Genomic DNA, 83,992 nt, shown 5'->3' with positions numbered 1-83,992 from the left:
ATTGCAAAGAAACAGCGCCGTTTATCCCGCACGAAACTATTCACTGATTAGACAGATTTCACGTTCACAAAACAACGCGGCTGTTTGTCAACAGCCTATTGTCATAAAAATAATGAATTAAAACACCAGTGAGGCATCGATCTTCACGACCGCCTTGCGTACGTGAGCCGGTTCGCCGACGGCGCACAGCGGTTTGTGCACTTCGCCGGGGAAGAACACCACAAAGTCGCCGGTGTTCAGCACAAACTGTTTTTCCTGCTCGCCAGCCGGCAGGAACGCAATGTCCTTGTCCGCCAGCCAGTCAACGTCCGGTTTGCCCGCCGGCAGGTTGCTGAAGGTCATGCCTTCTGTGCCGTTCAGCACAATCTGGATATCCAGGTATTTGGCGTGATACTCGGCGCGGCGTTTCTCGAACCGGTCCGTGCTGTCGTTCGACACCAGCACAAATACCTTATTGCCGTCGATATCGTGCTTACCCAGCGGGGTATCGGCGTTGATATGCTGTTTTACATACTCAATCGCCTCACGCAGTTTGGCGGGCAGATAGGGAACCAGCTCCAGATGGTCGACATTACCGGTAATCATGATCGCTCCTTTAAACAAATAAACTGAAACAATGTTTTGATTCCTTATACTCCTGTCGGCATCGGGCCGCCAGCCAGCGATGGTAAAAAAGTGATCCGAACGATGCGTTTCTTCTTCCGATGAAACAAGTAGCCGCAACCGATTGCCCGCCGCGAAAAGACGGCGTTTTTCTGCTTGAATTCACCTCTTCGGCGCGTATAATTCCGGACAATTTGCCGGGAGGGAACATGTCTGACGCTGCTGTTTTTGTGGGTGCCGAACCGCAACTGCCTGTTGGCGGCATGACAGCGTTTTTCCTCCCGTTGCCTGATCGATTCGTAAAAAAAGCCCCTCGTTGAGGGGCTTTTTTTTGCCTGTCGCCGCCAGCCATACCGTTTGTTTACCGGGCCTAACCGAGGGGAGCATAGCCACATGATCAATCCGCTATATAAAAGACACATCATCTCAATCAACGATCTCAGCCGGGACGATCTGGAACTGACGCTCAAGGTGGCGGCCAGCCTGAAAGCCCGTCCGCAGCCGGAACTGCTGAAGCACAAAGTGATTGCCAGCTGTTTCTTTGAAGCTTCCACGCGTACCCGCCTGTCGTTTGAAACCGCCATTCACCGGCTGGGCGCGTCGGTGGTCGGGTTTGCCGACAGCAACAACACCTCGCTCGGCAAAAAAGGCGAAACTCTGGCGGACACCATTTCGGTCATCAGCAACTATGTGGACGCCATCGTAATGCGCCATCCGCAGGAAGGCGCAGCGCGGCTGGCGACCGAGTTCTCCGGCGGCGTGCCGGTGTTCAACGCCGGCGACGGCGCCAACCAGCACCCGTCCCAGACGCTGCTGGACCTGTTCACCATTCAGGAAACCCAGGGCCGTCTGAACAACATCAATATCGCCATGGTCGGCGACCTGAAATACGGCCGCACCGTACACTCGCTGACCCAGGCGCTGGCCAAGTTCGACGGCAACCGCTTCTACTTTATCTCTCCGGACGCGCTGGCCATGCCGGATTACATCCTCAACATGCTGAAAGAGAAAGATATCCCTTATAGCCTGCACACCAGCATCGAGGAAGTGGCGCCACAACTGGACATCCTGTACATGACCCGCGTACAGAAAGAGCGGCTGGACCCGTCGGAGTACATCAACATCAAATCGCAGTTTATCCTGCGCGCGGCCGACCTCGGCAGCGCCCGCGACAACCTGAAAGTGCTGCACCCGCTGCCACGCATCGATGAAATCACCACCGACGTGGACAGCACCCCTTACGCCTACTACTTCCAGCAGGCGGGCAACGGTATTTACGCGCGCCAGGCTCTGCTGGCGCTGGTTCTGAACAGCGAACTGGTTCTGTGAGAGAGGAGCATACAGCATGACTCACGACAATAAATTACAGGTTGAAGCCATCAAACGCGGCACCGTGATCGACCACATTCCGGCGCAGGTTGGCTTCAAATTGCTGACGCTGTTCAAACTGACCGCCACCGACCAGCGCATCACCATCGGCCTGAACTTGCCCTCCAGGCATCTGGGCCGCAAAGATCTGATCAAGATTGAAAATATTTTCCTGACCGAAGAACAGGCCAACCAGCTGGCGATGTACGCGCCGCAGGCCACCGTCAACCAGATCGACAATTACGAAGTGGTGCGCAAGCTGCACCCGCAATTGCCATCGCACATCGAAGGCGTGTTGACCTGCCCCAACAGCAACTGCATCAGCCGCAGCGAGCCGGTCAGTTCCTCCTTCGGCGTGAAGCAACGCGGCGACGATGTGCAGTTGAAATGCAAATACTGCGAGAAAGAGTTTGAACGTCAGGCGGTGCTGAACAGCCACTGATGCGCGGTTGCCGTCAGGAAAACGCCGCCCATCGGATTGCGGCATTGGCCTGACGGCGGGCTTTTTGGAATAATGCGGAAGTCGCATCATTTCAGACATAATCAGGAGAAAACATGTCACGCATTATCAGTACGGAACAGGCTCCGGCCGCCATCGGCCCTTATGTTCAGGGTGTTGACCTGGGCAGCATGATCTTCACCTCCGGCCAGATCCCGGTGGACCCGAAAACCGGTCTGGTGCCGGACGACATCACCGCACAGGCCCGTCAGTCGCTGGCAAACGTGAAAGCCATCGTGGAAGCGGCCGGTCTGAAAGTCGGCAACATCGTCAAAACCACGGTGTTCGTGAAAGATCTGAACGATTTCGCCACGGTTAACGCCGCGTACGAAGCCTTCTTCACCGAGCACAACGCGCCGTTCCCGGCTCGCTCCTGCGTGGAAGTGGCTCGCCTGCCGAAAGACGTGAAAATCGAGATCGAAGCTATCGCGGTTCGCGGCTAAGGTCCGTTACCCGGCTGCGTTGCAATAACGACGGATTGCGAATGTCGTTATGGTTAAATGACGACCCCCGGTTAATACCGGGGTTTCGTTTATCTGATGAGTTTTAAATCTGACTTTCTCATCTTTTTCTGTTGCTGATAAAAGTTTTCATGAGAACCTAAACTCAGCAGATGGATGATAAGCTGGTCTTGGTTCCAGCTGTACCCCAGCAACATTAACTGGTTGTTCAGCTTGAACTTATGAACTCTTAAATAACTCAAGTCGCCTTTCTTTAGCTCACCCAGCTCCGGGTTTTCAACAATCGCATCAATTTCATCTTCAACTACAGCTCTGAACTGTTGCGGTAATTTGTCCAGTGCTTTTTCAAACCGGTTGGTCTGATAAACCTCAATCTCTGCTTGGTTTTGTTCTTCGGACATAACGAGAAACCTTACCATTCTCTACTTCGCTTCGGGCGAGCAAAGTTTCCATAATAAATTCGTATGTCAGATCGGGATTATCCTCAGCAATCCTGCCGATTTTGGCCCAGTGCTCTATCTGCTTGGGCACACTACGGCTGGATGCTTCTGCATACACCTTTACTTCGGTGACAAAGTCTTCATCCAATCGAATACTGATAGCCATATTATTGATACCTATATGTAATCGTCTCTGTGGTCTCTGTGGTCTCTGTGGTCTCTGTGGTCTCTGTGGTCTCTGTGGTCTCTGTGGTCTCTGTGGTCTCTGTGGTCTCAGACATCATGCTATGACTTACAAGCATGCTAAGACATTAAATCGCGATACGCAACATTTTGTCGCGTTATTTTATTCCACTATTACTTGATAGTGTTGACTCAAACCCGTGCACACTCCTCCGCTATCGCACCATCCCCTATCGTTATTTTCGCCGCATCACCCCGCCGTAGCGCACCGTTTGTCGTTATTTGCACCAGCGAAGTGCAGTTTTTCTCCGCCGTCAGCAATAAGCACCTCATTTGCCACGCTGGCATGCTTTCTGCATTTTTCGTTGTATCTTCCATCAAGCGGAATGCAGGGGACGACAATGATAAAAATGACGCTTCCGACCGCGCCTTACTACGATGAGATGCTCAGCGCAGAAGGCGGGCAACGCCAGCACTACGACGCCTACTGGCAATGGTTGCAACAAACCGACCAGCACGCTATCCGCCAGAAGAAAGAACAGGCGGAACTGCTGTTCCACCGGGTGGGGATTACCTTTAACGTGTATGGCGAAGAAGGCGGCACCGAGCGCCTGATTCCTTTTGACAGCGTGCCGCGCATCATTCCGGCCCATGAATGGCGGATGCTCGACCTCGGCATCCGCCAGCGGGTCAAAGCCCTCAACGCCTTTCTCTACGACATCTACCATCAGCAACACATTCTCAACGCCGGCATCGTGCCGCGCGAACAGGTGCTCGCCAACGAGCAGTATCAGCCATGCATGCAGGGCGTCGACCTGCACAACAATATCTACGCCCACATCACCGGCATCGATATGGTGCGCAACAGCGACGGCCACTATTACGTGCTGGAAGACAACTTGCGCACGCCGTCCGGCGTGTCCTACATGCTGGAAAACCGCAAGATGATGATGCGGCTCTATCCGGACCTGTTCGCCAGCCAGCACATCGCGCCGGTGGAGCGTTACCCCAGCTACCTGCTACAGACGCTGCGGGAAAGCACCCACGTCGACGATCCGACGGTGGTGGTAATGACGCCGGGTCGCTTTAACAGCGCCTATTTCGAACACAGTTTCCTCGCCCAGCAAATGGGGGTGGAACTGGTGGAAAGCGCCGACTTGTTTGTAAAAGAGGGCGCGGTGTATATGCGCACCACCGAAGGTCCGTGCCGGGTGGACGTGATCTACCGCCGTCTTGACGACGCCTTCCTCGACCCGCTGGCATTCCGCGCCGATTCGATGCTCGGCGTGCCGGGGCTGCTGTCGGTGTACCGCGCCGGTGGCGTGGTGCTGGCGAACGCCATCGGCACCGGCGTGGCGGACGACAAATCCATCTACCCCTACGTGCCGGAGATGATCCGCTTTTACCTGTCCGAAGAGCCGATTCTCGGCAACATCCCCACCTGGCAGTGCCGCAAACCCGACGATCTCGGCTACGTGCTGGCCCATCTGGACAGCATGGTGGTGAAAGAGGTGCACGGCGCGGGCGGCTACGGCATGTTGGTCGGCCCCAAATCCACCCGCCAGCAAATCGATGAGTTCCGCCAGCGGCTGCTGGCCAACCCCGGCAACTACATCGCTCAGGACACGCTGGCGCTCTCCACCTGCCCGACATTCGTCGAGGAAGGGCTGGCGCCGCGCCACATCGACCTGCGCCCGTTCGTGCTGTACGGCGAGGAGATCCGGCTGGTGCCCGGCGGGCTGACCCGCGTAGCGCTGACCGAAGGCTCGCTGGTGGTGAATTCCTCACAAGGAGGCGGCACCAAAGATACCTGGGTGATGGAGGAGGACCAATCATGCTAAGCCGTACCGCCAGCGAACTGTACTGGATGGCCCGTTATCTGGAACGGGCGGAAAGTTTTGCCCGCGTGCTGGACGTCACCTACAAGCTGTCGATGATGCCACGCCACAGCCAGCAGCAGCACGATCTGTCGCTGCCGCTCAATCTGACGTTCACCCATGAGCTGTTCCAGGAGCGCTACGCCCGCTTCACCATGAACAACCTGCTGAACTTCTTTGCGCTGGACAGCCACAACCCCAGCAGCATCTACAGTTGTATCGAAATGGCCTGGAACAACGCCCACGCGGTACGCGGCAGCCTGTCGTCCGAAGTGTGGGAATGCATCAACACCACCCGTATCGATATCCGTAACCTGCGTCAGTCCGGGGTGGACAAGATCGGTATCGATGCGTTCTTCGACTGGGTAAAAGAGCGCGCGCACCTGTTTCGCGGCGCCATGTTCGGCACGTTGCTGCGCAACGACGCCCAGTGTTTTATCCGCATCGGCACCCTGATCGAACGGGCGTTTGCTACCGCGCAACTGCTGACGATCAAGGATCAACAGCTCAACAACGACCCAGACCCGGTGCGTGAATACTACCGGCTCGATACCCTGCTGCGTGCGGTGAGCGCCCGCGAGGCCTACCACAGCATTTATCGCCAGCCCATCAGCCGGGAAACCGTCACCGAACTGCTGGTACTGCGCAACGACGTGCCGCGCTCGCTGCACGCCTGCGTGGGCGATCTGGTGCAACAACTGGAGATGATCGGCAGTGAACGGGCGCGCATTCCGCAGCGGCTGGCCCATCTGCTGCACGTGGAACTGCGCTTCGGCTCGCTCGACGATGTCCTGGCCGACGACCTGCAAAATTATCTCAACCGTTTCCTTACTAAAATCAACGAACTGGCTGACAGCATCCGCCACACCTACCTGGAGGCGCTATGAAACTCACCATCAATCACCTGACCCACTACCGTTACGATGAAGAAGTGAAGTTCAGCACCCAGTACCTACGGCTTACGCCGCAGAATTCCGCCCGCCAGCGCATCAGTGACTGGAAGCTGACGCTGCCGGCCTCGGCGGTCGCCACCACCGACGCCTACGGCAACCTGATGCACGTGCTGACGCTGGACCACCCTCATCACGACATTCTGATCCACGCTCAGGGTGTGGTGGAAATCGCCGATAATGTAGAAGAGCTGCCCGAGGAGAGCGACGAGTCGCTGTCGCCGCTGGTGTTCCTGCGCGGCACCGAGCTGACCGAGGCGGACGAGCCAATCCGCGAGTTCGCCCGGCGCTATTACCGTGAAACTGACCCGGTGGGCAGCCTGGAAACGCTGATGGCGGAACTGCGGCTGAAAATGCCGTATACTCCCGGCGCCACCCGGGTGCACGACACCGCATCGGCGGCTTTTGCCAAAGGCAAGGGGGTGTGTCAGGATCACACCCACGTGTTCCTGGCCTGCTGTCGCAGCCTGCGCATTCCGGCGCGCTACGTCAGCGGCTACGTTTACAGCCGGGATACCGAGCACGTGGCGATGCACGCCTGGGCCGAGGCCTGGCTGAATGAGCGCTGGTACAGCTTTGACATCACCAACAACACCCGTCTGCTCAATCAGCACTTACGGCTGGCGGTAGGGATGGATTATCTGGACGCCTGCCCGGTGCGCGGCAGCCGTCTTGGCGGTGGTTGTGAAGAGATGTTTTCCGAGGCTGAAGTGAGCCTGTTTGAGCGACAGCAGCAGGTGCAACAACAGCAATAGTGGGCACTGTTTAACTCAAAAGGTGTTGTATGACCTACTGTGTGGCCATGCGTCTGTCTGACGGGCTGGTTTTCGCTTCCGACTCCCGCACCAACGCGGGGGTCGACCACATCGCAACCTTCAGAAAGCTCCATGTGTTCCGTCAGGAAGGCGAACGGGTGCTGGTGCTCCAGTCCGCCGGCAATCTCGCCACCACCCAGAGCATCATCAGCCTGCTGAACGCCCGCATACAAGCTCAGCACACGCCGAACCTGATGCAGGTCGACACGTTGTACGACGCCGCCACGCTGGTGGGCGAAACGGTGCGCGAGGTCATCCACCGCGACAGTCAGGCCCAGCAAAACGGCAGCAGCACCAATTTCGGCTGTAACCTGCTGTTGGGCGGGCAAATTGGCGACGAAACGCCGCGGCTGTTCCACATCTACCCGGAAGGCAACTTTATCGAAGCCACCGTCGATACCCCCTACTTTCAGATCGGCGAAAGCAAGTACGGCAAACCGATTATCGACCGGGTACTGACGGCGGACACCTCGCTGGAACAGGCAATGTGCTGCGCGCTGATTTCCATCGACTCCACGCTGCGCAGCAACCTGTCGGTCGGCCTGCCGCTGGACGTAATGATTTATCGCACCGGTAGCTTTGATGCCGGCGAACAGCACCGCATCACCGAAAACGACCCTTACTTCGTCGCCATTCGCAAAGCCTGGTCGGAAGGGCTATTGAACACCTTTCGACAACTGCCGCCGTTTCCGGCACAGGGGTAAGGCATCGCTGCGCCGCCGCATCAAAAACCTGCGCGCATTGGCAGACTATCAATACAGCCAGGGTTGGGATTTTTAATGCCAGGCACCGGGCTACGCCAGCGGCAAGCCCGGTGAAATCAAAGCGGAGTAGAGTCAATCAGACACGGTGGGTCAGTTTGCCGACAAACGGTCGCCTTTTACCCAACCATCAAACAGTTCGCCCGCAGGATTGTAGTAGGTTATCGCGTAGAACCCGTTCCATTCCCGATAGACAGTGACCTTATCGCCCACAACAATAAACAGTTGTTTATTTAAGCAAGTATCATCAGGTGCAGAATAAAAATAGAGGCGGCCTTTACCGCCAACCTGATAAGCAGATTGAGCGACGTCGATAACCTTACCCTCATCAAACGCCTTATTATCAAGTTTCTCGCAATTAACTTCCGCAAATGCCGAACCGGACATCAACCCCGCCAGCAATAAAACCCATCCCTTCACTTTTTTTCTCCAATAGCCTGATGGCTCGCTTCCGCCACGAATATCACACAAGATTAGCAACATACGCCAGTCAGCACACCTTCTCCATCACGTCCCGCAGCCAACCGCAGCGCATTTCCGGCACCGCCAGCAGCAGTTGCTGCGTGTAGTCGTCCAGCGGCGGCGACAGCGTTTCGGTCACCGGTCCCTGCCGGACAATGCGACCGTGGCGCAGCACCGCCACGGTGTCGGCCACTTCCCGTACCACGTGTAAATCGTGGGTGATGAACAGGTAGGCGACGCCGGTTTCCTGCTGGATCTGACGCAGCAGCGCGAGCACCTCGCGCGCCACCAGCGGGTCCAGCGCCGATGTCGGTTCGTCGCAGACTATCAGCGACGGCTGCGCCGCCAGCGCGCGGGCGATGCATACCCGCTGTTTTTGACCGCCGGACAGCGCGGTGGGATAACGCTGCGCCATTTCCGGCAGCAGTCCGACCTGATGCAGCAAGTCGCTCACGCGTACGCGGCGCGCGGCGGCGTCCAGTTGGGTCAGGCACACCATCGCCCGTTCAATCTGCACGCCGATCGGCAGGCGCGGGTTGAGCGCGGTGTCCGGATGCTGGTGAATCATCTGGATCGATTGCAACTGGGCGCGGTTACGTTGCGCCAGTCGCGGCGGCAACGCATCGCCATTTAACCGAATCTCGCCGCCCGCCGGCGCCAGCAGCCCGCACAGGGTACGTCCGAGCGTCGATTTGCCGGAGCCGGATTCGCCGATCACCGCCAGCGTGCGTCCGCGCGCCAGTTGCAGCGACACGTCCTGCAATACCGGTTGTTGCTGATAACGCGCGCCGAGATGGCGGATATCCAGAAGGATGTCGTCGGTCGTCGGTTGCGACGCTTTGGGTTCGCCGCGCGCCTGCAGCAACGCGCGGGTGTACGCTTCGCCAGGGTTTGCCAGCAGCGACGCCGTGTCGCCGATTTCCACCTGACGGCCGTGACGCAGCACCATGATGCGGTGACTGATTTGCGCCACCACCGCCAGATCGTGACTGATATACAGCGCCGCCACGCCGGTCAGGCGGATAATCTCATCGATGGCATTGAGCACCCCGAGCTGGGTAGTCACGTCCAGCGCGGTGGTCGGTTCGTCGAAAATGATCAGATCGGGGCCGGCGCACATCGCCATCGCGATCATCGCCCGCTGCAACTGTCCGCCGGATACCTGATGCGGATAGCGCTGGAAAAAGACCTGCGGTTCCGGCAGCGACAGCTGCGCAAACAGTTCGATCGCCCGCGCGATGGCCTGCTGGCGCGACAGCACGCCGTGGCGCACCGCGGTTTCAATCACCTGTTCGCCGATGCGCTGCGCCGGGTTGAACGACGCGCTGGCGGACTGCGCCACATACGCGATGCGCGCGCCGCGCACCCGCCGTAACTGCCGCTCCGATAACGTGGCCAGATCGCTGTGTTTATCGCCGTTCTGAAACCAGATGTGCCCGCTTTCGATACGCATGCCGTGACGACAGTGGCCGAGAATCGCCTGGCCGATGGTGGACTTGCCCGCGCCGGACTCGCCAATCAACCCCAGCACTTCGCCTTTATTGAGGGTAAAGCTGATGTCTTGTACCAGCGGGTGCTCGCCCGCCACTACGCGCAACTGTTCGACCCGCAGCAACTCACTCATGACGGCCTCCGCGCCAGTTACGTCCGTCGCGACTCAGCAGCCAGTCGGCCACCACATTGAGCGACACCGCCAGCAGGGCGATCGCCGCCCCCGGCACCAGCGCCGCCCACACGCCAAACAGAATGCCGTCTTTGTTGTCGCGCGCCAGACCGCCCCAGTCGGCAGTCGGCGGCTGTATACCCAGCCCCAGAAACGACAATGCCGACAGGAACAGCAGGATGAAAATGAAACGCAGCGCGAACTCCGCCACCAGCGTGTTGCGCGCATTCGGCAGGATCTCGCGCCACAGGATCCAGCCCATCGACTCGCCGCGCATGCGCGCCACCTCGATGAACTCCTGCGTGGCGATATCCACCGCCAGCGCGCGCGAAACACGCAGCACGCGGGTGGCTTCCAGCACACCCAGCACCAGAATGATGATCAAGGTGCTTTTCGGCAGCATCGCCAGCACCACCAGCGCCAGAATCAGCGTCGGGATCGCCATCAGCACGTCGTTAACGCGGGAAATCAGTTGGTCGACCCAGCCGCCGCATACCCCGGACAGAAACCCCAGCCCGGTGCCCATAACAAACGCCAGCGCCGCCGCCAGCGCGGTCACCGCCAGCGAGGTGCGGGTGCCCCAGATCAAACGGGAAAACAGGTCGCGCCCGATATTGTCGGTGCCGAGCCAGACCTGCGGCATCGGCCCCAACCAGGCGCCGCCGACCACCTTATCGGCCGGGTAAGGCGCAATCCAGGGCGCAAACAGCGCCACCCCAATAAACAGGCTAAGCCCCAACAGGCCAAACACCACGGAAGGTTTCACAGCAGGCATGTACAGATATCCATTCGGTTGACGGCATTACCGCCGGGCATGACGCAGACGCGGATTCGCCATCAGCGACACCACATCCGCCAGCAGATTAAGCAGGATGTAAATCGTCGCCAGCACCAGCGCGCAGCCCTGAATCACCGGCATATCGCGTTTGCTGATGCTGTCGACCATGTACTGCCCCAGCCCCGGGTAGACAAACACGCTTTCGACGATCACCACCCCCACCATCAGGTACGCCAGGTTGAGCACGATAACGTTGATGATCGGCCCCCAGGCGTTGGGCAGCACGTGACGCAGCAGGATAGCGGAAGGCGAAATCCCTTTTAGCAACGCCGTGTCGACATAGGCCGCGTTTTGAGCGCCGATCAGCGCCGCGCGGGTCATGTTGCTCATGTGCCCCAGCACCGCCAGCACCAGCGTCAGGCACGGCAACGCGATGGCGGTCAGGTGCGCGCCAAGCGGCATACCGTCGCTGACGCTGCTGTTGCTCGGCAGCCAGAACAGGGTGATGGAAAAAATCAGAATCAACAGGTAACCGGAGAAAAACTCCGGCAACGCCACCGCGGCGCGGGCAAACAGGTTAAGCAGCCGGTCCAGCCAGCTGCCCTGATAACGCACCGACAGAAAGCCGGTCAGCAGCGCCAGCGGCACCGCGATCACCGCCGTGCAGCCGGCCAGAAACAGCGTGTTTTCCAGCCGGTACGCCAGCACCGGCGCGATGCTCTGACGGCTGGTGAAGCTCTGGCCGAAATCGCCGCCCAGCACGCCCCATAGCCAACTGAGATAGCGGGAAACCGCCGGCTGGTCCAGCCCCAGTTGGGCGTTCAACGCCCGCACCGCTTCCGGCGTCGCCGTCTGCCCCAGAATGGCGGTGGCGGCGTTGCCCGGCAGCAACTGGATACCGGCGAAAATCAGCACCGATACCACCGCGATCATCGCCACACCCGCCAGCAAACGCCGCAGAATCAGCATCAGCAGCGGGTAGCGGCCAGTCCATCGGTAAAGACTTGCCCATCGGTAAAGACTTGCCCATCGGTGAAGCGCAGCCCATCGGTGAAAAATCGTCACGTTACCCGCCTCAGGCCAGCCACACTTTTTCCGCCGCGCGGTTGCCGCTCAGCGGGAAGCCCGGAATGGCGCTCAACCCTTTCACCTTGTTGCTGCAAGCATCGAGCGCGTCAGCGTACAGCGGGATGATCTCGCTGCCCTTGTCCACCAGCATCACCTGAATGTCGTGGTAGATCTGACGGCGCTTGTCTTCGTTCACTTCACCACGCGCCGCCTGCACCAGTTGGTCGAACCCGGCGTCTTTCCAGGCGGACTCGTTCCACGGCGCCTGACTGGTGAACACCAGCGACAGCAGCGCATCGGCGGTCGGGCGCACCGACCAGTTGGAGGAGACGAACGGTTTTTTCATCCACACATTGTCCCAGAACGCGTCGTCCGGCACGCGCTCTACGTTCAGCGGAATTCCGGCCTTCTGCGCAGACGCCTGATACAACTGGCCGGCGTCCACCGCGCCGGGGAAACCGGCATCGGCGACCGACAGCGTCAGCGGGCCGCTGAAACCGGCTTTCTGCCAGTGCCATTTGGCTTTTTCCGGGTCGTACGGACGCTGGGGAATGTCTTTGGCGAAGTAGCGGTTGGAGGGGAAAATCGGGTTGTCGTTAGCCACGCTGGCATAGCCGCCCAGCACGGTGTCGATAATCTGCTGGCGATCGATGGCGTATTTCAGCGCCAGCCGGCCGTCCTCGCTGTTGAACGGCGCCACGTTGCCAAGACCGGGGAAAGTGAAAATCTGGCTGTCGCGCGAGCGCAGCAGTTGCAGGGTCGGCATGTTCTGAATGCGGCCGACGATGCGCGGGTTAACACGGTTGATGATGTGCGCCGAGCCGCTCACCAGCGCCGCCACGCGGGCAGTTGAGTCGTTCATCGCCAGCGTTTCGACCGAGTCGACATGGCCGCGCTCGCTGTTCCAGTGATTCGGGTTGCGTTTCACCAATGTGCGCACGCCCGGCTGGAAGCTCTCCAGAATAAAGGCACCGGTGCCGATACCTTTGTCGAAGCTCTCGTTTTCCGGGGTAATGGCAAAGTGCACGTCGCTCAGCAGTGCGACGAACTCCACGTTCGGTTCGCTCAGGCGGATGGTCACTTCATGGCTGCCGGTGGCGTCCATCGCGATCACCGGGTCCAGATAGCCTTTCACCGACGAGCTGGATTTCTCGCCGCGGTGATGGTTGAGCGAGTAGATCACGTCTTTGGCGCCGAGCGTACGGCCATCATGGAACTGTACGCCTTTGCGGATATGCAGCACCCAGGTGCGGCCGCCGTCCTTGCTGTCCCAGGATTCGGCCAGCGACGGCGCCAGTTCGCCTTTTTCGTCCAGCTCCAGCAGGTTATTGAACAGTTGGGAACCCACGAAGTACATATAGGTTTCGAACCAGAACGCCGGGTCGAGACGGTCGGTGCTGGAGGCGTTATCCACCCCGACAATCAGGTGACCGCCCTTTTTCGGTTGTTCAGCGGCGTCTGCTCCCCAGGCGGCGCTCAACGGCCAGCCGGTAGCGGCCGCCGCGACGGACAGGGCGCAGGCGCTCTTGATAAAATGACGACGATTCATGTTGTGTTCCCTTCGTGAGTGTTCATCCATCATGACGGATGATTATTATCGTTATGGAGATGACCGCCGGTGCTTATCCCTGGCGGTTGAATGCCTGCGCCAGACGGGCGATGTGCTCCGGGCCGATGCCGCAGCAGCCGCCGACCAACGACGCTCCCTGCGCCACCCATTCCTGCGACCATTGCAGGTAACCCTCCGGGTGCGTATCGGTGCGTAAACGGCTCAGCCCTTCGTTAGCGCCGCGCTGGTTATCTTCCGGCTCGAAGGCGTTGGCATACACGCCCACGCCAATGGCGGCGGACTGCGCTTTCAGCGTCGCGCTGGCCTGCGCCACCGCCGGCGCCATCACTTCCGGCCGGCTACAGTTAAACAGCAAATTAGCGGCGCGCAGTTGGATAGCCGCTTGCGCCGCGGCCACCACGGTTTCGCCGGAACGCAGGCGGGCGTGGCCGTCGGCGTCCAGTTCATCCTGCAACGTAAACGACAGCCACAGCTCGCGCGCATCGTTCGCCAGCAGTTCGCGCACCAGCGCCACTTCCGCCAGCGAACTTTGGGTTTCCGCCAGCCACACATCGACGTACGGATTCAGGGCATCGATCAGCGTTTTCAGGATCGGCGTCGCGGCGGCGGCATTGAACAGATCCGGACGATACGAACCCAGCACCGGCGGCAGCGAACCGGCGACGCGCACCGGGTGGGCGGCCGCATCCGCCGCCTGACGCGCCAGTTGCCCGGCCAGCGTCGCCAGCGCCTGACCGCGCGCGTTAAACACCGCGTCGCTGATATGGAAAGGCACCACGGCGTAGCTGTTGGTGGTAATCACCTGCGCGCCGGCGGCGATATAGCTGTCATGTACCTGACGCACATGCTGCGGCGATTCCATCAGCGCCAGCGCCGACCACTCCGGCTGACGAAAGGGAGCGCCAATGCGTGCCAGTTCCCGCCCCATTCCTCCGTCCAGAATCAGAACGTTGTCTGCCATCGTCTTTCCTTAATCGCGTCATCGCGTTATCGCGTAAAAAAATTTCCCGCCACCATACAAAAACCCTATATGGATGTCTAGATGCCTTGATAGCCAAAAAGCACAGACTGTCGTCAGGCCAGTGGTGACGGGGCTGCATCACGCCCGCTCTTTTTTGTTCGTTATTTGTACAAGACTGATTTCTCTACGATGCCGGAATTTCCTTGAGCCAGGTCAATTCTAACGCAATAAAACCGGGTCCCCCTCCAGGCGAATTCAATATATAGTGTCTATCCTTTTACAAGAACCTACATATTGTGTTTATCCACAAGAACATCCACAGCCTCCGCACCCGTTGTCAGCCGCGGCTTCCGTCTGTGGATAACATCAACAAAGGAAGAACACCGAGGAACAACATGAAACCAGTAGTGATTAAACGGGACGGATGTCAGGTACCTTTTGACGAAAACCGAATCAATGACGCGGTCATCAAGGCGGCCAAAGCCGCCGGCGTGGATGATGCGGACTACTGTGCCACCGTCGCCGGCGCCGTCGCTCAGCAGATGCAGGGAAAAACGCGCGTTGATATCCGCGAGATTCAGAACGTGGTGGAAAACCTGCTGATGTCCGGCAAGTACAAGCAGCTGGCGCGCACCTATATCGAATACCGCCACGATCGCGATGTGGCTCGCGAGCGTCAGGGGCGATTGAATCAGGAAATCCGCGGGCTGGTGGAGCAGAGTAACGTCGCGCTGCTTAACGAGAACGCCAACAAAGACAGCAAAGTCATTCCCACCCAGCGCGACCTGCTGGCGGGGATTGTCGCCAAGCATTACGCCAAACAGCACATTCTGCCGCGCGACGTGGTGCTGGCGCACGAACGCGGCGAGATCCATTACCACGACCTCGACTACTCGCCGTTTTTCCCGATGTTCAACTGCATGCTGATCGACCTCAACGGCATGCTGACGCAGGGCTTCAAGATGGGCAACGCGGAAATCGAGCCGCCTAAATCCATCTCCACCGCCACCGCGGTCACCGCGCAGATCATCGCGCAGGTCGCCAGCCATATTTACGGCGGCACCACCATCAACCGTATCGATGAAATTCTGGCGCCGTTCGTCACCGCCAGCCACGAGAAGCACTGCGCCGTGGCGCGCGAATGGCACATTCCGGACGCCGAAGGCTACGCGCTCAGCCGCACCGAGAAAGAGTGCTACGACGCCTTCCAGTCGCTGGAATACGAAGTCAACACCCTGCATACCGCCAACGGTCAAACACCGTTCGTCACCTTCGGCTTCGGGCTTGGCACCAGTTGGCAGTCGCGGCTGATTCAGCAGTCTATTCTGCGCAACCGTATCGCCGGGCTGGGCAAAAACCACAAGACGGCGGTGTTCCCGAAACTGGTGTTCGCCATCCGCGACGGCGTCAACCACAAACCGGGCGATGCGAATTACGACATCAAACAACTGGCGCTGGAGTGCGCCAGCAAGCGCATGTACCCGGATATCCTCAATTACGATCAGGTGGTGGAAGTCACCGGCTCGTTCAAAACACCGATGGGTTGCCGCAGTTTCCTGGGGATATACGAAGAAAACGGCGAGCAAATCCACGACGGCCGCAACAACCTGGGCGTCATCAGTCTTAACCTGCCGCGCATCGCGCTGGAAGCCCACGGCGATGAAGCGCGCTTCTGGCAATTGCTGGATCAGCGGCTGCTGCTGGCGAAAAAGGCGCTGATGACGCGTATCGCGCGGCTGGAAAATGTAAAAGCCCGCGTAGCGCCTATACTTTATATGGAAGGGGCATGCGGAGTGCGCCTGAAAGCGGACGACAATATCGCCGAGATTTTCAAGAACGGCCGCGCCTCCATTTCGCTGGGCTATATCGGGGTTCACGAGACCATCAACGCCTTGTTCAGCAATCAGGTTCATGTGTTCGATGATGAAACCCTGCGGCAGAAAGCAGTGGCGATTGTCGCTCGTTTGAAAGCCGCGACCGAAAGCTGGAAGGAAGAGACCGGTTACGGTTTCAGCCTGTATAGTACGCCAAGCGAAAACCTGTGCGACCGCTTCTGCCGTCTGGATACCGCTGAATTCGGCGTAGTGCCCGGCGTCACCGAAAAAGGCTACTACACCAACAGCTTCCATCTCGACGTGGAGAAAAAGGTCAATCCGTACCAGAAGATCGATTTTGAGGCCCCTTACCCGCCGCTGGCGAATGGCGGTTTTATCTGTTACGGCGAGTATCCCAACCTACAGCACAACCTCAGGGCGCTTGAGGACGTGTGGGACTACAGCTACACCCGAGTCCCCTATTACGGCACCAACACGCCGATCGACGAGTGCTACGAGTGCGGCTTTAACGGCGAGTTCGACTGCACCAGCAAAGGCTTTACCTGCCCGCAGTGCGGTAACCACGACTCCTCGCGCGTCTCGGTGACGCGGCGGGTGTGCGGCTACCTGGGCAGCCCCGATGCGCGTCCGTTCAACGCCGGCAAGCAGGAAGAGGTCAAACGCCGGGTAAAACACCTTGCCAGCGGACAACTGGGCTGACAGTCTGCGCCGCGCTCCCATTGGGCGCGCGGCCTCATGCACGACTGCGGCGTTAGGCTGATGCCGCCCGACGGGCGGCCTTTTGGACGGTAACGCTATGAACTACCATCAATACTACCCGGTGGATGTGGTCAACGGTCCGGGAACGCGCTGTACGCTGTTTGTGGCAGGCTGTGAGCACCAGTGCCCCGGCTGCTATAACCAGAGCACCTGGCGAGTGAACTCCGGGCACCCTTTCACGCAGGAAATGGAAGATCGCATCATCGCCGATCTGCAAAACACCGACGTACCGCTGCAAGGCCTGTCGCTGTCGGGCGGTGACCCGCTGCATCCACAAAACGTGCCCGAGGTCCTGCGGCTGGTGAAACGGGTGCACGACGAATGCCCCGGTAAGAATATCTGGATGTGGACCGGCTACCGGCTGGATGAGCTGACGCCGGAACAGAGTGAGGTGGTGGATCTGATCAACGTGCTGGTGGATGGCCGGTTCGTGCAGGAACAGCGAGATTTGACGCTGATGTGGCGCGGCAGCCGCAATCAGGTGATTCATCATCTGCGCTGATCCGGCGACGGACGCCGACAAACCGCGTGGCGCAGGTATCGCACCACGCGGATACCGCTATAAGGAAAACCGGCACACGGGAAACCTCCCCCCGAAAAACCGGCATCGGTTACATCGGTTCCGCCACCGTATCACGACGCCACAGGTGCTTTTTCCCGAACCCCAGCGCGTTATCGGTCATCTTCATTTCATTGAGCGACAGCTTCCAGATCGGCGCGCCGCTGCTGCGGGCAATCGGAAAGCGAACGTTATAGCGGCTGCGCGCCTGCGTTTCTTCATCGCCGGTCAACCGGCTAATCTCACCCAGAAACTGCACGCCTTTAATCAGCAACACGCTCTTCGGCTGACCATTAACCGTGCCCGCCACCTGCGGACACCGCCGCATAATCTCGCCATGCCTCGTATCCGACTCCGTCATCAGATAAAAGGCGATCTGTTCATCATCAAACACATAAAAGCAGTTAGCGCACCATAAATCGTCATCGTCGCTGACACACAGCGTCAGCACATGCAATTTCTTCAGATAGCGGGAAATGACTCCCAGAGTATTCTCTGCTTCCACGGCCTCTCCCCCGGTAGAACGTCGTTAATCCTTGCCTGACCGGATAGCATCAGTCCCTGTTATCACGAACTGCACATAATGCCACTTCCCGGGCAAAATACAGACCTGCTGCGCCGGTATTTTGCCCGAGATTGATAGAAAAAACGGATAATGCCTTCACAGAAAGGGAAATTTTGATGTTGTGACCAGTGTGGAAGGGGACGAGCATTGACGTAAAGCCATCTGCTCACGTTGAAATCAAGCGACTCGCAGGCAACGCGATGAGGCTTAAATATGACCAATCTCTCGACGCGTGCCCATAAAGCCAAGCGACCTGAGTATTCAGGTCGCGTTTCAATAATCCCAGCCTGGACGGCTATCACCCCGGCCGGGGGACGGCTACCGGTTAACTGTTCACCGCCGCCAACGTTTCCTGCGGCTGCATTTTTTCAATCTGTACAGCGGTTTTCTGGCTGCAGAATCGATTGACCATATTACTGCGCGCCTCGACCGCCAGGTTCAAATCACAGCGTAGATCGGGATTGCCGAAGGTGAGTCGGTCAAACGTGCCAATCAGATAGAGATACAGCTGATTTTGCCATGCTTTCAGGGCCTCAGCGACAGACATGCCGCCGGCAATGGCGTCATACAACCGCTTGAAAAACTGCTCCGTCTCCTGCCAGAAAGTCACATCAATCGTACAGCAGTGTTTGTCCGCTCCCACGCCGGCGGCCTGAACCGATTGACACAGCAGAGAGTGGGCATCGTCCGCCATCTGCACCGCCAGCGGCAGATAATCGCGTATAGCCGGCGTCACTTCACCCCATGTTGGAATATGGTGCTCGTACCAACCGCCTTTTCCCTCTGCCAGATCGTAACCGAAACACCATAACCCCACTTTGCACCGCAGCGGGTCACGTTGATGATTGAGCTGAACGGCCCGCGCGGGCAGGGTGTGATACTCACCGCCCTGTTCACCCAGAACCAGCCCCGGCCACTCCCGATAAGCAAGCCCTTGCAACTGCCCGGCAACAGGCAACAGCGAACCATCCTGAACAGATTGCCGGTAAGGCGTCAACGGATGCTCACGGTGTTCATGACGAGCAGCGCGAACATCACCGCGGAAATGGGTCAACAGATGCTCCGATGCCTCACCACACAGCTCGCAATGCCCGGTTTGGGTGTGGACAAAATCGAGTTCAATGCGTAGCGGCATTTCCCAGAACGATTGCAGTGGCGCGATGCTCTCCGGTGTTACGGCTTCATCATGAATACCCGACGATGCCAGCCACGGAAACACCTCGGAAACACAATGTCCGTGTACACCGGGGATAACATTTGCCCACAATTTGCGCCATAACGGCTGACGATGGTCCTGCAATGTCAGCAGCGTCTTCATCGCCGGGGCGGCGGCATGAACAGAGCGGCGGCCTGACGGCGCATGGGACTGCCGGGCGTAGAGCGCCAGCACAGCACAGTGCGGGCAAATCGCCTCCACCGGGCCATGCGTCAACACATGCTGCCGATTGAAGGTCAATGGCTGTTCGCCGGCGGCGTTCACCAGTAAATCAGCAATCGGTCTGACCTTCCCTGCCGGCCCCACGCCATACTGCATAAACGCGGGTTTCTTCGCCTTCGCGCCAAACCACAGCGCGGGCGCCAGCGGCGTCAATGCCTTCGCCCAGCCTTTGCCCAGCCCGCCATGCCAGATGTCCTCCCAGGCGTCGTCATCTGGCGGAGAGTACGCGGTTTGCAGCAGGCCAATCAGCAACTGCCAGGCAGCGCCCTGAAGATCAGGCCGGGGACACGCCAGATCAATAATGTCATCGTTAACCAGTTGGCGGGGAGAAATTCGGGTGCGGTGCCCATCCGCACCTACGACGGGTAACCAGGGTGTGTCAATCAGTGAAAACATGAACCTACCTCTTCAAGTCGGGCCTCATCCCTGAGGTCGTCATGGTTCCTGTTATTGTTTTCCGCCCCGGCGCGCCAGAGTTCACGCCAGAGGCTCCGATATTTCCCGGTGAACAAACCCCGCCAATGCGGGAATATTTTTCATTTCGACCCGACGCGTAGCCGAATAAACCTCATTATTGTTGCGTTATTACTGTGGAATCCGACACAAGGCTGTCCGTCAACGCACGTTCGTTTTTCTCACTGTCCCGATGAAGCGACCAGAAACAGCGGGCATCACTAACCTAATAAAAATAAAGGGAATCATTTTCAGAATACGAGCGCGCCTTGCCCCAATAGCGAAAATAAGCAACAGACAGCAGATCCGAATGGACTGCATCAGGCATTGCGTTACCTCACCGACTGATGAGTGATTCACTATAAAGTATGGAAAAATAATATTTTGTGACAAGATAATTTTTATAAATAAAAAAGCGAGTTATCTCATCGGCGATATTTGTTAGCCGGTAAATAATATTCGGGAATAAATATAATATGATTAGTATAATAATGATTTGGAAATATGTCGCATTCCCACGAGATAATTATTTTTTATGACATCCTCGCCTGATTTTTTATTGCCATAAATTCAACGATCTGTCATTAGCGACCTCACCGGGTTACACCGCCACACAGCGGCCATGAACCGCACTGCTGATAAGCTTTTCATGCCCCTCTTGCCATCAACAAGTTGATTAGCTAAACCGTTTCTTCTATTTTAGCGAACAGTTTAACTATCCCGATAAAGAGTGTAATTATGTCTCACAAAGTATGGGTAATGGGCGATGCGGTAGTCGACCTCATTCCGGAAGGCGAGGAGCGCTATCTGAAATGTCCGGGGGGCGCGCCCGCCAACGTCGCCGTGGGCGTCGCCCGATTGGGCGGACACAGCGGCTTTATCGGCCGCGTCGGCGAGGACGCGTTCGGCCATTTCCTGCGCGACGTGCTGGCCCGCGAGCAGGTAGATATCCGCCACATGCAACCGGATGCGGAACACCGTACTTCCACCGTGGTGGTGAGTCTTGATGCCCAGGGTGAACGCACCTTCACGTTCATGGTGCGCCCCAGCGCCGACCTGTTCCTGCAACCGTCCGACCTGCCGGCGTTTCAGCGCAGCGAATGGCTGCACCTGTGCTCTATCGCGCTGTCTCGCGAACCGTCGCGCAGCACGGCGCTGGAAGCGATACAACGGATTCGCGCCGCACAAGGATGGGTCAGTTTTGACCCGAATATCCGCGCCGACCTGTGGCGCAGCGAGCAGGAATTGAGAACCAGTCTGGATCAGGTGCTGGCGCTGGCGGACGTGGTGAAGCTGTCGGAAGAGGAATTCCTGTTTCTCAGCGGCAGCGAGGACATTCGTCAGGGCAGTGCTAACCTGATGGCCCGCTACCCCATCAAACGGTTGCTGATTACTCAGGGCGGCGACGGCGTCTGGCTGCATGACGGCCACCAGTTGCGGCACTTCCTGGCGCACCGCGTCACCCCGGTCGACACCACCGGCGCCGGCGATGCCTTTGTCGCCGGCATGCTCGCCGCGCTGGCCGGCTACGATAGCCTGTACCAGATTGACGACTGGCATAGCGTGCTCACGCAGGCGCAACGCTGCGGCGCACTGGCGACCACCGCCAAAGGCGCGATGACGGCGCTACCGTTCGCCCATCAACTCACCACCGCGTCATAGCCTTTCAGAACCGGTTCCCGACAGCCGCATGCACCGTCGGGAGCGGGTTTTGTTGTCATGATCACAGTTAGCACAGCAAGAAAACAAAATTCCTTGCCAACCCTCTTCGCCCCATTTAGCTTTCGCTGCATAACCGGTTTAGCAATTTAGCAAAACAAAAAAAGCCATCTGACCATCCAAGGGAAAACCCAACATGATAAAGCCAGGTTATCTTGCCGCCGCCGTGGGACTCGCACTCTGTACCTCACTGGCGCTGGCAGCCCCTTCTGATAGCATTGAGGCGCGTCTGAACGCGCTGGAGCAGCGCCTGCTGCAGGCGGAACAGCGCGCGAAGCAAGCGGAAGCCCGCGCCGACGCCGCCGAAAAACAGGCTAAACAACTGGCGGCCCGCACTGCACAAGTCGAGCAGAAAACCCAGCAGGTGGAGCAAACCACCCAGCAAGTGGCGCAGCAGACCCAACAGGTTGCGGCGCGCGCCACGCAAAACGAACAACAGACCCAGCAGGTAGCGCTGAAAACCGACGCGCTGACCAACAAGCGTAGCGTTGCCGATGGCTTCGAATTCCACGGCTATGCCCGTTCCGGCCTGGCGATCCACGACTCCGTCACCAGTTCGAAGGCGAACATCGGCCCCAGCATGACGCCGGCCGGCGAAACCGGCGGCCATGTCGGCCGACTGGGCAACGAGGACGATACCTACCTGGAGCTGAAGCTGGAACACCGCACCAAACTGGATAACGGCGCCACCACCCGCTTCAAGGTCATGATGGCCGACGGACAGCGCAGCTATAACGACTGGACCGCCAGCACCAGCGACCTGAACGTACGTGAAGCGTTTGTGGAACTGGGCTCACTGCCGACGTTCACCGGCGCGTTCAAAGACACCACGCTGTGGGCGGGCAAGCGTTTTGACCGCGACAACTTCGACATCCACTGGATCGACTCCGACGTGGTGTTCCTGGCGGGGACCGGCGGCGGTATCTACGACGTGAAGCCGGTCGATGGCTGGAAAAGCAACTTATCCATCTACGGCCGTAGCCTTGGCGAGATCACCTCGCTGGACAAGGAGATCCAGAACTACATCGTCACCAGCAATAACTTCGTCGGCCCGTTCCAGTTCATGCTGAGCGGCCTGCGTGCTCGTAACAATGACATAAAAGAAAATACCGGGAGCAACAACGCCAACAACGTCACCAATACCAACGCCGGCGACAGCGGTTATCACGCGCTCGCTGCCTGGCATGGCGACAGCTTCTACGGCCTGCGCGACGGGACATCCAAAGTGGCGCTGCTGTACGGCCACGGCCTCGGCGGCGAAGTGAAATCCATCGGTTCCGACGGCAACCTGACCCAGAACGCCAGCACCTGGCGTCTGGCCACCTACGGGACGACCGCGCTGAATAAAACCTGGAGTTTCGCTCCGGCGATTCTGGCGCAAAGCAGCAAAGATCGTTACGTTCAGGGGGATGACTACCGCTGGGTGACATTTAATGCGCGCTTTATTCAGGAAATTACCGAAAACTTCGCGCTGGCCTATGAAGGCAGCTATCAATATATGAATCTGGATCCTCAGGGATACTTATCGCGTAATCAGGTAAGCGGCGGGTTCTACAAGCTGACTTTCGCCCCGACGTTCAAAGTGGGCGATATCTCCAATTTATTAAGCCGACCGGAACTGCGCATCTTCGCCAGTTACATGGATTGGGACAAGCGACTGGATAACTACGCCAGCGACGACGCCTTCGGTTCCACCGGCTTCAAAGCAGGTGGCGAATGGACCTTCGGCGTCCAGATGGAAACCTGGTTTTAACGGTTAACGCGGCCGTCACCGGCAAGGCTTATGCTACCGGTGACGGGTGGCCGCACACCTGATTGATAAAAGAGGAAGACTATGGATATTCATGCCACTGCGGCCTCCCTGATCCCTTTACTGGGAGGCAGGGAAAATATCGCCAGCGCCGCGCACTGCGCCACCCGCCTGCGGCTGGTGCTCAACGATGACAGCCTGGCCGATAAAACCGCCATCGAAAATGTCGAAGGCGTCAAAGGGTGTTTCCAGAATGCCGGCCAGATGCAGATTATTTTTGGCTCCGGGCTGGTGAACAAGGTCTACGCCGAATTCATCAAGGCCGCCGGCATCAGCGAAGCCAGCACCAGCGAAGCGGCCACGCTGGCGGCGCAGAAACTCAACCCGCTGCAACGCCTGGCCCGGTTGCTGTCGAACATTTTCGTGCCGATTATCCCGGCGATTGTCGCCTCCGGCCTGCTGATGGGCCTGCTCGGCATGATCAAGACCTACGGCTGGGTCGATGCCGGCAGCGCCATTTTCGTGATGCTGGATATGTTCAGCTCCGCCGCGTTCATCATTCTGCCGATTTTGATCGGCTTTACCGCCGCGCGTGAATTTGGCGGCAACCCCTATCTGGGCGCGACGCTGGGCGGCATCCTCACCCACCCGGCGCTGACCAACGCCTGGGGCGTGGCCGGCGGTTTCAAAACCATGCACCTGTTCGGTCTGGAATTCGCCATGATCGGTTACCAGGGCACCGTGTTCCCGGTATTGCTGGCGGTATGGTTCATGAGTCTGGTGGAAAAGCGCCTGCGTAAGGTGGTGCCGAACGCGCTGGATATCATCGTGACGCCGTTCCTGACCGTGATCATTTCCGGCTTCGTCGCCATGCTGGTGATTGGCCCGGCGGGCCGCATGCTGGGCGACGGCATTTCCTTAGTGCTGAGCACCCTGATTACCCACGCGGGCTGGCTGGCCGGGCTGCTGTTCGGCGGACTGTATTCGGCTATCGTCATCACCGGCGTCCACCACAGCTTCCACGCCATCGAAGCCGGATTGCTGGGTAACCCGTCCATCGGCGTCAACTTCCTGCTGCCGATCTGGGCGATGGCTAACGTGGCGCAGGGCGGCGCCTGTCTGGCGGTATACTTCAAAACCCGCGACGCTAAAATCAGAGCCATCGCCGTGCCGTCGTCGCTTTCCTGTCTGCTCGGCATTACCGAAGCGGCGATCTTCGGGATTAACCTGCGCTTCATCAAACCGTTCCTGGCCGGGCTGGCGGGCGGTGCGTTGGGTGGCGCCTGGGTCGTCGCCAACCACGTCAACATGACGGCGGTCGGGCTGACCGGCATTCCGGGCCTTGCCATCGTACAGGCTGGCTCAATGCTGAATTATCTGCTCGGTATGTTGATCGCCTTTGGCGCTGCCTTCCTGATCTCTCTGTTGCTGAAATACAAAACGGACAACGCATAATGAAGGAAATCCATCTGTTAAAACGCATGGCCTACGCCCTGATGTCCGGACCGTCACGGCAAACCTATGACCCGCATCGTCCGCAGTGGCACCTGTCGCCGCTGGTCGGGCTGCTGAACGACCCCAATGGATTCGTGCAGCATAAGGGGCGTTACCATCTGTTTTATCAGTGGAATCCACAGGCCTGCGCCCACGGCGCCAAGTTCTGGGGGCACTGGAGCTCCGCCGATCTGGTGCACTGGCGTCACGAACCGGTGGCGCTGGTGCCGGCGGAAAGCTATGAAAGCCACGGCTGTTATTCTGGCTCCGCCGTGGTGGACAACGATGCCCTGGTGCTGATTTATACCGGCAATGTGAAATACGACGACGGCTCACGCACCGCGTATCAGTGTCTGGCGCGCGCCAACGACGACGGCGAATTCGACAAGACCGGCCCGGTGTTGTCATTGCCGGAAGGGTACACCGGCCACGTTCGCGACCCGAAGGTCTGGCGTCATCAGGATAACTGGTACATGGTGCTGGGCGCGCAAGATATGGATTTGCAGGGCAAGGTGCTGCTGTATCGGTCCTCCGATCTGCTGCAGTGGCATGCTCTGGGTGAAATCGCCGGCTCCCGGCTCAACGGGCTGGGCGATTTCGGTTACATGTGGGAATGTCCGGACCTGTTTGCACTGGAAAACCACGACGTGCTGATTTGCTGCCCGCAGGGGCTGCCCGCCGAAGAAGAGCGCTACCTGAATACCCATCAGTCCGGCTATTTCATCGGCTCGCTCGACTACGACAGCGGCCGCTTCACCCATCAGGCGTTCCACGAACTGGATCTGGGCTTCGAATTTTACGCGCCGCAAACCACGCAAAGCGAAGATGGCCGCCGGCTGCTGTTCGGCTGGATGGGCGTGCCGGATCAGAACGAGTTCTTCCAGCCCACGATCGTCCACGGCTGGATCCATACCATGACCTGCCCGCGTGAACTGACGCTGCGCGATGACCGGATTTACCAGCAACCGGTGCGCGAGCTGCAAAGCCTGCGTCATCTGGAACATCTGTGGCAGGGCGTCGCCGATTACGCGCCCGCGTTGCCCGCCAGCAGCGCGGAACTGGTGCTGGACACGCAGGGCGAATTTCAGCTCAACTTCGCCGGAGTAATGGTGCTGTGCTGGGACGGCGAACGCCTGACCCTGAGCCGCCGTAATCGCCGCACCAATGAGTCGGAACACCGTTACTGGCATGACGGCCCGCTGCACCACCTACAGATTCTGTGCGACCGCTCCAGCGTGGAAATCTTTATCAACCACGGGCAGGCGGTGATGTCGTCACGCTACTTCCCCACCAGCGACGCCATGGTCAGCTTCAGCGGTTCCGGACGCATTACGCTGCAACACTGGCTGTTGGCACCGTGCGTGATAGAATAAGGTTCCTTTTCATGCCATTAAAGGCACATTGTCCTCTAAAGATATCACGGTGAAACAGACCAAACGCGTCACAATCAGCGACATCGCACGACTGGCGGGAGTATCCAAATCCACCGCCAGTCTGGTTCTCAATGGCCGCAGCAAAGAGTTCCGCGTTTCGGACGAAACCCGTGACCGGGTGCTGGCGCTGGCGCAACAGCAACGCTATCAACCCAGCATCCACGCCCGCTCTCTGCGCTCCAGCCGTAGCAACACGCTGGGGCTGGTGGTGCCGGAAATGACCAACTACGGTTTTGCGATGATCTCCCGCGAACTGGAGTGCTTGTGTCGGGAAGCCGGGTTGCAGTTGCTGATTGCCTGTACCGATGAGAACGCCAGCCAGGAAATGATGGCGGTCAACAGCCTGATACAGCGTCAGGTGGACGGCCTGATCGTCGCCTCCAGCATGTTGAGCGATGTCGAATACCAAAAGATTAATCAGCAGTTGCCGGTGTTGCAGTTCGACCGGGTGATCGGCGAGTCCAACCTGCCGATGGTGGTTTCCGAAGCGGTGGAGTCTACCGCTGCGCTGGTGGAAAACATCGCCCGTCGGCATCCGGACGAGTTCTATTTCATCGGCGGTCAGCCGCGCATTTCCCCTACCCGCGATCGACTGGCCGGTTTCCAGCTTGGGCTGGAGCGCGCCGGCGTCGAGTGCCGCCCGGAATGGATTATCCACGGCAACTATCATTCCAGCGCCGGTTACGAGATGTTCGCCCAACTGTGCGCCCGCCTCGGCCGGCCGCCCAAAGCGCTGTTTACCGCCGCCTGCGGCCTGCTGGAAGGCGTGCTGCGTTACCTGAATCAGCACAACCTGATGGACTGCGACATGCGGCTGTGCAGCTTTGACGATCACTACCTGTTCGATTGCCTGCCGATGAAGATCGATACCGTGGCGCAGGATTGCGAGACGCTGGCGCGCAACAGTTTTGAGATGATCAACGCACTGATTGAAGGACAGCCGCTGACGGAAAGCCGCGTATATGTGCCGACCCGCCCGCACTGGCGTCACCCGGATTCCCGCGCCTGAACACGATAGCGCCTCCCAAAGGTCTCACCGAAAAGTTCGCGTGACAAAAGTTCGCGTGACAAAAAGTAGCTTGCGAGGCTGGCGACCAGTAAGATGACCGAAAACTGGTTATATTTACAGGTGTGATAATGATTGCCCAGACCTTTACAGAGCAAAAGTTCAGTGCGGATCGCTTCACCCAACAGCTCATCGAAAACTGTAAATTCCATAATTGCGACTTTGCAGGCTGCGATTTAACTGATACCCAGTTTTTGAACTGCCAGTTTTTCGATCAAGAAAGCCAAATGGGCTGTAATTTTTATAGAGCGACGTTGAAAGACGCCAGCTTTAAAAACTGCGATTTGTCGCTGTGTAATTTCCGCTCGGTGAAAGCACTGGGCATTGAAATACGCGACTGCCGGGCACAGGGCGCCGACTTCCGGGACGCAAGCTTCATGAACAGGATTACCGCCCGCACATGGTTTTGCAGCGCCTACATCACGAAATCAAATTTAAGTTACGCCAACCTGTCGGGCGTCATACTGGAAAAGTGTGAGCTATGGGAAAACCGCTGGACAGGCGCGAATGTCAACGGCGCCAGCTTTGTCGGCTCCGATTTGTCCGGGGGAGAGTTTAATGCTTTTGACTGGCGCTCCGCCGACTTTACGCAATGCGATTTAATCAACGCCGAATTGGGGGAGCTTGATGTGCGTTCGACAAATCTCGAAGGCGTAAAGTTAGATAGTCATCAGATAAATACGTTGATGGAGCGTCTCGGAATCATAGTGATTGAACAATAGTCCGAGGCCGCAAGGATTCGGCAGGCGCCGTTAGCGCTCTCGGTTTAGGCGCGGCAACGTGCAAAAGACCAAGCGCACATAAAAAAACCACCGCCGAAGCGGTGGTTCAGTTCAGGCAGGAAACCGCGCCTCAGCGCGCTTTCTCCGCGCCCATCAGGCCGATTTTGAGGTAGCCCGTTTCGCGCAGCGAATCCATCACCCGCATCAGGGTTTCGTAATCCACACTCTTGTCTGCCTGGAAGAAAATGGTGGTGTCTTTATTGCCCAGGGTTTTGGCTTCCAGCGCCTGAGCCAGCGTCGCTTCGGTGATCGCATCGTCGCCCAGATAGAGCTGTTTATCGGCCTTCACCGTCAGGAACACCGGTTTTTCCGGGCGCGGCTGCGGCGTGGCGCTGGAGGCGGGCAGATTAACCCGCACATCCACCGTCGCCAGCGGCGCAGCCACCATGAAGATGATTAACAGCACCAGCATGACGTCGATGAACGGCGTCACGTTGATGTCATGCATTTCACCGTTTTCACCCTGCCCGTCGTTCAGATGCATCGCCATCGACTTACCCTACCCGCAGTTTCTGCGCCGGTGAAGAAGACGCGTTGCCGGCACTGGCTGCAATATCCAGATCGCGGCTCTGCAACAGCAGAATCTGCGCGGCCACATCGCCCACCATCGCCTTGTAACCGGCTGTCCAGCGTGCGAACACGTTATAAATCACCACCGCCGGAATCGCCGCGACCAGACCGATAGCCGTCGCCAGCAGCGCTTCGGCGATACCCGGCGCTACCACCGCCAGATTGGTGGTCTGCGACTGGGCGATGCCGATAAAGCTGTTCATGATGCCCCACACGGTGCCGAACAGACCGATGAACGGCGCGATAGCCCCCACCGTCGCCAGATAACCGGTTCCGCGCCCCATCTGACGCCCGGTAGCCGCTACCCGGCGTTCAAAACGAAACGCGGTGCGCTCTTTGATGCCGTTATTGTCGTCGGAACGTTCGGACAGCTCCTGCTCATTGCGGGCATCCGCCAGCAGTTGCAGCGACACGCTGCCCGGTTTGAACACGCCGGAGATATCCAACGCATCATCCAGCGTGCGGGCGTCTTCCAGCGCCTGATACTCGCGACGAATGCGCTTTTTGGCGCCCATCAGGCTGGTACTCTTGCCGAAGAAAATCGCCCAGGTAACCACGGATGCCAGCAACAGGCCGATCATCACCGTTTTTACCACCACGTCAGCGTGCTGATACATTCCCCAGACGGACAGATCCGTGCTCATCAGGCTGCCGACAGCTCCCGGCGGCGCGGACGGAGCGGCGGTAGTCGCTGCTGCCGTGCCGGTCGCGATCGGCGTTGACGCCGGCGCGGCCAATGCGCTGCCTGCCATCCCCAGCAACGCGAACGCCATCAGACGTTGAGTAAAGCCCCCGAACACGCGGCCGGGCTTACGCCAGACTGATGATCCCCGTTGGTTAATATTCTTGTCAGCCGTATACACGCTGTGCCTCCACCCATCATTTTCATGCCACTTTAATCTGGCGAAAATGATACCAAACCCAGAATTAATTGATAGTCGTTCTCATTATTATTTACGCATTTTGCTGCACGCTTTGCCTCTAACGCACCGTTTCTCAGCACATTCGTTACATCGCATCAGCGGCATGTTCATCTTAAATAAGAAAAGCCGCCCCCCTGTCATCCCAGCCGTGGTAACGTAAAGCGATGGACGCAAGGAATGTTTGAGCTACAGGTGATGCCGTATGACGAGTAAAAAAATCGCCACCGCGCTGGTGGCCGCCGGGCGCAGCAAAAGAGTGACCCAGGGGGCGGTAAACCCGGTGATTCAGCGTGCCTCTTCGCTGGTATTCGACAGCGTGCAGGATAAAAAACACGCCACCATTAATCGCGCCAAAGGCGCGTTGTTTTACGGTCGTCGCGGCACCCTGACCCACTTCGCTTTTCAGGACGCCATGACCGAACTGGAAGGCGGCGCGGGCTGCGCGCTTTACCCCTGCGGCGCGGCGGCGATCGCCAACGCCATCGTCTCGTTTGTCTCGGCGGGCGATCACCTGCTGGTTACCGGTTCCGCCTACGAACCGACGCAGGATTTTTGTAACAAAGTGCTGAGCAAAATGAACATCAGCACCACCTTTTTCGATCCGATGATTGGCGGCGACATCGCCAGCCTGATCCAGCCCAATACCCGAGTTGTATTTTTGGAATCACCCGGTTCCATCACCATGGAAGTGCAGGACGTTCCGGCGATTGTCGCCGCCGTTCGCCGCGTTAACCCGGATATCGTCATCATGATCGACAACACCTGGGCGGCCGGCGTACTGTTTCGTCCGCTGGATCTGGGGGTGGATATCTCGATTCAGGCCGGCACCAAATACATCGTCGGCCACTCCGATGCCATGATCGGCACCGCCGTCGCCAACGCGCGCTGCTGGGATCAGTTGCGCGAGCAATCCTACCTGATGGGGCAAATGGCCGACGCCGACAGCGCCTACATGGCCAGCCGCGGGCTGCGGACGCTGGGGGTGAGGTTGCAGCAGCATCAGGAAAACGGCCTGCGCGTGGCGCGTTGGCTGGCGGAGCGCCCGGAAGTGGCGATAGTCAACCACCCGGCGCTGCCCGGCTGCAAAGGGCACGAATACTTTGTACGGGATTTCAGCGGCAGTAACGGCCTGTTTTCGTTCGTGCTGAAAGACAAACTGAGCCGCGAGCAACTGGCCCATTATCTCGACCATTTCAGCCATTTCCGCATGGCCTATTCCTGGGGCGGTTTCGAATCGCTGATTCTGGCCAACCAGCCGGAAGAACTGGCGGCGATTCGTCCGGCAGGCGGCGTCGACTTTACCGGTACGCTGGTACGGCTGCACATCGGCCTGGAAGATTGCGACGATTTGATCGCCGATTTGGAAACCGGCTTCAGGAGATTGCGGGAAATGTGACGCCACTATCCCTCCAGCCCCCTGATGCCGCTGTGGTAAGTCAGGCAAAGCGTATATGATGAACAGTAACAACGATGACAATACGTTTACCTTTTTTACCCTATCCTGATGCTCGTCTTTTCCGGCTCAGCGCGGCGTATTTACGCGGGCTTCAAGGGTTATAGCAAACCAGACAGGATGCGATATGAGTGTTGTTCATGAAATTATTCAGGCGCTGTGGCGACAAGACTTCAGCGCACTGGCCGATCCGCGCGTGGTGTGGGTCATTTATGGCGTGCTTTTCACCACCCTGTTTCTGGAAAACGGTTTGCTGCCCGCCTCGTTTCTGCCGGGCGATAGCCTGTTGTTGCTAACCGGCGCCATGATCGCCAAAGGCGTGATGAGCTTCATTCCCACTATGGTGCTGTTGACCGTAGCCGCCAGTCTTGGTTGCTGGCTGAGTTACCTTCAGGGGCGCTGGCTGGGAGATACCCGGCTGGTGAAGAAATGGCTGCATCAGCTACCGGCTCACTATCATCAACGCACCCACAACCTGTTCCACCAGCATGGGCTGGCCGCACTGCTGGTTGGTCGTTTTCTGGCGTTCGTGCGCACCTTGTTGCCGACCATCGCCGGGGTGTCCGGACTTAGCAGTACCCGCTTTCAGATTTTCAACTGGCTGAGCGGTTTTCTGTGGGTTACCGGCATCGTTACGCTGGGTTACGCCCTCAGCCATATTCCGCTGGTCAAACGCTATGAAGATCAGGTGATGACCGCGCTGTGCATTCTGCCGCTGGTGCTGTTGTTCAGCGGACTGGTGGGAATGTTGCTGGTGCTGTGGCGTAAAAGACGGGCGATGGCCTGAGAAAGACCGGCGGAGCAAATGCGCTGCCCGCCGGATAACTGATATGCGGTTCGCGAGCGTGGCGAAACGCGGTTCAACTGCTCTCTACTACTCCTAACTGCTCTCTACTACTCCTGATCCCCGCAGCCTGGCGACTTCATCGCCTGGCGTAACGCCAAAGAAGCGTTTGAACTCCCGACTGAACTGCGACGGACTTTCGTACCCCACCTGTATGGACGCCACATTGGCTTTCAGCCCGTCATGCACCATCAGTAAACGCGCCTTGTGCAGCCGATAGGACTTCAGGTACTGCACGGGCGAAGTGTTGGTGACCGCCTTGAAGTTATGGTGAAACGCCGACACGCTCATGTTCACTTCCGCTGCCAACCGTTCCACGTTCAGGTTGTCTGCATAATAGTTTTCGATATAGCGCAGCGCGCGAGCGATCTGGCTGAAATGGCTGTAGCGGTTCATCAGCGCCTGTAAGGAATCGCCGCAGGGGCCGCACAGCACATGGTAGAGGATTTCCCGCACCATCCACGGCCCCAGCACCCTGGCGTCGCGCGCGTTCGCCATCGCCTCCAGCAATCGCTCCGTCGCACACAGGATCGCCTCGTTAAGCGGCACGCTGTTGATACCGGCGGTATCGGACCGCCGCTTCTCGCCGCAGTTGTCATCCCCCATCTCGATTAGCAGATCTTGCAGAATTGGGATATCCACCCGGATGGAGATACCAACCAGCGGGTTTTCCGGGCTGGCGAAACTTTCACACTCGAACGGCAGCGGCACCGTCATCAGCAGGTAGTTGTCCGGGTCATACTGGAAGACCTTGTCTCCCAGATACCCCACCTTGTGCCCCTGAAACATGATCACAATGCACGGGTCGTACAGCACCGGCGCCCGCGCGCCGTGGCGATCGATGTAAATCACCTTGACCTGCGGAATCGGAGTTTGACTGACGCCATTGCCGGCGGCGTACAGCATCGCCAGATTGACCAAACGCTGGCGTGAACTAAGATTTTGCATATGTTCATCTCTTACTAACAACGGAAATAAAGTGACATATATGGGCAATAGAATCACCCTTTTCTCCTAAGCTTTGCAGAAAAAGGCAATACATAGCGAGAAATGAGCATTGCCGGAATGCGGATGGACACCGAGAATAAAACCCACGGCCACACCGCGATGGCTACCATTGATATACGGTTCGCTCAGGTAACGGCTCAATCGTGAGCGCGGTGATGCCGTCAGCGAATGCCGAAAGCGGCGTTATCCGCGATTATCAGGACGACACGTCTGGTTGCGGTCAATCGTGGTGATAGCAGATAAAGACCCTGATTAACCACTGGAAGCACACAGGACGTAGCGATGGCGAAGCCTGGGGCGGCAATACCGCCGGTGCCTATCAATACGTCTACTACCCCATGTCCTGCCTGCGCTGTTACAGCAAGGCGTCAAACTGGACCAGTCACCTTAGAAGGGATTTATAACCATGCAGAATTTTACTCTCCATACCCCGACCAAAATCCTGTTCGGCGAAGGGCAAATCGCCAGTCTGGCCGATCAGATCCCGGCGGACGCCCGCATCCTGATCACCTACGGCGGCGGCAGCATCAAGAAAAACGGCGTGTTCGACCAGGTGATCAACGCGCTGAAAGGCCGTAACGTACTGGAGTTCTCCGGTATTGAACCAAACCCGACCTACGAAACGCTCATGAAGGCGGTTGAGATTGTCCGCAAGGAAAAAATCGACTTCCTGCTGGCCGTGGGCGGCGGTTCGGTCGCGGACGGCACCAAGTTCATCGCCGCTGCGGCACATTACACCGCCGCCGACGATCCGTGGCACATCCTGCAAACCTGGGGCGCGCAGATCGAAACCGCCACTCCGCTGGGCGTGGTACTGACCCTGCCGGCGACAGGCTCCGAGTCCAACAGCGGCGCGGTCATCACCCGTAAGAGCAGCGGCGACAAGCAGGCGTTCATGAATCCGCTGGTGTGCCCGCGCTTTGCCGTGCTCGACCCGGTAGTCACGTACACCTTGCCTGAACGTCAGATCGCCAACGGCGTGGTGGATGCCTTCGTCCATACCGTCGAACAGTACCTGACCTACCCGGCTAACGCCAAAGTACAGGACCGTTTCGCCGAAGGCCTGCTGCTGACGCTGATCGAAGAAGGTCCGCTCGCGCTGAAAGAGCAACACAACTACGACGTGCGCGCCAACGTGATGTGGAGCGCTACCATGGCGCTCAACGGCCTGATCGGCGCCGGCGTGCCGCAAGACTGGTCGACCCACATGCTGGGCCATGAAATCACCGCCATGCATGGACTGGACCACGCCCAGACGCTGGCTATCGTGCTGCCGGCAATGCTCAATGAGCGCCGCGTCCAGAAACGTGAAAAACTGCTGCAATACGCGGAACGCGTCTGGAATCTGCGTGATGGCTCCGAAGACCAGCGCATTGATGCGGCCATCGCCGCCACCCGCGCTTTCTTCGAACAGATGGGCGTACCGACTCGCTTGTCCGACTACCAACTGGACGGCAGCTCCATTCCGGCAATGGTGGCGAAGCTGGAAGAGCACGGCATGACCGCGCTGGGCGAGCACCACGACATCACGCTGGACATCAGTCGCCGCGTGTACGAAGCCGCCCGCTAACCGCGGCTGGTGACTTTCGACTACACTTAAAAACATGCCGCCGCTGGCGCTCAGGCACTGCCTGATGTGAAAACCGGCATTCAGACGCCGCCGTCCCAGGCGGCGTCTTTGTCTCATCGCCACAGTGCCGCCATGCCCCCCCGCTATCTCTCCCGGGCGCTGAAGGCACATAACAAGGAGAATGACATGACGATGCAACCTCTGGTTAAACTGGCTGACGGCAATATCATGCCCCAGCTAGGGCTTGGCGTCTGGCAGGCCAGCAACGAACAGGCCGCTGCAGCCGTTACCGAAGCTCTGAACATCGGCTATCGCGCCATTGATACCGCCGCTATTTATAAGAACGAAACGGGTGTCGGCAAAGCGTTACAGCAAACCGATATCCCGCGCAGCGATATTTTTATCACCACCAAACTGTGGAACAGCGATCAGGCGCATCCGCGTCAGGCGCTGGAGGAAAGCCTGCGCAAACTGCAGTTGGAGTACGTCGACCTGTATCTGATCCATTGGCCGCTGCCGGAGCAGAACACCTACGTCGAAGCCTGGCGCGGACTGCTCAATCTCAGAGAACAGGGGCTGGCGAAAAGCGTCGGCGTCTGTAATTTCAATCCGCACCACCTGCAACGCCTGAAAGAAGAAACCGGCGTGATGCCGGTCATCAATCAGATCGAGCTGCACCCGTTATTCCAGCAACGCATGCTGCACACCTGGAACACCACCCACCACATTCAGACCGAGTCCTGGAGCCCGCTGGCGCAGGGCGGAGAAGGCGTATTCGACCACCCGGTGATCCACGCGCTGGCGAAAAAATACGGTAAAACGCCGGCGCAGATCGTGATCCGCTGGCATCTTGACTGCGGTCTGGTGGTGATCCCCAAATCCGTTACCCCGGCGCGTATTCGGGAAAATTTCGAGGTGTTTGACTTCCGGCTGGAGAAAGAAGAACTAAGCGAAGTGGCAACGCTTGACTGCGGCAAGCGACTGGGGCCGGACCCGGATCAGCCGCGCACCGATGCGCCGCGCAAAGACTAGCGCCGCGCCCGTTCCTGTCGCCCACGTCTGACGCGCGGGCGACGTCCGTCAGGGCTGCGCTATCCGTTGGAAGCTTGCGCCACCAGTTGAGCGATGGAGCCGCGATCGGCCATTTCCAGCGTGTGGCTGTAATACAGGAACGGGAACTGCGGCGTGGAGAACTGGCCGAAATACACCAGCAGTTCCACATCGTTTTCTACCCAGACGGTGTCTTTCCAGCCGCTGTCCTCCGGCGGCGTCAGGCCGCCGTTCACGCTACGCACCAGAAACGCCGCGCCCTGAACGTGGAACGGTTGCGGCTGGTCGGCGTGCACAATCCAACGCTCATAGCGCCCGACCTGCGTCTGTACATCAACACGATTCATGTCCCACATGGCGCCGTTGATGCCCGGCAGGCTGTCGCCGAGGCGAAATTCGCGCGTCCGGCTGACCGCGCCGTCGATGATATTGTCGGCCAGCAGGCGCATCGGCAGAGTGTTGGTCACCAGCGGCAGCAGGCCGGTGGGCCTCAGGGTCAGAATTGCCGACGACACCAGAATATTGGAGGGTTCAAACAATCCGCGCAGCCGCTGCATGATGCTGGCGGATTCGCCGGCGGTCAGCGTCGCCTCGTTGCCCTGAGACATATCGACCAGCACTTCACGGCGCTCGCCGGGTGCCAGCGACATCTGGTTCAACGCCATCGGCGCGGGCAGAAAACCCTGATCGTTGGCAATCAGGTGCAGCGGCCGGCCGTCGCTCATGCGCATCACATAGCGGCGGGCGTTGGAGGCGTTGAGCAAGCGCAGGCGAACCCAGCCGCGGGAGACTTCCACATACGGGTTGCGCGCGCCGTTCACCAGCAGCGTATCCCCCATAAAACCGCCGCTGCTGGGCGGGTTGTACAGCGGCGCGCCAAAGTTATCCAGCCGCTTGTCCTGGATAATCAGCGGGAAATCATCCACGCCGTAATGATTGGGAATCGGCAGCGACTTGCTGAGACTATCTTCCACCAGCCACAGGCCGGCCAGACCGTTATAGACGTGCGGCGCCATGCGGTTGGGCGTATTGGCGTGATACCAGCAAGTGGCCGCCGCCTGACGTACCGGCAACACCGGCGACCAGTCCATATTAGGCTGAATCATGCGGCCGGCGCCGCCCATCAGCGAACCCGGAACCTGCAGGCCGCTGACGGTCATCGACACCGGTTCATTCAGGCGGTTGCTGTAAATCAGCTTGACGTCGTCATTGCTGAACACCCGCACCGTCGGGCCAAGATAACGGCCGTTAAACCCCCATACCGGGTTTTTCCGCTCGCCGGAGAAGGACCAGTGCGCCCGTTGCATGGTCAAAAAGACCGGCTGCCCGCGGCGGGATTCCAGCAGAGGGGGAACAGGCAGTGGGTTTTTCCCGCCGTCGGCTCTGGCCGTCAGCGGCATTGCACCCGCGCACAGCGCAATGCCCGAAGCCTGAATAAACTGACGCCGACTCAATGACATAATGACTCCGAAAACCTGTTCAATCCTTTACTCCATTCCGGGCCGTAACACCGCCCGCAGGGTCACGCCGCGCATCCTCGCGCTGACTTAGCGTTTTTCCGCCGCTTCGCGCTGTGCGACTTCCGCGTCCAGCTGTGCGATTTTCGCCGCCATCAGGTCATGGCAATAAGCGGCCAGTTCGCGGACCTGTTCTTTACCGTAAGCGCTACAGTCAATCGGCGGCAGTATCTCGACAATCACATGCCCGTTATTCCAGCGGTTCAGCTTCACTTTTTTATGGGTGCTGGACACGCAGATCGGCACCACCGGCACGCCGGCGGCAATCGCGGCATGGAACGCGCCGGTTTTGAACGGCAGCAGGCCGCGCCCGCGGCTGCGAGTGCCTTCCGGAAACATCCACACCGAAATGTTGCGCTCTTGAATATGCTTCACCACCTGCGAGATGGTGCCATGCGCTTTGGCGCGGTTATCCCGGTCAATCAGCAGATTGCCGGAAAGCCAGTACAACGGGCCGAAAAACGGGATCCACACCAGGCTCTTCTTGCCCACGGTCACGGTGCCCGGAATCGCCGCATTCGACGCCGTCACCATGTCATAGTTGTTCTGATGGTTGGCGATATAAATACAGTTGCCGTCAAAGTGAGACGGCTGCGGATAGCGGACTTCCACCTTCAGACCAAACACCACCGACAAACGCCCGAACAGGCGGCCAAACCGGGAAACATGACGGGGATCTTTCGGGGTAAACAGGCAGTAAACCAACCCTGCCAGACAGAGCACTACGGAATAAACGATCACCACCAAAAACCGGAGAATGAATAACATAGCAACCTCATTAGCCAACAGCCGCCGCTAGTATAGCGGCTTCGCGATAAAACACACGGCGAACCTTGCCGCGGCAGATCGCGTTGTCCACCCAAAAGCGGCTATTGGACGTACAGGGAAAGACGAAAAGGAAATCACGACGGGAAATGCCGCCCCGGCATCGGCGCCCATCAAAAAACAGGGCGCCCCGTTTACGGCCCGCCGCTCGCAACGACGGGCCGCCAGCCTACAGGAAGAACTATTCTTCACTGCTGCCGGCGCTGGCGATGCCGGCCGGCGCGTCAACCTCGATACGATCGACGCGTTGCAGACCGCGCGGCAGCGCCGTGCCTTTACAGCCCCGGCTGGCCTGATATTTCTGCAGTTCTTCCGGGCGCAACGAGTACTTGCGTTTGCCGGCATGCAGCGTGATGGTGGATTGTGGTGCGATCGGCATCAGCCACAAGATCCGATCGTCGCCGCTGGCCAGCTGCGCCGCCGGGATCGAGACGATCTTGTTGCCCTTGCCTTTGGACAGCTCCGGCAGGTCGGCTACCGGGAACAGCAGCATGCGGCCGGCCGCGGTCACGGTCAGCAACAAGTCATCGTCACGCTGAAGCTCCAGCGGCGGCAGCACGTGCGCATTGTCCGGCAGGGTCAGCACCGCTTTACCCACCCGGTTGCGGGCCACCAGATCGGCAAAGGTACAGATAAAGCCGTAACCGGCGTCGGAGGCCAGCAGTAGCCGCTGGTTGTCCGCCGCCATCAGCACCTGCTCGATGGTGGCGCCCGGCGGCAGCGTCAGCTTACCGGTCAACGGCTCGCCCTGACCACGCGCCGACGGCAGCGTGAGCGGATCCAGCGCATAGCTGCGCCCGGTGGAATCCATGAACACCACCGGCTGGTTGCTTTTGCCGCGGGCGGCGGCACGGTAGGCGTCGCCGGCCTTGTAACTCAGGCCGGACGGGTCGATGTCGTGCCCCTTGGCGCTACGCACCCAGCCCATTTCCGACAGCACGATGGTCACCGGTTCGGAAGGAGACAGGTCATGTTCGCTCATGGCTTTGGCTTCGCCGCGTTCATGCAACGGCGAACGACGCTCATCGCCGTAGGCTTTGGCGTCTTCCTGAATCTCTTTCTTCAGCAAGCTGTTCATTTTGCGCTCAGACGCCAACAGCGCCTGGATCTGATCGCGTTCTTTAGCCAGATCGTCCTGCTCGCCGCGGATCTTCATCTCTTCCAGCTTGGCCAAATGACGCAATTTCAGTTCCAGAATCGCTTCGGCCTGGGTATCGCTCAGTCCGAACTTCGCCATCAGCACCGGCTTCGGCTCATCTTCGTTGCGGATGATATGAATGACTTCATCAATGTTCAGGAACGCAATCAGCAAGCCTTCCAGAATATGCAGGCGCTTGAGCACCTTATCCAGCCGGAAGTTCAAACGGCGGCGCACGGTGTCGCGGCGGAACGCCAGCCACTCGGTCAGGATTTCCCGCAGCCCTTTCACACTGGGGCGGCCATCCAGGCCGATCATATTCATGTTGATACGGTAGCTTTTTTCCAGATCGGTGGTGGCGAACAGGTGGTTCATCACCAGATCCAGATCGATACGGTTGGAACGCGGCACCAGCACCAGCCGGGTCGGGTTCTCATGGTCGGACTCGTCGCGCAGATCGTCGATCATCGGCAACTTCTTGGCGCGCATCTGGCTGGCGATTTGCTCCAGCACCCGCGCCCCCGACACCTGGTGCGGCAGCGCGGTGATCACCACGCTACCGTCTTCTTTTTTCCATACCGCCCGCATACGCACCGAGCCGCGGCCGCTTTCGTACATTTTGCGGGTTTCGTCGCGCGGGGTGATGATTTCCGCCTCGGTGGGGAAATCCGGTCCCTGCACGTAGCGCAGCAGCGCGTCCAGTTGGGTGTCCGGCTCATCGATCAGCGCTACCGCCGCCGCCGCCACTTCACGCACGTTGTGCGGCGGAATATCGGTGGCCATGCCGACCGCGATGCCGGTGGTGCCGTTGAGCAGGATGTTGGGCAAACGGGCAGGCAGCATCTTCGGCTCCTGCATCGTGCCGTCAAAGTTCGGCACGTAATCCACCGTCCCCTGACCCAGCTCGCCCAGCAGCACTTCGGCATACTTCGACAAACGAGATTCGGTATAACGCATGGCGGCGAACGATTTGGGATCGTCCGGCGCCCCCCAGTTGCCCTGACCGTCCACCAGCGGGTAGCGGTAGGAGAAGGGTTGCGCCATCAGCACCATCGCCTCGTAACAGGCGCTGTCGCCGTGCGGATGGTATTTACCCAGCACGTCGCCCACCGTACGGGCGGATTTCTTGAATTTAGCGCTGGCGCTCAGCCCCAGTTCAGACATCGCATACACGATACGGCGCTGAACCGGCTTGAGGCCGTCGCCAATAAAGGGGAGCGCCCGGTCCATGATGACGTACATGGAGTAGTTGAGATAGGCGTTCTCGGTAAACGTGTGCAGCGCAAGACGCTCTGCGCCGTCATGAGTCATGTCACTCATTGATAATCCTTAAACCGTGGCGTTTCGCCATGTTCAAAAAACTCGCTTAATTTTTACGCGATAAGCCACGTGGTGGCAAAAGCTGCCCGGATAGTACCGCAAGTCGTGTCTCTCTTCACTGCATCCCGTTGCCGCGACGCCTTGCCCCGGTTCAAAACCGACGATTATTGACGATTCGGCAACAGTGTTGTGCGCCACGGCACATTTTTCTTCGTTAATCCGGCGGCTAGACTGGCTTCCAGCACATGCTTATTTATGCCATTCGAGGTCATCAGCCATGCATAACGTACTCATCATCAACGCCGGAAAATCTTTTGGTCATTCCAAAGGCGAACTCAACCGTACCCTGACGGACGTCGCCGCGTCTTTCCTGCGCGACAAAGGTCGCCACGTCCGCATCACCACGGTGGACGAAGGCTACGACATCGAACAGGAAGTGCAGAATTTCCTGTGGGCCGACGCCGTCATCTACCAGATGCCGGGCTGGTGGATGGGCGCGCCGTGGATCCTAAAAAAATACATCGACGATGTGTTCACCGCCGGACACGGCTCCCTGTACGCCAGCGACGGCCGCACCCGCGCGGACGCCAGCAAGAAATACGGCTCCGGCGGCTTGTTGCAGGGCAAACACTACCTGCTGTCGCTGACCTGGAACGCACCGCTGGAAGCCTTTACCGACCCCGATCAGTTCTTCCACGGCGTCGGCGTGGATGGCGTGTACCTGCCGTTCCACAAAGCCAACCAGTTCATCGGCCTGTCGTCGCTGCCGACGTTTATCTGCAACGACGTCATCAAGCAGCCGGACGTGGAACAAGACATCGCCCGCTACCGCGCACACCTTGATCAGGTTTTCGCCTGATTCCGGCGATATCGCCTTAATTTACCCTCGGCGCGGCTTCCGCTTCACGGCTAGAGCGGATGCTGCGCCATTTTTTCGCTCAGAAAATCCAGAAAACTGACGATCCGGCTGGCCAGCGCGGTGTTGCGGTAGAACACCGCATTGACCGGCAGGCGCATCTCCAGCGTGTCGTCGGCCAGAATCTGCACCAGCCGACCAGCCGCCACATCATCGCGGGTCATGAAATCCGACAGCCGTACAATGCCTTCTCCCCGCAGCGCCAGCTGGCGCAACATTTCACCGTTGGACGCCGCAATCGTCGGCACGATCGGGTAATAATCACCAAATGCGCTGCGTAGCGGCCAGAGATTAAGCGACTCGGACTGGGTAAACCCCAGCAAGGTGTGACCGGCCAGCGCCTCCACGCCGAGCGGCGTACCGTGACGGCTCAGGTATTCCGGGCTGGCCAGAATCCGCAGCCGGGTGGCGCCCAGCGGCCGGGCATGGATGCTGGAATCACGCAGTTCACCGATACGAATCGCAACATCGGTATGCTGTTCCAGCAAATCGATAATCACGTCGTCAGTATTCAGCTCCAGCGAAATACAGGGATAACGGCGGCGAAACTCCGGGATCAGCGGCACGATCACATGCTGCATGAACGACGCGGCGGCGTTGATGCGCAACCGCCCGCTGGGTTTCCTGCGACGTAGCGCAATCTGCTCTTCCGCCAGTTCCACCGTCTGCAACACATCCCGCGCATGTTGCAAGAATATCTGCCCTTCTTCCGACAACGCCAGACGGCGGGTGGTGCGGTGCAGCAGCGTCATACCGAGCTTGCTTTCCAGACGACCCAGCGCCCGGCTGATCCCGGACGTGGTCTGCCCCAGCTGTCCAGCCGCGGCGGTGACGGACCCGCAGTCCACCACCACCACGAATGCCTGCATCTCTTCCAGCGTGACTTTCATCGTGCCCGGGCGTCAGACGTCAAGTTCAGCCTTGTCGCCCTTCTCCTGCAGCCAGTTGCGGCGGTCTTCGGCGCGCTTTTTCGCCAGCAGCATGTCCATGGTCGCCAGCGTCTGTTCGATGTCCTGCTCGTTGATGGTGAGCTGCACCAGACGACGGGTGTTAGGGTCCAGCGTGGTTTCACGCAGCTGCATCGGGTTCATTTCCCCCAGCCCTTTGAAACGCTGGACATTAGGCTTGCCTTTCTTGCGTTTGAGCTGTTCCAGAATGCCGGCTTTCTCTTCTTCATCCAGCGCGTAATACACCTCTTTGCCGAGGTCGATACGGTACAACGGCGGCATAGCGACATGAACATGACCGCCCTGCACCAACGCGCGGAAATGGCGTACGAACAGCGCGCACAGCAGTGTGGCAATGTGCAGCCCGTCCGAATCCGCATCCGCCAGAATACACACCTTGCCGTAACGCAGCTGGCTCAGGTCGTCACTGTCCGGATCGATGCCGATCGCCACCGAAATATCATGCACTTCCTGCGACGCCAACACTTCGTCCGACGACACTTCCCAGGTGTTGAGGATCTTGCCCTTGAGCGGCATGATCGCCTGGTACTCGCGGTCACGCGCCTGCTTGGCGGAGCCGCCCGCCGAGTCCCCTTCCACCAGGAACAGTTCGGTCTTGCTCAGGTCCTGCGAAGTACAGTCCGCCAGCTTGCCGGGCAGCGCCGGGCCGCTGGTGAGTTTCTTGCGCACCACTTTCTTGGCGGCGCGCATACGGCGCTGGGCGCTGGAGATCGCCATCTCCGCCAGTTGTTCCGCCGCCTGCACGTTCTGGTTCAGCCACAGGCTGAACGCATCTTTCACCACGCCGGAGACAAACGCCGCCGACTGGCGCGACGACAGCCGCTCTTTGGTCTGGCCGGCGAACTGCGGGTCCTGCATCTTCAGCGACAGCACATAGGCGCAGCGCTCCCAGATGTCTTCGGCGCTGAGCTTGACGCCGCGCGGCAGTATATTGCGGAATTCACAGAACTCGCGCATCGCGTCCAGCAGCCCTTGCCGCAGTCCGTTGACGTGGGTGCCGCCTTGTAAGGTCGGGATCAGGTTGACGTAGCTTTCGGTCAGCAGTTCGCCGCCTTCCGGCAGCCACAGCAGCGCCCATTCCACCGCTTCGGTGTCGCCGGGAATCGTGCCGATAAACGGTTTTTCCGGCAGCGTCGGCAGCCCGTTGACCGCTTCGCACAGGTAATCGCTAAGACCGCCCTGATAGCACCAGCGCTGTTCGGTGTCGTTTACGCCGTCTTTGAAGACGATTTCCACCCCCGGACACAGCACCGCCTTGGCTTTCAGCAAATGCGTCAGGGACAGTACGGAAAAGCGCGGGCTATCGAAGAATGAAGCATCCGGCCAGAAATGCACGCGTGTACCGGTGTTGCGGCGTCCGCAGGTGCCGGTCACCGTCAGTTCCTGTACCTTGTCGCCATTTTCAAAGGCGATGTCGTAGACCTGACCGTCGCGGCGCACCGTCACTTCCACTCGGGTGGACAGCGCGTTGACCACGGAAATCCCCACCCCGTGCAGGCCGCCGGAAAATTGGTAGTTTTTGTTGGAGAATTTGCCCCCGGCATGCAGGCGGCACAGGATCAGCTCGACGGCGGGAACGCCCTCTTCCGGGTGGATGTCCACCGGCATCCCGCGCCCGTCGTCAATCACTTCCAGCGACTGATCGGGGTGCAGAATCACATCGATGCGACGAGCGTGACCAGCCAGCGCCTCATCGACGCTGTTATCAATGACCTCTTGTCCCAGATGGTTGGGACGGGTGGTATCGGTATACATCCCCGGACGGCGGCGCACCGGCTCCAGCCCGCTGAGGACTTCAATCGCATCAGCGTTATAACTTGATTGCGTCATGGTTAGAATGAATGTTGTCGTTGTTTGAAAGTCAGACGGTATCCCGCGATTATACGTGGCGCAGGCACAACGCCAAGCGTCGATTATCAGGGTGAAAACGCCGTAAAAGCGCGTTGACCAACCTGACATAACGGGATACGGGTGATGATGGGCGCCGACCGCTCACCGCGGCCGCGCCGGGATGAGTCAGTCCGCCGTCAATCCGAGGAAGTCGATAATCGGCGCAAAGTAATGTTCAAAACCCACAAACGCGTGATTACCGCCGGATTCCACCGTCTGACGGCAAGCGGTGTAACAGGCCACCGCCTGACGATAGTCCAGCACCTCATCCCCGGTCTGCAGCAGACACCACAGCAAATCCGGAGATTCCAGCGGGTCGACCTGCATCACCTTGAGATCGTAAATGTGCCGTGACTCTAACACATATTGCTCGCCGGTGTAGGGGTTCTGCTGATCCCCCAGGAAATCAAGCAGCAGCTCATACGGCCGCACCGCGGGGTTGACCACCACCGCCGGCAGGCGAAAACGCTGCGACAGCCAGGTGGCGTAATAACCGCCCATCGACGACCCGACCAGACCGAGCGGCCGCCCGGCGCGTTCCATCACCAGTTGCTCCACCATTTCCGCCGCGTCCGCCGGGTAAGGCGGCAACTGCGGCACCAGCATATCAATGTGGGGATGATGCTGCGCCAGCCACTGCTGCAACGCCGTGGCTTTCGCCGACAGGGGCGAGCTGTTGAAACCGTGAAGATAAAGCAGGGTGGGCATCAGTAACCGTCCGAATCCATATCTGGCAAAAATTCATTCCCTTCAAGGCGGCACACCCGAGTTTCAACCACGCCATCCGGCAATAATTCCAGATAGCGCCAGCCGGGCGCGACATTATCAATGGTGAAACTGGTGCAGTGCGGCTTGAATTGCACGCAGGTCGATGGCGTCGCCAGCAGGCGGCGGCCGTTCCAGTCCAGATCCATTTCCTGATGAATATGACCGCACAGCACGGTGCGCACACGCGGGAAACGGGCCAGTAACGCGTCCAGACTGTGGGCATTGCGCAGGCTGTGCTGATCCAGCCAGGTACAGCCCGACGGCAACGGATGATGGTGCAGCATCAGCAGCGTATAGCGTTCCGGCTGGCTTTGCAGGCTGCGCTCCAGCCACTCCAGTTGGTACTCGCTCAGCTCGCCGTGCGGCACGCCAAACACCTGGCTGTCCAGCAGAATCACCTGCCAGTGTTCGCCCAGCAACACGTGTTTGGAAGGCACTATCCCCGAGCGGGCCAGCACATCCACCATGGCGGGCTGAAAATCGTGGTTGCCGGGTAACCAGACGCAAGGCGCATTAAAACGACGGATACCATCGGCGAAACGCGTGTAGGCTTCCTTCGTATGGTCCTGCGCCAAATCCCCTGTGGCGGTAATCAGATCGAAATCGCATTGCTGGGCGGCGATGGCGTCCAGCACCGCCTGATAGCTGCGGTAAGTATCAACGCCGAGCAACGTTCCCCGCTCGCCGGCAAAAAGGTGGGTATCTGTTATTTGTAAAATCCTGATTCTGGCCCCACGCGCCACAGGAAGTGTCAACAGGCTTTCCAAATAGTGTCCTTGGGTCTTTGCAATCTGCCTAACAAATCGATCTATACCCGCAATAATTCGAGTTGCAGCAAGGCGACAAAACAGGATGAAGACCAATCAACGTCGCCGATTTAAACGCTGCTGACAGCGGCCCCGAGGCGAGACCCGGAAACGAGCCGGGTAACGCGGCCAACGCTCATGCAACCTGAAATATGACAAATAGATCTAACAAACAGGAACCGACATTGAACCACACGCCAGGCAATATCTTAGCCAATCGGCAAGAAATTGATTAATCTGATGCTTTTCGTCACGTTGATGTAACTTCTTGTTCGGATAATCATAACGTGCCTTAAAGCGGAAGATCTGCTGACTGGAACACACTTCCGCAACCATCGCATCGTAATACAGCCGCACCACCAGCGTCGGCAGGCCCCAGTAGCTGACCGACGGCGCAATCTGCTGAATCTCCACCAGCGCGGTGTACCGCGTAGATTCCAGAATCGTTAAACGGTAGCTGGCGTTATGAACCTGATAAACCACCGCCGCGCCCGCCTCTTCATTACGGGGAAGCAAGCGGCGTAACTGCGCGAAGTTGATTTCGCTTAGCCGCATCATTTCCGGGAAATCCGGGACATAACGCTTCATTATCCGTCCACCCAGTCTTTTTTTAGTGTCTCATGGTGCAATGCCAACCATTGCAAGGCAATGACAGAGGCGGCGTTGTCAATAATCCCCTGTTCTACCCACTGGTAGCTTTGTTCGCGACTGACCACATGCACGCGGATATCCTCATGTTCCTCCGCCAGCCCGTGAATGCCGCTGGCGGCGCCGGCGTCCACCTCGCCGACCCAGATAGCCAGCCGTTCGCTGGTACCGCCGGGACTCGCCAGATAACTGAGCGCCGGACGGCAACGCTGCACCACCAGCCCCGCTTCTTCCTGCGCTTCGCGGCGGGCAACCTCTTCCAGGCTTTCGCCCGGCTCGATCATACCGGCCACCAGTTCGAACAACCACGGCGACGTGCTGGTGTCGTAGGCGGCGATGCGAATCTGTTCGATCAACACCACTTCGTCGCGCACCGGATCATAAGGCAACAACACCACGGCATGGCCGCGCTCCAGAATCTCCCGGCTGACTTCGCCGCTCATGCCGCCGTTGAACAGGCGATGGCGAAAACGATAACGCTGCAGCGAAAAAAACCCCTTGTAGAGCGTTTCGCGTGCAATAATTTCTACATCATCTTTGGTAAAAGTACCGGGATGCGTATCTGAGGACGCCATAAACTCAACTCCTGTGGACAACACGGCAGGCAAGCCATTTTTGTGTGGCGAAAACGTGGACAGGCGCTCACCGTTTTGTGCAATATTCATCATGCAATCGTGCCAGCCCGATACGGATAATCAGGTGCGGAAAGTCTACCAGCAAGAATGAGGCGTTCCCGGTATTAACGCAATGCCTTTGCAACACCCGGAAACGGCGATCCTGCCGGGGCAGCCTCTGGCATGCTGTCGGGCATTGTGCCCAGCCACAAGCCGCTAAGTAAAATAGGCTTTTGGGATAACCGCAAGGAAAAGATGGCACATTCAGCCACCTAATTCGATTGGTCGATTCTGATAGAATCGGCAGGTATATCGTCTCCAGATGGCGCAACCAAGAAATTTTGCTGCACAACAAGGAATGCAAATGAAGAAACTGCTCCCACTTCTCATCAGCCTGGGTCTGGGCGGCTTTAGCGCCGTAAGCCAGGCCGAAGACTTGTTACAGGTTTACCAGCAGGCTAAAACGACCAATCCGGATTTACGCAGCGCTGCCGCCAACCGAGACGCGGCTTTTGAGAAAATTAACGAAGCCCGCTCGTCCTTACTGCCGCAGTTGGGTTTGGGCGCGGATTACACCTACACCAGCGGGTACCGCGACCGCAGAGACATTAACAGCAATGCGACCAGCGCCTCGCTGCAGTTGACCCAATCGATCTTCAACATGTCGCTGTGGCGCGCACTAACGCTGCAGGAAAAACAGGCCGGCATTCAGGACGTCAGCTACCAGACCTCCCAGCAGACGCTACTGCTCAATACCGCGACCGCCTATTTCAACGTATTGCGCGCCATTGATTCGTTGTCTTACGTCAGCGCCCAGAAACAGTCGATTTACCGCGAACTGGACCAGACCACCCAACGTTTCAACGTCGGCCTGGTCGCCATCACCGACGTACAGAACGCCCGCGCGCAATATGACAGCGTACTGGCAAGCGAAGTGACCGCGCGCAACAATCTGGACAACGCGATGGAAACCCTGCGTCAGGTGACCGGCCAGTTCTATCCGCAACTGGCGGGGCTGAATATCGATCGCTTTAGCCCGCAGAAACCCGACGCGGTGAACGGCCTGCTGAAAGAAGCGGAAAACCGCAACCTCAGCCTGCTGTCGGCCCGCCTGAGCCAGGATCTGGCGCGCGAGCAGATTCGTTCCGCGGAAAGCGGCCATCTGCCGACGCTTAACCTGACCGCCTCCACCGGCGTCACCAATACCGATTACTCCGGCTCCCGCGCGGTAGGCGACAACTTCAACAACACCTATGTGGGCCAGAATCAGGTTGGTCTGAGCTTCTCCCTGCCGATCTACAGCGGCGGCGGCACCTCATCCAGGGTGAAACAGGCGCAGCACAGCTTTGTGGCCTCCAGCGAAAGCATGGAAAGCGCACACCGTTCGGTAATCCAGACGCTGCGCTCCGCGCATAACAACATCTCGGCCTCCATCAGCAGCGTTAACGCTTACAAACAGGCGGTGATCTCGGCGCAAAGCTCGTTGGACGCAATGGAAGCCGGCTATCAGGTGGGCACCCGCACCATCGTTGATGTGCTGGACGCCACCACTACGTTGTACAACGCCAAGCAGCAGTTGTCCGGCGCGCGCTATGACTACCTGATCAACCAGCTGAACCTCAAGCAGGCGCTCGGTACGCTCAATGAAGACGACCTGCGCACCCTGAACGCTATGTTGGGTAAACCGGTGTCAACATCGGCGGCCATCGGCGACGATGCGCCGGCGCCGGCAACCACGCCAGCGGCAGCAAAAACCGCCGCCAAGGCTAAGCCCTGATGCTTCGCAGGGGAACCCGTCCTGGCTCCCCTGCTCTTTTCATCCGCCGCATTCAGACAGGCTATGCCTTGAACACCGGCGCTTTACAAGCTGTTCACCCTTCTCCTATTCTTAAACCCGTTTTAATACCTGTAAATGATGGGCACGATGCCCTTTTGCTCTGGGATCAACTTTGTTCTGGGATCAACAACAATGAAAAGAACGTCAAACATCAACCACGCACGTTTCCGCAAGCGCTGTGGTTACCGTATCGCGCCGATCGCGCTGGCTGTCGGCGCCGTCTTTATTCTCTCCGGTTGCGAGAAAACCGACGAAACCGTCTCGCTCTACCAAAACGCGGACGACTGTTCTCGTGCCAATCCGGCCATGAAGGACCAGTGCACCACCACCTATAACAACGCCCGGAAAGAAGCGGAAAGAACCGCGCCCAAGTACGCCACCCGCGAAGAGTGCGTGGCGGCATTCGGCGAAAGCCAGTGTACGCAAAGCGCGACAACCAGCACCACGGCCAGCGCCGCCGCGCCTCAACAGAGCGGCAGTTTCTGGATGCCGCTGATGGCCGGTTTCATGATGGGCAAGCTGATGGGCGGCAACAATTTTGCCCAGCAACCGGTATTCCGCCCGAATACCCCCAATAATCCCGCCAACGGCAGCTATGTGGACGCCAGCGGCAAAAATTATGGCTCCGCCACCGGACGCACCATCACCGTCCCCAAAGACGCAATGACGCCCAAACCGACCTCCAGCGTCAGGTCATCCAGCATCACCACCACCCGCGGCGGCTTTGGCGACTCCGTGAACAAACTCAACAGTACGCCGGCGGCCAACATGACCGGCAATCAGGATAGGGATCGCGCGGCGACCGGCACATCGAGCAGTAGCTCATCCGCCACCGGCAGCAGCACCCGTCAAACCGGCAGCTCGACGCCGATTCGCCGCTCTTTCGGGGGGTAAGGTCACTCGCCATGAAACGCATTGCGATTAACGAACGCCCGAACTGGCAGGAAAAAGCGGCCGAGTATGGTTTTCGGTTCCACACCATGTATGGCGAGCCCTACTGGTGTGAAGACGCTTACTATCAGTTTACGCTGGCGCAGATTGAAGAGCTGGAAGACGCGACCGCCGAGCTGAACCAGATGTGCCTGCAGGTGGTCGATAAGGTGGTCAACAGCGAAGCGCTGCTGACCAAATTCCGCATTCCCCGCCACACCTGGGACTTCGTGCGCAGTTCGTGGCTGTCGCGCCAGCCGGCGCTTTATGCACGGCTGGATTTGGCTTATGACGGCAAGAATCCGGCTAAGCTGCTGGAAAACAACGCCGATACTCCGACGTCGCTGTACGAGTCGGCGTTTTTTCAGTGGATCTGGCTGGAAGATCAGATCAATGCCGGCCTGCTGCCGCAGCACGCGGACCAGTACAACAGCCTGCAGGAACAGCTGATCGAACGCTTTGAATATCTGCGCACCCACCACGGTTTCGGCAATATGCATTTCACCTGCTGCCGGGACACCGATGAAGATCGCGGTACGGTGCAATACCTACAGGATTGCGCGCAGGAAGCCGGCGTGCCGAGCCAGTTCCTGTACATTGATGAGATAGGTTTAGGCGACCGCGGGCAATTCACCGATCTGCAGGACAACACCATCGGCAACCTGTTCAAACTCTACCCGTGGGAGTTCATGCTGCGCGAAACCTTCTCCACCAAGCTGGCGGACGCCGGGGTACGCTGGCTGGAGCCGGGCTGGAAAAGCGTGGTATCCAACAAGGCGCTGCTGCCAATGCTGTGGCAGATGTTCCCCAACCACCCCAACCTGCTGCCGGCCTACTTCACCGAAGATAACCCGCCGGCGATGAGCGACTATGTGGTCAAGCCGCTGTTTTCCCGCGAAGGCGCCAACATACGGATTTATCGGCAGGGTCAGCAAGTCGCTGCCGTGGACGGCCCCTATGGCGAGGAAGGTTCTATCGTGCAGCAATTCCACCCATTGCCCAGATTCAATGATAGCTACACGCTGATCGGCAGTTGGCTGGTGGGCGATAACCCTTGCGGTATCGGTCTGCGGGAAGACCGGGAACTGATTACTCAGGATTTATCCCGCTTCTATCCGCATATCATTCTGGATTAACACCGGCACTTAGCATTAGTACTTAATACTTAACACCGCTACCTCGCACCACCCCCACTTATCGCCCTTTCGGGCGATAAGTGCTTCGGACGATAGGTGCTTTACCGGTTACAACGGTCGGTCGTTATCCAACCTGCACCGACATCATGCTGAGCGACCCCATCACAATACCGTCCGTCGGTGTGGATACCGGTTCCTGACCGTCCCAGCTACCGAGCACATACAGCAGCGGCAGGAAATGATCCGGCGTCGGATTAGACAGCGCCGCGTCATTGTGTTGCATGAAGTTCACCAGCGGGTGCTTCGCCGCGTCGCCCTGCCAGGCCAAATTGCTGCGAACAAAATCGTTGAACGAGGTCGCCCAGCCATAAGGTGCGCCATCGCCGTTCCATTTGATCATCCGCAGGTTGTGCACCACGTTGCCGCTGGCGACGATCATGATGCCTTCGTCACGCAACGCGGCCAACTTACGGCCCAGCTCATAGTGGTAAGCGGGCGGCTTGGTGCCGTCGACGCTCAGTTGCACCACCGGAATATCCGCCTCCGGATACACTTTGATCAACACGCCCCAGGTGCCGTGATCCAGCCCCCACTCCTGATGATCCGCATACACCGACACCGGCGCCAGAACGTCCTGCACCCGCTTAGCTACGTCCGGGGCGCCGGGAGCCGGGTACTGGGTATCAAACAACGCCTGCGGGAAGCCGCCAAAATCATGAATGGTGCGCGGCTTATCCATCGCGGTGACCGCGGTGCCGCGGGTATACCAATGCGCGGATACCGCTACGATCGCCTTCGGCCGCGGCAGGGTTTCTCCCAGTTTACGCCAGGCCAGCGTGTAGTCATTTTCATCCAGCGCATTCATCGGGCTACCGTGGCCCAAAAACAGTGCTGGCATCCGGGAAGTGCTCATAGAGGTATCCTTAATAATAGTGTGGGTAAAAAGTACCGATGGGGATTACTTTACCTCTACTGTTTCATCGATACAGTCGGATTCCCATGATGATGATTGTCAATAAATTTGACGATCGCTGGCCACGTACACGTAACCGGCCGATAGACAACCTGCGGCGTAATACGTTGCACGTCCGTCAGGACCGGGAATATACGGAGGCTTCCTGCATTAAGGCCTCGCTGGGCCGAATCCCGGTATAAAGAGCAAATTGTTCCAATGCCTGCAATGCAATGACCTGAGCGCCGGTAATAACCGGTTTATCGCCCTTTCTGGCGAGCTGAATTAATGGTGTTTCCGCAGGGAAAGCCACAACGTCAAAAATATGGCTGGCGATGCGTATTTGATCTTCGGTAAATGCCAGCTGATTTTGTTCTTCCCCGCCGGTCATGCCAACAGGCGTGACATTCACCAGAATATCCGCCTTTATACCTGCCGCATCCCGGCACCATTGAAAACCATATTTATTCGCAAGAGAAAGCCCACGTTCTTCATTTCTCGCCAGAATAGTCACTTGCCGAAAGTCACTATCACGGAATGCGGCAATAACCGCTTTAGCCATACCGCCGCTGCCTTTTATCAGCACGTGCATGGTTTTATCTTTGAGGTTTTGGTTAATCAAATATTTAACAGCAATATAATCTGTATTGTAAGCGGTCAAATGACCGTTCTCATTGACAATAGTATTAACAGAATCGATGGCTTTGGCTGAATCCGACAGCGTATCAATAAAAGGAATACAACTTTCTTTAAAAGGCATGGATACCGAACAACCACGGATTCCCAATGCACGAACGCCTTTTACTGCGTGCTCAATATCACTGGTAGTAAACGCCTTATATATAAAGTCGAGATCAAGCTTTTGATAAAGGTAATTATGAAATCGTGTACCTATATTACTTGGGCGGCCTGAAAGAGAAATGCAAAGTTTCGTATCTTTATTCAGCATAATCGGCTCCTCGTGTCATTTGTTTCAATGTATCACCGCAGCCAGCCCCCGCAAGTCAATTAATCCCCCATGAATAGACGCTTGCGACAATAAACACATCCAACCGGGAAACGGATAACGCACGCCTGGAAAAATCAGAGAAAAATAGAAAACGCAGGTAATCGCCCCTGCCATGCTGGGGATAATCGGGAAGAGACAACCGTTGGCGTGTTTCACTTCGCTGTGAAGTACCTGAAACACGCCAACGTATTGTTTTAGAAAGAGGTGAAGTCGACCGATAAGCCGGGTTCTGTCGTGGACAGTCATTCATCTAGGCCAGCACTCACGCACTGGCTCAAGCAGCCTACCCGGGTTCAGTACGGGCCGTACCATGTGAACCCCTATTTGGCCTTGCTCCGGGTGGAGTTTACCGTGCCACGGACTGTTGCCAGCCGCGCGGTGCGCTCTTACCGCACCCTTTCACCCTTACCTGATCCCGCTTGCGCGGGCCATCGGCGGTTTGCTCTCTGTTGCACTGGTCGTAGGTTTTACCCTCCCAGGCGTTACCTGGCACCCTGCCCTATGGAGCCCGGACTTTCCTCCCCTCCATCTGTCTCCCCCTATCGGAGGACGGCAATGAAGCGGCGACTGTCTGGTCAACTTCGGCGCGGATAATAGGGCAAATCGGCCGGCTTGTCATCCCTGATTATGCGTGACCGTCTTCCTGCTCCAGCCCGTAACGATACAGCGCGTTCTTCTTCACGCCATGAATCTCCGCCGCCAGCGCCGCCGCCTTCTTTAGCGGCAGCTCCGCCCGCAACAATTGCAGCGTACGCAACGCCGCCGCAGACAGCGCCTCTTCGTCAGGCCGATGCCCTTCCACGATCAGCACCATCTCGCCTTTACGGCGGTTGTCATCGTCCTGCACCCACGCCAGCAGTTCCGCCACCGGAGCACCGTACAGCGACTCCCAGGTTTTGGTCAGCTCACGCGCCAGCACCACGTAACGCTCCGGGCCCCAGACGTCGACCATGTCCTGCAGGCTATCCAGCAGCCGGTGGGTTGACTCGTAGAAAATCAGGGTGCGCGGCTCCTCCAGCAGGTCACGCAGCGTATCTTTACGCGCCTTGGTTTTCGCTGGCAGAAACCCTTCATAACAAAAGCGATCCGACGGCAGACCGGCGGCGGACAACGCGGTAATCGCCGCGCACGGCCCCGGTAACGGCACTACGCGCACGCCGGCTTCTCGACAGCGGCGCACCAGATGATAACCGGGGTCGTTAATCAGCGGTGTGCCGGCATCCGACACCAGCGCGATACTCATGCCCTGTTGCAACCGCGCCAGCAATTGCTCCGCCTTTTGCTGTTCATTGTGGTCATGGAGTGCGAACAGGCGCGCATTAATTGCGAAATGTTGTAACAATAAACCGGTATGACGAGTATCTTCTGCTGCAATAAGATCAACCTGTTGCAACACCGCCAACGCCCGCTGCGTGATATCTGCCAGATTGCCGATAGGCGTGGGAACAATGTAAAGCGTGGAGGCGGAAATCTGTGCTTGTTGGTCTTGATTCATTGTTTCATCCGGTTTGCCGATTTAATATTGAGCATCGTTAAAACATCACTGGATACAGTATGCTTCCGTTAAATTCTGTCCGTACCCATGCAGGCCGTTTGGTTCCTGTCATGCTGGCGGCACTGTTTCTCGCCGGCTGTCCCAGCCAGGCCCCGCAAGGCACTGCAACCCAGCAGCACGTAGAGGGCAAAGCCGGCGCTTCTTCCGATTACTACCTGCAGCAGATGCAGCAAAGCGGTGATGATAGCAAGGCTGACTGGCAATTACTTGCGATTCATGCCCTGATTCAGGAAGGCAAACTCCCCCAGGCCAACGGTCAGTTGAACGCCTTGCCGTCGCAGTTGAACGACAAGCAGCGTCAGGAACAGCGGCTGTTGCTCGCCGAACTGGCCGTCGCGCAGAACGATCTGAATGCCGCCAACAGTACGCTGGCCCAGTTGGATGTGAAGTCGCTGTCGCCCCAACAGCAGGAACGCTACTACCAGACGCAAATCAAAGCCGCCCAGGATCGCCCATCGCTGACGCTGATCCGCGCTTACATTGGGCAGGAACCGTTGTTGCAGGGGGATGCCCATCAACGCAACATCGATCAGACCTGGGCCGCATTAACCCGCCTCACCCAGCAGGATATGGGATCGATGGTGATCAATGTCGATGAAAATACCCTGCAAGGCTGGCTCGACCTGCTCAATCTCTGGCAGACCAAAGCTCAGGTTCCCTCTGACCTGCAGGCTGCGATAGAAGACTGGAAGAGGCGCTACCCACGCCATCCGGCGGCCAAACAACTGCCGTCTCAGTTGGGCGGCACCCCGCCCGCCGCAGCAGCGCAGCCGGGGGACAATGCCCCCGCCGGCGGCAACGCCATCGCGTTGCTGTTGCCGCTGAACGGGCAGGCGCAGGTCTTCGCCAATGCGATTCAGCAAGGGTTTAGCGCCGCCAGAAGCGGACAGGTTTCGCTGGCGATGCCTGTTCAGACGGCGCAATCGGCCAGTACCGCAGCGACGACAGCCAGCCCGGCGGCGCCCGCTACGCCGACGCCGGATATGAGCGGCACATCGCCGGCTGCCCCGACGACCTCGTCAGCGCCTTCAACAACGGCAACCGCCGTTCCGGCTTTAACGACTGCGGCGGCCGGTACCATTCCAGTAAAAGTCTACGACACCTCTAATCAGGCGTTGGCCAATGTCATTGCCCAGGCGCAGAAAGACGGCGCCACCACCATCGTCGGGCCGTTGCTCAAAAACGAAGTGGAACAGTTGCCGGGGCTCAACCCGACCCTGAATGTGCTGGCGCTGAATCAGCCGGAACACATCCAACCTAATCCAAATATCTGCTATTTTGCTCTGTCGCCGGAAGACGAAGCCGCCGACGCGGCGCAATTCATCCACAAGCAGGGTAAGCAGCATCCGCTGATTCTGGCGCCGCGCGGCAATCTGGGAGACAGGGTAGTGGCCGCTTTCGCCAAGTCCTGGCAACAGCAGGCAGGCGGCGTGGTATTGCAGCAGCGCACCGGCGGCGTGTATGACCTGAAACAGGCGCTCAACAGCGGCGCGGGGATTCCGCTCAACGGCCAACCGGTTATCACCGCCGCTTCCGCCCCCCAGCCCTCCACCACGGTTGGCGGGCTGACCATACCGAATCAGGCGCCGCCGATAGCCACCGCCACCAGCGACGGCAACGTGGATGCGGTTTATATTATCGCCACGCCGGATGAGCTGACGCTGCTCAAGCCGATGATCGACATGCGCAACAAAGGCGCGCTGCGCCCGGCGCTCTACGCCAGCTCACGCAGCTATCAGGCTGGTCTGGGGCCGGATTTCCGGTTTGAAATGGAAGGATTGCAGTTCAGCGATATTCCGCTGTTGACTGGCGCCAGCCCGGCGCTGATGCAACAAATCAGCACGCAGTTCCGCAACGATTACTCGCTGGTGCGGCTGTTTGCCATGGGGATGGACGCATGGAAACTGGCCAGCAACTTCTCGCAGTTGCATCAGCCGGGGAACTCGCTGTCCGGGGCGACCGGTGTCCTGAGCACTTCGCCGGATTGCGTCGTCAACCGCAAACTCACCTGGCTGCAGTTCCGTCAGGGACAACTGGTGCCCGCCTCCTGAACCGGCGCATCACCGGCGGTCGCTACGAACAACTGGCCCGACGCCATCTCGAACGCGCCGGGCTGATTTTTGTGGCCGCCAATGTGACGGTGCGCGGCGGCGAGCTGGACCTGATTATGCGCGATGGCGGCGCCTGGGTATTCGTCGAGGTTCGTTATCGCCGCAACAGTGACTTTGGCGGCGCAGCTGCCAGTATTACCCGGCAAAAACAGCAATCGTTGCTGCGCGCCGCAGCGGTATGGCTGTCCCGTCAGGGTGCCAGTTTCGATTCCACCGATTGCCGCTTCGACGTACTGGCCGTAACCGGCTCACAGGTGGAGTGGTTGCCCAACGCGTTTGGGCAGTCTGAGTAACATCATGATTTTCAACTTCAAAACAGGTTAACAGAACGTGCTGGAGAGAATTAAAGTCTGTTTCACGGAAAGTATCCAAACCCAAATAGCCGCGGCGGAAGCGCTACCGGACGCCATTTCGCGCGCCGCGCTGGCGATGGTGCAGTCGCTGCTCAATGGCAACAAAATCCTGTGCTGTGGTAACGGTACGTCTGCCGCCAACGCACAGCATTTTGCCGCCAGTATGATTAATCGTTTTGAAACCGAGCGGCCCAGTCTGCCGGCGATTGCACTTAATGCCGATAACGTGGTCTTAACGGCTATCGCCAACGATCGCCTGCATGAAGAAGTCTATGCCAAGCAGGTGCGGGCGCTGGGTCAGGCGGGCGATGTGCTGCTGGCGATATCCACGCGCGGCAACAGCCGTGATATCGTCAAAGCGGTGGAAGCCGCCGTCACGCGGGACATGACCATTGTGGCCCTGACCGGCTATGATGGCGGTGAGCTGGCGGGCTTGCTGGGCCAGCAGGATGTGGAAATCCGCATCCCGTCGCACCGTAGCGCCCGCATTCAGGAAATGCATATGCTGACCGTCAACTGTTTGTGCGATTTGATTGATAACACGCTTTTCCCACACCAGAACGATTAAGGAGCACTCCATGAGGATCTACTCTTGCATTGCCGTGCTGTCTGCCTGTCTGATGCTACAGGGCTGTATTGGCGCTGTTGCGATTGGCAGCGCGGCGGTCGCAACCAAATCCGCGACCGATCCACGGACTGTCGGCACCCAGGTCGACGACGGCACGCTGGAAGTCAGGGTATCCAACGCGCTGAGCAAAGACACACAATTAAGCAAAGAAGCGCGGATCTCCGTCACCGCCTACCAGGGCAAGGTGCTGTTGACCGGTCAGGCGCCTTCGACCGAACTGGCCAGCCGGGCCAAACAAATCGCCATGGGCGTGGAAGGCACTACCGAGGTGTATAACGAAATCCGCAAAGGCACGCCGATTTCGCTGGGCACCGCCTCCATGGATACCTGGATCACCACCAAAGTGCGTTCTCAGTTGCTGGCCAGCGACACTGTAAAATCCTCCAACGTGAAGGTCACCACCGAAAACGGCGAAGTATTCCTGTTGGGTCTGGTGACGCGTCGTGAAGGCACATCAGCGGCCCAGATCGCCAGCAAAGTCGGCGGCGTCAAACACGTGACGACCGCGTTCAGCTACCTCGACTAACTCCCTCTCCATACGGCGGCCCATCACGGCCGCCAGTGACCATCCGGCAGGTGGCTGCAGGCGCCTGCCGTTCTAAACATTTCCCCCGTTAATCATGGCGTAGGCGTATTTCCCGCACTCGATGGCGGCGACAGCAACCAGATGCGGCGGCGGGTATCAACGCTGACCTCGGCATCTTTTTTCCCTTCCGACGCTCCTGTCAACAACGGCGCAAACCCTGCCTGCCTGATAGCCGCCTGATAACGGGGAGAACCGATAGCCTGTTCGGCCTGCATCATTAGCGGAATCAGCGGGCTGCCCTCTCGTCCCATGGTTTTATAAGGCCAGGGTCTGGACTCATCCAGATAAGGCGCCATGAAATCCAGAGCCGACAGCAGGCTGCTGCCGTTGGGGGTACGATACAGCCACAGATTATCGCCGTACTTCCCTGCCACGGCCGCCATCATACTAACGGCTTGCAGATTGAAGCCGCTGTAATGGAACGACCGGGTGCGCGCCAGTTCCTCCGGTTGCGAACCATCCGCCGCCAGTTGATGGTCGAGCTTATGGCGCTGCAATGCCGCCATCGCCTTCACCGTTTCCGGCTGGCCCAGATAAGCAGCGATGCCCGCTACCTGCACCGTGTACCAACTGCCATGATTATTCTTTGCCGCGGCCTCCTGTTTGCCGTTATGGCTGGTCAGCAACCAGTGCAGGTAGTCTGTCATCCACTGTCGCATCTGCTGCTCGTCACTGACACTCCATCCCGGCGCCTGTCGCAACATGACCAGCGCATCCACGATGCGGGTAGCGAAGAAACGGCCGTCGAGCACGCCAGCCCCCCGTCCGTCGTTTCTGCCCGGAATGGCCTGCGCATAATTTAGATTAGGGTTCATACGCGTGTCAGGCGTAATAAACCAGGTGCGAATCATGGAAGCAGCTTTAGCGGCATATTCGGGGCGATCCGAGAAATACCAGGCCAGCGCCAGTACTTGCACCCGATCGGTAAACGTCGCCAGGCGGATAGCATCCGTCTCCTCGCCCTTGGTCGCCGGGTTCACCTTGCCGTCGTGTCGAACCCAGGGTAAGCCGTCTTCCCGCTGCGGATCGGGCCACCAGTAAGCTGCCAGACTCAAATAATCATGGCGATTACCGCCGGGCGGCATTGAAAGTTTTTGAGTAACCGACAGATCAGGTTTTTTCATGGCGCTATCCGCCGCCCGCAATAACTGCTGATAAGCGAGCTGCATCTGCGGCGGCGCACTCTGGTTGCGCAACTGCTGTTTTACCTGAGCAAGTTTGTCTGCCTGTAAAAATACATAAGCAGAATTGTCGTTTTTAACACTAACTGCGGCGGCAGATACCTCCAGGCCCCACAGCGAAAGCGTCATCAGAAAAACCAGGCCATACCGCATTATTCCCCCCTGTTCATGCGGTCGTGATTTCCTATACGGACACAGGAAAGGGAAACCGCTCATTGGAAAAAATTTATCAGTCAATCAGGTTTGTTAATAAAGCCGGTTCGCTTCCAGAAAATTTTCTCCGCCGATCTGACTCATCTGGCGCAAAATCCATTGCTGACGCCGCATGACATAGCCAGAGGGTTTACTGGCGCGATAGCGGATTGGGTTCGGCAACACCGCCGCCAGCATCGCCGCTTCCGATGCCGTCAGCCGGCTCGCCGGTTTATTGAAGAACTGACGCGATGCGGCTTCTATGCCGAAAATTCCAGGCCCAAACTCGGCAATATTCAGGTAAACCGTCAGAATACGGCGTTTGGTCCATACCAGCTCAACCACCGCCGTCAAACCGGCCTCCAGCCCTTTACGCACCCAGCTGCGCCCATCCCACAACAACAGGTTTTTTACCGTCTGCTGCGACAAAGTGGATGCGCCGCGAATACGATTTTCGTGTCGTTCGTTATGCCTGAGCGCCGCCGAAATCGCATCAAAATCGAACCCCCAATGCTGGGGAAATTTCTGATCTTCCGCTGCAATGACCGCTAGTGGCGCCACTGCGGCGATCTCATCCATCGATACCCAGTCCGAATGCGCTACATAAGCAAAATCGCCGCTCAGCCAGGCGCTAAGCTGGCGATCGATCATCACGGCGGAAAAGGGAACGGGCAGAAAGGCAAACAGCAGGATCGCCGCCAGCCACATCGCAACGACGCCAATGAAGATGCGCAACACCCAACGCCGGACACAAGCGGCTAGTCGTCCCAATCGGCCCTTCCCAAATAGGCCTGCTGACCTCATTCAGCCAGTTCCAAAACACGCGTCACCAGTTTCTCAATCCCGCTGGCGGCTTCGCCAATCGAGTTCGCCAGCATGTAAGCCGGTGTCGTCACCACCTTGTGTGCAACGTCAACGACAATGTCATCTACCGGGCACGTCACGTGCACACCGCCCATTGCTTCGATCGCATGCGCAGTCCCTTCATCGTTACCAATTGTAAGCTGCACAGAGGTATCAAGCAGTTTCGGTAACATGGCAGGGGCGATACAAATAAACCCTATTGGTTTATTTTTCTTATGAATTTCACGGGTAAGTATTTTCAGTTCGTTATCAATCTCACAGTCGGCCCCACGGGTAGCAAAATCGCTCAAATTTTTTGCAGCACCGAATCCGCCGGGGACAATCAGCGCATCAAGCTGTTGGGGATCCGCGCTGGATAATGGTTGGATTTTTCCACGTGCAATACGCGCCGATTCCGCTAAAACATTGCGTTTCTCACCAGTAACCTCACCGGTCAGATGATTAATGACGTGCAGCTGTTGTTTGTCCGGAGCAAAGCAGACAGCCTCAGCACCAGCACGGTCGATTGCAAGCAGAGTCAAGACAACTTCGTGAATCTCTGAACCATCATAAACTCCACATCCGCTGAGTACGACACCAACTTTTTTCATCACTCATGCCTCATTTCATTACATCAACTAATTGATTTTTTGATTGACAAACACTAATCTACATCACACATTTTAATGATTCTTGTAACAAACGACGCCATATTTGCTATGGTGTGTGTTGCCAGAAGATGGGATTTCAAAAACGCTTGCGTACCAACAACATCTGAGATTGAACGCAGGCGTACCGCTTTCCCTAGTGTTGGCGCATAATTCGCGCACCCCGGCTTCGGTCGGGGTCATTTTTTTTCAGCCTCTGAAACCCAGTCTTTCAATACCTGCACATCCTGCCGCCAGTCGTGTTTCAACTCGTCAATCCACTCCTGTACGTTGTCCCACCATGCCGGTAATGTCGTGGTTTGAATCTGTTGCGCAACCTGCTGCAGATGCTTGAGCCCAACCGAACCCGCCGCGCCTTTGATTTTGTGCCCCTCTTCCGCGATGCCCTTCTGGTCGCGGGCGGTCATGTTGGAATCAAGAATCGCCAGATAGCCGGGCATCATCTGTTCGAACATCGCCAGGCTCTGGTGAATCAGTTTTGGCCCCACCAACGTCAGGTACTGCTCCAGCATCGGGATATCCAGTAAGCGGTCCTGCAGCGACCCGGTGTCTACCGCCGCGGCCTCCGGTTCCGGTTGCGCATGATGATCCCAGTATTGCTGGATTACCGCCGTCAACGCCGGCACCGCCAGCGGCTTACTCAGCACGTCATCCATGCCGGCGTCCAGATACTCTTTTTTATCTTTGAGCACATTCGCCGTCAGGGCGACCAGCGGAGGCATCGACTGCCCGGCATAACGTTCACGCAGCCGACGCGCCACATCCAGACCGGTCATGTCCGGCAGTTGGATATCCAGCAGCACCAAATCAAATTCATCCGGATCGAACATATCCAGCGCCGCCTGACCGGTCATCGCCACGTCGACGCTGCTGCCCAGTTTTTCCAGTACCGAGCGCGCCACCACCACGTTCAGTTCGATATCTTCCACCAGCAGCACATGCAATGCCGGTAGCGGCAGCTCATCCTGGTCGCCTTCCTCAGACTCGTCATCACGCACCACCGGCGCCGTCACCGTCAGCGCAAAACAGGAGCCCTTGCCCAGTTCGCTGGTCACCTGAATATCGCCACCCATGCTTTGCGCCAGACGTTTGGAAACCGCCAGCCCGATGCCGGTGCCGGTAGCCGGTTTGCCGCCGTGTTGATCCTTGACCTGATAGTACATGGAGAAAATTTTCTCCAGCTCGTCGGCCGGGATCCCCATGCCGGAATCCTCCACCTCAAAACGCAGCCGGTCGCCTTGCTCATGCCAGACACGCACCATCACCCGGCCCTCACGAGTGAATTTCACCGCATTGCTGAGCAGATTCCACAGAATCTGGCGCAACCGGGTGCCGTCGGTGACGATGGTTTTCGGCAGCGGCTGATGCAGTTCCATCTCAAGCTGTAGCCCTTTAGGTTGGGCCAACAATCCGCCCAGGTTTTCCAGGTCCACCACAAAGCCGACGAAATCCACCGGCTGGTTATCCAGTTGGACCTTGCGCCGCTCCTGCTTGTCCATTTCGATGATGTCGTTGAAAATATTGCCGAGCGTGATGGCGCTGACGTGGATGGTTTTCAGGTATTTTTGCTGCTCTGCGTCCAGATGGGTGTCGAGCAGGATACGACTCAGGCCGACAATGCCATTAAGCGGCGTACGAAGCTCGTGGCTGATCGTAGAGATGAAGGTGGTCTTATCCCTACTGGCGTTCTCTAACGCGTCCTGGTAGCGCTTACGCTCGGTAATATCGCGTCCAAAACCCATCAGGCCGTGTCGTTTACCCATGCGGTCGTAAAACGGCACCTTGCGCAATTCGAAACAGGCCTTGCGTCCATCCGGATAAACCAGCCATTGCTCATAGGTCAATGAGACGTTGTGGCGGAACACCTTTTCATCCGTTTCCATCACTTTTTCGGCGATGTCGGGCGGATAAACATCTTTTGGCGTCAGGCCGATAAGCTGCTTCTGGCTTTTGCCGAGCAGCAGCTCCATCGCCCGGTTGCAGCCGGAAAATTCTTTGTTTTCATTGCGGTAGTAAACCAGATCCGGCGAGGCATCGAGGAAAGAGCGCAGCAGCGCCGACTGCTGTTCCAGCTCAACCTGCGCCTGCTCGCGGCGCACCATCTCTTCACGCAGTTTGGAAACCATCAGCAGACGGGCTTCCTCCGCCTTGATGCGATCGCTGATTTCCTGATTGAGCTGAGCGATGTTGCCCTGCAACTGTTCGTTCAGTTCCTGATCGCGCTGGCGCATCTCTTCCAGCTTGGCCACCAGCCGGGACAGCCGCTGGCGCGACTCTTCCAACTGCTCCACCACGACGGACAGGAAGTAAACCGCCCAGGGCGTGATCAGTAAGCCGAAAAAGATAGAGCGCACCACGTCGATATTTTCCACCTTGCCGGTGAGCAGCAGCGTCACCGCCATCTGCACCACCAGCGCCAGTAAAACCAGCGCTGACGCCAGCAGCAGGGAAAAACGCACCAGCCCCAGTTTGACCATTAAATCAACGTAGTACTGCGCCAACAGCCTGATTTGCCTCATAACGGTGTTCCTTAATCATAAACCCGCAAATCATACCGTAAAAAAATCGTGTGCGCGGTAAATGAGCGGTTGATTTGCGAGCCGCCACGGAGGTTAGTTTGTTGAGTAATGAAATGGCAGCCCCAGCGCGGAACCTTGCGCACCATGCTGTTGCAGATAGTCGTGAACGCCGACCATGCCGGTCCAGCGATTTTCGCACCACAGCGGCGCCAGCAGCGTCGGCCGCCGGGCACTAGCGGAAATACGGTGATAGACGATTTCCGGCGGGGTGTGGCGAATCATCTCGCCGGCAATCGACACATAACGCGCCAGCGGCAATTCCGGCAGCCGGCCGGCTCCCCATGCTTTCGCCATTACGCTGCCGGTCACAATGTGCAGCGGGTGCAGCTTGATGCCGTCCACACCGGCCTCCACCACCTGCCGCAGCGTCGACAGGCAATGTTCGTCGCTTTCGCCGGGCAAGCCAACGATCAGGTGGCTGCACACCTTTAGCCCTCTGGCACGCGCCCGCTGCGCGGTCTGCCGGTAACAGGCGAAATCATGCCCGCGATTGATGCGTCGCAGCGTGCGGTCGTGGGCGCTTTGCAGCCCCAGCTCCAGCCAGACTTCATAGCCTTGCGCGTGATAATCAGCCAGCAGGTCCAGTACCGTATCCGGTACACAATCCGGCCGGGTGCCCACGCACAACCCCACCATATCGGCCTGCGTCAGCGCCTGACGGTACATGGACGCCAGCACCTGAACCTCGGCATAGGTGCTGGTATAAGCCTGAAAATAGGCCAGATAACGACGGGCGCGATTGACCTTGCCGGCCTGTGCGGCCAGTTGCTCGGCGATGCTGCGTTGCTGCATTTGCTCGTCGGCAAACGACGCCACATTGCAGAAGGTACAACCGCCGCGCCCCAGCGTGCCGTCGCGGTTCGGACAGCTAAATCCCCCGTGCAGCGTCAATTTATGGATTTTTTCTCCATAACGGCGCTGAAGATCACCACCAAACATATTGATTAATTTTTGCAATTGCATATTCTGATTCTTCATTTCATAAAAAATCAGCCTACCTTTAGCGCCTATTAACGGCGATGACCCCGATCAATACGCCCCGGTTTATATAACTGCATGTTTATTCGTTTTTATTGAAAATAAAATCACATCATTCCCGATTAATTTTTCTTATCCGCGAGGTTCATTCCATTAAAAGATGACCGCAAAATGAAAAACAGTGTCATAAGTTAAAAAACTCACGCCAACCAGAATAAGATGCCACAAAGTTACATTATCGCAGCATGTGGCGATAAAAACCCGCCATTAGCATAGTGATACAGCTCACAGTTAGACCAATACCCCCACCTTGCCAACGTCTTATTTTTATTAATTAAATCCTTTTATTTCATAAACATAAGTAAATATTATCCCTAAAGTGCTTACTCGTTATGGAGATTTGACCTGAACAGGGTTTCTCGCTAATTTGGGAATCCGCTGGAAGCTTTCCCGACGAGTCAACGTCTCGTCATATTTATGCAGTAAGAAGAAGACTCCCTCATCAAGCAAGTCACATCACTTGTGAGACCTTACGAGAGGCCAGATAAAGAGAGCGGCGCACACCACTGATGTCAAATTGACGCAGTGAAGGGGTCGCTCGCGGTTAGTGCGCGGTTAACACGCAATTTAATAAGTGCCCGCATTCTGGTGGTGGCATTGTCGGTGAGGAAGTCATACAGAGCCTGGGGAGGTTCACTGAGATATGTTGTACGATGCATCCCATGAAAGAGACAACTGTGGTTTCGGATTGATCGCCCATATAGAAGGTGAACCGAGCCATAAAGTCGTGCGGACGGCGATTCACGCCCTGGCCCGCATGCAACACCGTGGCGCGATCCTTGCCGACGGCAAGACCGGCGACGGTTGCGGCTTATTGCTTCAGAAACCCGATCGTTTCTTCCGCCTGGTCGCCGAAGAACACGGCTGGCGGCTGGCCAACAATTACGCGGTCGGCATGCTGTTCCTCAGCCGGGATGAAGAAAAGGCCCGCGCCACCCGTCGGATTGTGGAAGAAGAACTGCAGAATGAAACCCTGTCCGTACTCGGCTGGCGCGAAGTGCCGACCAACCCGGACGTACTGGGTGAGATTGCGCTCTCCTCGCTGCCGCGCATCGAACAGATTTTCGTCAACGCCCCGGCCGGCTGGCGTCCGCGTGATATGGAACGCCGCCTGTTCATGGCGCGCCGCCGTATCGAAAAGCGCGTGCAGGATAAAGATTTCTATGTGTGCAGCCTCTCCAATCTGGTGAACATCTATAAAGGCCTGTGCATGCCCGCGGACCTGCCGCGGTTCTATCTGGATCTGGCGGACCTGCGTCTGGAATCGGCCATCTGCCTGTTCCACCAGCGCTTCTCCACCAATACCGTGCCGCGCTGGCGTCTGGCGCAGCCGTTCCGCTATCTGGCGCACAACGGCGAAATCAACACCATCACCGGCAACCGCCAGTGGGCCCGCGCCCGTGCTTACAAATTCAAGACCCCGCTGATTCCCGACCTGCTGGACGCCGCGCCGTTTGTGGACGAAAGCGGTTCGGACTCCATGTCGCTGGACAACATGCTGGAACTGTTCCTGGCCGGCGGGATGGACATCGTGCGCGCCATGCGCCTGCTGGTGCCGCCGGCCTGGCAGAACAACCCGAATATGGACCCGGAGCTGCGCGCCTTCTTTGACTTTAACTCCATGCACATGGAGCCGTGGGATGGCCCGGCCGGTCTGGTGTTGTCCGACGGGCGCTACGCTGCCTGTAACCTCGACCGTAACGGTCTGCGTCCGGCGCGTTATGTCATCACCAAAGATAAGCTGATCACCTGCGCCTCCGAAGTGGGCATCTGGGATTACCAGCCTGACGAAGTGGTGGAAAAAGGCCGCGTCGGCCCGGGCGAACTGATGGTTATCGACACCCGTACCGGCCGTATCCTGCATTCGACTGAAACCGACGATGATCTGAAAAGCCGCCATCCGTACAAAGAGTGGATGGAGAAAAACGTCAAGCGTCTGGTGCCGTTCGAAGAGCTGCCGGACGATCAGGTCGGCAGCCGGGAGCTGGACGACGCGCTGCTGGAAACCTACCAGAAGCAGTTCGGCTACAGCAACGAAGAGCTGGATCAGGTTATTCGCGTGCTGGGGGAAAACGGTCAGGAAGCCACCGGTTCCATGGGTGACGACACGCCGTTCGCCGTGCTGTCGAGCCGCCCGCGCATCATTTACGACTATTTCCGCCAGCAGTTCGCGCAGGTGACCAACCCGCCGATCGACCCGCTGCGCGAATCGCACGTGATGTCGCTCGCCACCTGTATCGGCCGTGAAATGAACGTCTTCTGCGAAGCGGAAGGTCAGGCTCACCGCCTGAGCTTCAAATCGCCGATCCTGCTCTATTCCGACTTCATTCAGTTGATCAATCAGGATCCGGAGCACTATCGCGCCGAGAAGCTCGATATCACCTTCGATCCGAAACAGCGTTCATTGCAGGATACGGTTGAAAAACTGTGCGACGAAGCAGAATACAAGGTGCGTGCCGGAGCAGTGCTGCTGGTGCTGACCGACCGCGGCATCGCACAGGATCGTCTGCCGGTGCCGGCGCCGATGGCGGTGGGCGCTATTCAGGCGCGGCTGGTGGAAAAGAGCCTGCGCTGCGACGCCAACATTATCGTTGAAACCGCCAGCGCCCGCGATCCGCACCATTTTGCGGTACTGCTCGGCTTCGGCGCCACTGCGGTTTACCCGTATCTGGCCTATGAAACGCTGGCGCGTCTGGTGGATAACCACACCATCGACAAGCCGTACCGTAACGTGATGCAGAACTACCGCAACGGCATCAACAAGGGCCTGTACAAGATCATGTCCAAGATGGGGATCTCCACCATCGCGTCCTACCGCTGCTCGAAACTGTTCGAAGCGGTCGGCCTGCACAATGATGTTGCGTCCCGTTGCTTCCAGGGCGTGGTGAGCCGCATCGGCGGCGCCAGCTTCAGCGACTTCGAGCAGGACCTGCAAAATCTGTCCAAACGCGCCTGGCTCAAGCGTCAGAAGCTCGAACAGGGCGGTTTGCTCAAGTTTGTTTACGACGGCGAATACCACGCTTACAACCCGGATGTGGTGAAAACGCTGCAAACCGCGGTGCACAGCGGCGACTACCAAGACTATCAACAGTACGCCAAACTGGTGAACGAGCGCCCGGCCTCCATGCTGCGCGACCTGCTGGCGCTGCAACCACAGGAAGGCGCGGCTATCCCGCTGGAGCAGGTCGAGCCGGATACGGAACTGTTCAAACGCTTCGACACCGCCGCCATGTCCATCGGCGCGCTGAGCCCCGAAGCGCATGAATCGCTGGCGGAAGCCATGAACAGTCTGGGCGGCTTCTCCAACTCCGGCGAAGGCGGCGAAGACCCGGCGCGTTACGGCACCAATAAAGTGTCCCGCATCAAGCAGGTGGCTTCCGGTCGCTTTGGCGTGACCCCGGCCTATCTGGTCAATGCCGACGTTATCCAAATCAAGGTGGCGCAGGGCGCCAAACCGGGCGAAGGCGGCCAGTTGCCGGGCGACAAAGTCACGCCATATATCGCACGTCTGCGTTATTCCGTACCGGGCGTGACCCTGATTTCTCCGCCGCCGCATCATGATATTTATTCGATCGAAGATCTGGCGCAGCTGATTTTCGACCTGAAACAGGTCAACCCGAAGGCGATGATTTCGGTCAAGCTGGTTTCCGAGCCGGGCGTCGGCACCATCGCCACCGGCGTGGCGAAAGCCTACGCCGACCTGATTACCATCGCCGGCTACGACGGCGGCACCGGCGCCAGCCCGCTGTCCTCGGTGAAATACGCCGGTTGTCCGTGGGAGCTGGGCCTGGTGGAAACCCAGCAGGCGCTGGTCGCCAACGGCCTGCGTCACAAGATCCGCCTGCAGGTAGATGGCGGCCTGAAGACCGGTCTGGACATCGTGAAAGCGGCGATTCTGGGCGCGGAAAGCTTCGGCTTCGGCACCGGTCCGATGGTGGCGCTGGGTTGTAAATACCTGCGTATCTGCCACCTGAACAACTGCGCCACCGGTGTGGCAACCCAGGATGACAAGCTGCGCCGCGACCACTATCACGGCCTGCCGGAGCGCGTGGTGAACTACTTCACCTTCATCGCCCGCGAAACCCGCGAGCTGATGGCGGAGCTGGGCATCAGCCGTCTGGTGGACCTGATCGGCCGCACCGACCTGCTGGTCGAACTGGACGGCATCACCGCCAAGCAGAACAAGCTGGACCTGTCGCCGATGCTGCACACCGTCGCGCCGCAGCCCGGCAAAGCGCTGTACTGCACCGAGGGCAACCCGTCGTTTGACAAGGGTCTGCTGAACAAAGAATTGATCGCCCAGGCTCAGGCGCACGTCGATGCCAGACAGAGCAAAACGCTCTACTTTGACATCCGCAACACCGACCGTTCCGTCGGCGCGACCTTGTCCGGCGTGATCGCGGCGAAGCACGGCGATCAGGGGCTGGCGAGCGATCCGATCAAAGCACACTTCACCGGCACCGCCGGCCAGAGCTTCGGCGTGTGGAACGCCGGCGGCGTTGAACTGACCCTGACCGGCGACGCCAATGACTACGTGGGCAAAGGCATGGCCGGCGGCGTCATCTCGGTGCGTCCGCCGGTTGGTTCAGCCTTCCGCAGCCATGAAGCCAGCATCATCGGCAACACCTGCCTGTACGGCGCGACCGGCGGCAAGCTGTTCGCCGCAGGGCGTGCCGGCGAGCGTTTCGCGGTACGTAACTCCGGCGCCATCACCGTGGTGGAAGGCATCGGCGATAACGGTTGCGAATACATGACCGGCGGTATCGTCTGCATTCTGGGCCGTACCGGCGTCAACTTCGGCGCGGGCATGACCGGCGGCTTCGCCTACGTGCTGGATGAGGACGGTGAATTCCGCAAACGCGTCAACCCGGAACTGGTTGAAGTGCTGGAGGTGGAAAACCTGGCGATTCACGAAGAGCATCTGCGCGGGCTGATTACCGAGCACGTCCAGCACACCGGTTCACAACGCGGTGAGGAAATCCTCGCCAACTGGCCGGTTTGGGCATCGAAATTTGCGCTGGTAAAGCCGAAATCGAGTGATGTGAAGGCGTTGTTGGGTCATCGTAGTCGTTCCGCAGCGGAGCTGCGGGTACAGGCGCAGTAAGAGGTCATCATGAGTCAGAATGTTTATCAGTTTATCGACTTACAGCGCGTTGATCCGCCCAAGAAACCGCTGAAGATTCGCAAAATCGAGTTTGTTGAGATTTACGAGCCGTTCTCGGAAAGCCAGTCCAAGGCGCAGGCAGATCGTTGCCTGGCCTGCGGCAACCCTTACTGCGAATGGAAATGCCCGGTTCATAACTACATCCCGAACTGGCTGAAACTGGCCAACGAAGGCCGGATTATCGAGGCGGCGGAGCTGTCTCACCAGACCAATAGCCTGCCGGAAGTGTGCGGTCGCGTCTGCCCGCAGGATCGCCTGTGTGAAGGGTCTTGCACCCTGAACGATGAATTCGGCGCCGTCACCATCGGCAATATCGAGCGCTACATCAATGATAAGGCGATCGAGATGGGCTGGCGTCCGGACGTGTCGTCGGTACAGCCGACCGGCAAGCGCGTGGCTATTATCGGCGCCGGCCCTGCCGGGCTGGCCTGTGCCGACGTGCTGACCCGTAGCGGCGTGAAGGCGGTGGTTTATGACCGCCACCCTGAGATCGGCGGTTTGCTGACCTTCGGTATCCCCGCCTTCAAGCTGGAAAAAGAGGTGATGACCAAACGCCGTGAAATCTTCACGGAGATGGGTATCGAATTCCAGTTGAACACCGAGGTCGGCAAAGACATTCAACTGAGCGATCTGCTGACGGAGTATGACGCGGTATTCCTGGGCGTCGGCACCTATCAGTCGATGCGCGGCGGGCTGGAAAACGAAGACGCGCCGGGCGTGTACGATGCGTTGCCGTTCCTGATTGCCAACACCAAGCACCTGATGGGCTTCGAAACCGGCGAGCAGGAACCTTACACCTCGATGCAGGGCAAGCGCGTCGTGGTACTGGGCGGCGGCGATACCGCGATGGACTGCGTGCGCACCTCGATTCGTCAGGGCGCGACGCACGTGACCTGTGCCTACCGCCGTGATGAAGAGAACATGCCCGGCTCCAAACGCGAAGTGAAAAATGCGCGCGAAGAAGGCGTGGAATTCCGCTTCAACCTGCAACCGCTGAGCATCGAAATCAACGGCTCCGGCAAGGTATGCGGTGTGCGTATGGTTCGCACCGAACTGGGCGCGCCGGATGCCAACGGTCGCCGTCGTCCTGAAGCGGTGGAAGGGTCCGAGCATGTGCTGGAAGCCGATGCCGTCATCATGGCGTTCGGTTTCCGTCCGCACAAGATGGCATGGCTGGCAGAGCACGGTGTGGATTTGGACGCGCAGGGCCGTATCATCGCGCCGGAACAAAGCGACAGCGCGTTCCAGACGTCAAACCCGAAAATCTTCGCCGGCGGCGATGCGGTGCGTGGCTCCGACCTGGTGGTCACGGCGATCGCCGAGGGCCGTAAAGCGGCTGACGGCATCATGAACTATCTGGAAGTGTAATCCTTTCTGATACCCCAAAAGGCGGCTCCGGCCGCCTTTATCTTTTCGTTTTCCGGCACAGCATCAACCCGCATTATTTTTTATATAAATCGATGATGTCCTGTTCAGTCATCGTTGGAGTTTGCTGTAAGAAGTCATAATAATCAGGCTTATTATCAATATAGACTTGCGAAACCAATTGCTTGGGGATATTGGGGAATAACCCCGCTGAAATCGAATAGATTTCCGGCTCAAACAACCGATAAAACAGATGCGTCCCGCATGTGCGACAGAATGCACGCTCCGCCCAGTCGGAAGAACGATACCGTCCGACATGCTCTTCCCCTTCGAGAGTCACCCCATGCTGAGTTTCAATCGCCATCAACGGCCCACCGCCCCATGTCCGACACATACCGCAATGACAGACATAAACATCATGCGTACATGACTCAGGGACCGTTATAGTTACTGCGCCGCATAGACAGCGGCCTTGACTGGTTTTCATCACATTCTCCTTCGGTTAAGCACGACACTGACAATGGATAAACCCTTTGATAAACAGAAAATTACGGTACTGTTGCTTTTCTTCCAACCAATAAAAAAAGGCACTGTAACGTGCCTTTTTTATCAATCGCGATTACTTGACCACGCGCAGGGAAGGTCTGCCGCCTCTCGGCGGCTGCGGCGGTTCGTCATCCGGCTGTTCGTCCTGCGAGGAGGGAGATTCATTGTCCACCACCGACATCAGCGTCGGTTTGGACTCCTCTTCAGCTTGAGGCTGTTCGCCAAACTCTTCGACGATTTCGTAGGCCGGCTCCGGCTCAAACATAGTGCCCGCGCCATTTTCCCGGGCATAAATCGCCATGACCGACGCCATCGGAACGAACACCTCCCGGGGAACGCCACCAAAACGCGCATTGAAGCGAACGCTGTCGTCAGCTAGTTCAAGATTTCCCACCGCACGCGGCGCAATATTCAGGACAATCTGCCCGTCGCGGGCGAACTCCATCGGCACCTGCACGCCGGGAACGGTCACATCAACCACCAGATGCGGCGTCAGTTGGTTGTCCAGCAACCAGTCATAAAAGGCCCGTAACAAATACGGGCGGCGCGGAGAGAGCTGAGACAACGTCATGCCATTACCCTCTGGATTGCAACCGGATTTCGCGCTCAGCTTCAGTCAGGGAAGCGAGGAAGGCATCACGTTCAAACACGCGTGTCATATAACCTTTCAGTTCCTTGGCGCCGGAACCGCTCAATTCAATCCCCAACAGCGGCAGACGCCACAGCAGCGGAGCCAGATAGCAATCCACCAGACTGAATTCTTCACTCATGAAATAGGGCGCTTCGTTGAAAACCGGGGCGATCGCCAGCAGCTCTTCACGAAGTTGCTTGCGTGCGGCTTCCGCATCCTGTGTATTGCCATTCAGGACGGTTTTCATCAGCGAATACCAATCCTGCTCGATCCGGTGCATCATCAGACGACTGTTGCCACGCGCCACCGGATAGACCGGCATCAGCGGCGGGTGAGGGAAACGCTCATCCAGGTATTCCATGATGATACGTGATTCATACAACGTCAGCTCACGGTCAACCAGCGTCGGTACGGAACCGTAAGGATTGAGGTCGATAAGGTCCTGCGGCAGATTATCCATGTCCACCTGTTCAATCTCGACACTCACCCCTTTCTCGGCCAGTACGATGCGGACCTGATGGCTAAAAATGTCGGACGGACCGGAAAACAGCGTCATCACCGAACGTTTGTTGGCAGCGACAGCCATGAAAACCTCCAAGTTATCGAAAAAATACGGCGAACAACCGATCGAATAGGATCCTGCTGGCCTTGCCGCGTTTGGACTTCCCCGCGGGGAAAGCGGACGACATCCGTCGTTCTGTTAAAATCACTTGCTGGCGAACAGGCATAAAACCGGCGAATAGTGTATCAGATTCTGTTTGTTTTGTGGGGGAATAAGCCGTTTATGATTGTTAACCCATTGCCAGATAAGACGATTTATTCTCTGTCGTCATAACAGGTGGAAAAAGCGGCCTGCGCCATATGGCTGGCCATGATACAGAGTAACATCGCCACTACGCCACACAGTACGATCACCACCGGCAACACCGCCGGCCCTTGCAATACCTGGCTGGCGCAATACCCCACCAGTGCGGCGATCAGATACTGCAACATGCCCATCAACGCCGAAGCAACCCCCGCTTGCCTGCCCGCATTTGCCATCGTCAGTGCGGTGAGGTTGCCAAACACCAGTCCCAGCGCCCCGATCGCCGTCGCCAGCAGCAACAGATATCCCCACAGCCCAATCCATCCGCTCAGAATCAGTACCGACAGTACCAGCCCGGCCAGAATATGAATCACGATGCCAAACATCATGATCCGCTGCTCACCCACTCGACGTCTGAGCAATGTGGTGCTGATTTGCCCTCCAATCACCAAACTGACGGCATTCGCCGCAAAAATGTAACTAAATTGCGCGGGCGTCAGCCCAAAAGATTGGGTAAAGACAAACGACGAGGAACTGATATAGACAAACAACGAGCCAAAAATCACCCCGCCGGCCAGGGTATAAGCCATGAAGACCCCGTAGCCAAGCTGCTGGACATACGCCCGCACGATATTGCCAGGAGACAGATTTCCCGCACGAGACGCCAGGCGTTTTTCCTCGCTCAGTGATTCGGGGATGGTGCGTATCCCCCAAATCAACCCCGCGCCGCCCAAGCCCGCCAGTACCCAGAAAACCAAACGCCATTCACCATGCGCCAGCAAATAACCTCCTAATAGTGGCGCCAGTATCGGGGCGAATCATCATCACCTGCATCAACAGGGAAAAAATACGTGCCGACTCGGCGACGCTGTACAAATCAGCCACAATCGCGCGTGGCGCCACCAGCCCGGCGGAAGCGCCCAACGCCTGCAGAAAGCGCGCCAGCATCAGCCACTCTATTGAAGGCGACAACGCAGCCATCACGGAGCCGCCAATAAAAATCACCAGACCGGCCAGCAAGGGAATACGCCGACCATAGCGATCAAGCAGCGGCCCACAGATGCCTTGCCCCAAAGCCAGCCCCACGAGAAATACGGACAACGTTTGCTGCACCTTGCCCGATGAAGCGCCGAAATCCATAGCCAGCGCCGGCATGGCCGGTAAATACATGTCTATCGCCATAGCGTCCAATGCAGTCAGCAACGCCAGCAGTAAGATCAGGGAATACGTCATCGCTGCGGCGGAATGTTCATACCTTTCAGACATGATGTTGCTCTCGCGATTGTCTGGACGACAGGATTGCGCACTGCAAAGTATCAGACAGCAGTCGCCGCATTGCCGTCAGCCTGCGGGAAAAATCCGGCTCGGCGGTGTAAACCAGCTTGACGTGCAGGCTGTCAACAATGCCCAGATAAGCCTGCCCAAGCTGTTCTACATCGTCCGCTGGCAGCAGGCGTGTGTCGTGACCGGAATGCAGCTTATTGATAAAGGCGTCTTGTAGTTGCTCCAGATACTTCTCGTAACCCAATGATATTTGGTCATATAGCGCCGCAGGCGCCAGATAACCGGTACGTAATAAAAAGCGAAGATAAACCGAATCGGCGTAACGTTTCGCAAGACAGGAAAAATAGTGACTTCCCGGCAGAGCATCTGGCGCTTCATCGTTAAAACACTGTTGGGCGAATGCCGTCTCAATCTGCAACGTATCGTCAAAGACCGTCATAAATAGCGCGTTCTTACTGGCGAAATGCGAATAGAGAGACGCCTTTTTGATATTGACCGCTTTGGCGATCTCATTAAGAGATGCCGCATCGTAGCCATGTTCAGCAAAGTGCGCGGCGGCGGCCACGCAAATTCTGTCAACCGATAATGTTCGTGCTTGCATGCTGTCCTTCCGCTATCTGGAGCATCGGATGATGCCGGGTATGGTGGAGTTCGACACAGCTTATGCCAACCACCATCAAAGACTACCTACCGATAGGTAGCCTTTTATAATAGCATGACACCGCCGTTGAGTAACTCGCGAGAGTTAAACCAGTAAATGGTCATCACTGTCCGGGAAAGTGGTTTAACGTCGGCAACAATCACCACCTCCCAAGGAGGTGGTTTAGGGCTGACAATAAAAAAACCCGGTGACAGGCACCGGGTTTTTCTGCGTTGATTTCGCTGCCAGGCAGCCAGAAATTAACGTTTGGAGAACTGCGGACGACGACGTGCTTTGCGCAGACCAACTTTTTTACGTTCAACCTGACGAGCGTCACGTGTAACGAAGCCGGCTTTACGCAGTTCAGAACGCAGAGATTCGTCGTACTCCATCAGAGCGCGGGTGATACCATGACGGATAGCACCGGCCTGACCGGAGATACCACCACCTTTAACGGTGATGTACAGATCCAGTTTACCAACCATGTCAACCAGTTCCAGCGGCTGGCGAACGACCATGCGAGCAGTCTCGCGGCCGAAGTACTGTTCCAGAGTACGCTGGTTGATGACGATGTTACCGCTGCCCGGTTTGATGAATACGCGAGCGGCGGAGCTTTTGCGGCGACCAGTGCCGTAGTATTGATTTTCAGCCATTGCCTGTAATCCCGATTAAATGTCCAGAACTTGCGGTTGCTGTGCCGCGTGATTGTGCTCGTTACCAGCGTAAACTTTCAGTTTACGGTACATAGCACGACCCAGCGGGCCCTTCGGCAGCATGCCTTTAACCGCGATTTCAATTACGCGCTCAGGACGGCGGGCAATCATCTCTTCAAAGGTCGCTTCTTTGATACCACCGATGTGGCCGGTGTGGTGGTAGTACATCTTGTCAGAACGTTTGTTGCCGGTTACAGCAACTTTTTCTGCGTTCAGAACGATGATGTAGTCACCGGTATCAACGTGCGGAGTGTATTCCGCTTTGTGCTTACCGCGCAGACGACGAGCCAGTTCAGTAGCCAGACGGCCAAGAGTTTTACCGCTCGCATCAACAACGTACCAGTCGCGTTTTACGGTTTCTGGTTTAGCTGTAAAAGTTTTCATTAAAAGCTTACCCAATTTAAGTTACACGTTGGTGAACACCCAAACGCTTAAATAAATAGTGTTGAGGTTCACACGGCTATCTAGTCCAGCAAACCTACCCCTTCGAATAGCTATTGCCAGCGCGATTAAAGTTTCGGGAAAAAACTTTGTTGTAACGTGGGGTCGCAAGATTATAGAGAAGTCGATTTCAAAGATCGACTTTTTTCTCAGCTGAATAGCAAAACGTTTAAGTCGAACATCAGTGCCGCCTTGCAGGGCATTATCGAAAGAAACGTAAAGTATGGTAAGTATTGTGGAGACGGCATCCCCTCTCGAACATCGCCGTTTCGCCACCCCCACATAACATAATAATAAATAAATATTTTTATTACCGTCTTTAACGCTCGCGCGCCTATATCCCCTTACCCGCCCACATCGGCTCGCCTTGCTTTTTGCTACATTGATTTGGAACAAAATCAGCGGAGGAAGAGTGTGATGACACGCCTTACAGCAAAAGATTTCCAGCCGGAATTGCTTGAACTCTATGACTACTATGCGCACGGCAAGCTGACCAAACGCGAGTTTCTGGAGCGAGCCGCCAGATATGCCGCCGGCGGTTTGACCGCCATGACCATTTTATCCCTGATGAGCCCGAACTACGCGCTGGCGCAACAGGTGGAATTCACCGATCCGGCCATCATCCCGGAATACATCACCTACCCGTCCCCCAATGGTCACGGCAGCGTACGCGGTTACCTCGTGCGGCCGGCCAAAACCAACGGCCCGGTTCCCGCCGTGGTAGTGGTGCATGAAAATCGGGGGCTAAACCCGTATATCGAGGATGTGGCGCGACGTTTGGCGAAAGAAGGGTTTATCGCGCTGGCGCCGGACGGCCTGAGCTCAGTCGGCGGCTACCCGGGCAACGACGACAAAGGACGGGAACTCCAGCAGCAGATCGACCCAACCAAACTGATGAATGATTTCTTTGCCGCCGTCGAATTCCTGATGAAGCATAAAGACGCGACCGGCAAAGTGGGCATCACCGGATTTTGCTACGGCGGCGGCGTCGCCAATGCAGCAGCCGTGGCCTATCCGGAACTGGCCGCAGCCGTGCCGTTTTACGGACGCCAGCCCAAACCGGAAGACGTCTCCCGCATCAAGGCGCCGTTGTTGCTGCACTACGCAGAGCGCGACGACAATATCAACGCCGGCTGGCCGGCGTATGAATCCGCGTTAAAAGCCGCCAGTAAAACCTACGAAGCCTACATCTACCCCGGCACCAATCACGGCTTTCATAACGATTCCACACCGCGGTACGACAAAGCCGCCGCCGACCTGGCCTGGAACAGGACACTCACCTGGTTCCGGCGTTATCTGGCATAAGCCGTTATTCGCTAACAACACCTTGCCGCCGTCATTTATCGGCGGCAAGCGGCAATCATGGCAGGTGGGGCTGACGCAGATACTCCTCGCTCTGCATCTCCTGCAAACGCGACAGGCAGCGCTGGTATTCAAACTTCAGATGTTCACCCTGATAAATCTCGAACATCGTCGCCTGCGCAGACATGATCAGCTTCACCCGACGCTCATAAAACTCGTCCACCAGCGCCAGAAAGCGGCGAGCGGCGTTCTCGTCTTTGACCTCCATCACCGGAACATGGTGCAACAACACGGTGTGGTACAGCCGTGATAGCGCGATGTAGTCATTCTGGCTACGCGCCTCAAGGCACAGCGTGGCAAAATCCACCGCCAGCACCCCGTCGCCGGCGCTCAGCGTCGTCAGCGGCCGATGATTAATCTCCAGTACCGGACCGGGCTGACTGAAATCACGTCCGGACAGGCGGCGGAACATCGCCTGCATTTCCGCGTCGGTATCCGCATTGCTCGGGGTGAGATACAAGTGCGCCTGAGTCAGGGTACGCAGCCGATAATCAATGCCGGCGTCCACATTCAATACACCGCAATGCCGCTTGATCAACTCGATAGCCGGCAGGAAACGTGCGCGCTGCAACCCGTTGCGGTACAGTTCGTCCGGCGGAATATTGGAGGTCGCCACCAGCGCAATGCCGCGGGAGAAAAGCGCTCGCAACAGTTCCGCCAGCAGCATGGCATCGGTAATATCCGAAACGAAGAACTCGTCGAAGCACAGAATATCAGTTTGTGCTTTGAAGCCGTCGGCCACCTTTTCCAACGGATTTTCCTGTCCCTGCAACTGATTCAGCTCTTCGTGCACGCGCAGCATGAAGCGGTGAAAGTGCAGACGCAGCTTGCGTTCCGAAGGCAGACTGTGGAAAAACAGGTCCATCAGCCAGGTTTTACCCCGCCCCACCCCGCCCCACATATACAGCCCTTGTACCGGCGACGGTGATTTTTCCTTCTGCCCCAGCCAGGTGCGCCATTTCGCCATCAGTCCCGGCGCGCTGCTTTCCGCTGGCGCCCATACCTGTTCCGTCAGCGTCTGATGAATAGCGTTCAGACGGACAACCGTCTGATGCTGCACCTCATCCGGCTGGTAAGTCTGGGCCGCCAAAGCCTGCTGGTAAAGTGCCAAAGGGGTTGTTCTCTGCATAGCGCAAAATCCCTGAGAAAAATTTCGTTGTATTTTATCGTGCGTTAACGCCGGTTAAGCCCGCGATCGTGAGCGTTACCGCTTCGCGGCGCCCGTGCGTCCCGGTCAGACCAGACACAGGACTCCACTCCGGCGAGGTTAGCGGTTATAGTGACTATTATTAAGTGAAAAAACCCTACGGGACAACGAAGTCAAAATAGGAGTCGTTTTATGACCTGGGAGTCTGCGCTGATTGGATTTGTTATCGGTGTCATCATTGGCGCTGTCGCGATGCGGTTCGGCAACCGTAAACTGCGCCAGCAGCAGGTACTGCAAAACGAACTGGAGAAAAACAAAACCGAGCTGGAAGAATATCGTCAGGAACTGGTCAGCCACTTTGCCAGCAGCGCGGAACTGCTCGACAATATGGCGCGCGATTACCGCCAGCTCTATCAGCATATGGCGAAAAGCTCCAACAGTCTGTTGCCTGACATGCCGGGGCAGGATAACCCGTTCCGCTATCGCCTGACCGAAGCTGAGTCGGACAACGATCAGGCACCGGTGGAGATGCCGCCCCGCGACTACTCGGGCAGTGCTTCCGGCTTGCTGCGCGGCACTCGGCCAATCGGCAAGTAACCGGCTATTTTTGCCGATCTTTCCGGTTTTATTCACCCTGGCGGCACGCTGTTTGTCGTCAGGGTGCGACCTCGCCGCCGGCATCCATCATCTTCCCCGCACCGACGGCCGTTACATTCTGCTGACGAAATATCAGTGAACTTTACACACAGCCCCGGGTCTGAGTCTTCACCACAAGATTGAGTTTATATATCATTGTTTTATTCATAGGCAGGTCGTGAGAGAGTTAACAATCAATGAAAAAAACATCGTTGTTATATAGCGCACTGGCACTCGGTATTGGACTGTCGTTATCTTCGCTGCCCCCGGCCAATGCCGCGCTGCCTGCTGTGGTAGAAGGTCAGGCTTTGCCGAGCCTGGCGCCGATGCTGGAAAAAGTGCTGCCCGCCGTAGTGAGTGTCCATGTGGAAGGCACGCAGGTACAGCGCCAGCGTATTCCGGAAGAGTTTAAATTCTTCTTCGGTCCTAACACCCCTTCTGAAAAACAGAATTCTCGCCCGTTTGAAGGGCTGGGTTCCGGCGTCATCATCAATGCCGAAAAAGGCTACGTGCTGACTAACAACCACGTCGTCAACAACGCCGATAAAATTCAGGTGCAGTTGAATGACGGCCGTGAGTACGACGCCAAACTGATTGGCCGCGACGAGCAAACCGACATCGCGCTGTTGCAGTTGAACGACGCCAAGAATCTCACCGAAGTCAAAATGGCCGATTCCGATCAGCTGCGCGTCGGTGACTTCGCCGTTGCCGTCGGCAACCCGTTCGGGCTCGGTCAGACCGCGACGTCCGGCATCATTTCCGCGCTGGGTCGCAGCGGGCTGAATCTGGAAGGGCTGGAAAACTTTATCCAGACCGATGCTTCCATCAACCGCGGTAACTCCGGCGGCGCGCTGGTTAACCTGCGAGGTGAGCTGATCGGCATCAACACCGCGATTCTGGCGCCGAGCGGCGGTAACGTCGGCATCGGTTTCGCCATTCCTAGCAATATGGCGCAGAATCTGACGCAACAGTTGGTGGAATTCGGCGAAGTGAAACGCGGCCTGCTGGGTATCAAGGGCAGCGAGATGACCTCTGAAATCGCCAAAGCGTTCAAGGTAGACGCACAGCGCGGCGCTTTCGTCAGCGAGGTCATTCCGAAGTCCGCCGCCGCCAAGGCCGGCATCAAAGCAGGCGACGTGCTGGTATCGCTGGATGGCAAGCCCATCAGCAGTTTTGCCGAACTGCGCGCTAAGATCGGCACCACCGCGCCGGGCAAAACAGTACGTATCGGCCTGCTGCGCGACGGCAAACAGCAGGAAGTCTCGGTCGTGCTGGACAACAGCGCCAACGTCACCACCAATGCCGACACACTGTCTCCGGCCCTGCAAGGCGCGACCCTCAACAACGGGCAGCTTAAGGACGGCAGCAAAGGCGTGACGATCGATAATGTGGCTAAAGACAGCGCCGCCGCCAAGGTTGGTCTGCAGAAAGGCGATATTATTGTCGGCGTGAACCGCGAACGCGTGGAAAACATCACTCAATTGCGCAAAATTCTGGAAGCCAAGCCTTCGGTGCTGGCGCTGAATATTGTCCGCGGCGATGAGAGCATCTATCTGTTGCTGCGTTAAGCCATGAAAAAATGGACACCGCGCGATGCGGTGTCCATTCTTCTCTGATATTCTGCGATCCAACCTTCTTTATACACCCAAAACGCTCATGCTAACCAAACTGTTACGTTCGGCGCTGTTCGGTGTCATCGTGGCCGGCATCCTGCTGCTGGCAATCCCGGCGCTGCGTTCCAACCAGGGGTTGCTCAAATCCGGCGGCGACAACAGCCAGGAAACCCCGGTCAGCTATTATCAGGGAGTGCGCCGCGCCGCGCCAGCCGTGGTGAACGTATACAATCAGGCCAATGATCCAACCGCCAAAAACGAACTAAACATTCGCACGCTGGGTTCTGGCGTGATCATGAACAACAAAGGGTACATCCTGACCAATAAACATGTGATCAGCAATGCCGAGCAGATCGTGGTCACGTTGCAGGATGGCCGCATCTTTGAAGCGCTGTTGGTGGGTTCAGACAGCCTGACCGATCTGGCGGTACTGAAAATCGAAGGCGCAAATCTGCCGGAGATCCCCATCAATCCGAAACGGGTGTTCCATGTCGGCGATGTGGTGATGGCTATCGGCAACCCCTACAACCTTGGCCAGACGGTGACTCAAGGGATTGTCAGCGCGACCGGTCGGGTTGGGCTGAGTTCCTCCGGCCGGCAGAATTTTCTACAAACCGACGCCTCCATCAACCGCGGCAACTCCGGCGGCGCGCTGGTTAACACACTGGGCGAGCTGGTCGGCATCAACACGCTGTCATTTGATAAAAGTAACGATGGCGGTACGCCGGAAGGCATCGGCTTTGCCATTCCGGTCGCGCTGGCGACCAAGATCATGAACAAGCTAATCCGCGACGGGCGGGTAATTCGTGGTTATATCGGCATTAGCGGCGCGCAGCGCGAACGGCTGGGCAATCAGGTCACCGGTCTGGAACGGCTACAGGGCATCGTCGTCAATCAGGTAGAAACCGGAGGTCCAGCGGATAAGGCTGGCATCAAAGAGGGCGACCTGCTGCTGGAGGTCAACAACAAACCGGCGCGTTCGGTAATAGAAACCATGGATCAGGTGGCGGAGATTCGCCCCGGTTCAGTCATTCCGGTGGTGATTTTCCGTGATAATCAGGAAATAAAGCTCGATATGACTATTCAGGAATACCCCAGCGACTGAGCCGAACCCCGCTCGGGAATGCCGGGTGGCAAACAGGCCACCCGGCATGGAAGAACGGTTAGTCGTTAGCGCTCACACGTTCAATGTTGGCGCCCAGCGCGCGCAATTTGTCTTCAATGCGTTCGTAACCGCGATCGATATGATAAATACGATCCACCAGCGTGGTGCCTTCCGCGATGCATCCCGCCAGCACCAGACTGGCCGAAGCACGTAAATCGGTCGCCATTACCTGTGCACCGGACAGGTGTCCGACGCCATGGCAAATCACCGTGTTGCTCTCGATTTCCGCCTGCGCACCCATACGAATCAGTTCGGGGATATGCATGAAGCGGTTTTCGAAAATGGTTTCGGTGATAACACCGGTGCCTTCCGCCACCAGATTCAACAGGCTGAACTGCGCCTGCATATCGGTCGGGAATCCCGGATGCGGAGCGGTACGCACGTTGACCGCTTTCGGGCGGCGACCATGCATGTCCAGGCTGATCCAGTCTTCGCCGATTTCAATATCAGCGCCCGCTTCACGTAGTTTGGACAGCACCGCATCCAACGTATCCGGACGGGTGTGACGGCACATGACCTTACCGCCGGACACCGCGGCCGCCACCAGGAAAGTACCAGTCTCAATGCGGTCCGGCAGCACGCGATAGACACCGCCGCCCAGACGTTCCACACCTTCGATAACGATTTTGTCGCTGCCCGCGCCGCTGATTTTGGCGCCCAGCGTATTGAGGAAATTCGCGGTATCGACAATTTCCGGCTCGCGCGCCGCGTTCTCAATGATGGTTTTGCCCACCGCCAGCGTCGCGGCACTCATGATAGTAACGGTCGCGCCAACGCTAACCTTATCCATCACAATGTGCGCGCCTTTCAGCCGACCGTCGACCGTGGCTTTCACGTACCCTTCTTCCAGCGTGATGTTCGCGCCCAACTGTTCCAGGCCATTGATGTGCAAATCAACCGGACGGGCGCCGATGGCGCAGCCGCCCGGCAACGACACCTGACCCTGACCAAAGCGCGCCACCAGCGGCCCCAACGCCCAAATGGAGGCACGCATGGTTTTCACCAGATCATAGGGTGCGCAGAACACGTTAACCGTGCTGGCATCCACATGCACGGAGCCGTTACGCTCGACGCGCGCGCCCAGTTGGCTCAGCAGCTTCATGGTAGTGTCGATATCACGCAGCTTGGGAACGTTCTGGATTTCTACCGGCTCTTCAGCCAGCAATGCGGCAAACAGAATAGGCAGAGCTGCGTTTTTAGCGCCGGAAATGGTGACTTCACCAGCGAGCCGGGTTGGACCCTGCACACGAAATTTATCCATAGTGACGATTTCTCAATGTTCAGACTCAATAGCACGACCGGGGGGTGGCCGCTGAATTACAGACCGCTCAGTTTGCGGTCGCGCTGCCATTCTTCAGGGGTATAAGCCTTGATCGACAACGCATGAATGCGGTTATCCGCGATATATTCCATCAGCGGCGCGTAGACCGTCTGCTGCTGTTTTACGCGGCTCATACCCTTGAACAACTCACCTATCACAATGACCTGGAAGTGGCTGCCGTCACCGGAAACATGCACTTCCTGCAGCGCCAGCGCGCTCATCAGCACGTCTTTAATTTCGTTGTTTTCCATTGCTCTCGATTCTACGTCAGGGGGATGATAAACAGGGTGGTATCTTAGATGAATCTGTCGTTATCTTAAACAAAAGAAATCCCCCTTGCGCACGCGCGACAAGGGGGATCGACACTAACCGGAATGCAGCATTCAGTCAGCCGGCCGAACCGGAATGATTTCACTCAGGT

At 57.8% G+C, this 83,992-nt stretch carries 76 protein-coding genes and 1 other RNA gene (1 of these 77 running past the window's edge); 33 read left to right on the top strand and 44 right to left on the bottom strand.

The features are described from left to right. Positions 1-117: 117 nt before the first annotated feature. Positions 118-585, bottom strand: a complete 468-nt coding sequence (locus tag DDA898_RS02340) for a NanQ anomerase/TabA/YiaL family protein (RefSeq protein WP_038900118.1) — start codon at positions 583-585, stop codon at positions 118-120. Positions 586-996: 411 nt separating this feature from the next. Here DDA898_RS02340 and pyrB point away from each other — a divergent pair, with 411 nt between their 5' ends. The 3 genes from pyrB to ridA all read left to right on the top strand — a co-directional run bounded on the left by pyrB (position 997) and on the right by ridA (position 2,913). After that, positions 997-1,932 carry an aspartate carbamoyltransferase gene (pyrB, locus tag DDA898_RS02335; protein WP_038910083.1) on the top strand — a complete coding sequence of 312 codons (936 nt, stop codon included), beginning with the start codon at positions 997-999 and terminating at the stop codon, positions 1,930-1,932. 16 nt (positions 1,933-1,948) lie between these two features. Then, entirely contained in the window at positions 1,949-2,413 is a 465-nt protein-coding gene (pyrI, locus tag DDA898_RS02330; protein WP_038900117.1) for an aspartate carbamoyltransferase regulatory subunit, read from the top strand. Between the two features lie 113 nt (positions 2,414-2,526). Beyond that, positions 2,527-2,913 (top strand): 2-iminobutanoate/2-iminopropanoate deaminase, encoded by a 387-nt coding sequence (gene ridA / locus DDA898_RS02325; protein ID WP_038910082.1) that lies wholly within the window; start codon positions 2,527-2,529, stop codon positions 2,911-2,913. An 89-nt stretch (positions 2,914-3,002) separates the two neighbouring features. On the opposite strand, the gene DDA898_RS02320 is transcribed toward ridA, so the two are convergent. Next, positions 3,003-3,332 (bottom strand): type II toxin-antitoxin system RelE/ParE family toxin, encoded by a 330-nt coding sequence (locus DDA898_RS02320; RefSeq protein WP_038912397.1) that lies wholly within the window; start codon positions 3,330-3,332, stop codon positions 3,003-3,005. Next, on the bottom strand, positions 3,301-3,537 hold the full coding sequence (locus tag DDA898_RS21905; protein ID WP_071604489.1) for a TA system antitoxin ParD family protein: 237 nt from the start codon (positions 3,535-3,537) through the stop codon (positions 3,301-3,303). Before DDA898_RS21905 ends, DDA898_RS02320 begins: the two co-directional genes overlap by 32 nt. Before the next feature lie 418 nt (positions 3,538-3,955). Between DDA898_RS21905 and DDA898_RS02315 the strand changes: the two genes are divergently transcribed. From DDA898_RS02315 to DDA898_RS02300, 4 genes are read left to right on the top strand one after another with little or no spacing between them, the layout of a single operon-like run. Further along, positions 3,956-5,395, top strand: a complete 1,440-nt coding sequence (locus tag DDA898_RS02315; RefSeq protein WP_038910081.1) for a circularly permuted type 2 ATP-grasp protein — start codon at positions 3,956-3,958, stop codon at positions 5,393-5,395. Then, complete coding sequence (locus DDA898_RS02310; protein ID WP_038910080.1) at positions 5,389-6,318, top strand: alpha-E domain-containing protein; 930 nt, start codon at positions 5,389-5,391, stop codon at positions 6,316-6,318. The genes DDA898_RS02315 and DDA898_RS02310 overlap by 7 nt, the downstream gene beginning before the upstream one ends. After that, the gene (locus DDA898_RS02305) at positions 6,315-7,136 is read left to right on the top strand and encodes a transglutaminase family protein (protein WP_038910078.1); all 822 of its coding nucleotides are present in this window, start codon (positions 6,315-6,317) and stop codon (positions 7,134-7,136) included. Before DDA898_RS02310 ends, DDA898_RS02305 begins: the two co-directional genes overlap by 4 nt. 29 nt (positions 7,137-7,165) lie before the next feature. Next, entirely contained in the window at positions 7,166-7,900 is a 735-nt protein-coding gene (locus tag DDA898_RS02300; RefSeq protein WP_038910076.1) for a proteasome-type protease, read from the top strand. Between the two features lie 150 nt (positions 7,901-8,050). Here the strand turns inward: DDA898_RS02300 and DDA898_RS22700 are convergent, their stop codons facing one another. From DDA898_RS22700 to DDA898_RS02270, 6 genes are all read right to left on the bottom strand, one after another. Continuing rightward, positions 8,051-8,440 carry a hypothetical protein gene (locus DDA898_RS22700; protein ID WP_050570161.1) on the bottom strand — a complete coding sequence of 130 codons (390 nt, stop codon included), beginning with the start codon at positions 8,438-8,440 and terminating at the stop codon, positions 8,051-8,053. Positions 8,441-8,447: 7 nt separating this feature from the next. After that, the gene (locus DDA898_RS02290) at positions 8,448-10,043 is read right to left on the bottom strand and encodes an ABC transporter ATP-binding protein (protein ID WP_038910075.1); all 1,596 of its coding nucleotides are present in this window, start codon (positions 10,041-10,043) and stop codon (positions 8,448-8,450) included. Further along, the gene (locus tag DDA898_RS02285) at positions 10,036-10,857 is read right to left on the bottom strand and encodes an ABC transporter permease (RefSeq protein WP_038910074.1); all 822 of its coding nucleotides are present in this window, start codon (positions 10,855-10,857) and stop codon (positions 10,036-10,038) included. The genes DDA898_RS02290 and DDA898_RS02285 overlap by 8 nt, the downstream gene beginning before the upstream one ends. A gap of 27 nt (positions 10,858-10,884) precedes the next feature. Further along, on the bottom strand, positions 10,885-11,829 hold the full coding sequence (locus DDA898_RS02280; RefSeq protein WP_038910073.1) for an ABC transporter permease: 945 nt from the start codon (positions 11,827-11,829) through the stop codon (positions 10,885-10,887). Between the two features lie 106 nt (positions 11,830-11,935). Next, positions 11,936-13,477 carry an ABC transporter substrate-binding protein gene (locus tag DDA898_RS02275; RefSeq protein ID WP_038910072.1) on the bottom strand — a complete coding sequence of 514 codons (1,542 nt, stop codon included), beginning with the start codon at positions 13,475-13,477 and terminating at the stop codon, positions 11,936-11,938. A gap of 73 nt (positions 13,478-13,550) precedes the next feature. Continuing rightward, on the bottom strand, positions 13,551-14,459 hold the full coding sequence (locus tag DDA898_RS02270) for a homocysteine S-methyltransferase family protein (RefSeq protein WP_038910070.1): 909 nt from the start codon (positions 14,457-14,459) through the stop codon (positions 13,551-13,553). 395 nt (positions 14,460-14,854) lie between these two features. Between DDA898_RS02270 and nrdD the strand changes: the two genes are divergently transcribed. Beyond that, a complete protein-coding gene (gene nrdD / locus DDA898_RS02265; protein ID WP_038910069.1) occupies positions 14,855-16,993 on the top strand; it encodes an anaerobic ribonucleoside-triphosphate reductase in 2,139 nt (712 codons plus the stop codon). Between the two features lie 97 nt (positions 16,994-17,090). After that, positions 17,091-17,555, top strand: a complete 465-nt coding sequence (gene nrdG, locus DDA898_RS02260; protein ID WP_038910067.1) for an anaerobic ribonucleoside-triphosphate reductase-activating protein — start codon at positions 17,091-17,093, stop codon at positions 17,553-17,555. A gap of 109 nt (positions 17,556-17,664) precedes the next feature. Here the strand turns inward: nrdG and DDA898_RS02255 are convergent, their stop codons facing one another. Continuing rightward, the gene (locus DDA898_RS02255; RefSeq protein WP_038910066.1) at positions 17,665-18,117 is read right to left on the bottom strand and encodes a YhbP family protein; all 453 of its coding nucleotides are present in this window, start codon (positions 18,115-18,117) and stop codon (positions 17,665-17,667) included. Between the two features lie 385 nt (positions 18,118-18,502). Beyond that, positions 18,503-20,011, bottom strand: a complete 1,509-nt coding sequence (gene casA / locus DDA898_RS02250; protein WP_038910065.1) for a type I-E CRISPR-associated protein Cse1/CasA — start codon at positions 20,009-20,011, stop codon at positions 18,503-18,505. Between the two features lie 795 nt (positions 20,012-20,806). Here casA and cscK point away from each other — a divergent pair. The 6 genes from cscK (at position 20,807) to DDA898_RS02220 (ending at position 28,252) form a co-directional block, all read left to right on the top strand. Continuing rightward, positions 20,807-21,730, top strand: coding sequence for a fructokinase (gene cscK / locus DDA898_RS02245; protein WP_013316071.1), 924 nt, complete (start codon positions 20,807-20,809; stop codon positions 21,728-21,730). A 193-nt stretch (positions 21,731-21,923) separates the two neighbouring features. Then, positions 21,924-23,540 carry a carbohydrate porin gene (locus DDA898_RS02240; RefSeq protein WP_081639203.1) on the top strand — a complete coding sequence of 539 codons (1,617 nt, stop codon included), beginning with the start codon at positions 21,924-21,926 and terminating at the stop codon, positions 23,538-23,540. A gap of 81 nt (positions 23,541-23,621) precedes the next feature. After that, positions 23,622-24,992, top strand: a complete 1,371-nt coding sequence (locus tag DDA898_RS02235) for a sucrose-specific PTS transporter subunit IIBC (RefSeq protein ID WP_013316069.1) — start codon at positions 23,622-23,624, stop codon at positions 24,990-24,992. After that, on the top strand, positions 24,992-26,404 hold the full coding sequence (locus DDA898_RS02230; protein ID WP_038910064.1) for a glycoside hydrolase family 32 protein: 1,413 nt from the start codon (positions 24,992-24,994) through the stop codon (positions 26,402-26,404). Before DDA898_RS02235 ends, DDA898_RS02230 begins: the two co-directional genes overlap by 1 nt. A 49-nt stretch (positions 26,405-26,453) precedes the next feature. Next, a complete protein-coding gene (locus DDA898_RS02225; RefSeq protein ID WP_033112191.1) occupies positions 26,454-27,473 on the top strand; it encodes a substrate-binding domain-containing protein in 1,020 nt (339 codons plus the stop codon). Positions 27,474-27,601: 128 nt separating this feature from the next. After that, positions 27,602-28,252, top strand: coding sequence for a Qnr family pentapeptide repeat protein (locus DDA898_RS02220; RefSeq protein ID WP_038910063.1), 651 nt, complete (start codon positions 27,602-27,604; stop codon positions 28,250-28,252). A gap of 130 nt (positions 28,253-28,382) precedes the next feature. Here the strand turns inward: DDA898_RS02220 and exbD are convergent, their stop codons facing one another. Both exbD and exbB read right to left on the bottom strand, forming a co-directional pair. After that, positions 28,383-28,802, bottom strand: a complete 420-nt coding sequence (gene exbD / locus DDA898_RS02215) for a TonB system transport protein ExbD (RefSeq protein ID WP_038910062.1) — start codon at positions 28,800-28,802, stop codon at positions 28,383-28,385. Between the two features lie 4 nt (positions 28,803-28,806). After that, positions 28,807-29,745 carry a tol-pal system-associated acyl-CoA thioesterase gene (gene exbB / locus DDA898_RS02210; RefSeq protein WP_013316064.1) on the bottom strand — a complete coding sequence of 313 codons (939 nt, stop codon included), beginning with the start codon at positions 29,743-29,745 and terminating at the stop codon, positions 28,807-28,809. 262 nt (positions 29,746-30,007) lie between these two features. On the opposite strand from exbB, the gene metC reads away from it, so the two are divergent. Both metC and DDA898_RS02200 read left to right on the top strand, forming a co-directional pair. Then, entirely contained in the window at positions 30,008-31,201 is a 1,194-nt protein-coding gene (gene metC, locus DDA898_RS02205) for a cystathionine beta-lyase (protein WP_013316062.1), read from the top strand. Between the two features lie 184 nt (positions 31,202-31,385). Beyond that, positions 31,386-32,045, top strand: a complete 660-nt coding sequence (locus DDA898_RS02200; RefSeq protein WP_038900103.1) for a DedA family protein — start codon at positions 31,386-31,388, stop codon at positions 32,043-32,045. A 93-nt stretch (positions 32,046-32,138) separates the two neighbouring features. On the opposite strand, the gene DDA898_RS02195 is transcribed toward DDA898_RS02200, so the two are convergent. Further along, the gene (locus tag DDA898_RS02195) at positions 32,139-33,050 is read right to left on the bottom strand and encodes an AraC family transcriptional regulator (RefSeq protein WP_038910061.1); all 912 of its coding nucleotides are present in this window, start codon (positions 33,048-33,050) and stop codon (positions 32,139-32,141) included. A 466-nt stretch (positions 33,051-33,516) separates the two neighbouring features. Here DDA898_RS02195 and yqhD point away from each other — a divergent pair, with 466 nt between their 5' ends. After that, positions 33,517-34,680, top strand: coding sequence for an alcohol dehydrogenase (gene yqhD / locus DDA898_RS02190; protein WP_038910060.1), 1,164 nt, complete (start codon positions 33,517-33,519; stop codon positions 34,678-34,680). Positions 34,681-34,866: 186 nt separating this feature from the next. After that, positions 34,867-35,712, top strand: coding sequence for a 2,5-didehydrogluconate reductase DkgA (dkgA, locus tag DDA898_RS02185; protein ID WP_038912393.1), 846 nt, complete (start codon positions 34,867-34,869; stop codon positions 35,710-35,712). 59 nt (positions 35,713-35,771) lie between these two features. Here the strand turns inward: dkgA and ftsP are convergent, their stop codons facing one another. The 3 genes from ftsP to parC form a co-directional block, all read right to left on the bottom strand. Beyond that, the gene (gene ftsP / locus DDA898_RS02180) at positions 35,772-37,190 is read right to left on the bottom strand and encodes a cell division protein FtsP (protein ID WP_038910059.1); all 1,419 of its coding nucleotides are present in this window, start codon (positions 37,188-37,190) and stop codon (positions 35,772-35,774) included. Positions 37,191-37,277: 87 nt separating this feature from the next. Further along, complete coding sequence (locus DDA898_RS02175; protein ID WP_038910058.1) at positions 37,278-38,015, bottom strand: 1-acylglycerol-3-phosphate O-acyltransferase; 738 nt, start codon at positions 38,013-38,015, stop codon at positions 37,278-37,280. 238 nt (positions 38,016-38,253) lie between these two features. Then, positions 38,254-40,530: a DNA topoisomerase IV subunit A gene (gene parC, locus DDA898_RS02170; protein WP_038910057.1), complete on the bottom strand. Its 2,277-nt coding sequence runs from the start codon at positions 40,528-40,530 to the stop codon at positions 38,254-38,256. A 277-nt stretch (positions 40,531-40,807) separates the two neighbouring features. On the opposite strand from parC, the gene DDA898_RS02165 reads away from it, so the two are divergent. Then, on the top strand, positions 40,808-41,389 hold the full coding sequence (locus tag DDA898_RS02165) for an NAD(P)H-dependent oxidoreductase (protein ID WP_013316054.1): 582 nt from the start codon (positions 40,808-40,810) through the stop codon (positions 41,387-41,389). A 50-nt stretch (positions 41,390-41,439) separates the two neighbouring features. Here DDA898_RS02165 and DDA898_RS02160 read toward each other — a convergent pair whose 3' ends face one another. The 6 genes from DDA898_RS02160 to nudF form a co-directional block, all read right to left on the bottom strand. Next, on the bottom strand, positions 41,440-42,336 hold the full coding sequence (locus DDA898_RS02160; RefSeq protein WP_013316053.1) for a LysR family transcriptional regulator: 897 nt from the start codon (positions 42,334-42,336) through the stop codon (positions 41,440-41,442). 12 nt (positions 42,337-42,348) lie between these two features. Next, positions 42,349-44,244 (bottom strand): DNA topoisomerase IV subunit B, encoded by a 1,896-nt coding sequence (gene parE, locus DDA898_RS02155; protein WP_038900095.1) that lies wholly within the window; start codon positions 44,242-44,244, stop codon positions 42,349-42,351. Positions 44,245-44,430: 186 nt separating this feature from the next. Then, positions 44,431-45,012, bottom strand: a complete 582-nt coding sequence (gene yqiA / locus DDA898_RS02150; RefSeq protein WP_038910056.1) for an esterase YqiA — start codon at positions 45,010-45,012, stop codon at positions 44,431-44,433. Beyond that, on the bottom strand, positions 45,012-45,839 hold the full coding sequence (cpdA, locus tag DDA898_RS02145; protein ID WP_038910055.1) for a 3',5'-cyclic-AMP phosphodiesterase: 828 nt from the start codon (positions 45,837-45,839) through the stop codon (positions 45,012-45,014). The genes yqiA and cpdA overlap by 1 nt, the downstream gene beginning before the upstream one ends. 204 nt (positions 45,840-46,043) lie before the next feature. After that, positions 46,044-46,466 (bottom strand): DUF1249 family protein, encoded by a 423-nt coding sequence (locus DDA898_RS02140; RefSeq protein ID WP_171860784.1) that lies wholly within the window; start codon positions 46,464-46,466, stop codon positions 46,044-46,046. Continuing rightward, the gene (gene nudF / locus DDA898_RS02135) at positions 46,466-47,101 is read right to left on the bottom strand and encodes an ADP-ribose diphosphatase (protein WP_038900092.1); all 636 of its coding nucleotides are present in this window, start codon (positions 47,099-47,101) and stop codon (positions 46,466-46,468) included. Before nudF ends, DDA898_RS02140 begins: the two co-directional genes overlap by 1 nt. A gap of 403 nt (positions 47,102-47,504) precedes the next feature. Between nudF and tolC the strand changes: the two genes are divergently transcribed. The 3 genes from tolC to DDA898_RS02120 all read left to right on the top strand — a co-directional run bounded on the left by tolC (position 47,505) and on the right by DDA898_RS02120 (position 51,043). Beyond that, on the top strand, positions 47,505-48,917 hold the full coding sequence (gene tolC / locus DDA898_RS02130) for an outer membrane channel protein TolC (RefSeq protein ID WP_038910053.1): 1,413 nt from the start codon (positions 47,505-47,507) through the stop codon (positions 48,915-48,917). Between the two features lie 192 nt (positions 48,918-49,109). Next, on the top strand, positions 49,110-49,871 hold the full coding sequence (locus DDA898_RS02125) for a DUF1190 family protein (protein WP_038910052.1): 762 nt from the start codon (positions 49,110-49,112) through the stop codon (positions 49,869-49,871). 11 nt (positions 49,872-49,882) lie between these two features. After that, complete coding sequence (locus DDA898_RS02120) at positions 49,883-51,043, top strand: glutathionylspermidine synthase family protein (protein WP_038910051.1); 1,161 nt, start codon at positions 49,883-49,885, stop codon at positions 51,041-51,043. A gap of 124 nt (positions 51,044-51,167) precedes the next feature. On the opposite strand, the gene ygiD is transcribed toward DDA898_RS02120, so the two are convergent. The 4 genes from ygiD to rsmI all read right to left on the bottom strand — a co-directional run bounded on the left by ygiD (position 51,168) and on the right by rsmI (position 54,499). Further along, positions 51,168-51,956, bottom strand: coding sequence for a 4,5-DOPA-extradiol-dioxygenase (ygiD, locus tag DDA898_RS02115; RefSeq protein ID WP_038910049.1), 789 nt, complete (start codon positions 51,954-51,956; stop codon positions 51,168-51,170). A 178-nt stretch (positions 51,957-52,134) separates the two neighbouring features. Further along, on the bottom strand, positions 52,135-52,944 hold the full coding sequence (locus DDA898_RS02110) for a shikimate 5-dehydrogenase (RefSeq protein ID WP_038910048.1): 810 nt from the start codon (positions 52,942-52,944) through the stop codon (positions 52,135-52,137). Positions 52,945-53,206: 262 nt separating this feature from the next. Further along, an RNA gene (gene rnpB, locus DDA898_RS21830) (RNase P RNA component class A) lies at positions 53,207-53,587 on the bottom strand. A gap of 42 nt (positions 53,588-53,629) precedes the next feature. After that, positions 53,630-54,499, bottom strand: coding sequence for a 16S rRNA (cytidine(1402)-2'-O)-methyltransferase (gene rsmI / locus DDA898_RS02105; protein ID WP_038910047.1), 870 nt, complete (start codon positions 54,497-54,499; stop codon positions 53,630-53,632). Positions 54,500-54,558: 59 nt separating this feature from the next. Here rsmI and DDA898_RS02100 point away from each other — a divergent pair, with 59 nt between their 5' ends. From DDA898_RS02100 to dolP, 4 genes are read left to right on the top strand one after another with little or no spacing between them, the layout of a single operon-like run. After that, a complete protein-coding gene (locus tag DDA898_RS02100; protein WP_038900089.1) occupies positions 54,559-56,610 on the top strand; it encodes a penicillin-binding protein activator in 2,052 nt (683 codons plus the stop codon). After that, positions 56,607-56,963, top strand: coding sequence for a YraN family protein (locus DDA898_RS02095; protein WP_175637708.1), 357 nt, complete (start codon positions 56,607-56,609; stop codon positions 56,961-56,963). Before DDA898_RS02100 ends, DDA898_RS02095 begins: the two co-directional genes overlap by 4 nt. 37 nt (positions 56,964-57,000) lie before the next feature. Next, entirely contained in the window at positions 57,001-57,591 is a 591-nt protein-coding gene (gene diaA, locus DDA898_RS02090; RefSeq protein WP_013316039.1) for a DnaA initiator-associating protein DiaA, read from the top strand. Between the two features lie 10 nt (positions 57,592-57,601). Next, complete coding sequence (gene dolP, locus DDA898_RS02085) at positions 57,602-58,177, top strand: division/outer membrane stress-associated lipid-binding lipoprotein (protein ID WP_013316038.1); 576 nt, start codon at positions 57,602-57,604, stop codon at positions 58,175-58,177. A 92-nt stretch (positions 58,178-58,269) separates the two neighbouring features. Here dolP and DDA898_RS02080 read toward each other — a convergent pair whose 3' ends face one another. From DDA898_RS02080 to mnmL, 5 genes are all read right to left on the bottom strand, one after another. Further along, entirely contained in the window at positions 58,270-59,571 is a 1,302-nt protein-coding gene (locus tag DDA898_RS02080; protein WP_038910045.1) for an alginate lyase family protein, read from the bottom strand. Between the two features lie 93 nt (positions 59,572-59,664). Further along, positions 59,665-60,414, bottom strand: a complete 750-nt coding sequence (mtgA, locus tag DDA898_RS02075; protein WP_050570160.1) for a monofunctional biosynthetic peptidoglycan transglycosylase — start codon at positions 60,412-60,414, stop codon at positions 59,665-59,667. Continuing rightward, positions 60,411-61,064, bottom strand: coding sequence for an isoprenoid biosynthesis glyoxalase ElbB (gene elbB / locus DDA898_RS02070; protein ID WP_038910043.1), 654 nt, complete (start codon positions 61,062-61,064; stop codon positions 60,411-60,413). Before elbB ends, mtgA begins: the two co-directional genes overlap by 4 nt. Positions 61,065-61,300: 236 nt before the next feature. Next, positions 61,301-63,640 carry an aerobic respiration two-component sensor histidine kinase ArcB gene (gene arcB, locus DDA898_RS02065; protein ID WP_038910042.1) on the bottom strand — a complete coding sequence of 780 codons (2,340 nt, stop codon included), beginning with the start codon at positions 63,638-63,640 and terminating at the stop codon, positions 61,301-61,303. A 93-nt stretch (positions 63,641-63,733) separates the two neighbouring features. Then, complete coding sequence (gene mnmL, locus DDA898_RS02060; RefSeq protein ID WP_038912391.1) at positions 63,734-64,663, bottom strand: tRNA modification radical SAM protein MnmL/YtqA; 930 nt, start codon at positions 64,661-64,663, stop codon at positions 63,734-63,736. A gap of 718 nt (positions 64,664-65,381) precedes the next feature. Between mnmL and gltB the strand changes: the two genes are divergently transcribed. Next, a complete protein-coding gene (gene gltB / locus DDA898_RS02055) occupies positions 65,382-69,842 on the top strand; it encodes a glutamate synthase large subunit (RefSeq protein ID WP_013316032.1) in 4,461 nt (1,486 codons plus the stop codon). A 9-nt stretch (positions 69,843-69,851) separates the two neighbouring features. Beyond that, the gene (locus tag DDA898_RS02050; RefSeq protein WP_038910040.1) at positions 69,852-71,270 is read left to right on the top strand and encodes a glutamate synthase small subunit; all 1,419 of its coding nucleotides are present in this window, start codon (positions 69,852-69,854) and stop codon (positions 71,268-71,270) included. A gap of 73 nt (positions 71,271-71,343) precedes the next feature. Here the strand turns inward: DDA898_RS02050 and DDA898_RS02045 are convergent, their stop codons facing one another. From DDA898_RS02045 to rplM, 8 genes are all read right to left on the bottom strand, one after another. Then, on the bottom strand, positions 71,344-71,754 hold the full coding sequence (locus DDA898_RS02045; RefSeq protein WP_033111537.1) for a GFA family protein: 411 nt from the start codon (positions 71,752-71,754) through the stop codon (positions 71,344-71,346). A gap of 132 nt (positions 71,755-71,886) precedes the next feature. Beyond that, the gene (sspB, locus tag DDA898_RS02040) at positions 71,887-72,384 is read right to left on the bottom strand and encodes a ClpXP protease specificity-enhancing factor (RefSeq protein WP_013316029.1); all 498 of its coding nucleotides are present in this window, start codon (positions 72,382-72,384) and stop codon (positions 71,887-71,889) included. A gap of 4 nt (positions 72,385-72,388) precedes the next feature. After that, complete coding sequence (sspA, locus tag DDA898_RS02035) at positions 72,389-73,030, bottom strand: stringent starvation protein SspA (protein WP_013316028.1); 642 nt, start codon at positions 73,028-73,030, stop codon at positions 72,389-72,391. Between the two features lie 230 nt (positions 73,031-73,260). Then, on the bottom strand, positions 73,261-74,031 hold the full coding sequence (locus tag DDA898_RS02030) for an MFS transporter (RefSeq protein ID WP_269077938.1): 771 nt from the start codon (positions 74,029-74,031) through the stop codon (positions 73,261-73,263). Continuing rightward, positions 74,015-74,515 carry an MFS transporter gene (locus DDA898_RS23770; protein WP_269077937.1) on the bottom strand — a complete coding sequence of 167 codons (501 nt, stop codon included), beginning with the start codon at positions 74,513-74,515 and terminating at the stop codon, positions 74,015-74,017. The genes DDA898_RS02030 and DDA898_RS23770 overlap by 17 nt, the downstream gene beginning before the upstream one ends. Further along, positions 74,508-75,098, bottom strand: coding sequence for a TetR/AcrR family transcriptional regulator (locus DDA898_RS23765; RefSeq protein ID WP_050570159.1), 591 nt, complete (start codon positions 75,096-75,098; stop codon positions 74,508-74,510). The genes DDA898_RS23770 and DDA898_RS23765 overlap by 8 nt, the downstream gene beginning before the upstream one ends. Before the next feature lie 335 nt (positions 75,099-75,433). Further along, positions 75,434-75,826, bottom strand: coding sequence for a 30S ribosomal protein S9 (gene rpsI, locus DDA898_RS02020; protein WP_013316025.1), 393 nt, complete (start codon positions 75,824-75,826; stop codon positions 75,434-75,436). 15 nt (positions 75,827-75,841) lie between these two features. Further along, a complete protein-coding gene (gene rplM / locus DDA898_RS02015; protein ID WP_012883052.1) occupies positions 75,842-76,270 on the bottom strand; it encodes a 50S ribosomal protein L13 in 429 nt (142 codons plus the stop codon). Positions 76,271-76,744: 474 nt separating this feature from the next. On the opposite strand from rplM, the gene yghX reads away from it, so the two are divergent. Next, on the top strand, positions 76,745-77,632 hold the full coding sequence (gene yghX, locus DDA898_RS02010; RefSeq protein ID WP_038910038.1) for a YghX family hydrolase: 888 nt from the start codon (positions 76,745-76,747) through the stop codon (positions 77,630-77,632). Between the two features lie 55 nt (positions 77,633-77,687). Here the strand turns inward: yghX and zapE are convergent, their stop codons facing one another. Next, positions 77,688-78,818, bottom strand: coding sequence for a cell division protein ZapE (zapE, locus tag DDA898_RS02005; protein ID WP_038910037.1), 1,131 nt, complete (start codon positions 78,816-78,818; stop codon positions 77,688-77,690). 210 nt (positions 78,819-79,028) lie between these two features. Between zapE and zapG the strand changes: the two genes are divergently transcribed. The 3 genes from zapG (at position 79,029) to degS (ending at position 82,190) form a co-directional block, all read left to right on the top strand. After that, complete coding sequence (gene zapG, locus DDA898_RS02000; protein WP_038900079.1) at positions 79,029-79,433, top strand: Z-ring associated protein ZapG; 405 nt, start codon at positions 79,029-79,031, stop codon at positions 79,431-79,433. A 236-nt stretch (positions 79,434-79,669) separates the two neighbouring features. Beyond that, positions 79,670-81,040: a serine endoprotease DegQ gene (gene degQ, locus DDA898_RS01995; protein WP_038910035.1), complete on the top strand. Its 1,371-nt coding sequence runs from the start codon at positions 79,670-79,672 to the stop codon at positions 81,038-81,040. A gap of 88 nt (positions 81,041-81,128) precedes the next feature. Beyond that, complete coding sequence (gene degS / locus DDA898_RS01990) at positions 81,129-82,190, top strand: outer membrane-stress sensor serine endopeptidase DegS (protein ID WP_013316020.1); 1,062 nt, start codon at positions 81,129-81,131, stop codon at positions 82,188-82,190. Between the two features lie 58 nt (positions 82,191-82,248). Here degS and murA read toward each other — a convergent pair whose 3' ends face one another. The 3 genes from murA to mlaB form a co-directional block, all read right to left on the bottom strand. After that, positions 82,249-83,511 carry a UDP-N-acetylglucosamine 1-carboxyvinyltransferase gene (gene murA / locus DDA898_RS01985; protein WP_038910034.1) on the bottom strand — a complete coding sequence of 421 codons (1,263 nt, stop codon included), beginning with the start codon at positions 83,509-83,511 and terminating at the stop codon, positions 82,249-82,251. 56 nt (positions 83,512-83,567) lie between these two features. Beyond that, entirely contained in the window at positions 83,568-83,822 is a 255-nt protein-coding gene (ibaG, locus tag DDA898_RS01980; protein WP_013316018.1) for a BolA family iron metabolism protein IbaG, read from the bottom strand. A gap of 132 nt (positions 83,823-83,954) precedes the next feature. Beyond that, positions 83,955-83,992, bottom strand: partial view of a lipid asymmetry maintenance protein MlaB gene (mlaB, locus tag DDA898_RS01975; RefSeq protein WP_038900078.1) — the end only. Its footprint extends 265 nt past the window's final position; only the last 38 of its 303 coding nucleotides appear in the window; the start codon falls outside the window, past its right edge; it ends in the stop codon at positions 83,955-83,957.

It is taken from the genome of Dickeya dadantii NCPPB 898, assembly GCF_000406145.1.
Lineage (GTDB): Bacteria > Pseudomonadota > Gammaproteobacteria > Enterobacterales > Enterobacteriaceae > Dickeya > Dickeya dadantii.
This window is presented reverse-complemented; position numbering and strand designations above follow the sequence as displayed.

What these genes read in the sequence shown, in the direction of transcription:
- DDA898_RS02340 (WP_038900118.1), bottom strand. Translation starts at nt 585, where the DNA reads ATGATTACCGGTAATGTCGACCATCTGGAGCTGGTTCCCTATCTGCCC.
- pyrB (WP_038910083.1), top strand. Translation starts at nt 997, where the DNA reads ATGATCAATCCGCTATATAAAAGACACATCATCTCAATCAACGATCTC.
- pyrI (WP_038900117.1), top strand. Translation starts at nt 1,949, where the DNA reads ATGACTCACGACAATAAATTACAGGTTGAAGCCATCAAACGCGGCACC.
- ridA (WP_038910082.1), top strand. Translation starts at nt 2,527, where the DNA reads ATGTCACGCATTATCAGTACGGAACAGGCTCCGGCCGCCATCGGCCCT.
- DDA898_RS02320 (WP_038912397.1), bottom strand. Translation starts at nt 3,332, where the DNA reads ATGTCCGAAGAACAAAACCAAGCAGAGATTGAGGTTTATCAGACCAAC.
- DDA898_RS21905 (WP_071604489.1), bottom strand. Translation starts at nt 3,537, where the DNA reads ATGGCTATCAGTATTCGATTGGATGAAGACTTTGTCACCGAAGTAAAG.
- DDA898_RS02315 (WP_038910081.1), top strand. Translation starts at nt 3,956, where the DNA reads ATGATAAAAATGACGCTTCCGACCGCGCCTTACTACGATGAGATGCTC.
- DDA898_RS02310 (WP_038910080.1), top strand. Translation starts at nt 5,389, where the DNA reads ATGCTAAGCCGTACCGCCAGCGAACTGTACTGGATGGCCCGTTATCTG.
- DDA898_RS02305 (WP_038910078.1), top strand. Translation starts at nt 6,315, where the DNA reads ATGAAACTCACCATCAATCACCTGACCCACTACCGTTACGATGAAGAA.
- DDA898_RS02300 (WP_038910076.1), top strand. Translation starts at nt 7,166, where the DNA reads ATGACCTACTGTGTGGCCATGCGTCTGTCTGACGGGCTGGTTTTCGCT.
- DDA898_RS22700 (WP_050570161.1), bottom strand. Translation starts at nt 8,440, where the DNA reads ATGTTGCTAATCTTGTGTGATATTCGTGGCGGAAGCGAGCCATCAGGC.
- DDA898_RS02290 (WP_038910075.1), bottom strand. Translation starts at nt 10,043, where the DNA reads ATGAGTGAGTTGCTGCGGGTCGAACAGTTGCGCGTAGTGGCGGGCGAG.
- DDA898_RS02285 (WP_038910074.1), bottom strand. Translation starts at nt 10,857, where the DNA reads ATGCCTGCTGTGAAACCTTCCGTGGTGTTTGGCCTGTTGGGGCTTAGC.
- DDA898_RS02280 (WP_038910073.1), bottom strand. Translation starts at nt 11,829, where the DNA reads ATGCTGATTCTGCGGCGTTTGCTGGCGGGTGTGGCGATGATCGCGGTG.
- DDA898_RS02275 (WP_038910072.1), bottom strand. Translation starts at nt 13,477, where the DNA reads ATGAATCGTCGTCATTTTATCAAGAGCGCCTGCGCCCTGTCCGTCGCG.
- DDA898_RS02270 (WP_038910070.1), bottom strand. Translation starts at nt 14,459, where the DNA reads ATGGCAGACAACGTTCTGATTCTGGACGGAGGAATGGGGCGGGAACTG.
- nrdD (WP_038910069.1), top strand. Translation starts at nt 14,855, where the DNA reads ATGAAACCAGTAGTGATTAAACGGGACGGATGTCAGGTACCTTTTGAC.
- nrdG (WP_038910067.1), top strand. Translation starts at nt 17,091, where the DNA reads ATGAACTACCATCAATACTACCCGGTGGATGTGGTCAACGGTCCGGGA.
- casA (WP_038910065.1), bottom strand. Translation starts at nt 20,011, where the DNA reads ATGTTTTCACTGATTGACACACCCTGGTTACCCGTCGTAGGTGCGGAT.
- cscK (WP_013316071.1), top strand. Translation starts at nt 20,807, where the DNA reads ATGTCTCACAAAGTATGGGTAATGGGCGATGCGGTAGTCGACCTCATT.
- DDA898_RS02240 (WP_081639203.1), top strand. Translation starts at nt 21,924, where the DNA reads ATGATAAAGCCAGGTTATCTTGCCGCCGCCGTGGGACTCGCACTCTGT.
- DDA898_RS02235 (WP_013316069.1), top strand. Translation starts at nt 23,622, where the DNA reads ATGGATATTCATGCCACTGCGGCCTCCCTGATCCCTTTACTGGGAGGC.
- DDA898_RS02230 (WP_038910064.1), top strand. Translation starts at nt 24,992, where the DNA reads ATGAAGGAAATCCATCTGTTAAAACGCATGGCCTACGCCCTGATGTCC.
- DDA898_RS02220 (WP_038910063.1), top strand. Translation starts at nt 27,602, where the DNA reads ATGATTGCCCAGACCTTTACAGAGCAAAAGTTCAGTGCGGATCGCTTC.
- exbD (WP_038910062.1), bottom strand. Translation starts at nt 28,802, where the DNA reads ATGGCGATGCATCTGAACGACGGGCAGGGTGAAAACGGTGAAATGCAT.
- metC (WP_013316062.1), top strand. Translation starts at nt 30,008, where the DNA reads ATGACGAGTAAAAAAATCGCCACCGCGCTGGTGGCCGCCGGGCGCAGC.
- DDA898_RS02200 (WP_038900103.1), top strand. Translation starts at nt 31,386, where the DNA reads ATGAGTGTTGTTCATGAAATTATTCAGGCGCTGTGGCGACAAGACTTC.
- DDA898_RS02195 (WP_038910061.1), bottom strand. Translation starts at nt 33,050, where the DNA reads ATGCAAAATCTTAGTTCACGCCAGCGTTTGGTCAATCTGGCGATGCTG.
- yqhD (WP_038910060.1), top strand. Translation starts at nt 33,517, where the DNA reads ATGCAGAATTTTACTCTCCATACCCCGACCAAAATCCTGTTCGGCGAA.
- dkgA (WP_038912393.1), top strand. Translation starts at nt 34,867, where the DNA reads ATGACGATGCAACCTCTGGTTAAACTGGCTGACGGCAATATCATGCCC.
- ftsP (WP_038910059.1), bottom strand. Translation starts at nt 37,190, where the DNA reads ATGTCATTGAGTCGGCGTCAGTTTATTCAGGCTTCGGGCATTGCGCTG.
- DDA898_RS02175 (WP_038910058.1), bottom strand. Translation starts at nt 38,015, where the DNA reads ATGTTATTCATTCTCCGGTTTTTGGTGGTGATCGTTTATTCCGTAGTG.
- parC (WP_038910057.1), bottom strand. Translation starts at nt 40,530, where the DNA reads ATGAGTGACATGACTCATGACGGCGCAGAGCGTCTTGCGCTGCACACG.
- DDA898_RS02165 (WP_013316054.1), top strand. Translation starts at nt 40,808, where the DNA reads ATGCATAACGTACTCATCATCAACGCCGGAAAATCTTTTGGTCATTCC.
- DDA898_RS02160 (WP_013316053.1), bottom strand. Translation starts at nt 42,336, where the DNA reads ATGAAAGTCACGCTGGAAGAGATGCAGGCATTCGTGGTGGTGGTGGAC.
- parE (WP_038900095.1), bottom strand. Translation starts at nt 44,244, where the DNA reads ATGACGCAATCAAGTTATAACGCTGATGCGATTGAAGTCCTCAGCGGG.
- yqiA (WP_038910056.1), bottom strand. Translation starts at nt 45,012, where the DNA reads ATGCCCACCCTGCTTTATCTTCACGGTTTCAACAGCTCGCCCCTGTCG.
- DDA898_RS02140 (WP_171860784.1), bottom strand. Translation starts at nt 46,466, where the DNA reads ATGAAGCGTTATGTCCCGGATTTCCCGGAAATGATGCGGCTAAGCGAA.
- nudF (WP_038900092.1), bottom strand. Translation starts at nt 47,101, where the DNA reads ATGGCGTCCTCAGATACGCATCCCGGTACTTTTACCAAAGATGATGTA.
- tolC (WP_038910053.1), top strand. Translation starts at nt 47,505, where the DNA reads ATGAAGAAACTGCTCCCACTTCTCATCAGCCTGGGTCTGGGCGGCTTT.
- DDA898_RS02125 (WP_038910052.1), top strand. Translation starts at nt 49,110, where the DNA reads ATGAAAAGAACGTCAAACATCAACCACGCACGTTTCCGCAAGCGCTGT.
- DDA898_RS02120 (WP_038910051.1), top strand. Translation starts at nt 49,883, where the DNA reads ATGAAACGCATTGCGATTAACGAACGCCCGAACTGGCAGGAAAAAGCG.
- ygiD (WP_038910049.1), bottom strand. Translation starts at nt 51,956, where the DNA reads ATGAGCACTTCCCGGATGCCAGCACTGTTTTTGGGCCACGGTAGCCCG.
- DDA898_RS02110 (WP_038910048.1), bottom strand. Translation starts at nt 52,944, where the DNA reads ATGCTGAATAAAGATACGAAACTTTGCATTTCTCTTTCAGGCCGCCCA.
- rsmI (WP_038910047.1), bottom strand. Translation starts at nt 54,499, where the DNA reads ATGAATCAAGACCAACAAGCACAGATTTCCGCCTCCACGCTTTACATT.
- DDA898_RS02100 (WP_038900089.1), top strand. Translation starts at nt 54,559, where the DNA reads ATGCTTCCGTTAAATTCTGTCCGTACCCATGCAGGCCGTTTGGTTCCT.
- dolP (WP_013316038.1), top strand. Translation starts at nt 57,602, where the DNA reads ATGAGGATCTACTCTTGCATTGCCGTGCTGTCTGCCTGTCTGATGCTA.
- DDA898_RS02080 (WP_038910045.1), bottom strand. Translation starts at nt 59,571, where the DNA reads ATGCGGTATGGCCTGGTTTTTCTGATGACGCTTTCGCTGTGGGGCCTG.
- mtgA (WP_050570160.1), bottom strand. Translation starts at nt 60,414, where the DNA reads ATGAGGTCAGCAGGCCTATTTGGGAAGGGCCGATTGGGACGACTAGCC.
- elbB (WP_038910043.1), bottom strand. Translation starts at nt 61,064, where the DNA reads ATGAAAAAAGTTGGTGTCGTACTCAGCGGATGTGGAGTTTATGATGGT.
- arcB (WP_038910042.1), bottom strand. Translation starts at nt 63,640, where the DNA reads ATGAGGCAAATCAGGCTGTTGGCGCAGTACTACGTTGATTTAATGGTC.
- mnmL (WP_038912391.1), bottom strand. Translation starts at nt 64,663, where the DNA reads ATGCAATTGCAAAAATTAATCAATATGTTTGGTGGTGATCTTCAGCGC.
- gltB (WP_013316032.1), top strand. Translation starts at nt 65,382, where the DNA reads ATGTTGTACGATGCATCCCATGAAAGAGACAACTGTGGTTTCGGATTG.
- DDA898_RS02050 (WP_038910040.1), top strand. Translation starts at nt 69,852, where the DNA reads ATGAGTCAGAATGTTTATCAGTTTATCGACTTACAGCGCGTTGATCCG.
- DDA898_RS02045 (WP_033111537.1), bottom strand. Translation starts at nt 71,754, where the DNA reads ATGAAAACCAGTCAAGGCCGCTGTCTATGCGGCGCAGTAACTATAACG.
- sspB (WP_013316029.1), bottom strand. Translation starts at nt 72,384, where the DNA reads ATGACGTTGTCTCAGCTCTCTCCGCGCCGCCCGTATTTGTTACGGGCC.
- sspA (WP_013316028.1), bottom strand. Translation starts at nt 73,030, where the DNA reads ATGGCTGTCGCTGCCAACAAACGTTCGGTGATGACGCTGTTTTCCGGT.
- DDA898_RS23770 (WP_269077937.1), bottom strand. Translation starts at nt 74,515, where the DNA reads ATGTCTGAAAGGTATGAACATTCCGCCGCAGCGATGACGTATTCCCTG.
- rpsI (WP_013316025.1), bottom strand. Translation starts at nt 75,826, where the DNA reads ATGGCTGAAAATCAATACTACGGCACTGGTCGCCGCAAAAGCTCCGCC.
- rplM (WP_012883052.1), bottom strand. Translation starts at nt 76,270, where the DNA reads ATGAAAACTTTTACAGCTAAACCAGAAACCGTAAAACGCGACTGGTAC.
- yghX (WP_038910038.1), top strand. Translation starts at nt 76,745, where the DNA reads ATGACACGCCTTACAGCAAAAGATTTCCAGCCGGAATTGCTTGAACTC.
- zapE (WP_038910037.1), bottom strand. Translation starts at nt 78,818, where the DNA reads ATGCAGAGAACAACCCCTTTGGCACTTTACCAGCAGGCTTTGGCGGCC.
- zapG (WP_038900079.1), top strand. Translation starts at nt 79,029, where the DNA reads ATGACCTGGGAGTCTGCGCTGATTGGATTTGTTATCGGTGTCATCATT.
- degQ (WP_038910035.1), top strand. Translation starts at nt 79,670, where the DNA reads ATGAAAAAAACATCGTTGTTATATAGCGCACTGGCACTCGGTATTGGA.
- degS (WP_013316020.1), top strand. Translation starts at nt 81,129, where the DNA reads ATGCTAACCAAACTGTTACGTTCGGCGCTGTTCGGTGTCATCGTGGCC.
- murA (WP_038910034.1), bottom strand. Translation starts at nt 83,511, where the DNA reads ATGGATAAATTTCGTGTGCAGGGTCCAACCCGGCTCGCTGGTGAAGTC.
- ibaG (WP_013316018.1), bottom strand. Translation starts at nt 83,822, where the DNA reads ATGGAAAACAACGAAATTAAAGACGTGCTGATGAGCGCGCTGGCGCTG.